This is a genomic window from Pararhizobium sp. PWRC1-1, from assembly GCF_049897905.1.
Taxonomy (GTDB): Bacteria; Pseudomonadota; Alphaproteobacteria; order Rhizobiales; family Rhizobiaceae; genus Pararhizobium.
On record NZ_JAFCXE010000012.1, the window covers coordinates 1 to 108,149 of the forward strand.

The 108,149-nt window shown below is 60.1% G+C and carries 117 protein-coding genes, 1 tRNA gene and 1 other RNA gene (1 of these 119 running past the window's edge); 62 read left to right on the top strand and 57 right to left on the bottom strand.

The genetic code is table 11. From position 1 onward, the window contains the following. The first annotated feature begins 329 nt into the window (after nt 1-329). Nucleotides 330-1,055: a class I SAM-dependent methyltransferase gene (locus ACP7E0_RS18500; RefSeq protein ID WP_426126700.1), complete on the top strand. Its 726-nt coding sequence runs from the start codon at nt 330-332 to the stop codon at nt 1,053-1,055. A 3-nt stretch (nt 1,056-1,058) separates the two neighbouring features. On the opposite strand, the gene ACP7E0_RS18505 is transcribed toward ACP7E0_RS18500, so the two are convergent. Beyond that, nucleotides 1,059-1,514: a MarR family winged helix-turn-helix transcriptional regulator gene (locus ACP7E0_RS18505; RefSeq protein ID WP_426126702.1), complete on the bottom strand. Its 456-nt coding sequence runs from the start codon at nt 1,512-1,514 to the stop codon at nt 1,059-1,061. A gap of 84 nt (nt 1,515-1,598) precedes the next feature. Between ACP7E0_RS18505 and ACP7E0_RS18510 the strand changes: the two genes are divergently transcribed. Then, nucleotides 1,599-2,003, top strand: a complete 405-nt coding sequence (locus ACP7E0_RS18510; protein WP_426126704.1) for a GFA family protein — start codon at nt 1,599-1,601, stop codon at nt 2,001-2,003. Between the two features lie 70 nt (nt 2,004-2,073). On the opposite strand, the gene ACP7E0_RS18515 is transcribed toward ACP7E0_RS18510, so the two are convergent. The 5 genes from ACP7E0_RS18515 to cpdR1 form a co-directional block, all read right to left on the bottom strand. Continuing rightward, nucleotides 2,074-3,000, bottom strand: a complete 927-nt coding sequence (locus ACP7E0_RS18515) for a cation diffusion facilitator family transporter (protein WP_426126706.1) — start codon at nt 2,998-3,000, stop codon at nt 2,074-2,076. 185 nt (nt 3,001-3,185) lie between these two features. Next, nucleotides 3,186-5,030 (bottom strand): dihydroxy-acid dehydratase, encoded by a 1,845-nt coding sequence (ilvD, locus tag ACP7E0_RS18520; RefSeq protein WP_426126708.1) that lies wholly within the window; start codon nt 5,028-5,030, stop codon nt 3,186-3,188. Nucleotides 5,031-5,456: 426 nt separating this feature from the next. Next, nucleotides 5,457-5,645 (bottom strand): hypothetical protein, encoded by a 189-nt coding sequence (locus tag ACP7E0_RS18525; RefSeq protein WP_426126710.1) that lies wholly within the window; start codon nt 5,643-5,645, stop codon nt 5,457-5,459. A 172-nt stretch (nt 5,646-5,817) separates the two neighbouring features. Continuing rightward, nucleotides 5,818-5,892, bottom strand: a tRNA-Val gene (locus tag ACP7E0_RS18530). A 96-nt stretch (nt 5,893-5,988) separates the two neighbouring features. After that, complete coding sequence (gene cpdR1 / locus ACP7E0_RS18535) at nt 5,989-6,351, bottom strand: response regulator CpdR1 (protein WP_113313166.1); 363 nt, start codon at nt 6,349-6,351, stop codon at nt 5,989-5,991. 195 nt (nt 6,352-6,546) lie between these two features. Between cpdR1 and ACP7E0_RS18540 the strand changes: the two genes are divergently transcribed. Continuing rightward, entirely contained in the window at nt 6,547-7,431 is an 885-nt protein-coding gene (locus ACP7E0_RS18540) for an N-formylglutamate amidohydrolase (protein WP_426126712.1), read from the top strand. A 383-nt stretch (nt 7,432-7,814) separates the two neighbouring features. Beyond that, nucleotides 7,815-8,588, top strand: coding sequence for a histidinol-phosphatase (hisN, locus tag ACP7E0_RS18545; protein WP_426126714.1), 774 nt, complete (start codon nt 7,815-7,817; stop codon nt 8,586-8,588). 8 nt (nt 8,589-8,596) lie between these two features. Here the strand turns inward: hisN and ACP7E0_RS18550 are convergent, their stop codons facing one another. Continuing rightward, nucleotides 8,597-9,574, bottom strand: a complete 978-nt coding sequence (locus ACP7E0_RS18550) for an alpha/beta fold hydrolase (protein ID WP_426126716.1) — start codon at nt 9,572-9,574, stop codon at nt 8,597-8,599. A 539-nt stretch (nt 9,575-10,113) separates the two neighbouring features. Here ACP7E0_RS18550 and ACP7E0_RS18555 point away from each other — a divergent pair. Together ACP7E0_RS18555 and ACP7E0_RS18560 are read left to right on the top strand one after the other, a co-directional pair. Next, nucleotides 10,114-10,590: an Hsp20 family protein gene (locus ACP7E0_RS18555; protein ID WP_426126717.1), complete on the top strand. Its 477-nt coding sequence runs from the start codon at nt 10,114-10,116 to the stop codon at nt 10,588-10,590. Between the two features lie 126 nt (nt 10,591-10,716). Further along, the gene (locus ACP7E0_RS18560; protein WP_426127024.1) at nt 10,717-11,517 is read left to right on the top strand and encodes an APH(3') family aminoglycoside O-phosphotransferase; all 801 of its coding nucleotides are present in this window, start codon (nt 10,717-10,719) and stop codon (nt 11,515-11,517) included. A 7-nt stretch (nt 11,518-11,524) separates the two neighbouring features. Here the strand turns inward: ACP7E0_RS18560 and ACP7E0_RS18565 are convergent, their stop codons facing one another. Next, nucleotides 11,525-12,508: a bile acid:sodium symporter family protein gene (locus ACP7E0_RS18565; RefSeq protein ID WP_426126719.1), complete on the bottom strand. Its 984-nt coding sequence runs from the start codon at nt 12,506-12,508 to the stop codon at nt 11,525-11,527. Nucleotides 12,509-12,604: 96 nt separating this feature from the next. Between ACP7E0_RS18565 and ACP7E0_RS18570 the strand changes: the two genes are divergently transcribed. Further along, nucleotides 12,605-13,480: a LysR substrate-binding domain-containing protein gene (locus tag ACP7E0_RS18570; protein ID WP_426126721.1), complete on the top strand. Its 876-nt coding sequence runs from the start codon at nt 12,605-12,607 to the stop codon at nt 13,478-13,480. Here the strand turns inward: ACP7E0_RS18570 and ACP7E0_RS18575 are convergent, their stop codons facing one another. Continuing rightward, on the bottom strand, nt 13,481-14,527 hold the full coding sequence (locus ACP7E0_RS18575) for a threonine aldolase family protein (RefSeq protein ID WP_426126723.1): 1,047 nt from the start codon (nt 14,525-14,527) through the stop codon (nt 13,481-13,483). Between the two features lie 563 nt (nt 14,528-15,090). Here ACP7E0_RS18575 and gltB point away from each other — a divergent pair. The 4 genes from gltB to ACP7E0_RS18595 all read left to right on the top strand — a co-directional run bounded on the left by gltB (nt 15,091) and on the right by ACP7E0_RS18595 (nt 23,637). Further along, nucleotides 15,091-19,812, top strand: coding sequence for a glutamate synthase large subunit (gene gltB / locus ACP7E0_RS18580; protein WP_426126725.1), 4,722 nt, complete (start codon nt 15,091-15,093; stop codon nt 19,810-19,812). Nucleotides 19,813-19,864: 52 nt separating this feature from the next. After that, nucleotides 19,865-20,107, top strand: a complete 243-nt coding sequence (locus tag ACP7E0_RS18585; RefSeq protein ID WP_426126727.1) for a hypothetical protein — start codon at nt 19,865-19,867, stop codon at nt 20,105-20,107. A 211-nt stretch (nt 20,108-20,318) separates the two neighbouring features. Then, on the top strand, nt 20,319-21,773 hold the full coding sequence (locus ACP7E0_RS18590) for a glutamate synthase subunit beta (RefSeq protein ID WP_426126729.1): 1,455 nt from the start codon (nt 20,319-20,321) through the stop codon (nt 21,771-21,773). Between the two features lie 364 nt (nt 21,774-22,137). After that, on the top strand, nt 22,138-23,637 hold the full coding sequence (locus ACP7E0_RS18595; RefSeq protein WP_426126731.1) for a DegQ family serine endoprotease: 1,500 nt from the start codon (nt 22,138-22,140) through the stop codon (nt 23,635-23,637). Nucleotides 23,638-23,734: 97 nt separating this feature from the next. On the opposite strand, the gene ACP7E0_RS18600 is transcribed toward ACP7E0_RS18595, so the two are convergent. Both ACP7E0_RS18600 and ACP7E0_RS18605 read right to left on the bottom strand, forming a co-directional pair. Further along, nucleotides 23,735-24,883: a DUF459 domain-containing protein gene (locus tag ACP7E0_RS18600; RefSeq protein WP_426127026.1), complete on the bottom strand. Its 1,149-nt coding sequence runs from the start codon at nt 24,881-24,883 to the stop codon at nt 23,735-23,737. Between the two features lie 224 nt (nt 24,884-25,107). Next, on the bottom strand, nt 25,108-26,328 hold the full coding sequence (locus ACP7E0_RS18605) for a lytic murein transglycosylase (RefSeq protein ID WP_426126733.1): 1,221 nt from the start codon (nt 26,326-26,328) through the stop codon (nt 25,108-25,110). A gap of 301 nt (nt 26,329-26,629) precedes the next feature. On the opposite strand from ACP7E0_RS18605, the gene galU reads away from it, so the two are divergent. After that, entirely contained in the window at nt 26,630-27,517 is an 888-nt protein-coding gene (gene galU / locus ACP7E0_RS18610) for a UTP--glucose-1-phosphate uridylyltransferase GalU (RefSeq protein ID WP_426126734.1), read from the top strand. A 64-nt stretch (nt 27,518-27,581) separates the two neighbouring features. On the opposite strand, the gene ACP7E0_RS18615 is transcribed toward galU, so the two are convergent. The 3 genes from ACP7E0_RS18615 to ACP7E0_RS18625 all read right to left on the bottom strand — a co-directional run bounded on the left by ACP7E0_RS18615 (nt 27,582) and on the right by ACP7E0_RS18625 (nt 30,609). Then, on the bottom strand, nt 27,582-29,054 hold the full coding sequence (locus tag ACP7E0_RS18615; protein WP_426126736.1) for an outer membrane beta-barrel protein: 1,473 nt from the start codon (nt 29,052-29,054) through the stop codon (nt 27,582-27,584). A gap of 94 nt (nt 29,055-29,148) precedes the next feature. Beyond that, the gene (locus ACP7E0_RS18620) at nt 29,149-29,607 is read right to left on the bottom strand and encodes an NfeD family protein (RefSeq protein WP_426126738.1); all 459 of its coding nucleotides are present in this window, start codon (nt 29,605-29,607) and stop codon (nt 29,149-29,151) included. 3 nt (nt 29,608-29,610) lie between these two features. Then, on the bottom strand, nt 29,611-30,609 hold the full coding sequence (locus ACP7E0_RS18625) for an SPFH domain-containing protein (protein ID WP_426127028.1): 999 nt from the start codon (nt 30,607-30,609) through the stop codon (nt 29,611-29,613). A 161-nt stretch (nt 30,610-30,770) separates the two neighbouring features. Here ACP7E0_RS18625 and queC point away from each other — a divergent pair, with 161 nt between their 5' ends. From queC to queE, 3 genes are read left to right on the top strand one after another with little or no spacing between them, the layout of a single operon-like run. Next, nucleotides 30,771-31,481, top strand: a complete 711-nt coding sequence (gene queC, locus ACP7E0_RS18630; RefSeq protein WP_426126740.1) for a 7-cyano-7-deazaguanine synthase QueC — start codon at nt 30,771-30,773, stop codon at nt 31,479-31,481. Continuing rightward, nucleotides 31,481-31,837, top strand: coding sequence for a 6-carboxytetrahydropterin synthase QueD (queD, locus tag ACP7E0_RS18635; RefSeq protein WP_426126742.1), 357 nt, complete (start codon nt 31,481-31,483; stop codon nt 31,835-31,837). Before queC ends, queD begins: the two co-directional genes overlap by 1 nt. Beyond that, on the top strand, nt 31,837-32,574 hold the full coding sequence (gene queE, locus ACP7E0_RS18640; RefSeq protein ID WP_426126744.1) for a 7-carboxy-7-deazaguanine synthase QueE: 738 nt from the start codon (nt 31,837-31,839) through the stop codon (nt 32,572-32,574). The genes queD and queE overlap by 1 nt, the downstream gene beginning before the upstream one ends. On the opposite strand, the gene hemH is transcribed toward queE, so the two are convergent. The 8 genes from hemH to hmgA form a co-directional block, all read right to left on the bottom strand. Then, nucleotides 32,571-33,605 carry a ferrochelatase gene (gene hemH, locus ACP7E0_RS18645; protein ID WP_426126746.1) on the bottom strand — a complete coding sequence of 345 codons (1,035 nt, stop codon included), beginning with the start codon at nt 33,603-33,605 and terminating at the stop codon, nt 32,571-32,573. The two genes, queE and hemH, sit on opposite strands and share 4 nt — an antisense overlap. Before the next feature lie 129 nt (nt 33,606-33,734). After that, nucleotides 33,735-35,627 (bottom strand): 5'-nucleotidase C-terminal domain-containing protein, encoded by a 1,893-nt coding sequence (locus ACP7E0_RS18650; protein ID WP_426126748.1) that lies wholly within the window; start codon nt 35,625-35,627, stop codon nt 33,735-33,737. A gap of 338 nt (nt 35,628-35,965) precedes the next feature. After that, the gene (gene omp10, locus ACP7E0_RS18655; RefSeq protein WP_426126750.1) at nt 35,966-36,334 is read right to left on the bottom strand and encodes an outer membrane lipoprotein Omp10; all 369 of its coding nucleotides are present in this window, start codon (nt 36,332-36,334) and stop codon (nt 35,966-35,968) included. 174 nt (nt 36,335-36,508) lie between these two features. After that, nucleotides 36,509-37,960, bottom strand: a complete 1,452-nt coding sequence (locus tag ACP7E0_RS18660; protein WP_426126752.1) for a homospermidine synthase — start codon at nt 37,958-37,960, stop codon at nt 36,509-36,511. Between the two features lie 176 nt (nt 37,961-38,136). Next, nucleotides 38,137-38,784 (bottom strand): alpha/beta family hydrolase, encoded by a 648-nt coding sequence (locus ACP7E0_RS18665; protein ID WP_426126754.1) that lies wholly within the window; start codon nt 38,782-38,784, stop codon nt 38,137-38,139. A 100-nt stretch (nt 38,785-38,884) separates the two neighbouring features. Then, a complete protein-coding gene (gene maiA / locus ACP7E0_RS18670; RefSeq protein ID WP_426126756.1) occupies nt 38,885-39,526 on the bottom strand; it encodes a maleylacetoacetate isomerase in 642 nt (213 codons plus the stop codon). Then, nucleotides 39,523-40,554, bottom strand: coding sequence for a fumarylacetoacetate hydrolase family protein (locus tag ACP7E0_RS18675; protein WP_426126758.1), 1,032 nt, complete (start codon nt 40,552-40,554; stop codon nt 39,523-39,525). Before ACP7E0_RS18675 ends, maiA begins: the two co-directional genes overlap by 4 nt. Nucleotides 40,555-40,742: 188 nt before the next feature. Beyond that, nucleotides 40,743-42,098, bottom strand: a complete 1,356-nt coding sequence (gene hmgA, locus ACP7E0_RS18680; protein WP_426126760.1) for a homogentisate 1,2-dioxygenase — start codon at nt 42,096-42,098, stop codon at nt 40,743-40,745. 67 nt (nt 42,099-42,165) lie between these two features. Between hmgA and ACP7E0_RS18685 the strand changes: the two genes are divergently transcribed. After that, entirely contained in the window at nt 42,166-42,627 is a 462-nt protein-coding gene (locus ACP7E0_RS18685) for a MarR family winged helix-turn-helix transcriptional regulator (protein WP_426126762.1), read from the top strand. A gap of 3 nt (nt 42,628-42,630) precedes the next feature. Here the strand turns inward: ACP7E0_RS18685 and ACP7E0_RS18690 are convergent, their stop codons facing one another. After that, a complete protein-coding gene (locus ACP7E0_RS18690; protein WP_426126763.1) occupies nt 42,631-43,110 on the bottom strand; it encodes an Lrp/AsnC family transcriptional regulator in 480 nt (159 codons plus the stop codon). 129 nt (nt 43,111-43,239) lie between these two features. On the opposite strand from ACP7E0_RS18690, the gene hppD reads away from it, so the two are divergent. Together hppD and ACP7E0_RS18700 are read left to right on the top strand one after the other, a co-directional pair. Beyond that, nucleotides 43,240-44,355 carry a 4-hydroxyphenylpyruvate dioxygenase gene (hppD, locus tag ACP7E0_RS18695; RefSeq protein WP_426126765.1) on the top strand — a complete coding sequence of 372 codons (1,116 nt, stop codon included), beginning with the start codon at nt 43,240-43,242 and terminating at the stop codon, nt 44,353-44,355. 284 nt (nt 44,356-44,639) lie between these two features. After that, a complete protein-coding gene (locus ACP7E0_RS18700; RefSeq protein WP_426126767.1) occupies nt 44,640-45,548 on the top strand; it encodes a GGDEF domain-containing protein in 909 nt (302 codons plus the stop codon). 1 nt (nt 45,549) lies between these two features. Here ACP7E0_RS18700 and ACP7E0_RS18705 read toward each other — a convergent pair whose 3' ends face one another. The 4 genes from ACP7E0_RS18705 to ACP7E0_RS18720 are packed head-to-tail and all read right to left on the bottom strand — an operon-like array spanning nt 45,550 to nt 49,674. Next, nucleotides 45,550-45,834, bottom strand: coding sequence for a YciI family protein (locus ACP7E0_RS18705; RefSeq protein ID WP_426127030.1), 285 nt, complete (start codon nt 45,832-45,834; stop codon nt 45,550-45,552). A 2-nt stretch (nt 45,835-45,836) separates the two neighbouring features. Beyond that, nucleotides 45,837-46,628, bottom strand: a complete 792-nt coding sequence (locus ACP7E0_RS18710; protein ID WP_426126769.1) for an aminotransferase class IV family protein — start codon at nt 46,626-46,628, stop codon at nt 45,837-45,839. After that, nucleotides 46,625-47,782: an aminodeoxychorismate synthase component I gene (locus ACP7E0_RS18715; RefSeq protein WP_426126770.1), complete on the bottom strand. Its 1,158-nt coding sequence runs from the start codon at nt 47,780-47,782 to the stop codon at nt 46,625-46,627. Before ACP7E0_RS18715 ends, ACP7E0_RS18710 begins: the two co-directional genes overlap by 4 nt. 29 nt (nt 47,783-47,811) lie before the next feature. Then, the gene (locus ACP7E0_RS18720) at nt 47,812-49,674 is read right to left on the bottom strand and encodes a M3 family oligoendopeptidase (protein ID WP_426126772.1); all 1,863 of its coding nucleotides are present in this window, start codon (nt 49,672-49,674) and stop codon (nt 47,812-47,814) included. A gap of 204 nt (nt 49,675-49,878) precedes the next feature. Here ACP7E0_RS18720 and ACP7E0_RS18725 point away from each other — a divergent pair, with 204 nt between their 5' ends. The 4 genes from ACP7E0_RS18725 to msrA all read left to right on the top strand — a co-directional run bounded on the left by ACP7E0_RS18725 (nt 49,879) and on the right by msrA (nt 54,748). Then, nucleotides 49,879-51,429 carry a sigma-54-dependent transcriptional regulator gene (locus ACP7E0_RS18725; RefSeq protein WP_426126774.1) on the top strand — a complete coding sequence of 517 codons (1,551 nt, stop codon included), beginning with the start codon at nt 49,879-49,881 and terminating at the stop codon, nt 51,427-51,429. Between the two features lie 184 nt (nt 51,430-51,613). Continuing rightward, nucleotides 51,614-53,494 carry a DUF882 domain-containing protein gene (locus ACP7E0_RS18730; protein ID WP_426126776.1) on the top strand — a complete coding sequence of 627 codons (1,881 nt, stop codon included), beginning with the start codon at nt 51,614-51,616 and terminating at the stop codon, nt 53,492-53,494. Nucleotides 53,495-53,780: 286 nt separating this feature from the next. Then, on the top strand, nt 53,781-54,227 hold the full coding sequence (msrB, locus tag ACP7E0_RS18735; RefSeq protein WP_426126778.1) for a peptide-methionine (R)-S-oxide reductase MsrB: 447 nt from the start codon (nt 53,781-53,783) through the stop codon (nt 54,225-54,227). Then, entirely contained in the window at nt 54,227-54,748 is a 522-nt protein-coding gene (gene msrA, locus ACP7E0_RS18740) for a peptide-methionine (S)-S-oxide reductase MsrA (RefSeq protein ID WP_426126780.1), read from the top strand. The genes msrB and msrA overlap by 1 nt, the downstream gene beginning before the upstream one ends. Before the next feature lie 124 nt (nt 54,749-54,872). Here msrA and ACP7E0_RS18745 read toward each other — a convergent pair whose 3' ends face one another. From ACP7E0_RS18745 to ACP7E0_RS18755, 3 genes are all read right to left on the bottom strand, one after another. Beyond that, on the bottom strand, nt 54,873-55,136 hold the full coding sequence (locus ACP7E0_RS18745) for a DUF2312 domain-containing protein (RefSeq protein ID WP_113317095.1): 264 nt from the start codon (nt 55,134-55,136) through the stop codon (nt 54,873-54,875). Nucleotides 55,137-55,275: 139 nt separating this feature from the next. Continuing rightward, nucleotides 55,276-55,581, bottom strand: coding sequence for a DUF1244 domain-containing protein (locus ACP7E0_RS18750; RefSeq protein ID WP_426126782.1), 306 nt, complete (start codon nt 55,579-55,581; stop codon nt 55,276-55,278). Between the two features lie 19 nt (nt 55,582-55,600). Beyond that, a complete protein-coding gene (locus ACP7E0_RS18755; RefSeq protein WP_426126784.1) occupies nt 55,601-56,395 on the bottom strand; it encodes an N-formylglutamate amidohydrolase in 795 nt (264 codons plus the stop codon). 216 nt (nt 56,396-56,611) lie between these two features. On the opposite strand from ACP7E0_RS18755, the gene ACP7E0_RS18760 reads away from it, so the two are divergent. Next, the gene (locus ACP7E0_RS18760; protein WP_426127032.1) at nt 56,612-57,064 is read left to right on the top strand and encodes a DUF1036 domain-containing protein; all 453 of its coding nucleotides are present in this window, start codon (nt 56,612-56,614) and stop codon (nt 57,062-57,064) included. Then, the gene (gene pyk / locus ACP7E0_RS18765; protein WP_426126786.1) at nt 57,064-58,503 is read left to right on the top strand and encodes a pyruvate kinase; all 1,440 of its coding nucleotides are present in this window, start codon (nt 57,064-57,066) and stop codon (nt 58,501-58,503) included. The genes ACP7E0_RS18760 and pyk overlap by 1 nt, the downstream gene beginning before the upstream one ends. Nucleotides 58,504-58,573: 70 nt before the next feature. Here the strand turns inward: pyk and ACP7E0_RS18770 are convergent, their stop codons facing one another. From ACP7E0_RS18770 to ACP7E0_RS18800, 7 genes are all read right to left on the bottom strand, one after another. Further along, on the bottom strand, nt 58,574-59,308 hold the full coding sequence (locus ACP7E0_RS18770) for a hypothetical protein (RefSeq protein ID WP_426126788.1): 735 nt from the start codon (nt 59,306-59,308) through the stop codon (nt 58,574-58,576). 86 nt (nt 59,309-59,394) lie between these two features. Then, nucleotides 59,395-60,417, bottom strand: a complete 1,023-nt coding sequence (locus ACP7E0_RS18775) for an alpha/beta fold hydrolase (protein ID WP_426126790.1) — start codon at nt 60,415-60,417, stop codon at nt 59,395-59,397. Nucleotides 60,418-60,529: 112 nt separating this feature from the next. Continuing rightward, nucleotides 60,530-61,123: a tetratricopeptide repeat protein gene (locus ACP7E0_RS18780; RefSeq protein WP_426126791.1), complete on the bottom strand. Its 594-nt coding sequence runs from the start codon at nt 61,121-61,123 to the stop codon at nt 60,530-60,532. Between the two features lie 175 nt (nt 61,124-61,298). Beyond that, on the bottom strand, nt 61,299-61,424 hold the full coding sequence (gene ykgO / locus ACP7E0_RS18785) for a type B 50S ribosomal protein L36 (RefSeq protein WP_113242037.1): 126 nt from the start codon (nt 61,422-61,424) through the stop codon (nt 61,299-61,301). Nucleotides 61,425-61,609: 185 nt separating this feature from the next. Beyond that, complete coding sequence (locus tag ACP7E0_RS18790) at nt 61,610-62,659, bottom strand: 5-(carboxyamino)imidazole ribonucleotide synthase (protein ID WP_426126794.1); 1,050 nt, start codon at nt 62,657-62,659, stop codon at nt 61,610-61,612. Then, on the bottom strand, nt 62,656-63,120 hold the full coding sequence (purE, locus tag ACP7E0_RS18795) for a 5-(carboxyamino)imidazole ribonucleotide mutase (protein WP_113242139.1): 465 nt from the start codon (nt 63,118-63,120) through the stop codon (nt 62,656-62,658). The genes ACP7E0_RS18790 and purE overlap by 4 nt, the downstream gene beginning before the upstream one ends. 116 nt (nt 63,121-63,236) lie before the next feature. After that, the gene (locus ACP7E0_RS18800) at nt 63,237-63,440 is read right to left on the bottom strand and encodes a YdcH family protein (RefSeq protein WP_426126796.1); all 204 of its coding nucleotides are present in this window, start codon (nt 63,438-63,440) and stop codon (nt 63,237-63,239) included. Between the two features lie 241 nt (nt 63,441-63,681). Between ACP7E0_RS18800 and ACP7E0_RS18805 the strand changes: the two genes are divergently transcribed. Continuing rightward, nucleotides 63,682-63,855, top strand: a complete 174-nt coding sequence (locus ACP7E0_RS18805) for a DUF465 domain-containing protein (protein ID WP_113317103.1) — start codon at nt 63,682-63,684, stop codon at nt 63,853-63,855. A 187-nt stretch (nt 63,856-64,042) separates the two neighbouring features. Here the strand turns inward: ACP7E0_RS18805 and ACP7E0_RS18810 are convergent, their stop codons facing one another. Next, nucleotides 64,043-64,303, bottom strand: a complete 261-nt coding sequence (locus tag ACP7E0_RS18810) for an ArsR/SmtB family transcription factor (RefSeq protein ID WP_037099983.1) — start codon at nt 64,301-64,303, stop codon at nt 64,043-64,045. Nucleotides 64,304-64,446: 143 nt separating this feature from the next. Further along, nucleotides 64,447-65,226 carry a sulfite exporter TauE/SafE family protein gene (locus ACP7E0_RS18815; protein WP_426126798.1) on the bottom strand — a complete coding sequence of 260 codons (780 nt, stop codon included), beginning with the start codon at nt 65,224-65,226 and terminating at the stop codon, nt 64,447-64,449. Nucleotides 65,227-65,329: 103 nt separating this feature from the next. Between ACP7E0_RS18815 and ACP7E0_RS18820 the strand changes: the two genes are divergently transcribed. The 7 genes from ACP7E0_RS18820 to ACP7E0_RS18850 all read left to right on the top strand — a co-directional run bounded on the left by ACP7E0_RS18820 (nt 65,330) and on the right by ACP7E0_RS18850 (nt 72,798). After that, nucleotides 65,330-65,983, top strand: coding sequence for a thiamine phosphate synthase (locus ACP7E0_RS18820; RefSeq protein ID WP_426126800.1), 654 nt, complete (start codon nt 65,330-65,332; stop codon nt 65,981-65,983). A gap of 9 nt (nt 65,984-65,992) precedes the next feature. Next, nucleotides 65,993-67,192: a tetratricopeptide repeat protein gene (locus ACP7E0_RS18825; protein ID WP_426126802.1), complete on the top strand. Its 1,200-nt coding sequence runs from the start codon at nt 65,993-65,995 to the stop codon at nt 67,190-67,192. A gap of 105 nt (nt 67,193-67,297) precedes the next feature. Continuing rightward, nucleotides 67,298-67,861 (top strand): elongation factor P, encoded by a 564-nt coding sequence (gene efp / locus ACP7E0_RS18830; protein WP_426126804.1) that lies wholly within the window; start codon nt 67,298-67,300, stop codon nt 67,859-67,861. A gap of 71 nt (nt 67,862-67,932) precedes the next feature. Continuing rightward, nucleotides 67,933-68,733 (top strand): inositol monophosphatase family protein, encoded by an 801-nt coding sequence (locus tag ACP7E0_RS18835; RefSeq protein ID WP_113317109.1) that lies wholly within the window; start codon nt 67,933-67,935, stop codon nt 68,731-68,733. A gap of 158 nt (nt 68,734-68,891) precedes the next feature. Then, nucleotides 68,892-69,995, top strand: coding sequence for a MotA/TolQ/ExbB proton channel family protein (locus ACP7E0_RS18840; protein ID WP_426126806.1), 1,104 nt, complete (start codon nt 68,892-68,894; stop codon nt 69,993-69,995). Then, entirely contained in the window at nt 69,995-71,026 is a 1,032-nt protein-coding gene (locus ACP7E0_RS18845) for a peptidoglycan -binding protein (RefSeq protein WP_426126807.1), read from the top strand. Before ACP7E0_RS18840 ends, ACP7E0_RS18845 begins: the two co-directional genes overlap by 1 nt. 128 nt (nt 71,027-71,154) lie before the next feature. After that, a complete protein-coding gene (locus ACP7E0_RS18850) occupies nt 71,155-72,798 on the top strand; it encodes an FAD-binding dehydrogenase (RefSeq protein ID WP_426126809.1) in 1,644 nt (547 codons plus the stop codon). 48 nt (nt 72,799-72,846) lie between these two features. Here ACP7E0_RS18850 and ACP7E0_RS18855 read toward each other — a convergent pair whose 3' ends face one another. After that, nucleotides 72,847-73,836: a Bug family tripartite tricarboxylate transporter substrate binding protein gene (locus tag ACP7E0_RS18855; protein ID WP_426126811.1), complete on the bottom strand. Its 990-nt coding sequence runs from the start codon at nt 73,834-73,836 to the stop codon at nt 72,847-72,849. A 118-nt stretch (nt 73,837-73,954) separates the two neighbouring features. Continuing rightward, nucleotides 73,955-75,760 (bottom strand): ABC transporter ATP-binding protein/permease, encoded by a 1,806-nt coding sequence (locus tag ACP7E0_RS18860; protein ID WP_426126813.1) that lies wholly within the window; start codon nt 75,758-75,760, stop codon nt 73,955-73,957. Nucleotides 75,761-75,978: 218 nt separating this feature from the next. Between ACP7E0_RS18860 and rpmE the strand changes: the two genes are divergently transcribed. Next, nucleotides 75,979-76,200 carry a 50S ribosomal protein L31 gene (gene rpmE / locus ACP7E0_RS18865; protein WP_113317115.1) on the top strand — a complete coding sequence of 74 codons (222 nt, stop codon included), beginning with the start codon at nt 75,979-75,981 and terminating at the stop codon, nt 76,198-76,200. An 81-nt stretch (nt 76,201-76,281) separates the two neighbouring features. On the opposite strand, the gene ftrA is transcribed toward rpmE, so the two are convergent. Beyond that, complete coding sequence (ftrA, locus tag ACP7E0_RS18870) at nt 76,282-77,298, bottom strand: transcriptional regulator FtrA (RefSeq protein WP_426126815.1); 1,017 nt, start codon at nt 77,296-77,298, stop codon at nt 76,282-76,284. Nucleotides 77,299-77,356: 58 nt separating this feature from the next. Between ftrA and ACP7E0_RS18875 the strand changes: the two genes are divergently transcribed. The 8 genes from ACP7E0_RS18875 to ACP7E0_RS18910 all read left to right on the top strand — a co-directional run bounded on the left by ACP7E0_RS18875 (nt 77,357) and on the right by ACP7E0_RS18910 (nt 81,977). Further along, entirely contained in the window at nt 77,357-77,785 is a 429-nt protein-coding gene (locus ACP7E0_RS18875) for a rhodanese-like domain-containing protein (protein WP_426126817.1), read from the top strand. 66 nt (nt 77,786-77,851) lie between these two features. Beyond that, complete coding sequence (locus tag ACP7E0_RS18880) at nt 77,852-78,181, top strand: ArsR/SmtB family transcription factor (RefSeq protein WP_426127034.1); 330 nt, start codon at nt 77,852-77,854, stop codon at nt 78,179-78,181. Continuing rightward, nucleotides 78,178-78,660 carry an SRPBCC family protein gene (locus tag ACP7E0_RS18885; protein ID WP_426126819.1) on the top strand — a complete coding sequence of 161 codons (483 nt, stop codon included), beginning with the start codon at nt 78,178-78,180 and terminating at the stop codon, nt 78,658-78,660. The genes ACP7E0_RS18880 and ACP7E0_RS18885 overlap by 4 nt, the downstream gene beginning before the upstream one ends. A gap of 167 nt (nt 78,661-78,827) precedes the next feature. Beyond that, nucleotides 78,828-79,244 carry a GFA family protein gene (locus tag ACP7E0_RS18890; RefSeq protein WP_426126820.1) on the top strand — a complete coding sequence of 139 codons (417 nt, stop codon included), beginning with the start codon at nt 78,828-78,830 and terminating at the stop codon, nt 79,242-79,244. 108 nt (nt 79,245-79,352) lie between these two features. Continuing rightward, nucleotides 79,353-79,997, top strand: coding sequence for a lysophospholipid acyltransferase family protein (locus ACP7E0_RS18895; RefSeq protein ID WP_426126822.1), 645 nt, complete (start codon nt 79,353-79,355; stop codon nt 79,995-79,997). Further along, a complete protein-coding gene (locus ACP7E0_RS18900) occupies nt 79,994-80,944 on the top strand; it encodes a phosphatidate cytidylyltransferase (RefSeq protein ID WP_426126824.1) in 951 nt (316 codons plus the stop codon). The genes ACP7E0_RS18895 and ACP7E0_RS18900 overlap by 4 nt, the downstream gene beginning before the upstream one ends. Continuing rightward, nucleotides 80,941-81,336: a hypothetical protein gene (locus ACP7E0_RS18905; RefSeq protein ID WP_426126825.1), complete on the top strand. Its 396-nt coding sequence runs from the start codon at nt 80,941-80,943 to the stop codon at nt 81,334-81,336. The genes ACP7E0_RS18900 and ACP7E0_RS18905 overlap by 4 nt, the downstream gene beginning before the upstream one ends. Beyond that, nucleotides 81,333-81,977 (top strand): CDP-alcohol phosphatidyltransferase family protein, encoded by a 645-nt coding sequence (locus tag ACP7E0_RS18910; RefSeq protein ID WP_426126827.1) that lies wholly within the window; start codon nt 81,333-81,335, stop codon nt 81,975-81,977. The genes ACP7E0_RS18905 and ACP7E0_RS18910 overlap by 4 nt, the downstream gene beginning before the upstream one ends. Before the next feature lie 87 nt (nt 81,978-82,064). Here ACP7E0_RS18910 and ACP7E0_RS18915 read toward each other — a convergent pair whose 3' ends face one another. From ACP7E0_RS18915 to ACP7E0_RS18925, 3 genes are all read right to left on the bottom strand, one after another. After that, nucleotides 82,065-82,583 carry a DUF1465 family protein gene (locus tag ACP7E0_RS18915; RefSeq protein WP_426126829.1) on the bottom strand — a complete coding sequence of 173 codons (519 nt, stop codon included), beginning with the start codon at nt 82,581-82,583 and terminating at the stop codon, nt 82,065-82,067. Nucleotides 82,584-82,971: 388 nt separating this feature from the next. Then, nucleotides 82,972-83,160 carry a DUF1192 domain-containing protein gene (locus ACP7E0_RS18920; protein WP_426126830.1) on the bottom strand — a complete coding sequence of 63 codons (189 nt, stop codon included), beginning with the start codon at nt 83,158-83,160 and terminating at the stop codon, nt 82,972-82,974. Next, entirely contained in the window at nt 83,157-84,437 is a 1,281-nt protein-coding gene (locus ACP7E0_RS18925; protein ID WP_426126832.1) for an MFS transporter, read from the bottom strand. The genes ACP7E0_RS18920 and ACP7E0_RS18925 overlap by 4 nt, the downstream gene beginning before the upstream one ends. A 179-nt stretch (nt 84,438-84,616) precedes the next feature. Here ACP7E0_RS18925 and ACP7E0_RS18930 point away from each other — a divergent pair, with 179 nt between their 5' ends. Further along, a complete protein-coding gene (locus ACP7E0_RS18930; RefSeq protein WP_113242012.1) occupies nt 84,617-84,772 on the top strand; it encodes a hypothetical protein in 156 nt (51 codons plus the stop codon). On the opposite strand, the gene ACP7E0_RS18935 is transcribed toward ACP7E0_RS18930, so the two are convergent. From ACP7E0_RS18935 to tkt, 6 genes are all read right to left on the bottom strand, one after another. Continuing rightward, nucleotides 84,769-85,689 (bottom strand): PhzF family phenazine biosynthesis protein, encoded by a 921-nt coding sequence (locus ACP7E0_RS18935; RefSeq protein ID WP_426126834.1) that lies wholly within the window; start codon nt 85,687-85,689, stop codon nt 84,769-84,771. The genes ACP7E0_RS18930 and ACP7E0_RS18935 overlap by 4 nt on opposite strands. Before the next feature lie 172 nt (nt 85,690-85,861). After that, complete coding sequence (locus tag ACP7E0_RS18940) at nt 85,862-86,887, bottom strand: class I fructose-bisphosphate aldolase (RefSeq protein WP_426126835.1); 1,026 nt, start codon at nt 86,885-86,887, stop codon at nt 85,862-85,864. Nucleotides 86,888-87,105: 218 nt separating this feature from the next. Then, nucleotides 87,106-88,305, bottom strand: a complete 1,200-nt coding sequence (locus ACP7E0_RS18945; protein WP_426126837.1) for a phosphoglycerate kinase — start codon at nt 88,303-88,305, stop codon at nt 87,106-87,108. A 13-nt stretch (nt 88,306-88,318) separates the two neighbouring features. Further along, nucleotides 88,319-88,882, bottom strand: coding sequence for a putative glycolipid-binding domain-containing protein (locus ACP7E0_RS18950; RefSeq protein ID WP_426126839.1), 564 nt, complete (start codon nt 88,880-88,882; stop codon nt 88,319-88,321). A 4-nt stretch (nt 88,883-88,886) separates the two neighbouring features. Continuing rightward, entirely contained in the window at nt 88,887-89,897 is a 1,011-nt protein-coding gene (gene gap / locus ACP7E0_RS18955; RefSeq protein ID WP_113317129.1) for a type I glyceraldehyde-3-phosphate dehydrogenase, read from the bottom strand. 72 nt (nt 89,898-89,969) lie between these two features. Further along, nucleotides 89,970-91,952, bottom strand: coding sequence for a transketolase (gene tkt / locus ACP7E0_RS18960; RefSeq protein ID WP_426126841.1), 1,983 nt, complete (start codon nt 91,950-91,952; stop codon nt 89,970-89,972). A 338-nt stretch (nt 91,953-92,290) separates the two neighbouring features. Here tkt and ACP7E0_RS18965 point away from each other — a divergent pair, with 338 nt between their 5' ends. The 3 genes from ACP7E0_RS18965 (at nt 92,291) to ssrS (ending at nt 93,191) form a co-directional block, all read left to right on the top strand. Continuing rightward, nucleotides 92,291-92,563: a DUF4164 domain-containing protein gene (locus tag ACP7E0_RS18965; protein WP_426126842.1), complete on the top strand. Its 273-nt coding sequence runs from the start codon at nt 92,291-92,293 to the stop codon at nt 92,561-92,563. Between the two features lie 30 nt (nt 92,564-92,593). Beyond that, nucleotides 92,594-92,971, top strand: a complete 378-nt coding sequence (locus ACP7E0_RS18970) for a cell division protein ZapA (protein ID WP_426126843.1) — start codon at nt 92,594-92,596, stop codon at nt 92,969-92,971. A 60-nt stretch (nt 92,972-93,031) separates the two neighbouring features. Beyond that, nucleotides 93,032-93,191, top strand: a non-coding RNA gene (ssrS, locus tag ACP7E0_RS18975) — 6S RNA. A 21-nt stretch (nt 93,192-93,212) separates the two neighbouring features. Here ssrS and ACP7E0_RS18980 read toward each other — a convergent pair. Further along, nucleotides 93,213-94,085, bottom strand: coding sequence for a LysR family transcriptional regulator (locus ACP7E0_RS18980; protein WP_426126844.1), 873 nt, complete (start codon nt 94,083-94,085; stop codon nt 93,213-93,215). A gap of 318 nt (nt 94,086-94,403) precedes the next feature. After that, nucleotides 94,404-94,616, bottom strand: coding sequence for a LuxR C-terminal-related transcriptional regulator (locus ACP7E0_RS18985; RefSeq protein WP_426126845.1), 213 nt, complete (start codon nt 94,614-94,616; stop codon nt 94,404-94,406). Between the two features lie 280 nt (nt 94,617-94,896). On the opposite strand from ACP7E0_RS18985, the gene ACP7E0_RS18990 reads away from it, so the two are divergent. The 8 genes from ACP7E0_RS18990 to ACP7E0_RS19025 all read left to right on the top strand — a co-directional run bounded on the left by ACP7E0_RS18990 (nt 94,897) and on the right by ACP7E0_RS19025 (nt 99,638). Further along, complete coding sequence (locus ACP7E0_RS18990; protein WP_426126847.1) at nt 94,897-95,508, top strand: 5-formyltetrahydrofolate cyclo-ligase; 612 nt, start codon at nt 94,897-94,899, stop codon at nt 95,506-95,508. After that, entirely contained in the window at nt 95,486-96,310 is an 825-nt protein-coding gene (locus ACP7E0_RS18995; protein ID WP_426126848.1) for a TIGR00282 family metallophosphoesterase, read from the top strand. Before ACP7E0_RS18990 ends, ACP7E0_RS18995 begins: the two co-directional genes overlap by 23 nt. Before the next feature lie 46 nt (nt 96,311-96,356). Next, nucleotides 96,357-96,638 (top strand): BrnT family toxin, encoded by a 282-nt coding sequence (locus ACP7E0_RS19000; RefSeq protein ID WP_426126850.1) that lies wholly within the window; start codon nt 96,357-96,359, stop codon nt 96,636-96,638. Beyond that, nucleotides 96,598-96,906: a BrnA antitoxin family protein gene (locus ACP7E0_RS19005; RefSeq protein ID WP_426126851.1), complete on the top strand. Its 309-nt coding sequence runs from the start codon at nt 96,598-96,600 to the stop codon at nt 96,904-96,906. Before ACP7E0_RS19000 ends, ACP7E0_RS19005 begins: the two co-directional genes overlap by 41 nt. A 114-nt stretch (nt 96,907-97,020) precedes the next feature. Next, nucleotides 97,021-97,860, top strand: a complete 840-nt coding sequence (locus ACP7E0_RS19010) for an MBL fold metallo-hydrolase (RefSeq protein ID WP_426126853.1) — start codon at nt 97,021-97,023, stop codon at nt 97,858-97,860. Between the two features lie 16 nt (nt 97,861-97,876). Further along, nucleotides 97,877-98,356, top strand: a complete 480-nt coding sequence (locus tag ACP7E0_RS19015; protein WP_426126855.1) for a hypothetical protein — start codon at nt 97,877-97,879, stop codon at nt 98,354-98,356. 87 nt (nt 98,357-98,443) lie between these two features. Further along, nucleotides 98,444-99,190, top strand: coding sequence for a YebC/PmpR family DNA-binding transcriptional regulator (locus ACP7E0_RS19020; protein WP_426126857.1), 747 nt, complete (start codon nt 98,444-98,446; stop codon nt 99,188-99,190). A gap of 91 nt (nt 99,191-99,281) precedes the next feature. Then, the gene (locus tag ACP7E0_RS19025; protein WP_426126858.1) at nt 99,282-99,638 is read left to right on the top strand and encodes a cupin domain-containing protein; all 357 of its coding nucleotides are present in this window, start codon (nt 99,282-99,284) and stop codon (nt 99,636-99,638) included. Between the two features lie 45 nt (nt 99,639-99,683). Here the strand turns inward: ACP7E0_RS19025 and ACP7E0_RS19030 are convergent, their stop codons facing one another. Continuing rightward, entirely contained in the window at nt 99,684-100,685 is a 1,002-nt protein-coding gene (locus ACP7E0_RS19030; RefSeq protein WP_426126860.1) for an LLM class flavin-dependent oxidoreductase, read from the bottom strand. Nucleotides 100,686-100,857: 172 nt separating this feature from the next. On the opposite strand from ACP7E0_RS19030, the gene ruvC reads away from it, so the two are divergent. The 9 genes from ruvC to ACP7E0_RS19075 all read left to right on the top strand — a co-directional run bounded on the left by ruvC (nt 100,858) and on the right by ACP7E0_RS19075 (nt 105,889). Beyond that, entirely contained in the window at nt 100,858-101,370 is a 513-nt protein-coding gene (gene ruvC / locus ACP7E0_RS19035; protein ID WP_426127036.1) for a crossover junction endodeoxyribonuclease RuvC, read from the top strand. A gap of 55 nt (nt 101,371-101,425) precedes the next feature. Then, nucleotides 101,426-101,674, top strand: a complete 249-nt coding sequence (locus ACP7E0_RS19040) for an AbrB/MazE/SpoVT family DNA-binding domain-containing protein (protein ID WP_426126861.1) — start codon at nt 101,426-101,428, stop codon at nt 101,672-101,674. Beyond that, nucleotides 101,674-102,087, top strand: a complete 414-nt coding sequence (locus ACP7E0_RS19045) for a type II toxin-antitoxin system VapC family toxin (RefSeq protein WP_426126863.1) — start codon at nt 101,674-101,676, stop codon at nt 102,085-102,087. Before ACP7E0_RS19040 ends, ACP7E0_RS19045 begins: the two co-directional genes overlap by 1 nt. Before the next feature lie 13 nt (nt 102,088-102,100). After that, the gene (gene ruvA / locus ACP7E0_RS19050) at nt 102,101-102,718 is read left to right on the top strand and encodes a Holliday junction branch migration protein RuvA (protein WP_426126865.1); all 618 of its coding nucleotides are present in this window, start codon (nt 102,101-102,103) and stop codon (nt 102,716-102,718) included. A 101-nt stretch (nt 102,719-102,819) separates the two neighbouring features. Continuing rightward, nucleotides 102,820-103,062: an AbrB/MazE/SpoVT family DNA-binding domain-containing protein gene (locus ACP7E0_RS19055; protein ID WP_426126867.1), complete on the top strand. Its 243-nt coding sequence runs from the start codon at nt 102,820-102,822 to the stop codon at nt 103,060-103,062. After that, on the top strand, nt 103,062-103,466 hold the full coding sequence (locus ACP7E0_RS19060; protein WP_426127038.1) for a PIN domain-containing protein: 405 nt from the start codon (nt 103,062-103,064) through the stop codon (nt 103,464-103,466). The genes ACP7E0_RS19055 and ACP7E0_RS19060 overlap by 1 nt, the downstream gene beginning before the upstream one ends. After that, nucleotides 103,463-104,503, top strand: a complete 1,041-nt coding sequence (gene ruvB / locus ACP7E0_RS19065; RefSeq protein WP_426126869.1) for a Holliday junction branch migration DNA helicase RuvB — start codon at nt 103,463-103,465, stop codon at nt 104,501-104,503. The genes ACP7E0_RS19060 and ruvB overlap by 4 nt, the downstream gene beginning before the upstream one ends. After that, on the top strand, nt 104,504-105,376 hold the full coding sequence (locus ACP7E0_RS19070) for a metallophosphoesterase (protein ID WP_426126871.1): 873 nt from the start codon (nt 104,504-104,506) through the stop codon (nt 105,374-105,376). Between the two features lie 3 nt (nt 105,377-105,379). Continuing rightward, the gene (locus ACP7E0_RS19075; RefSeq protein ID WP_426126872.1) at nt 105,380-105,889 is read left to right on the top strand and encodes an NUDIX hydrolase; all 510 of its coding nucleotides are present in this window, start codon (nt 105,380-105,382) and stop codon (nt 105,887-105,889) included. A 36-nt stretch (nt 105,890-105,925) separates the two neighbouring features. Here the strand turns inward: ACP7E0_RS19075 and ACP7E0_RS19080 are convergent, their stop codons facing one another. The 3 genes in view from ACP7E0_RS19080 to ACP7E0_RS19090 are tightly spaced (at most 13 nt apart) and all read right to left on the bottom strand, a layout consistent with a single transcriptional unit that may run on beyond the window. Then, nucleotides 105,926-106,813 carry an NAD-dependent epimerase/dehydratase family protein gene (locus ACP7E0_RS19080; protein ID WP_426126873.1) on the bottom strand — a complete coding sequence of 296 codons (888 nt, stop codon included), beginning with the start codon at nt 106,811-106,813 and terminating at the stop codon, nt 105,926-105,928. A 13-nt stretch (nt 106,814-106,826) separates the two neighbouring features. Beyond that, the gene (locus ACP7E0_RS19085; RefSeq protein WP_426126875.1) at nt 106,827-107,696 is read right to left on the bottom strand and encodes a glycosyltransferase; all 870 of its coding nucleotides are present in this window, start codon (nt 107,694-107,696) and stop codon (nt 106,827-106,829) included. Continuing rightward, on the bottom strand, nt 107,693-108,149 hold the end of the coding sequence (locus tag ACP7E0_RS19090; RefSeq protein WP_426126877.1) for an NAD-dependent epimerase/dehydratase family protein. The gene runs 764 nt beyond the window's last position; the window shows 457 of its 1,221 coding nt (coding positions 765-1,221); its start codon lies off the right edge, out of view; the stop codon is at nt 107,693-107,695. Before ACP7E0_RS19090 ends, ACP7E0_RS19085 begins: the two co-directional genes overlap by 4 nt.

The window sequence follows — 108,149 nt, forward strand, 5'->3', positions numbered from 1 at the left end:
CGGGTATCAAAAGCGGGCGGAGGACCAGAGCCAGCAAACGGTCTCCAACGACCGGGATCCCGACGGCCTTCCGCCCGCCCCCATTAAAGCACAGTTCAGACACACAGGATCCCTGTGACAGGCACAGGAATGACGGAGGGGGGAGATTTTTCGTATCCAAATTCAATCGCAAGTATTGGTGTGCCATTTAACCCTAGGACCGCTAGTGTTTGCCCATTCCATTTTTAACAAATTCACTCCTAACCCCCACAATTCCCGCCACAAAAGGCTGACATGACGGGGCAAGGCATCGCAATATGCGTCTACGACTATACAGAATACGGTGAAACATGACCCAGAACGTCTACGACAATCCCGAATTCTTCGAAGGCTATAGCCAGCTTGGCCGCTCTGTCGAAGGGCTGGATGGGGCTGCCGAATGGGCGTCGATCCGGGCGTTGCTGCCCGATCTGAAGGGCAAGCGGGTTGTCGATCTCGGTTGTGGTTTCGGCTGGTTCTGCCGTTTCGCAAAGAACGAGGGCGCAGCAAGTGTTCTTGGTTTCGACGTGTCGGAGAACATGCTGGCGCGGGCCAAGGCAACGTCCGATCCGGCGATCGTTTATGCCAAGGCCGATCTTGAAGTGCTGGACTTGCCGGAAGCATCCTTCGATCTCGTCTACAGTTCGCTTGCCTTCCACTATATCAAGGACCTTGAGGCCCTGCTGGCGCGTGTGCATGCGGCGCTGGTAACCGGCGGCCAGCTGGTGTTTTCGATCGAGCACCCTATCTACATGGCACCGGCCCATCCCGGCTGGTCGAAGGATATCGACGGTCGCGCGACTTGGCCGGTCAACGGTTATCTCGATGAAGGTCCGCGCACGACGGATTGGCTGGCGAAGGGCGTCGTCAAGCAGCACCGGACAATGGGGACGCTGATCAATATCCTCATTAGCCTCGGCTTTGCGCTGCAGCATGTCGAGGAGTGGGGGCCGTCGCATGAGCAGGTTGCCGCCCATCCGGAATGGGCGGAAGAGCGCGAGTGGCCGATGTTCCTTCTGGTTTCTGCGCGTAAGTAAAGGCTAACGTTTTGGCTTGACCAGGCCATCGAGAATACGGGTCAGGACCGCCGTCGTCGCCTGAAGATCGCCCGCGCCGATGTCCGCTCCGAGCGCATTTGCCCAGGACGCCTGCCGCGTCTGGATGTCGCGCAGCACAGCGCGTCCCTCCTCGGTCAGCACCAGCAGCTTGGCGCGCTGGTGGGCCGGGTTGTCTTCGTAGCGGACCAGGCCTTCCGTTTCCAAAACATCGGCAATGCGCTGCACGCCCTGGCGCGCGAGCCCGAGCACGCGGCCAATCTCGGCCACCGGCATGCTGGCATGGCTTGCCGCGGCCAGCACCTGCCAGCGGGCGCTGGTCTGCCCCGCCGGTTTCGCCAGCGCGTCACCCTCTGCCGTCAGATGTGCGGCCAGCCGGATGACGGAGATGGAAAAAAGGGCGAAAGCATCACCTTCCGCGGTTCGATCTGGTTTCTTCATGTTGACAACATATTGTCATTCTGTACAATGTGAATATGACAATACATTGTCATGTCTGGGCGGTTTAGGCAAGGGAGAGCGGATATGAAAATGACCTACAAGGGAAGCTGCCATTGCGGCAAGGTGCGGTTCGAGGCCGATATCGACCTGGATGCCGGCACCGGCAAATGCAATTGCTCGATCTGCACAAAGCGGCGCGCCTGGGGCGCGACAATCAAGCCGGAGGATTTCCGGCTGCTGGCGGGTGCGGGTGAAATGACTGACTATCAGTTCGGCACGATGAGCGGCCATCATCGCTTCTGCCGCATCTGCGGCATCTCGCCCTTCAGCGACGGTTATGTCGAACAGATCGGCGGCGCCTTCGTCTCGATCAATCTCGCATGCCTCGACGATCTCGACCCCTCGGTGCTGGCGGAAGCGCCGGTGACCTATTCCGACGGGCGCAACAATGCGTGGTGGAACACGCCGGCGGAGACGCGGCATTTGTGACGTTTGATGTCGTCAGACGAAAACGGTTTCCATGTGGCGGCAACCATAGACGGAATGTTAGAGGGAAGAACTATTCCGCCCATTCCGTGTCTGCCGTAAAAGCGATGGTCAGCCAGCGGTTGGGACCTTCGCTGCCGATGCGGGCGCCGATGTCATCGCGCAACTGGTCCCACTGCTCGATCGTTCGGGCGGGCATGCCGGGCGGCACGATGAAATAGAGTTCCACCTGCATCAGCCGGCCGATGCGGGCGACATAGGCGCGGTGGGAGAGGAAGGCCTGTTCCTGGACCACCTCCTCAGCCACCTCATCGATCCTTGCCCGCAATGGCGCTGGCGTCATCAGCAGGATATCGGACAGCGCCTGGCGCACCGTGCCGATAGGCATCGGGATGATGACGACGGAGACAAGCGCCAGAACGGCCGGGTCGATATAGGGCGCGATCCAGGCAAGCGGCGTGCCTTCGACGAAAAAGCCGCCGATGAAGGCGATCAAAAGGGCCGCCGTGATGCCGGCGGACATGAGCCACGCGGTGGCATCCAGCGTCAGAAACTCGGAGCGGATGGTGGCGTTTTTCTTGCGCACGACGGTCGCCATGGTCAGGCATGCCACGAGCGTAATGGCTGCGTAGAGGATCGCATAGTCGAATTCGAGCGCATGGCCACCGGAGAGGATGCTGATAATCGCGTTGATCAGCGCGTAGACGGCGACGCTCATCAGCAGGATGCCGTTCAGCCCGAGCACGATCGGTTCGAGATGCCAGAAGCCGAGGGAAAACCGTGCCCGAAGCTTGCCCTTGCCGCGGCTCGGATCGGTATCGCTGGCAATCAGCTTGGCGACCACAAGAGCCAGCGTACTCATGCTGGCGTCTGCAAGCGAATAGACCCCGTCGAAGGCGATCGAAAAGGAGCCGGTGACGATGCCGAATGCGATGCCGGAACAGGCGATCAGGATGGTCACGCCGATGGAGATTTTCAGGACAGTCTGTTCGGATTGCATGGGTCTGCTCGGAGTGGTGGGATTTGGGGCGGGGCTTGCACAAGGGATTGTGGGCGCGTTTGCCGCATTTGCCTATATCGCAATGACGGCCGAATGGCGGCCTGGCAAGAAGCGGAAAAAGAGATACCCCTGAATCCGTTGGGATCCAGGGGTATGACGATATTTGATGAAAGCCTGTGGTCTTTTTAGCCGAGATCGCCGAGATCGCGTACCGCGCCGCGGTCGGCCGAGGTGGCGAAGGCGGCGTAGGCCTTGAGCGCGGTCGTCACCTTGCGCTTGCGCAGTTCGACCGGCTTCCAGCCCTTGGCGTCCTGTTCAGCGCAGCGGGCGGCGATTTCCACTTCACTGACGCGCAGCGAGATCGTCCGGTTGGGGATGTCGATGTCGATCATGTCGCCTTCGCGCACGATGCCGATCAGGCCGCCATTGGCTGCTTCCGGCGAGACATGGCCGATCGAGAGACCGGACGTGCCACCGGAGAAGCGGCCATCGGTGATCAGCGCACAGGCTTTGCCCAGACCCTTCGACTTCAGATAGCTGGTCGGATAGAGCATTTCCTGCATGCCCGGGCCGCCCTTGGGGCCTTCATAACGGATGACGACGACGTCGCCGGCCTTGACCTCATTGGCAAGGATCGCCTTGACCGACGAATCCTGGCTTTCAAAGACGCGGGCGGGGCCGGAGAATTTCAAGATAGATTCGTCCACACCAGCCGTCTTCACGATGCAGCCGTTGGGCGCGATGTTGCCCTTGAGGACAGCCAAGCCGCCATCCTTGGAGAACGGATGCTGGGCATCGCGGATGACGCCTTTTTCGCGGTCGAGATCGAGTTCCTTCCAGCGGGCGCTCTGGCTGAAGGCGACCTGCGTCGGTACGCCGCCGGGGGCGGCGCTGAACAGCTCGAGAGCCGCCGGATTATCGGTGACGGAAATATCCCATTGCGACAGGGCGTCACCCAGCGTCTTGGCATGGACTGTCGGCAGGCCGGCATTCAGCAGGCCGGCGCGGTTCAGTTCGCCGAGGATCGCCATGATGCCGCCGGCGCGATGCACGTCTTCCATATGGACGTCGGACTTGGCGGGCGCGACCTTGGAGAGGCACGGAACCCTGCGTGACAGGCGGTCGATGTCGTCCATGGTGAAATCGACTTCGCCTTCATGGGCGGCAGCAAGGATATGCAGCACGGTGTTGGTCGAGCCGCCCATGGCGATATCGAGCGCCATGGCATTCTCGAAGGCACCCTTCGAGGCGATAGTGCGCGGCAAAGCGGTTTCGTCGTCCTGTTCATAGTAGCGCTTGGCGAGACCGACGATGCGGCGGCCGGCTTCCAGGAACAGCTTTTCACGATCGGAATGGGTCGCCAGCGTCGAACCATTGCCGGGCAGGGACAAGCCAAGGGCCTCGGTCAGACAGTTCATCGAATTGGCGGTGAACATGCCAGAGCAGGAGCCGCAGGTCGGGCAGGCCGAGCGTTCAATAGTCTGGACGTCCTCGTCCGACATGTCTTCGTCGGCGGCTGCGACCATGGCGTCGACCAGGTCGAGCGAATGAATCTTGCCGTCGGAGAGCAGCACCTTGCCGGCTTCCATCGGGCCGCCGGAGACGAAGATCGTCGGGATGTTGAGGCGCAGCGAGGCCATCAGCATGCCGGGGGTGATCTTGTCGCAGTTGGAGATGCAGACCATCGCATCGGCGCAGTGCGCGTTGACCATGTATTCGACGCTGTCGGCGATGATTTCGCGCGACGGCAGCGAATAGAGCATGCCGTCATGGCCCATGGCGATGCCGTCATCGACCGCGATGGTGTTGAATTCCTTGGCGACGCCGCCGTGGGCTTCGATCTCGCGGGCAACCAGCTGGCCAAGGTCCTTGAGGTGCACGTGGCCTGGCACGAACTGGGTAAACGAGTTCACCACCGCAATAATCGGCTTGCCGAAGTCGCTGTCCTTCATGCCCGTCGCGCGCCAGAGGCCGCGAGCGCCGGCCATGTTGCGGCCGTGGGTGGTGGTGCGGGAGCGATAGGCAGGCATGGACGTCTTCCTTGATCTTGTCTGGGTGAACGGCAGATATAGGGTTCAGGGACCACAATTGCAGCGGTTCCTAGCGCAAAACTGCGCCCGCGTCACGAATTTCGTAACAATATTTCGTGTTTTTTGGATAGCGGTGGTATCGCGGATTTCCCGATCTTGCACGCCTGGATGGATTGTCCTGCGTCGGCATAGCTCAGAATTGCGCGTTTTGCCGGACTTACCCAGTTTGCCAGCCACAGCGGGCGGAATTTCTGCCCAACCGATTGATTTCGAAGAATAAGGCTGGCTGCCTACCTTGTTTGGGGGATGCGTGGCGCAGCGTTTCCATCTTTATTGCCGGTGCTGGACACTTTGCAACCCGGCAATTTCATCACGTAAACCATTGTACAAATCTCCTCTCCGGTCACGGGGAGGGGATTTTGCGCGCTATACCAGCGGGCTCCTGCGCCCGGCGAGGTGATCCCTGTTGAGCGCCTCCATGATGTCCCTGGCGTCGTCGCGGTCAAGGCCAGTCAGATCGCGCCCGTCCGAGGCGGCGGGCACGCGCGTGACAACGTCGATCACGGTCCAGGTGCCATTTCTCTCCTGATGGAGTTCGTAACGCGGTTCCTTCACAGGCGAAATCGTCCTTGCTGGTAGCGTGTTTCAAGTGGGATGTTTCGACACCGCGTCACGGTCGGGCGGCTGCTGCAAAGTCAAACGGTCTGCCGGTAAAGATAAGGTCAGGACGGATAGACGCCTAACGAAAAAGGCCTCCCGGTTTCCCGAAAGGCCTTTAGAAACTGGATGGTGGGCGTAACAGGGATTGAACCTGTGACCCCTACGATGTCAACGTAGTGCTCTCCCGCTGAGCTATACGCCCATCCAATGTCGGCGCATAGACCATAAACCTCCTGGGGCGTCAATAGGCTTTTTTCGGCTTTTTGACAGGAAGTTTTGCGGCCCTTGCGGCGCAGGCCTATGCGGCCAGCATCTTGTTCACTTCGTCCACAAGATCACGCAGATGGAAGGGCTTGGACAGCACCTTTGCGTCCTTAGGCGCTTTCGAATCAGGGTTGAGCGCCACCGCGGCAAAGCCGGTGATGAACATGACCTTGAGGTCGGGATCGAGTTCGGTTGCCCGGCGGGCGAGCTCGATGCCGTCCATTTCGGGCATGACGATGTCGGTGAGAAGAAGCGAAAAAGGCTCTTCGCGCAGCCGGTCGTAGGCGCTGGCGCCATTGTCGAACGACGACACCTTATAGCCGGCCTTTTCCAGGGCTTTCACCAGGAAGCGGCGCATGTCGTTATCGTCTTCGGCGAGGAGGATTTTTGGACTCATGGATTAAAGCCGTTGCACCTTACGTGTCGATGTCGGGAATTGCGGTAACGTCATGAAACCGCATGTGGGTAAATATCCGGTGAAGACTTAACGTCAAGCCTCGTTCACTGGCAGGAAACGACTATGGACATGATTGCTGCCTGCTGGCAACATACACGAAGCATCAAGATTGTGACATGGTAAAAAAGGGCTGCGATGACGCAGAACGTCAGCGAAACCGAACAGTTCGAAGTTCGCGAGCCGGAAATGCAACGCATTCCCTTTGTCTTCAATTCCCCCCACAGCGGCAGGGTGTACAGCCGGTCCTTCCTGGAAAAATCCCGTCTGGACGATCTCTCGATACGCCGCTCGGAGGATCATTTCGTCGACGAACTGTTCCATTCCGTAACAGATCTGGGCGCGCCATTGTTAATGGCGCATTTCCCGCGTGCCTTTCTCGACGTCAACCGCGAGCCCTATGAACTCGATCCGCGGATGTTTGACGGACCATTGCCGCCGCATGCCAATATAAGCTCCATGCGGGTGGCGGGCGGTCTCGGCACGGTGCCGCGGCTGGTGGCGGAAAACATGGAAATCTATCGGGGCCGCTTTCCGGTCGCCGAAGCGCTCGAGCGGATCGAAACCATCTACAAGCCCTACCATGCCTGTCTGCGGCGGCTGATTGCCCGCACCCATGTACAGTTCGGGCTGGCGGTTCTGATCGATTGTCATTCGATGCCGGGCAATATCCGGCTGGCCGGAACGGGCCAGCGGCCGGACTTCATCATCGGCGACCGTTACGGCACCAGCGCCTCCGCCGATCTGTCACGTGCCGCCGTGTCGCTGCTGGAGGATCTCGGCTTTTCCGTTGCCCGCAACAAGCCCTATGCCGGCGGTTTTATCACCGAACATTATGGGCGCCCGGCGCGCGGGCTGCATGCGCTGCAGATCGAGATCAACCGCGGTCTCTATGTCGACGAGGCAACGCTGCAGAAGAAGAAGGATTTTTCGATGCTGGCTGAGGCTATCAGGATGTTCCTCGGTGGGCTTGCGGCACATGTGCAGACGTACACGCCAATCACATCGCTGGCTGCCGAATAGGCCGCCTTTTTTCCCTGACATAAAGACAAAAAAAACCGCGCTTTTGGCGCGGCTAAGTCTAGGGAGGAAACACCCAAGGAGGGTATTTACAGTCACAAGTGACTGTAGGGAAAAGCTAATATTGCAGCGCACAATTGTCAAGCAAGGTTTGGCCATAATTGGTGCGGTGCGCCAAAACCTAAGAATGCCGAACTGCCGAAAAATGTCCGATTTTGCGGTTCTTTCGATTTTTGAGGCACGTTCTTCGCGAAACCGGAGCAATACGGCTTTCACATCTGCCGATACGCTCGATTTTTTTTGATTTTCTCGCCGGAGACTTCTTTTTCAAAAAAATGTGCCATAAGCACATTCAGCCTTCCATTTCCCGATTTTCGTGAGGTTTCATGCTGCCGGACCGTGAATTTTTCGATCGCCTTGCCGATGCTGCTAAGGCGCAGACCCTGCCGCGATTCCGCACTGGTATCAGCGTCGCCAACAAGGAAGCCGCCGGTTTCGACCCGGTGACCGAGGGCGACCGCGCGGCCGAGACGGCGATCCGCACTTTGATCGAGGCGCATTTCCCGGATCATGGCATTCTCGGCGAGGAATTCGGCAATATCGGCCTCGACCGCGATTATGTCTGGGTGATCGATCCGATCGATGGCACCCGGGCCTTCATTTCCGGCCTGCCGGTCTGGGGAACGCTGATCGGCCTCTATCACAAGGGCGAGGCGGTGATGGGGCTGATGGACCAGCCGTTTACCGGCGAGCGCTATTTCGCCGATGGCAAGAACACCCATTATCGCGGGCCGGGCGAGGACAAGATTGTCTCGACGCGGCCCTGCGCCGACCTTTCCCAGGCGATCATGTTCACCACCTCGCCGCATCTTTATACCGGCGATATCAAGACCCGCTTCGAGGCGGTGCAGAGCAAGGTTCAGCTCGCCCGCTACGGCTGCGACTGCTACGCCTTCGCGCTGCTTGCCGCCGGTCATATCGACCTCGTCATCGAATGCGGCCTGAAGCCTTACGATGTCGGTGGCATCATTCCGCTGATCGAGCAGGCCGGCGGCATCGTCACCGACTGGAATGGCGGTCCGGCGGAAATGGGCGGCGAAGTCATCGCGGCCGGCAGCGCCGAAATCCACGCACAGGCGCTGGCCATCCTGAAGGGCTGATTGCCGAACTAGGCAGTGAGGTCCTCTTTTTCCATCAATGCCATATCCCCGGTGCTGCCGGGGATGAAGGCCTCGATGGCGGCGATCGCCTGGGCGCGATAGTGATCGGCTTCCTGCAGAAGCTCGTGCCGGGCGCCGTCGATGGGGATCATCTGGCCGGCGCGGAAGTTGCGGGCAAGCGTCTCCACGGCCAGGTGCGGTACCAGTCTGTCCTGCGTCGGCGCCAGCACGATGGTCGGTACGCGGATTTGCGTCAGGTGTTCGCGGGCTGAAACGCGCCTGATCGCCTTGAAGGTTTCGTGCAGCCAGCGGGCGGTGGGCGGTCCGAGCGCCAGTTCGGGATGGGTGTCGGTCAGCGCCTTGTTGCGGGCAAAGCGCCGCCCATCCGAGGTCAGAAGATTTCCCGGAAACGGCCGCGATCCCCTGTCGCGCATCAAGGGAAGGGAGCCGAGGCCAAGTAGCGTGAAAACGCAGGCCAAGAAGCTGATCATGCCATGACCGACCTTTTGGCCGCCAAGCGCCATGAAGGGGGCGGCGATGGCCAGCCGGTCGATGCGGCTGGCAAGCATCGGCGCCTGTGACAAGGCGACCAGCGCCCCCATCGAATGGGCCAGCATGAAAAAGGGCAGGCGCGTGTCGGGCAGGACGATCTTTTCGAGGAAGGTCGACAGATCGCTCTCGTAGTCGGAAAAGCGCCTGACGTGACCACGCCGCGCGTTTTTCAGCAGCCGCTCGGAACCCGCCTGGCCGCGCCAGTCGAAGGTTGCCACCCAGAGACCCCGCGCAGTGAGTTCGCCGATCGTCTCGGCATATTTCTCGATCGATTCGTTGCGTCCCTGCAAGAGCACGACGGTGCCCTTGGCGACTGGCGTATCCGATTTGAAGATGGCATAGCGGATCCTGCGGTTGCCTACGCCCTCGAAGAAACCGACGGTGTGATTGCCGGGGATCGGGTTGTCCGGGGTGGAATGAAGCGTAGGCGTCATGGGCAAGTCCGTGTCCGGCGGGTCTTTGAGGGTGCGATGCTGGCGCAAGGATGCGCCGGCAATGCACCGGATTTGTGATGGCTCATCCTTGATCGACAGCGATTAAGGAACGGTGCAGGTGAGGCAGCAGAAATACGGGAGCAATTGCCCGGTCACAGAAAAGGACGGGGAAAAAGGGCCGGAAACGGTGTGGGGACGATATACCGTTCCCGGCCAGAGACAGTCGGTCGGTTGAGGACAGGCAGCATGTGGGAGAAGGGACGTTCACCGCCGCTGCCAGCCTCGTCTTCCGATACTGCTGTTCTATCGCGGCAAAGCTGAACGCAGCTCGAACCGGCCGTTCATCCTGCGTTTATCGACGGCCGGGCGGATCAAGCGGGTGCTGGAACTTGTCCGCCTGGGGTCTTGAAGGCCGCAAAATTAATTCCCATCTCATCCTCACGGGCGCCGAAAAACGGGCTCGTTCACCGGTTCTGCCTTCGCCGCTTCAAGGGATGACAGAGCCAAGATCGCACACCAGTTGCTCACAAGAGGACATCATGCGTCACGTTGATTTTTCCCCCCTTTACCGTTCCACCGTCGGTTTCGACCGTCTCTTCACCATGCTCGACAGTCTCGGCCAGCCGGACCAGTCTCAGACCTATCCGCCCTACAATATCGAGCGGACCGGCGAGAGCACCTACCGGATCACCATGGCCGTTGCCGGTTTTGACGAAAGCGAACTTTCGATCGAAGCCCGCGAGCACACGCTGACCGTCAAGGGCGAGAAGAGCGAAGAAAAGGCGACTGAAAACCAGTTCCTCTATCGCGGCATTGCCAAGCGCGCCTTCGAACGCCGATTCCAGCTGGCCGACCACGTGGAAATCCAGTCTGCTTCGCTGAAGAACGGCCTGCTTCACATCGATCTCCTGCGCGAGCTTCCGGAAGCCGCCAAGCCGCGCCGCATCGATATCGTTGCCGCCCAGTCGGCGCCGAAGCAGATCGAAGCAACCCAGGTCAACGGTAGCGCCAACTAAGCTGTTGACGAGAAGATGCAGCGTCTGAACAGGCGCTGCTGATAATCCAAAGCCGTTTGCAACCTTGTGTTGCAAGCGGCTTTTTTGTATGACGCAGAGTGGGTGATGATCTTGAAGAGGGGTTCAATGAGCGAACTGGTATCCGTGCTGCACCCTGGTGATTTGCCACCCGCGTGGCGCACGAGGTTGTCGCCCTATCATTTCGAACGTGATGAGGTTGGCCAATCATCAGCAGGTGTCTTCAAGCTGGCCAACGGGGGAGACCCGGGCCTCTTCCTGAAATGTGATCCTACTGGTCCGTTCTCTGAATTGCCGGATGAGGCAACGCGGCTGCGATGGCTTGCGGGAGCCGGGATTGCCTGCCCGAATGTGATTGCGCAGGACGTTCATGACGGACGGAACTGGCTGCTAATCAGCGCTATGCCGGGCCGGGATCTGTCCGCCGCCGCGATCACGCCGCAACAGTGCATTGGGATATTGGCCACCGCTTTGCAGCTGTTGCACGCCATCGATATCCGGACCTGCCCGTTCGACCACAGCCTTTCTAACCGGCTGGCGCTAGCCAAGGCGCGGATGGAGGCAGGGGAGGTTGACGAGGACGACTTTGATGAGGCGCGGCTTGATCAATCGGCCGAAGACCTCTTCCAGCTTCTTGAAACAAAAAAGCCTGACGGTGCCGATCTCGTTGTGACGCATGGCGATGCGTGCTTGCCGAACCTGCTGGCGCAGGATGGCCGGTTCAGCGGGTTTATCGACTGTGCCCGTCTGGGCGTCGCTGACCGCTATCAGGACCTGGCGCTTGCCTATCGCAGTGTTTGTGACGATTTTGGCGAGGCTTGGGGACGAGCCTTCCTTGATCTCTACGGTGTCCCCCAGCCGGATCGGGCCAAGCTCGCTTATTATCAATTGCTGGACGAGTTTTTCTAACTCCTGCCTATTCGGCTGCGGGGACTGCCAGGCGCCGGTTGCGCTCGGCGTATTTCTGGGCAATCACCGCGCAGGCCATCAGCTGGATCTGGTGGAACAGCATTAGAGGCAGGACGATGCTGCCGATGCCCTGGCCGGCGAAGATAACGTTGGCCATCGGCACGCCGCTGGCAAGGCTCTTCTTCGAGCCGCAGAAGGTGATGGCGATCTCGTCTTCCCTGGAAAACCCCATCAGTCGGCTGCCGAACATGGTGACGACCAGAACGACGGTGAGAAGCAGGATATCGAGGACGATGACGACGGCGATGTCGCGGACGGAGAACGTGCTCCAGATGTTTTCCGTCACCGCTTCGCTGAAAGCGAGATAAACGACCATCAGGATCGAGCCGCGATCGACTGGCATCAAAAGCGTCTTGCGGGCGCGGATGAAATTGCCGATCCATGGCTGCAGGATCTGGCCAAGGATGAACGGCGCGAGCAGCTGTAGCAGGATCTGTTCCAGCGCATCGAACGAGAAGCCGCCGTGGCCGCCGGACGCGAACAGCAAGCCGACCAGCAGCGGTGTCAAAAACATGCCGAAAATATTGGAGGCGGACGCTGCACAGATGGCGGCTGGAACATTGCCGCCGGCCATCGAGGTGAAGGCGATCGACGATTGCACGGTCGAGGGCAGGACGCAGAGGAAAAGGATGCCGGTATAGAGCGCTGGTGGCAGAACGCTTTCAGGCAGGAAGCCGACAGCAAGGCCGAGCAACGGGAAGAGCACGAAGGTCGAGGCCAGGATGACGATGTGCAACCGCCAGTGCAAGAGGCCCGCCACCACGACATCGCGAGACAGCCGCGCACCATGTAGGAAGAACAGCAGGCCGATGGCGATCTTCGTTGCCAGGCCGAACCAGTCCGCCGGCGCGCCTGAAATCGGTAGCAGCGATGCAAGGATCACCGTGCAGACGAGGAGAATGGTGAACGTGTCTGGCAGGAAGCGGCGCATATCGATCGTCCAGATAATCGGAAAGCAGATGGCGGCATCATTGTCATTATGATATCGAATGCAAGAAATAACGATTATCACATTTCAGGATGACCAATGCTTGATCTGGTGCAGCTTCGCAGTTTCCTCGCGGTCGAACAGATGGCGAGCTTCACCCTGGCGGCCGAGCGGCTGGGGCTCGGGCAATCGACGGTCAGTCAGCATATCCGCCGGCTGGAAGCCGATCTCGGCCGCAAACTGGTCGAGCGCGATACACATCATGTGTCGCTGACGGCAGATGGCGAGGCACTGCTGGGGCCGGCTAGAGCCATGCTGTCGCTGGATGGCCAAGTGAAATCGCTGTTTGCCGAGCGCAGCCTGCATGGGCGGCTGCATCTCGGCGTGTCCGAAGATTTTGTCATGAGCCGTCTTCCGGCGGTGCTGGAGGATTTTACCCGGGCACATGCCTCGGTCGATCTGGAGCTGACGGTGGCCTTGAGCGGGACGCTCTATCAGATGCAGGACGAGGGCGCGCTGGATCTGGTGTTGGCCAAGCGCCGGATCGGCGATGCGCGCGGCCAGCTGGTCTATCGCGAGCCGCTGGTCTGGCTGGCGCGCGATCCGGAGCGGGTGATGCGCAGCGATGTGCTGCCGCTGATCGCCTTCCCTCCGCCGAGCATTACCCGCAGCGTCGCACTCGAAGCACTGGAGCGGGCGGGCGTGCCCTGGCGTATCGTCTGTACCTGCGGCAGTCTCAGCGGACTGACCGCTGCGGCGCGTGCCGGAATGGGCGTTCTGGTGCAGCCGCGCAGCATGGCGCCGGCGGGATTGCGGGAGATCACCTCCGACAAGCTGCCGCGGCTTGAGGATGTCGAGTTTGTGCTGGTGGCGCGGCGCGGCGCGGACAGGGCGCTGGTAAAAGCCCTGTCCGGTGAGATCCTGTCCACGGTTGGTGGCCTGCAGGCCGCTTCAGGGGCAGGCAAGGTGGTCTGATCAGAGGGCTTTCAGGAACTGGTCGACATCCTCAGGCGTCGTCGCAAAGCTGGTGACCAGGCGGTAGAGGCCTTCGTTCTCAGCGACCGAGTCCGACAAAGTGTTCGGCACCGGCCAATCGTAGAAGACGGCGCCATCAGCCTGAAGCTTGACTGCTGTCTCCTTCTTCAGGACGACGAAGAGCTCGTTGGAGCCGGTCGGCCAGGCAAGATGGGCGCTGTTCGACCTCTCGATACCCGTAGCAAGCCGGTCCGCCATGCTGTTGGCGTGGCGGGCAAGGTCGAGCCAGAGGCCGCCTTCGAGATAGGCATCGAACTGCGCGGCGATGAAGCGGGACTTTGAAAACAGCTGGGCGGAGCGCTTGCGCAGATAGCCCATTTCCTCGGCCTTGGGCGTATCGAACAGGATCAGCGCCTCGGCGCACCAGCAGCCGTTCTTGGTGCCGCCAAAGGAGAGCAGGTCGATGCCGCGTTTCCAGGTCATTTCGGCTGGCGTCGTATCGAGCGTCACCAGCGCATTGGCGAAACGGGCGCCGTCCATGTGTAAAGGCAGCTTGGACGACTTGGCGATGGCGGCGATCGCATCGATTTCGTCCAGGCTGTAGACGGTGCCGGCTTCGGTCGCCTGGGTCATGGTGATCGCCATCGGCTGGCCGCCGTGGACGCCGCCGCCGCGGGTCCGCTGTATTTCCTTCTCCAGCCGGGCCGGATCCATCTTACCCATTGGTCCATCGACCGGGGCAAGCTTGGCGCCATGCGAGAAAAATTCCGGCGCGCCGCATTCGTCCGCATTCACATGCGCTTCGCGATGGCAGAGCACGTGACCGCCCGGACGGTTGGTGCTGGCCAGCGCCAGCGAGTTGGCAGCGGTTCCGGTGGCGACGAAAAAGACGGCGACCTCACGTTCGAACACCTCTGAAAGCGCCTTCTCGACCTTCTTATCGAGATCGCTGGTGCCATAGGCAGGCGCAAAGCCGCCGGCGGCCTTGACGAGGCTTTCGGCAATCACGGGATGGGCGCCCGCCCAGTTGTCGGATGAGAAAATCATGATGCGATCCTGCTGTTTCGGGGAAATGTCCCCGAATTGAATGGTCAGGAGAGACCATACGGATGCGGTCGCGGCAATCAATCCAGACAAGGCGAGATAGGACAATATCAGACCAGTTTGAAACCAAATTGAAGAAAACGAGGGGTTGGCGAAAGAAAATTACAAAAAGGCGAAATTAACCGCAATGTTCGGTAAAATAGGATCGAATATTTTGCATTAGTGGTCTTGCAGAGGAGGGTGCTTTCTGGCATAGAGCCTATGAAATAGGACAGTATGACTGTCCTATTTCGGTCTCAAGACCGGAAGGACGCCGGAAAGCCCGCCTGATGCGGCTTCTGGCTGACGATTGTAGACCGCGCCGGACGCTTTCTTGTCCGGGCAGGTGGGACAATCGCGATGGTCGCGAGCACTCTGTGCCGGATGCAGTCAATGCTTCATTTGCGACCGGATCAGGATCATGCAACGATAATGCCGGTGCCGGCTTCAGCGGGACTCTTGCCCGCAAAAGCCTGCCTGGACTGCGGAAATATCCGGTCTTAGCCGGGTTAACAGGAGGGAAGACGATGACGGACCTTACGCCATCCACCGTAACTGGTTTCAACACTGCGCGCCCAACGGCGACGGTTGAAAAAAATACCGCATTTCCGGGCCTGCCGAAAAAACAGGGACTTTATGATCCGCGCAACGAGCACGATGCCTGCGGCGTCGGCTTTGTCGCGCATATGAAGGGCCAGAAGTCCCACCAGATCGTCAAGGACGGCCTGTTCATTCTGGAAAACCTGACGCATCGCGGCGCTGTCGGCGCCGATCCGCTGATGGGCGATGGCGCAGGCATTCTGGTGCAGATCCCCGACCGTTTCTTCCGTGAGGAAATGGCGCTGCAGGGTGTCATCCTGCCGAAGGCTGGAGAATATGCCGTCGGCTACCTGTTCATGCCGCAGGACGAGGCGCAGATCGCCCATTTCAAGCAGGTGATCACCGATGTCGTGACTGAGGAAGGTCAGACGCTGCTCGGTTTTCGTGAAGTGCCGGTCGATAACGCGTCGCTGTCCAAGGCCGAACACATTGCCGCGACCGAGCCGCACCACGTGCAGGTCTTCATCGGCGCCGGCCGCGATGCGGCCACCAACGCCGAATTCGAACGCCGCCTGTTCACGCTGCGCAAGGTGATTTCCAACCGCATCTACGACGCTTTCGAAGGCGCCGAGACCGGTTTCTATCCGGTATCGCTGTCGACCAAGACCATTGTCTACAAGGGCATGTTCCTGGCCTATCAGGTTGCTGCCTATTTCAAGGATCTGGCCGATCCGCGCTTCGAATCGGCTGTCGCGCTGGTGCACCAGCGCTTCTCGACCAACACCTTCCCGTCGTGGAAGCTGGCGCATCCTTACCGCATGGTCGCCCATAACGGCGAAATCAACACGCTGCGCGCCAACGTCAACTGGATGGCTGCGCGCCAAGCATCGGTGTCTTCGCCGCTGTTTGGTGGCGACATTTCCAAGCTCTGGCCGATTTCCTATGAGGGCCAGTCGGATACCGCCTGTTTCGACAACGCACTCGAATTCCTCGTGCAGGGCGGCTATCCGCTGTCGCATGCCGTCATGATGCTGATCCCGGAAGCCTGGGCCGGCAACCAGCTGATGGCGCCCGAGCGCAAGGCATTCTACGAATATCACGCCGCCCTGATGGAGCCGTGGGATGGCCCTGCCGCCGTCTGCTTTACCGATGGCAAGCAGATCGGCGCAACGCTCGACCGCAACGGCCTGCGCCCGGCGCGTTACCTCGTCACCGACGATGATCGCGTCATCCTCGCGTCCGAGGCCGGCACTCTGCCGGTGAAGGAAGAGAGCATCATCAAGAAGTGGCGCCTGCAGCCGGGCAAGATGCTGCTCATCGATATGGAAGAGGGCCGGATCATCTCCGATGAGGAGCTGAAGTCGACCCTTGCCAACCAGCATCCCTACCGCCAGTGGCTGGACAACACCCAGCTCATTCTCGAGGATTTGAAGCCGGTTGAGCCCCGGGCGCTGCGCCGTGATGTGTCGCTGCTCGATCGCCAGCAGGCGTTCGGCTATACCCAGGAAGACACCAAGATCCTGATGTCGCCGATGGCGACGACCGGACAGGAAGCCATCGGCTCGATGGGCACCGATACGCCGATCTCGGCAATGTCGGACAAGACCAAGCTGCTCTACACCTATTTCAAGCAGAACTTCGCGCAGGTCACCAACCCGCCGATCGACCCGATCCGCGAAGAACTGGTAATGAGCCTCGTCTCGTTCATCGGCCCGCGCCCGAACCTGCTCGACCATGCCGGCATGGCGCACGCCAAGCGCATGGAAGTGCGCCAGCCGATCCTGACCAATGGCGATCTCGAAAAGATCCGCTCGATCGGTCACACGGAAGACCGTTTCGACACCAAGACGCTCGACTTCACCTATGATGTGACGCGCGGTGCCGAAGGCATGCCGGAAATTCTCGACCGGCTGTGCGAGCGGGCCGAGGCCGCCGTCAAGGGCGGTTACAACATCATCGTGCTTTCCGACCGCCAGATCGGCCCGGACCGCATGGCGATCCCGGCACTGCTGGCAACAGCGGCTGTGCACCATCACCTGATCCGCAAGGGGCTTCGCACCTCCGTCGGCTTGGTCGTTGAAACCGGCGAGCCGCGCGAAGTGCATCATTTCTGCCTGCTGGCAGGCTATGGCGCCGAGGCGATCAACCCCTATCTTGCCTTCGATACGCTGACCGACATGCACAAGCGCGGCGAATTCCCGAAGGAAGTCGATGGCAGCGAAGTCGTCTACCGCTACATCAAGGCGGTCGGCAAAGGCATCCTCAAGGTCATGTCCAAGATGGGCATCTCGACCTACCAGTCCTATTGCGGCGGCCAGATCTTCGATGCGATCGGTTTGAACTCGGAGCTGATCGACCGGTACTTCTTCGGTACGGCAACGCAGATCGAAGGCATCGGCCTTGACGAGATCGCCAGGGAAACCTTCAATCGCCATCAGGCGGCCTTCGGTGCCGATCCGCTTTTGAAGAACACGCTCGATATTGGCGGCGAGTATGCCTACCGCATGCGCGGCGAAGGCCATGCCTGGTCGCCGGACGCGGTTGCCTCGCTGCAGCATGCCGTGCGCGGCAATGCCGAGGATCGCTACCGCGAATTTGCCGAGATGGTAAATGGCGCAGCGTTGCGGATGAACACCATTCGCGGCCTGTTTTCGATCAAGGGCGCCGAAGCCATCGGCCGCAAGCCGATCTCGATCGATGAGGTCGAGCCGGCCGCCGATATCGTCAAGCGGTTCTCGACCGGGGCCATGTCGTTCGGGTCGATCTCGCGGGAAGCCCATACGACGCTGGCAATCGCGATGAACAGCATCGGCGGCAAATCCAACACCGGCGAAGGTGGCGAGGAAGCCGACCGCTACTTCCCGCTCTATGACGGCTCGCCGAACCCCGAGCGTTCCGCCATCAAGCAGGTGGCATCCGGGCGCTTCGGTGTTACGACCGAGTATCTGGTCAATGCCGATATGCTGCAGATCAAGGTGGCGCAGGGAGCAAAGCCCGGTGAAGGCGGCCAGCTGCCCGGCCACAAGGTGGATGCGACCGTTGCCAAGACCCGCCATTCGACACCGGGTGTCGGCCTGATCTCGCCGCCACCGCACCATGACATCTATTCGATCGAGGATCTGGCGCAGCTGATCTACGATCTGAAGAACGTCAATCCGGAAGCGGATATCTCCGTCAAGCTGGTCTCCGAAGTCGGTGTCGGCACGGTTGCGGCCGGTGTTGCCAAGGCCCGCGCCGATCATATCACCGTGTCCGGCTATGACGGCGGCACCGGTGCGTCGCCGCTGACATCGCTGAAGCATGCCGGATCGCCATGGGAAATCGGCCTTGCCGAAACCCATCAGACGCTGGTGCTGAACGGCCTTCGTTCGCGCATCGCGCTGCAGGTCGATGGTGGCCTGAAGACTGGCCGCGACGTCATCATCGGCGCGCTTTTGGGCGCTGACGAGTTCGGCTTCTCGACGGCGCCGCTGATTGCCGCCGGCTGCATCATGATGCGCAAATGCCATCTCAACACCTGTCCGGTGGGCGTGGCAACGCAGGACCCGGTCCTGCGCAAGCGCTTCAAGGGTGCGCCCGAGCATGTGGTCAACTACTTCTTCTTCGTCGCAGAGGAAGTGCGCGAAATCCTGGCGTCGCTGGGCTTTGCCAGGTTCGACGAGGTCATCGGCCTTTCGGAATTGCTCGAAAAGGATGCGATGATCTCGCACTGGAAGGCCAATGGCCTCGACTTCTCCCGCATCTTCCACAAGGTCGATGCGCCGAAGGAAAAGACCTATTGGACCGAGAGGCAGAACCATCCGATCCACGACATTCTCGACCGCAAGCTGATTGCGGCGGCGATGCCGGCGCTGGAATCGAAGACGCCTGTGACGATCGAGGTCGATATCAAGAACGTCGATCGTTCGGCTGGTGCGATGCTCTCCGGTGAAGTCGCCAAGCGCTACCGTCACAAGGGGCTGAAGGACGACACGATCACGGTGAAGCTCACCGGTACCGCCGGACAGTCGTTCGGCGCGTTTCTGGCGAAGGGCATCACGTTTGAACTGATCGGCGACGGCAATGACTATGTCGGCAAGGGTCTGTCGGGTGGCCGCATCGTCGTGCGCCCGCCGGAAAACTCCAGGATTGTCGCGGCCAAGTCGATCATCGTCGGCAATACGGTACTTTACGGTGCGATCTCCGGCGAATGCTATTTCAACGGTGTCGCCGGTGAACGCTTCGCCGTGCGCAACTCCGGCGCTATCGCGGTCGTCGAGGGCGTCGGCGATCATGGCTGCGAATACATGACAGGCGGTGTGGTCGTGGTGCTCGGTGAAACCGGCCGCAACTTTGCAGCCGGCATGTCGGGTGGTGTCGCCTATGTGCTGGATGAAAGCGACGATTTCCCGAAACGTTGCAACATGGCGATGGTCGAACTCGAGCCGGTTCCGGAAGAGGACGACATGCTGGAGAAGCTGCATCATCACGGCGGCGACCTCATGCACAAGGGCATGGTCGATGTCGCCGGGGACATGACGCGCCATGACGACGAGCGGCTCTACCAGCTGATCTCCAATCATTTGCACTACACGGGCTCGCCGCGCGCCAAGGAAATCCTCGACCATTGGGTCGAGTTCCGTCCGAAGTTCCGCAAGGTCATGCCGATCGAATACCGGCGTGCGCTTGAGGAAATGGAGCGCATGCGGATGGGCATCGCGGCGGAGTAGTTAAAGATCGGCGCCTTGTGTTATGGGAATTCAACCTATGATGGAGGCGCCGATGTCGGCAATTACAAGACAACACAGAAGCAGGATCATCAAAGAAGGCAATCGACGCCTTGTCGCCATTCCGGATGATTTCTTCCTCGAAGGGGAGGAGATCGTCATCGTTCAAGACAGGGACGGCGTCATATCTGTTCATCCGGCGGAAGAAGCCGCGCGTGAAGCGATGTGGACAAGGTTCAATCCTTTCATCGTGTGGAAGGATGGAATGTGGCCAGCGATTATTGAGCCGGACGAATAACAACTGGTGACGGGAAAGGTTTGGAATATGCGTTTCTCCGTTGCCATTCACAGGCTGATTTCAGTTTCCATCGCAGTCGCCGTTCCGATGGCAGTCTATGTGGTGAACGGTGCAGCAGGGTGGGAATTCATCGTATTGGGCGCGGCCGTGGGTTTCGCCTACTGGTATTGGGGACCGGCATGGCCCCCGCTGTGAAATAAGGGACGGGTAGATGGGTAAGGTCACAGGCTTCATGGAAATCGACCGGCAGCTGGCGAAGTATCAGCCGGCGTCGGACCGCATTCGGCATTTCCGCGAATTCACAATCCCGATGTCGGAACCGGAAGTGCAGAAACAGGCGGCGCGCTGCATGGACTGTGGTATCCCCTATTGCCATGGCCCGACCGGCTGCCCGGTGCACAACCAGATCCCCGACTGGAACGATCTCGTTTATAACGGCAACTGGGACGAGGCGATCCGCAACCTGCATTCGACCAACAATTTTCCGGAGTTCACCGGCCGTATCTGCCCTGCACCATGCGAGGAAGCCTGCACGCTGAACCTGGAAGACGCGCCGGTCACGATCAAGACCGTCGAGCAAGCCATTGCCGACAAGGCCTATGAAATGGGCTATATCGTGCCGCAGCCGGCCGTCACCAAGACGGGCAAGAAAATCGCGATCATCGGTTCGGGTCCTGCCGGTATGGCCGCGGCTCAGCAGCTCGCCCGCGCCGGTCACGAGGTTCATGTGTTTGAGCGTGAATCCAAGCCCGGCGGCCTGCTGCGCTACGGTATCCCAGACTTCAAGATGGAGAAGAACTTCATCGACCGCCGCGTCGACCAGATGCGCGGCGAAGGCGTCACCTTCCATTGCGGCGTCAATGTCGGTGTGGATAAGAGCGTGGACAGCCTGATCGAAGAGCATGATGCCGTGCTTTATTGCGGCGGTTCGGAAACACCGCGCGATGCCGGCATTCCGGGTGTCGAATTCCACGGCGTCCATGACGCGATGCCCTATCTTGTCCAGCAGAACCGCCGCGTCGGCCGCGAAAACATCGACAGCGTCGGCTGGCCGTCGGACCCGATCCTTGCCGGTGGCAAGCACATCGTCGTCGTCGGCGGTGGCGATACCGCGTCCGACTGTGTCGGCACCGCGTTCCGCCAGGGCGCCGTCAAGGTCACCCAGCTCGACATTCGCCCGCAGCCGCCGGAAAAGGAAGACAAGCTCGCGGTCTGGCCGTTCTGGGCAACCAAGATGCGCACCTCGTCATCGCAGGCCGAAGGCGCGGTGCGCGAGTTCCAGGTGGCGACGCTCGAGTTCGTCGGCGAAGACGGCGTCCTGACCGGCGTCAAGTGCTGTCAGGTCGATGAGCGCCGCAAGCCGATCGCCGGCACGGAATTCGTTATCAAGGCCGATCTCGCCTTCATCGCCATCGGCTTCAGTGGCCCGGGTACCGACAGCGTGCTGAAGGACATGGGCGACAAGCTGGCCATCGGCAAGGACAAGCGCGGCGGCTCCTTCGTCACTGCCAATGACAAGGACTACCGGACATCGGTCGACAAGGTCTGGGCTGCCGGCGATGTGCGCCGCGGCCAGTCGCTGGTCGTCTGGGCGATCCGCGAAGGCCGCCAGGCCGCGCGGGCGATCGATGAGGCGTTGATGGGCTCGACTGTTCTGCCGCGCTAGTCAAACCCGCCATCGGTCTCGGGACAAAACCCAATTGGAAACGCCGCGTGCCGGGCTGGTGCGCGGCGTTTGCCATTCTGTTGGATCGTGCATCGCCTGCACTTGGGTTGAAATATGGCGCCGCGATCCGGCGCAACATTAACTTGCTGCAATGAAACGGTAATAAACCTTTAATTTGTAAATATTCGCAGCAGTTATAATATCCATCTCAGGCGTATTTCATGATCCATCAGTATTGGTCGCCTGTTTCGGCGCAACTCTGAAAGACAAATCTTGAAAGGAACGCTGCCGATCACCCGACGCCGCGTTCCTGTAACAGGGAACCATGACGCCGCACCCAAACGTTTGTAAGGGACCCTTTGTCATGCCCAATATTCTCCGGACTCACCGTGCCGCAGCGCTGGTCGGAGCCGCCATCCTGGTCGGCGCGGCGGCGTTGCCTTTCACCATCCATCCAACGACTGCGATGGCAGCACCCGCGCAGGCCATCGCTCCGCTTGCCGCAAACGGATCCTTCGCGGATGTGGTCTCTGCCGACAAGCCCGCGGTCGTGACCATTACCACAACGATGAAGGCAACCGACGTGAGCGACAACGGCGACAATTCGCCGATGGACGAGCAGTTCCGCCGCTTCTTCGAGCAACAGGGCATTCCGATGCCCAAGCAGGCGCCGCAACACCAGGAAGGCGAACGCGGAATGGCGCTTGGGTCCGGCTTCGTCGTCAGCAGCGACGGCATCATCGTTACCAACAACCATGTGATCGACAACGCGATCGGCATCAAGGTGACGTTGGATGACGGTACGGAACTGCCAGCCAAGCTCTTGGGCGCCGATCCGAAGTCCGACCTCGCCGTGCTCAAGATCACGGCCGGCAAGCCGCTTGCCACCATCGCCTGGGGCGATTCCGACGCATTGAAGCTGGGCGACCAGATATTGGCGATCGGAAATCCCTTCGGCATTGGCACGACGGTCACCGCCGGTATCGTTTCGGCCCGTGGCCGCGATCTGCACAGCGGCCCCTATGACGACTTCATCCAGATCGACGCGCCGATCAACCACGGCAATTCCGGTGGTCCGCTTGTCGATCACTCCGGCAACGTTGTCGGGATCAATACGGCGATCTACTCGCCAAACGGCGGTAGCGTTGGTGTCGGCTTCGCAACCCCGTCCGATCAGGCGCAGAAGATTGTCGCCAAGCTCGAAAAGAGCGGATCGATCGACCATGGTTATCTCGGCGTGCAGATCCAGCCGGTGACCGCAGATGTCGCCGACGCTGTCGGACTTGCCAAGGCAGAAGGCGCTCTGGTCGCCGCTGTCAACGCGGGTACGCCTGCAGCGCATGCGGGTCTCAAGACTGGCGATATTATCATGACCGTCGGCAGCGAGGCGGTGAAGTCGCCCCGCGATCTGTCGCGGCTGGTCGCCGATCTGTCGCCGGGGGCGAAGGAAGCCATGACCGTCTGGCGTGGTGGCAAGACAGTCGATCTCAGCGTCACCGTCGGTGGTAATGATGGCGATCAGAAGCAGGCTTCCGCCGCCAAGGACGATAGCAAGATGCAGACGGGGCCGAGTATCGGCGTCGCCCTTGCCGACCTGACACCGGATGTCCGCCAGGAACTGAACCTGCCTGACAATGTGACGGGTGCTGTCGTTGCTAAGGTCAACCCTGACAAGCCGGCTGCCGCCGCCGGTATCCAGACGGGCGATGTCATCGTCTCGGTCAACGACAAGGCCATTCTTGGTGCCAGCGACGTGAAGACGGCGATCGCCAATGCGGTGAAGTCCGGGCGCAAGTCGGTGCTGTTGCTCATCGAACGCGGTGATCAAAAGACCTTTATCGCCGTGCCGTTCGCGGCGGCCTAACACGCTTTGGCAGTTCCAATCGCAAGACAAGAACTGTTGAAGGCTCCCCGCCCTCTTTGCGGAAAGAGGGCGGGGTTCTTGCGTTTATCAGAGTGCGTCAGTTGCGGAATACCGGATTGCTGATCACCGTTTCCGGTTTCGATAGCCGGAAATCATCCACCCGCCCCGCCGGAGCTTCGGCAACTTCACCCTTTTCAACGAGACGGTCGCGCGGGCTCTTGCCGTTGCTGGTCAGTACCGCACCACCACCGAGAAGAGTGGTGCTGCCGTCCAGATTGGGATCATCAAGGCCAATCGGCTGGGTCTGGATGATATCCTCGTTGGCGGTGGGGGCGGCAACGACCAGGTCCTTCATGCCGTCAGCGCCGGGAATATCCAGAGCCGACGCGGCGGCGTCGCCCAACAGCTTGCGGATATCCTTTTCCACATAGAAGGCAAGCTTGCGCTTGCCGGCCTTGGTCAGGTTGATACCGTCCGATCCGCGCAAACGGACCTGCTGGCCGTTGATATCGGAGCCCGTCATGACGAATTTGCCGTCCTCATCGACGAAACCATCCCAGATGTCGACAAACGTGCCATCCACTTTTTCGGTTTCCGTGCGGAAGATGCCGTTCAGCGTGACCATATCGGCGGTCATCGATGTGGACTGGAAAGGCGGCATGCCGACCCAGAGAAGCGGTGTCTTGTCCTTGCGGGCAAGCGCAGCGAAGGCGCCGGCCCGGCGGGTATATTCGGCCAGCCAGCGCTCGGTGCGGAATTTTTCCTTCTCACCGCCGATCGACATCTGCTGCCGCTCGTTGGCGCCGAGGCTGATGATGATCAGCGCAGGTTTGGTTTCCGCGATATAGGCGGGCAGGTTTTCAGGCCAGTTGAAATAGTCCTCGCGCACGAGCCCGGATGAGCCATTGGCGCGGGTTTCGATGACGATGCCTGGCGTTGTCTCGAAGGCAGTCTTCAGCCCGTCGCCAAGACTGCCGGCAACGAAGTCGCCGACGACGAGGACTTTCTTGGCCGTCTCCAGCTTTTCGACGACGACGGGAGCGGGCTCGGCAGGGGCCGGTTTCGCCTTCTGCTGTGTCTTTCTGACCTTCGAACGTTGCTGCTGCTGCTGCTGTGGTTGTCTTTGCCGGGGCTCGTAGATCGGAGCGTCGTCATAGACAGGGGGTGGTTGCCTTCGCCCAAATCCGAACAGCATGTCGAGAATGGTCCGGCGCTCCTGCGCGTGCGCCTGGCGGGGCGGTTCCATGACGAGTGCAGTCAGGCTGATCGCGATGACGATCAGGCCGTTGAACAGCCGGTGAAGGCCGTTACTGCTGTCTCTGCCGCTCATGCACCTGTTCCGCACTGTTCTGGCCCGACGTCTAAAGTGTCTCTACGCAAACGCGCAACGCCTCTCTTTCGAAAGGCGTTGCATCAAGGATGCAGAAGGATTGCGCCGCAATTGAGAGCGTTCAACGCGCTCGATCGCGTCTACTTCCGCAGCGCCTTCAGCAGGTGCTGGGTCGGTTCACCGTCGGGTGAAAGGCCATTGCGGTTCTGGAAGGCCTGGATGGCGGCCTTGGAGCCGGAGCCGAAATTGCCATCGACTTCGCCGTCGTAGTAGCCGAGTTCCTTCAGGCGGGACTGCAGCTCGAACTTCTGCTTGATGTCGAGCGAACCGTCCGGGCGGCTCCAGGCCTGCTGCATGCCGCCATAGCCGGCAATCTCGTCGGCGAGAAGACCAACGCCGAGCGCATAGGAGTCCGAGGCATTGTAGCGCTTGATGACGAAGAAGTTCTTGGTCATCAGGAAACCCGGGCTGCCGGGTCCGCCGGGCATTTTCAGTTGGGCACGCGTGTCGCCGTTGCGGAAAGCCTTGCCGTTCGGCCGGGTAAAGCCGAGGGCTGCCCATTGGGCAACCGTCTTCGTCTGGTCCGCATACTGGCTACCGTTCTGCGGCGGCGATACCTCGTAGCCCCACGTCTGTCCCGATTGCCAGCCGTTCTTCTTTAACAGGTTGGCCGCGGTCGCCAAGGCGTCCGGCACCGAGTTCCAGATGTCCTTATGGCCATTGCCGTCGGCATCAATCGCATACAGCAGATAGCTCGTCGGAATGAACTGCGTGTGGCCCATGGCGCCGGCCCAGGAGCCGTTCAGCTCGCGCGGAGTGACATCGCCGTTCTGCAGAATCTTCAGAGCGGCAATCAATTGCGTCTTGGCATATTTGGATCGTTTCGGGTCGGCATAGGCAAGTGTGGCGAGCGCGCGCGGCACGTAATGCAGGCGATCGTCCTTTTCCAGGACGGCCCCGTAATTGGATTCCATCGACCAGATGGCCAGGAGTACGTTCCTGTCGATACCGAAATGCTTTTCGAGTGCTGTGAGCGTGCGGCCATGCTTGACCGCCATCTCCTGACCGACCTTGCGGGTGTAGGGATTGACGCGGCTGTCTATGTATTCCCAAATCTTGCTCTTGAACTCGGGCTGATAGGCAGCCTTCTGCAGCACGTCGGGATCGGGCGTCTTTACCCCGGCAAAGGCCTGGCGGTAGGTTGCCTTGGTAATGCCGCTCTTGGCTGCTGTGGCATAGAAGCTGTTGATCCAGGTCTCAAAACCCGCGTCAGCCGAGGCTGTTGACGGGGAAAACAGGGCTGCGGCTGTCATGAATGCGGCGGCAGCGCAGCGAAGGAGAGTGTGTCGGGTCGTTGTCATCAGCTGTCGTTTCCGTTGGTCGGCGCTTTGCTGCGATCAGGGGTGACCGGCGGTGCGCAAATTTACAGTCATAGAGCCAGCTTCATGCATGGGTTACATACATGTGGTTCCATTCTCGGGCCGTTTAGCCCAGGAGGCAACCGCCAGAACCGAAATCTTACGAAAATGAAGTCAACAAATTCTTTACCATGAATGGGTGGTTAAGTCTTCCTTTGCAAAAAAATAGCAATTTGATGTTTATTGCCTATTGATACCAAGCCTAACCGATTTAAATCACAGTGCCGTGATCCTGGAGATGTCAATGACTGACAAGCGTAGAGTTCGTAAAGCCGTTTTCCCCGTCGCCGGTCTTGGAACCCGGTTCCTGCCCGCGACAAAAGCCGTTCCGAAGGAGATGCTGACCGTCGTCGACAAGCCGGTGATCCAGTATGTGGTGGATGAGGCGCTGGATGCGGGCATCGAACACCTGATCTTCGTCACTGGCCGCAGCAAACAGGTGATCGAGGATTACTTCGACATCCAGGTAGAACTGGAACAGACCTTGCGCGAGCGCAACAAGACGGTGGAGCTGACGCTTCTCGAAAGCATTCTGCCGGTTGCCGGCAGCACAAGCTTTACCCGCCAGCAATCGCCGCTCGGGCTTGGCCACGCCGTCTGGTGTGCGCGCGAACTCGTTGGCGACGAACCTTTTGCGCTGCTCTTGCCCGACATGATCATGCAGGCCGAAAAGGGCTGCCTCAAGGGCATGGTCGAGCTTTACGAGCAGAGCGGCGGCAACGTCATCGCCGTTGAAGAATGTGCTCCCGACCAGACCCACAAATACGGTATTGTCGGCGCGGGCGAAAAGGTCGGCGACGGGTTCAAGATCACCAAGATGGTCGAAAAGCCGCCGCAGGGCACCGCGCCATCCAACTTCTTCATCAATGGCCGCTACATCCTGCAGCCGGAAATCTTCTCGATCCTTGCCACCCAGGAGCGTGGCGCCGGCAACGAGATCCAGCTGACCGACGGCATGCTGAAGCTTGCGCAGACACAGGATTTCGCCGGTTATCATTTCCGCGGCAATACCTATGATTGCGGCATGAAGGAGGGCTTCATCCTGGCAAATGTCGCGTTTGCTCTGGCGCGCAGCGATATCCGGCCGGGTGTTGAAGGTCCTCTGAGGGCCTTGCTGCAAGGCCTGAAATAAGTCAGCCGTTAGACGTCAAAAAGCCCGCTGCGGTCAAACGTAGGCGGGCTTTTTCATGTCTGGATCAGCGGCGTAGCGTCAGGCCAACACCGACGCGGGCGACATTGGTCGCTGGGCCGCTGTCGCGGGTGGTGTGCTCGTAGCTGACATCGCCGGTGAGGGAGAGATAGCGGTTAAGATCCCAGGTCAAGCCAGCACCTGTCGCCCAGACATTCTCGTCACTGGACGTGCCGCTTTGGAAATTGCGCAGCGTCAGGCTGTTTGAAAGCCGTGCTACCAGCGCGGAGCGGAGTTCGTGAGTCGCATTGGCGCTCAGCGTATAGACCATCGCACCGCTTTCGCCGGCGGTGGTCGAAGGCTCAATGCCGGTGGAGACGCCATAGGTCACATTGGTGCCGCGCTGCGGCGACCATCTGATCAGGCCGTCGACGGTGAAGCCTCTCAGTTCGTCGAGCCGGTTGTCATCAAACCGGTAGGTCTGATAGCCAAGCGCGATCTCGCCATTGAGCTTTTCTCCGAGATCGGCCTCGATGCCGGCGCGCGCACCATAGCTGTCATAGGATCTTTCGAAGCCTAACGTGTCCTTGCGCAGGTCGTAGATCGACTTCCCGGCGGACGCTTCGATGAACGGAATAAGCGCTGGCGACAGTTCATAGCCGACACGCACGGTGACGGCGCCTGCATTTCGGTTTCTATCCTTCAGCGATAGCGTGCCGCCGTTTTCCAGTTCGGCGCTGCCATAGACATAGCGGTCGAAATCGATCTTGGCCGAGCCGCGCAGGATGCCGAAATCGCGCTCGATGCCGGCACCCAGCGTATATTGATCGATGCCGGACTGGACGCTGGCATTGCTGATCGCGTTCGGGTCGGTCGAATCTTCGCGTTCGAAATGATAGCCTGCTTTCAGCGTTGCGGTTGTCTGTTCGGAGAGGTCGAGCCTGAGGGCTGCTTCGAGGTCGGCCGTCGGTTCCGTCTCGCCGGAGCCGGAGACATTGCGCTGCCATGTGCCTTCGCCAGTCACCGTCAGCTGGTGACGGGACCAGTCGGAGGTGAGCGTGCCCTTCAGGCCGGTCTCCAGGTAGCTGCGTTTTTCTTTCGAGCTGCCGGTCTTGTTGCTTTCGAAATTGTAGGTCTGGCCGAGCGTCGGTTTCAGGACGAAACTGCCAAACCGGACGCCCTGTGCATCGTTGCGGTCGATATCGAACTGCGATCTGAGGCCATCGACGGTATTTTCACGCAGGTTGGTGCGGGCCATGTCCTCATCGACCGTGGGGTCGTTGAGCAACGGTTCACCGGCATCGGTGCTGATCGAGCCGGTGGTGATCGCTGCATCCGCTGCGGTCGTGCCGGGAGGGGGCACCGCGTTGGCCGTGGCTGTGGCTAGTGTAGCAGGTGCTGTGCCGTCCGATGCGGGAAGAAGAGCCTGCGCGGAGACGCTTTGCGGCAAAAACAGCGCGCAGCTGGCCATCAGCCAAGCGGCAGTGGCTGCCGGGCGCGCGAGGGTCGTCCTCTTCGTGCGTGGATAGAATGGCGTCATCTGCCGAATGCCCGGAAATCCGTTTACCAGTGTTGAGCAACCGTAAACGGATGTGGTTAACCATTCCTTTCCGAAACGGCATTCGGCTTTATTTTCAGGCGCTTTCGACGATCAGGTGGCTGCCGCTGCTACCGGTCACCTTGACGCGCGTACCGGCGGGTAGGTCCGGTCCATTGACGGGCCAGGTCGTCGCGTCGAGCCGGATCCGGCCGCGCCCCTCGCTAATCGGCTGTTCGAGCACGGCGGTGCGGCCGATGAGGCGGGCGCCACGCTGGTTGAGCAGCGGTTCGTCGGTCGTATCGCCCGAACGGGCGAGCAGCCGGCGGCCGATGACCGCCGCTGCGACGGAGAGAACGGCAAAGAATACCAGCTGTGCCTGCCAGACCCAAAAACCGGCGTCCCAGAACAGAAGCGAGAGGGCGCCGGTGATAATGGCGGCGATGCCGATCCAGACGAGAAAGACGCCGGGCGCCACGACTTCGGCTGCCAAAAGCACCAGGCCCAGCACCCACCAGCTCCAGGGACCAAGTTCCAGGATGACGCGCTCGATCATCAATCAGCCTTCCTGCTTGGCCGTATCGAACGGATTGCGGACGGGCACGGTGCGCGGCGCCGGCTGGCGTACCGGTGCGTCTCCGCTGCCATTGCCGAAGACTTCGCGTGCAATTGCACCGATGCCGCCGAGCGAACCGATGAGCGAGGAGGCTTCCATCGGCATCAGCACGATCTTGGAATTCGGCGCGGTGCCGATCGCGGCCATGGCCTCGGTGTATTTCTGGGCGACGAAGTAGTTGATTGCCTGCACATCGCCAGCGGCAATGGCTTCGGAGACCATCTTGGTGGCCTTGGCTTCGGCCTCGGCCAGACGTTCGCGGGCTTCGGCATCGCGGAAGGCGGCTTCGCGCTGGCCTTCGGCCTGTAGGATAGCCGACTGCTTGGCACCTTCGGCGCGCAGGATCTGGGCGTTACGCGAGCCTTCGGCTTCCAATACCTGGGCGCGCTTTTCTCGCTCGGCCTTCATCTGGCGTGCCATGGCATCGACCAGATCCTTCGGCGGCTGGATATCCTTGATCTCGACGCGGGTGACCTTGATGCCCCACGGACCGACGGCTTCATCGACCACATGTAGCAGCTTGTCGTTGATGATTTCGCGGTTGGACAGGAGTTCGTCGAGATCCATCGATCCCATGACGGAACGGATGTTGGTCATCGTCAGGTTGAGGATGGCGCTCTGCAGGTCGGAGACCTGATAGGCGGCTTCGGCGGCGTTCAACACCTGGTAGAAGGCGACGGCATCGGCAGCGCAGCTGGCATTGTCGCGGGTGATGACTTCCTGCGTCGGCACGTCGAGCACCTGCTCCATGACGTTCATCCGGGCGCCGATCTTGTCGATGAACGGGATGATGATGTTGAGGCCGGGCTCAAGAGTTCTGGTATAGCGGCCGAAACGTTCCACCGTGTAGCGATACCCTTGCGGTACAGTCTTGATGCCGGCAAACAGCACAAGGATGACGAGTACCACGAAGGCGATGACGACGATGTCCAGTCCGGCCAGAGGCATCCGGTTTCTCCCTTAAAGGTTTGATTCGCGGCACTTTACGCAACCGGCATCAATAAGCCAGCGGATTTCCCCATTCACAAAGTCCGTTCCTTGGCTTAAAGAGCGCGCATTCGCTTACCGGTCGCAGCCTACCCGGTCAAAACAAGGACTAGAATATGAAAACCATCGTGATCTGCTCGGGCGGATTGGATTCCGTTTCGCTTGCCCACAAGGTGGCAGCCGAACATACGCTTGCAGCGCTTCTCTCCTTCGACTACGGCCAGCGCCACATAAAGGAGCTGGATTTTGCCACGGCCTGTGCCGTGCGGCTGAATGTGCCGCATCACATCATCGACATAAGCGCGATCGGCGCACATCTGACCGGCTCGGCGCTGACCGACGATATCGCCGTTCCCGACGGGCACTATGCTGAAGAGACCATGAAGGCGACGGTCGTGCCCAATCGTAACGCCATCATGCTGGCGATTGCCTTTGGCGTTGCAGCCGCGCAGAAGGCGGATGCGGTGGCAACTGCGGTGCATGGCGGCGATCACTTCATCTATCCCGATTGCCGCCCGGGGTTCATCGATGCGTTCCAGACCATGCAGAACCACGCGACGGAGGGGTATGCCGAAGTCATCCTCTATGCACCTTATGTAGACGGATCGAAGGCTGATATCGTCACGGACGGTGCAAAGCATGGTACGCCGTTTGCCGAGACCTGGTCCTGCTACAAGGGCGGTGTGCACCATTGCGGGCGATGCGGCACCTGCGTCGAGCGGCGCGAGGCCTTTCACCTGGCAGGCATCGCCGATCCGACGGACTACGAGGATGCCGATTTCTGGGTTTCGGCCACCGGCGGGTTTGCCGCCACGGAGGTGAAGTGATGTTTCGCATCAGCAAGGAGTTTCATTTCTCCGCCTCGCACCAGCTCACCAGCCTTCCCGCCGACCATCAATGCGCGCGGCTGCACGGGCACAATTATGTGGTCGTTGTGGAGCTCGCCGCTGACGAACTGAACGAACACGGTTTCGTGCGCGACTATCACGAACTGTCGCCGCTCAAACGCTACATCGACGAAAGCTTCGATCACTGTCACCTCAACGATGTTCTCGGACATGACCGGGTGACGGCCGAATGTCTGGCACGTCATTTCTATGACTGGTGCAAGGCACACCTGCCGGAAACAGTGTCGGTGAAAGTCAGCGAGACGCCCAAGACCTGGGCGGAATACCGGCCGTGATGACCGGATCGAGAGCCGGTACCATTCGTGTGTCGGAGATGTTCGGTCCGACAATCCAGGGCGAGGGCGTGTTGATCGGCCTGCCGACCGTTTTCGTGCGCACCGGCGGCTGTGATTACCGCTGTTCGTGGTGCGACAGCCTGCATGCGGTTGACAGCCGGTATCGCGACGACTGGACGCCGATGACGCCGGAGGCGGTGTGGGACGAGGTGAAGCGCCTTTCAGGCGGAGTGCCGGTCACTGTGTCGTTGTCGGGGGGCAATCCCGCGATCCAGCCGCTCGGCGCGCTGATCAAGCTCGGGCATCAGGACGGATACCGTTTCGCGCTGGAAACGCAGGGCTCCGTGGCGAAAGACTGGTTTGCCGATCTCGACGTGCTGGTTCTCAGCCCCAAGCCGCCGTCTAGCGGCATGGACACCGACTGGACGTTGTTCGATCGCTGTCTTGAGGCCGCTGGCGGGCGGCCGCAAACGGTGCTGAAGATCGTTGTCTTCGACGAGGTGGACTATGCCTATGTACGCGATGCGGCGGCGCGCTATCCCCATCTGCCGGTCTATCTGCAACCGGGCAACCATACGCCGCCGGGTGGCGACGAGGTGGATGCGGGCATCGATAAGGACGGCATCGCCGAACGCATGCGATGGCTGGTCGACAGGGTGACACAGGATCTCTGGTTCGGCGCCCGCGTGCTGCCTCAGTTGCATGTGCTTTTGTGGGGCAACAGGCGCGGGGTTTAGACCCAGCCCTGCAATTCCCGGCGTACCACGTGTTCCAGTACGGTCATACCACCCTCGCTGTCGTTCAGGCACGGGATATGGGCAAATTTCTCGCCGCCTGCATGATGGAAGGTTTCGGCCGCTTCCACCGCAATTTCCTCCAGCGTTTCCAGGCAATCTGAAACGAAGCCCGGATTGATCACGGCGATGCGCTTGATGCCTTCCTTGCCGAGTTTCTCGACGGTCTTGTCGGTATAGGGCTGCAGCCATTCTTCCGGGCCGAAGCGGGACTGGAAGGTGACCTGCAGCTTTTCCTTGGACCATCCGAGCTTTTCGCGCACCAGCCGCGCCGTCTTCTGACACTGACAGTAATAGGGATCGCCCTTGTCGAAATAGGACTGCGGGATGCCGTGGAAGGATGTCAGCACCACCTCCGGTTCCCAGTCGAGCGTGGCGAGGTGGCTGGTGATCGAATTGGCCAGCGCCTCGATGTAGACCGGGTCGTCGTGATAGGGCGCAACGGTGCGCAAAGCCGGCTGCCAGCGCATTTTCAAAAGCGTCTTGAACGCCTCGTCGTTGACGGTCGCCGTCGTTGCCGCCGCGTATTGCGGATAGAGCGGGAAGACGAGGATCCTTTCGCAGCCGTCTTTCTGCAGTTCGTCCATCTTCGACTTGATCGACGGCTGGCCATAGCGCATGGCCCAATCGACGCGGACATTCGGCAGATCGGCGAAGGATTTCGCCATCGTCTCCGCCTGGTTGCGGGTATAGGTGCGCAGGTAGCTCTCATCGAGCTCCTTGTTCCAGATCGTCTCATAAGCCTTGCCGACCTTGGCGGGACGTGTGTTGAGGACGATGCCGAACAGGATAGGGTACCAGAAGAACGGCGACCACTCGATCACCCGCCGGTCCATCAGGAATTCCTTGAGGTAGCGCCGCATCGACACCTTGTCGGTGCCATCGGGCGTGCCAAGGTTGACCAGCAGCACACCCACCTTGCCAAATCTGACGGGCGGATGGTTCGGGGCGGTCATCTCTGTGGCAGCGGTCATGGCATATCCTGCAGTGTACGGGGTGGTGTCTCTTATACGGCAAGGGGCGCGTGCGGTTCATGCCGTTCTTAAAAAGAAAAACCGGCCCGGGGAACCCCGGACCGGTTTTTCAACTAGAGACATATTGTCTTACTTGGCAGGAATCGTCAGTTCCTTGCCGATTTCCAGGTGCCTCGGGGCCGGGTTGCCATTGGCGCTAGCGATGGTCTTCCAGAGTTCACCATTGCCATAGACGGCCTTGGCCAAATCCCAAAGCGTGTCGCCCTTGACGATGACATGCTTGTTTTCGGCGGTTGCAGCCGGTTTGGCTTCCGGTGTCGCCGTTTCCGTTGCCGTCGTTGTGTCTGCCGGCTTGGCATCGGTGGTCACGGCCGTGTCGGTGCTTGTCTGCGTTGACGGCTCTGTCGGGGTCGCCGCGGCGATTTCGGTGATGCGGCCGTCAGTCTTCGGCTTGTAGGGATTGTTGGCCGTCAGGTAGTCGGCAAGAACCGTCTCGAGCCCTGGGCCGTAGTCATAGGCATTTTCGGCCTTGGTCTTGAAGACGCTGTAGCCGTCGCCGCCATTGCGCATGAAATTGTTGGTGACGACATTGTAGGTCTTGGCCGCATCGAGCGGCACATAAGCTTCGCCTTCCTTGACCTCGACGACTGAAAGCCGGCTGCCGATGGGGCGGGATTTATCGAAGGAGAACTTCATGCCGGCCACCTGCGGGAAGCGGCCACCGGCTTCCTCAAGCTGGCTGAGGCCGTTTTCCAGCGCGGCGCTGATGTCGGCGCCCTTGATCTGTAAGGTCGCAACCGTGTTCTGGAACGGCAGGACTGTTACTGCTTCGCCCATCGAGACATCGCCGGCGTCGATCGAGGCGCGCAGGCCGCCGCCATTGGTGATGGCGATGGTCACGCCCTGTCCCTTGACGCGGTCGAGCAGGGCGTCGGCCACCAGATCGCCCATTTCGCATTCCTTGGCGCGGCAGGATTCACGGGTGCCGTCGATTGGTGCTTCGGTCTTGCCGATGATCTTTGCCTTCAGCTCTTCGATCGGCTTTCCCATCTCCTTGACGCGGGCAAGGACTGCTTCATCCGGCTTGAATTTGGAATCGATCAGGATCGGATCGCCCTTGGCCGATTTGACGACGCCGCTATCGTCGAAATTGACGACGAGATCACCGAGATACTTGCTGTAGGAGCCGGCCTGGACGACCGGAACCTTGTAGCCGCCGGGATTGTCGACCATCGTCGGATAGGGGCCTTCAGCCTTCTCGTCGGTGTTGGACAAGAGGCTATGCGAATGGCCGCCAACGACGATATCGACATCGGGGATCTTGGCGATGACGGCGAGATCGCGCGGATAGCCGACATGGGTCAGCGCAATGATCTTGTTGACGCCCTGTTTCTTCAGGTCCTCAATGGCCGTGGAGATCGTATCGACATCGAGCCCGATCAGCACATTGTCGCCCGGCGAGGAGATTTCAGTGGTGTCATTGGTGACCGCGCCGACGATGCCGACCTTCTGGCCGCCGACATCGAGAACCAGTGATGGCTTGATGCGATCAACGAGCTTTGACTTGTAACCAGCGAGAACGTTAGAGGAGATAACCGGGAAGGTGACCTTGTCGAGGAACGGGATCAGGCCGTCTTCGCCTTCATCGAACTCGTGGTTGCCGATGGTCATGGCGTCGAACTTCATCAGGTTGAGGAATTCGGCTTCAGCCGCGCCCTTATAGGTGGTGAAGAACAGCGAGCCCTGGAAATTGTCGCCGCCGTTCAACAGAAGAACGTTCTTGCCGGTCAATTCCTGACGCTTCTGGTCGATCGCGACCTTCAGGCGGGCGACGCCGCCAAAGCACTCATTTTTGCCTTCCTCCTCGGACGAGCAGGTGGAATCGAACTTGTTGATCGATTCGATGCGCGAGTGGAAATCGTTGATATGCAGGATATTCAATTCATAATCGGCGAAGGCGGCACCGGACGAAAGCGCAAGGATCGAGGCTGTCATCAGCCCGGTTCGCAAATGTCTGATCATGGAGGTCTCCTGTTCTTAGTGTTTATTGTCAGCATAATAGACCACTGCTGTGACACTTGGGTCGGATCAGATGGTTTCATTTGGCTGCACCGACATCAAGCCCTAAATCGATCTATCCCTGCGGGGCCTTCCGGCAAGGTTAAAATCGAAGGCGGCAGCCGAAAACCGCCTTTGGCTTCCGCCGCGTTTTTCTCGGTCATGCGGAGACATCCGAGACGGTGACGGACTTTTTTAGGGTCTGTGCAGATTGGTGGCCCCTGAAAAGAGAAAACCCTTCGGACGCTAGGTCCGAAGGGTTTTGATAGCCGTGATCGCGAAAAAGCGACCTGAGTTTTGGGTCAGACCTTGCGGGACAGCGAGAACTGCGCGCCGGAATCCGTGGTGCAATTGAGCTGCGACATCGAGACCATGGCGCAATTGACCTTGGACTGGGTTTTGCGGAGTACCGAGTACATGTTGATCTCAACCAACTGAGGTGAGAGGTTTGTATAGGTGCCGGATGCGATTTCTTGGTTGGTGTCGGTTGTACGTGTGCTGAATGTTCCGCCGGTAAAGGTGGAGACAACCCCGTTCGGATCGACCCATGCGCCTTGGACGCCAACAGGCGCCATCTGGCGGTTTTGCGGCAGTTCCCGCACTTGGCCCCCGCCCTGGCAGGAGGCCAGAGCTGCGGCGGACAGAACAGTCAGGATGGCGATCGGCTTCATATGGGTCTCCCGGAGGCTGCGCGGAAAGCTGTCTTTCGATTGAAAAAACCATGCCGTGATCAGGAGTTGAAAGCAAGAGTGAGGCATCAGCACGGCAGGTATTATTCGATCCATAACGAAAAACGCCCGGAGATCGTTCCCCGGGCGTTCGATATTCAAGCGTAATCAGTCAGTTCAGCGAACGAGGATGTTCTTGAACTGCCACGGATCCTTGGTGTCGAGTTCTTCCGGGAACAGGCCCGGACGGCCGTCGAGCGGGGTCCAATCGGTGTAGTGGCCTTCAACCGGGCCGAGATACGGCGTCTGTACTTCGAGGCAACGCTTGTAGTCGATCTCGTCGGCTTCGACGATGCCGGCGGTCGGGTTTTCAAGGGCCCAGACCATTCCGGAGAGAACAGCCGAGGTCACCTGCAGGCCGGTGGCGTTCTGGTACGGTGCGATGCGGCGGGTTTCTTCCAGCGACAGGCGCGACCCGAACCAGTAGGCGTTCTTGTCGTGGCCGTAGAGCAGGACGCCCAGTTCGTCGATGCCGTCCTCAAGTTCGTCTTCGTTGAGAACGTGGTGGACCGGCTGCGCATTGCCGCCATTGCCGAACATTTCATGCAGCGACAGGACGGCGTCATTGGCCGGATGGTAAGCGTAGTGGCAGGTCGGGCGGAACGTGACGTCGCCGTCCTTGTCCTTCACCGTGAAATAATCGGCGATCGAAATCGATTCATTATGGGTGACGAGGAAGCCATATTGCGGACCCGGCGTCGGGCACCAGGTGCGGACGCGGGTGTTGGCGCCCGGCTGCTCCAGATAGATGGCTGCCTTGTTGCCCTTCTTGTGCTTCTTGGCGTTCTTCGGCATCCAGTTTTCGTGGGTGCCCCAGCCGAGTTCGGCAGGCTGCAGGCCTTCGGAAATGAAGCCTTCGACCGACCAGGTGTTCCAGAAGACGTTGAGCGGCTTGGGATGCTTGGTGCGCTGGGTGTCGCGTTCGGCGATATGGATGCCCTTGACGCCGGTCTTCTTCATCAGCTTGGCCCAGCCTTCGCGGTCATGCTGGTCGGGCTCTTCGAACTTGATGTCGAGATCGTTGGCAAGGTTCACCAGAGCCTGCTTGACGAACCACGAGACCATGCCCGGGTTGGCGCCGCAGGTGGATACGGCGGTTGCGCCGCCCGGGTTCTTGGCCTTTTCCTTGCGCAGAGTTTCGCGCAGTGCATAATTGGTGCGGTCGGCGTTCTTCATGTTCTTGTCGAAGTAGAAGCCGAGCCAAGGCTCGATAACCGTGTCGATGTAAAGCACGTCGAGCTTGCGGCAGAGCTTCATCAGGTCAACCGAACCGGTATCGACCGACAGGTTGACGCAGAAGCCTTGGCCGCCGCCTTCGGTGAGAAGCGGCTTCAGAAGGTCCTTGTAGTTGTCCTTGGTGACATATTCCTTGATGTGGCGGACGCCATGCTTGGCAAGGATTTCCATGTCGCCTGCGTCTTCGCGCGGGTCGATGACAACCATCCGGCTCTTGTCGAATTTGAAGTGGCGCTCGATCAGGGGCAAGGTGCCGCGGCCGATGGAGCCAAAGCCGATCATTACGATCGGGCCGGTGATTTCGCCGTGAACCGGGTAGGTTGTTTCTGCCATTTCGCTTAGTCTCCTGCGGACGGGTTCGTCTGGGTTTGGAACGGCATACCGTGCCTGCCCTTTGGTTGAAAGGCCCTAGAGCATAGATTTCTGTCACAATAAAGGGTGACACGGCAACTCAGCCGGTTTGTAGCACGTTGCCGATGACAGGTTTGTGGATGGCAGGAGGGCAGCTCTCAGACTGTCCCAGTTATTTCGACGGACCAATCCTTGACCGTCTCGGCCATGGTTTGCAAATGGCCGGCAGTCGAGAAGCCGGAGAGCGTCTTGCGTGGCTTCAGGTCGTGATCGCCGTCTTCAAGCCAGAGAATGCGGATGTTGCCTGACAGCGCGTAGCCTGCAACCTCCTCGCGCGTTCCAAATTCGTCGCGGGTTCCCTGGCAGATGAGCGTCGGCGTTTTCAGCTCTGCCAGATGTTGCGTGCGCAGGTTTTCGGGCTTGCTCGGGGGATGGAACGGATAGCCGAGGCACAGCAGGCCGGTGATCGCGCCCCGCGACAAAAGGTCATCGGCTACCATGCTGGCAACGCGGCTGCCCATCGACTTGCCGCCGATGATCAGTGGTCCGCTGGCACCGAGCCGGGCGACGGCCGCCATGTATTCGGGGATCAGTTTTTCTGCCTTTGGCGGCGGTTTGCGCGTGTCGGAGCTGCGGCGGGCGGCCATATAGCCGAACTCGAAGCGGGCGACGCGAAATCCTGCGGCGACAAGTGCTGCCGTGGCGGCAATCATCGAGGTGGAATCCATCGGCGCGCCGGCGCCATGGGCAAGCAGGATGGTTACGGCCGCGCCGGCCGGGCCGTCGATGAGAAAGTCCTGATCCATGATGAAGTCTGCGCCTGGTTACAGAGACTGCCGTCATCGGCCGAGGCGGTCCTTATGCCAAAAACAGCCTTCGGCGGAAAGCAGCCTGTTGGACCTTCGGTTATTTTGGTGCGGCCTGATCCGGATGGGCTGCAATAAAGGCGGGGAGCGCTGCACATCGATCGGCAATTGCTACGGTGCGTGCGCAAGCATTCAGATCGACGTTCCAGCGCCGGGCATTGTAGATCTGCGGCACGAGGCAGAGATCGGCCATGCTCGGTTTATCGCCATGGCAGAAGTCGCCGGTCGCCGGATTGTCGAGCAGGCGTTCGAAGGCTTGAAGACCTTCGCCGATGAACTTGCGCATCCAGGCGGAGCGCGCTGCATCCGGATCGCTCGACTGCTGCATGACATAGGCAACGATGCCGAGATTGCAGCTCGGGTGGATGTCCATGGCAATGGCATAGGAGAGTGCCCGGACGCGGTGGCGGCCAAGCGGATCGGTGGGAAGGAGAGTGGCGTGCGGCCGCGTTTCCGCCAGATATTCGATGATGGCGAGGGACTGCGTCATCATGTGGCCATCGATCTGCAACGCCGGAACCAGACCCTGCGGATTGCGGGCGAGGTGCTCCGCCTGCTTGTGTTCTCCGCTCAGGAGATCGACAGGCGCAGAACTATAGGGCATCGCCAGCATATTGAGTGCGATCCGCACCCGGTAGCTGGCCGACGAGCGCCAGTAATCGAACAGAACCGTAGTGGTCATCGGGATTGCCTTGAGCCGGGTTCAGATTTCGTGACGGTCTGCTCGATTGCCCCGAAGATCGAATGTCCCGCTTCGTCCTTCATCTCGATACGGACGATATCGCCGAAATGCATGAACGGTGTCGTCGGCGTACCTTTCTCGATGGTTTCGATGGTGCGGATTTCGGCGATGCAGGAATAACCGACGCCTCCTTGCGAGACCGGCTTGCCCGGGCCGCCATTGAGCTTATTGGAGACGGTGCCAGAGCCGATGATGGTGCCGGCTGAGAGCGGTCGGGTTTTCGCCGCATGGGCAATGAGCTGGCCGAAATCGAAGGTCATGTCGATGCCGGCATTGGCGCGGCCGAAAGGTTTTCCATTGAGATCGACGAGCAGTGGCAGGTGCAGCTTGCCGCCGTCCCAGGCATCGCCGAGTTCTTCCGGTGTCACGGCAACCGGCGAGAAGGCCGAGGACGGCTTGGACTGGAAGAAGCCGAACCCCTTGGCCAGTTCGGCCGGGATAAGGCCGCGTAGGGAGACGTCGTTGACGAGCAGGATCAGGCGGATGGCGCCCCGGGCTTCCTCCGCTGTCGCTGCCATCGGCACATCATCGACGATGACGGCGATCTCGGCTTCTATGTCGATGCCATAGGCCTCATCCGCCATGACGATCGGGTCGCGGGGATTGAGGAACGAGTCCGAGCCGCCCTGATACATCAAGGGCTCGGTCCAGAAGGTCGCCGGCATCTCTGCGTTGCGGGCCTTGCGGACCAGCTCGACGTGATTGACATAGGCCGAACCATCCGCCCACTGATAGGCGCGTGGCAAGGGAGAAGCTGCTTCACTTTCGTGAAAACGCTTGGACGGCTGGGCGCCGGTTTCCAGACCCTCCGCCACCTCGCTGAGCCGCGGGCCGACATAGGCCCAGTCGTCCAGCGCCGCCTGCAGCGTGCGGGCGATATGGCCGACCTCGGAACAGCGGGTCAAATCCCTTGAGACGACGACCAGCCGGCCGTCGCGAGTGGAGTCCTTGAGTGTGGCGAGCTTCATGATGTTGGTTTCCGTTCTTTATTCACAGTAGACGACCGGCGTTTTCTTTACTGGGTTTGCCCCTCACCCTAGCCCTCTCCCCGCTTGCGGGGAGAGGGGATGATCGAGGCTGCCGCAAGCACCTTATCCCCGTTCGACGGGGAGAAGGTGCCCGACAGGGCGGATGAGGGGCTGTTGTTTGGGCCACCTCACTTAATGCCGGGCGTACCGTCGAATTTGCGTTCCAGCCCGTCCCAGCATTCGAGATAGTTGTCCTGCAGCGTTTCGAGTTCGGCGGCGTAGCGGGTCAGTTGCTGCGGGTAGCGGGTCTCGAACATGAAGGCCATGGTATGGTCGAGCTTGACCGGCTTGAGTTCGGTGTTGGAGGCTTTCTCGAAGCCCGGCGCGTCCGGTCCGTGCGGCAGCATCATGTTGTGCAGGCTCATGCCGCCGGGCACGAAGCCTTCTTCCTTGGCGTCGTACTGGCCGTGGATCAGGCCCATGAATTCGCTCATGATATTGCGATGATACCATGGCGGGCGGAATGTGTGCTCGGCCACCAGCCAGCGCGGCGGGAAGATGACGAAATCGACATTGGCGGTGCCGGCTTCTTCCGTCGGTGCTGTTAGCACTGTGAAGATCGACGGGTCCGGATGGTCGAACAGGATGGCACCGACCGGGGAGAAAGTGCGCAGGTCGTATTTGAACGGTGCGTAATTGCCGTGCCAGGCAACGACGTCGAGAGGCGAATGGCCGATTTCGGTGACGTAGAATTTGCCGCACCATTTCACATGCACCCGGCACGGCGTTTCCTTGTCCTCGTAGGCGGCGACCGGCGTCTTGAAGTCGCGCGGGTTGGCAAGGCAGTTGGCGCCGATCGGGCCGCGATCCGGCAGGGTGAACTTGGCGCCGTAGTTTTCGCAGATGTAGCCCCGCCATGTGGAACCTTCGCCGAGCCGCGAGACCTTGAACATCATGCCGCGCGGGATGAGGCAGATCTCTGACGGTTCCACGTCCATGATGCCCATTTCAGTGAAGACGCGGATGGTGCCGAGCTGCGGCACGACCAGCAGTTCCCCATCGGCATTGAAGAAATAGTCGTCAATCATGTCGTCGTTGAAGATATAGGCGTGAGCGGCCATGCCGACCTGGGTCATCACATCGCCGGCTGCCGTCATCGTGCGGATGCCGGAGAGGAAATCGAGCTTTTCGGCCGGTTCCGGGATCGGGTTCCAGCGCAATTGGCCGAGCGGCAGCGAATGATCGTCGAGGCACGGCGCGGACTTCCAGAATGGGTAGCTGGCATTGGAAAAGCGCCGCGTGTGGCGCACGCTCGGGCGGATGCGGTAGAGCCACGAGCGCTCGTTGGTGCCGCGCGGTGCCGTGAAGGGCGAGCCGGACAGCTGCTCGGCATAAAGGCCGTAATTGCATTTCTGCGGGCTGTTCTGGCCTTGCGGCAGCGCGCCGGGGAGGGACTCGGTCTCGAAGTCGTTGCCGAAGCCGGGCATATATTGCGGGCTGTTGGCCAGCGCATCGACGGTAGCCGTCCGGGTTTTTTCCAGCATGGCTTGATCCTCCTCCATGTATATGGTTACAAATGTAACTGTCTATTTTGTAACTATCAAGGAAGCCATGAACTCCCGGAAAATCATCGGCGATTTCGATCTTGAGCAGTTCCTGCCGTTCCGTCTCAATCGCGCGGCGGAATTCATCGCTCTGCGCTTTGCCGCGGCCTACAAGGCGGAATATGGGCTGACGCGGCCGGAATGGCGGACGCTGGCGGCCTTGGGCAGCTCGGGCCGGATGACGGCGACGGAGGTCGGCATCCATTCGACCATGCACAAGACCAAGGTCAGCCGCGCCGTGTTTGCGCTGGAGGAGCGCCGCTGGCTGAAGCGGACGCAGGACGAGGACGACCGCCGGGCCGAGCATCTTGAACTGACCGCAGCCGGGGCAAAGGCCTACCGGGACTTGACGCGGCTGGCGCGAGACTATTCGGCGGAATTGTCCGAACTGGTGGGGCAGGAGGGGTTGCAGGCCCTGTCATCGGGATTGACCGCCGTCGAAACGGCCATGGCCAAACGAGGCGGCTAACATTTACGATTTACCGCGCTGGCGCACCGGCAGTCCTTCAAAATCCTTCAGCGTCGCCAGTACGATCGATGTCTTCACATGCTGCACGCTGTCATGCGGCAATAGTACGCCGTTGACGAAATGGGCGAGCCCGGCAAGATCCGGCGTCACGACCTTCAGGTGATAATCCATCTCGCCGGTCAGCGCATAACATTCCAGCACCTCCGGCAGATCGGCGATCAGCGCCGCAAAACGCTTGGCATTGTCGCGGTTGTGGGTGGCAAGCGTGACGGCGATGACCACCATGAGATCAAGCCCCAGCCGGCCGCGATCAAGCATCGCCCGGTAGGTCTGGATGAAGCCTTCGGTCTCCAGTCGTGCCCGCCGCCGCGAACACTGCGAGGGTGACAACGCGATCCGTTCCGAGAGTTCGTTATTGGTCAGCCGTCCATCGCATTGTAGTTCATAGAGGATCTTCAGGTCATATCCGTCGAGCTGTTCCATCTTTGCGTCAATCCTCAAAATTTCGCATGATCCGTGCGTAGATTTTACGAAATCGTGCAAGAATGCAAGCACAATGCACGGCGTTTCCGTCATCATGGCCTCAAATTCTGATGTTCAGAGGAGAGAACGATGGGCCCCTTCCCGCATGATACGCCGCCGACCGGCATTACTGTTGAAAACCCGGCCGGCACAGACGGTTTCGAGTTTGTCGAATTCGCCCATCCAGAACCGGAAAAGCTGCGTGAACTCTTCACCCGTATGGGTTATTGCTGCGTTGCCAAGCACCGTACCAAAGATATCAGCGTCTGGCGCCAGGGCGACATCAATTACGTTCTGAATGCCGAGCCGGGCAGCCATGCGATGCGCTTTGTCGAGGATCACGGTCCCTGTGCGCCGTCGATGGCCTGGCGTGTCTCCGACGCGAAACACGCGTTCGATCACGCCGTTTCCAAGGGCGCGACGCCCTATGAAGGCAATGACAAGGCGCTCGATGTGCCCGCCATTGTCGGCATCGGTGGTTCGCTGCTCTATTTCATCGATACCTACCGCCAGAAGGGTTCGCCCTATGAGGCCGAATTCGAATGGCTGGGCGAACACAATCCGAAGCCGGAGGGCGTCGGCTTCTATTATCTCGATCACCTCACCCACAATGTCTATCGCGGCAACATGGACACGTGGTGGGATTTCTACCGCGAACTGTTCGGCTTCAAGCAGATTCATTTTTTCAACATCGACGGCCGCATCACCGGCCTTACGAGCCGGGCGATCACCTCGGCCTGCGGCAAGATCCGCATTCCGCTGAACGAGTCCAAGGACGATACCAGCCAGATCGAGGAATATCTGCGCAAGTACAAGGGCGAGGGCATCCAGCATATCGCCGTTGGAACGGATGGCATCTACGAGGCGACCGACAAGCTGGCTGCCAATGACCTGAAGTTCATGCCGGGACCGCCGGAAACCTATTACGAACTGTCGCATGCCCGCGTGAACGGTCATGACGAGCCGATCGATCAGATGAAGAAGCATGGCATCCTGATCGATGGCGAAGGCGTGGTCGATGGCGGCATGACCCGCATCCTGCTGCAAATCTTCTCAAAGACCGTGATCGGGCCGATCTTCTTCGAGTTCATCCAGCGCAAGGGCGACGAAGGGTTCGGCGAGGGCAATTTCCGCGCTCTGTTCGAATCGATCGAGGCCGACCAGATCCGCCGTGGCGTGCTGAAACCGGCTGTTGCCGCCGAGTAGGCCTGCCCTTTCCCATCAAAAGCCCTGCCGATTGCGAATCGGTGGGGCTTTTCGCGTTTTGGCTTGGGTGTCATGCTTTGTCGCGTGCCACGAAACGTCATCGGGCAGTCAAAGGATGTTGATATCGGTTTCGGATAGCAACCTTTGTCTCACCCTGAAGCATATAGAAAGATTTCATTAAGCATAAGAATTGCTTACCGGGAGGAAGCCTCACAATCCGGATTATTCTGACATGGTGAACGATATGGCTGCTACCATGAATGCGGTGATACGGAATCTGTGCGATGGATGACTTACAGGCGAGACTGGCGTCACTGCGGGATGACACTGAAGCCTTTATCGGGCTTTACGATCAGCAGGATCGCCTGCGCTATGCCAACAGGGCTTTTCGCACAGCCTTTGCGCTCGATGACACGGAAACGCCGCTCTGGCCGGATCTGATGCGGCGCAATCATGCTCTCGGTCGTGGCACAGTCATCAGCGTGCCGGATTTTCAGGCCTGGGTCGTTTCCGCACAGTCGCGTCGCGGCAAGGTGCCGTTCAGGGCGTTCGAGACCGATCTGGTCGACGGCCGCTGGCTGTGGATGACCGAGACCGTCAATCGCAGTGGCTGGATGCTATGCATCGCCAATGACATCACCCATTTGCGCGCCGACGAACGGACGCTGCGGCAAGATCGCGATTTTGCGCTGAAGGCATCGCAGACCGACGAGCTGACCGGCATCTCCAACCGCCGCTACATGATGGCACAGCTGGCGGCGATGATCCGCAGCCAGCCGGCGGACGGTCCTGTCAACGGCTGCATCTCCATTCTCGATATCGACTTCTTCAAGGGGATCAACGATCTCTACGGCCACCAGACCGGCGACGAGATCCTGCTGGACTTTGCCCGGCGGGTCCATCCGATCGTCCGGCGGCACGATTGTTTCGGACGCATCGGCGGTGAGGAGTTCATGCTGATATTTCCGGAAACGACGCTGGCCGAAGGTGAATGGATCGTCGCTCGGGTATTGGAAACGGTGCGCACGGCCCGGCCGCTGCTCTCAGTACCGTTGTTTTCCTATACCTGCTCGGCGGGCATTGCTGCCTTGCAGCCGGGCGAGACGGCCAAGGAAATCTACTCGCGCGCTGATGCTGCCCTCTACGATGCCAAACATTCCGGTCGCGACCGGATGGCGGTCGGCGCCCGCTGAATTACTGCGTCAGTCCTTCGAGACCGGGTGCAGTCCGGGTGACCGCGACCTCGGTGACCTCATACTCGGCAACGCCATGGACGGTGAACGGGTCTGCGGCCACCAGCGCCTCGATTTCAACCCTTGTACCATGTGCGAAAATCACCCCACCGGTGCGCGGGTTCTTCCGTCCCGATGCGAGAAAGACACCTGTGTCATAGCCATCCTTCACCCAGTCCATATGCGGCTCGATATGGCGGTCCACCTCGGACATTTCGGCCGTGTAAGTTAGCGATAGGATGAAAATGGTCAGTCCCCGGTCAAGAGTTTTGCGCGGATCAGCCCGCGCAGCGAATTGCCCATATAGAGCGTGCCGGTTTGCAGGTCGGGCAGTGTCAGGTGCTGGATGCGGGCGCGGCGCGCGCAGATCAGCTCGGACCGCAACACGCCAGCCAAAAGGCCGCAGGCGATCGGCGGTGTTTTCAGGGTGCCGGAGCCGTCATCGAGAAAGATCGAGGTGATCGTGCCCTCGCATGGCTCGTTCTTTTCGTTGAGCAACAAGACCTCATCGGCGATTTCGGCCGGGTATTCCTTGCGCGCGGCCTCGTAGATGTCGCGCCGGGTGGTCTTGTGGCGCAGCAGCCTGTTGGTGGAATCGAGCCGGGCCGAGGCGAGGGCGACACGCCACACGATCTCCTCCGGCAAAGGGGAGAACGGCGCGGTGGTGATGGCGATTTCGCCGGTGGGGCTGAGGGTCAGGCGGACGCGAAGGGCAGTGGTACCGGTTGTTGTCTTGATGGGGTTACCCCCCTCTGTCGGCCCGGCCGACATCTCCCCCTCAAGGGGGGAGATCAAATCGGAGTCACCTCTCAGACGGGATTGGCTTTCGGTAATCTCCCCCCTTGAGGGGGAGATGCCTGACAGGGCAGAGGGGGGTAAACTTTCCCCAAGCACCTCTGCCAGCTTTTCCGCCGCTTTATCCGCACCCAAAAACCCCAGCCGTCCTGCCGAACGCTTCAACCGGGCCAGATGCAGCCGCAGGCGGACGATGCCGGTGCCGGGCTCCCAGCGCATGGTTTCGATCAGCGAGAAATCGCTCATCGGTCGATCCAGGCGCCGCCGACGGCGAAGCGGGCCTTGAGCAGGCATTCGTCATATTCGGATTCGGCGGTTGAATCGAAAACGATGCCGCCGCCGACATTGAAGACGGCCTCACCCTCCGGAAAGAGCGACAGCGTGCGGATGGCGACGTTGAAGCGCATTGTACCATCTGGCGCGATGAAGCCGATCGAGCCGCAATAGGCGTCACGCGGTCCGTCTTCCAGATCATGGAGGATTTCCATTGCACGCATTTTTGGCGCGCCGGTGACCGAGCCGCAGGGAAAGAGCGCTTCGAAAATCTGTGTGATGCCAATATCGGGCCGCAGTTTTGCGCGGACATGGCTGACCATCTGGTGCACGGTCGGATAGGTCTCGATGTCGAACAATCTCGGCACATCGAGGGTGCCGACTTCGGTTATGCGGGAAATGTCGTTGCGCAAGAGGTCGACGATCATACGGTTTTCGGCCTGCGATTTTGGGTCCTCCCGCATTTCGCGGATCAGGTCCTGATCTTCCGCAGGCGTTGCGCCGCGCCGTGCCGTTCCCTTCATCGGATGCGTCTCGATCCAGCCGTCCTTATCGATCCGGAAGAACAGTTCGGGCGAGCGCGACAGAAGGGTAGGACCACCGAGCGAAACCAGCGCGCCGTATTTCACCGGTTGCCGCTCGATCAGCGACCAGAAGGCGGCCAGCGGATCACCGTTCCAGCGGGCGTTGACCTGCATGGTCAGGTTCGCCTGGTAACAATCCCCCTGCCGCAGATGCTGATGCAGCCGGTCGAAGCGTTGCTTGTAGCTGTCGAAATTCCAGCTGGCGCGGGGTCCGGTGATGAAGGGTTCGTTTTCGATGCGGCGTTGCGGCTCTGCCAATGCGTGTCGTTCAGCAGGACCGTCGAATACGCCGAACGACATCAGCGGCGTACGGCGGTTTTCCTCGGCAAAGGGGGCGAGCTTCTCTTCGAACAGATGGCCCGCCTCGTAGCTCATGAAGCCGGCCAGCCATTTCCCGGCCTTGTGAGCGGCTTCCATGTCCTTCAGGCCGCGCCAGAACTCCGCCTTGGTATGGGCGGTGATCACACGCGACGGCTCGGCAAAGACAGTCGTTCTGTCTTCGCTGTCGTCCCGGAACAGGACATAGGGGCCGGTGTCGGTCATGCCATTGATCGCCGATGCAGAATCTTGATTTACGCCTGTTTATCAAGCGCCTCAAGCTCGTCGATCAGCCCTTCCAGCATCGACAGGCCCTGTGCCCAGAACGACGGATCGGTGGCGTCGAGGCCGAAGGGGGCGAGAAGCTCGGAGTGATGCTTGGTGCCGCCGGCCTTCAGAAGCTCGAAATACTTCTGCTGGAAGCCGGTTTCGGCCTTCTGGTAGACGGCATAGAGCGAATTCACCAGGCAATCGCCGAAGGCGTAGGCGTAAACGTAGAACGGCGAATGGATGAAGTGGGGAATATAGGCCCAATAGGTCTCATAGCCCTCGGAAATCCGGATGGCCGGGCCGAGGCTTTCTTCCTGCACCGACAGCCACAGCTCACCGATATTGTCGGCGGTCAGTTCGCCGTTCTTGCGGGCGGTGTGGACCTTGCGTTCGAATTCGTAGAAGGCGATCTGTCGCACGACCGTGTTGATCATGTCCTCGACCTTCTGGGCGAGCATGGCCTTGCGTTCGCGCTTGTCTTTCGTCTTGTCAAGAAGGGCGCGAAAAGTCAGCATTTCGCCGAAGACGGAGGCTGTTTCGGCCAGCGTCAGCGGTGTCGATGCCATCAGCGCGCCCTGGCCACCGGCCAGAACCTGATGCACGCCATGGCCAAGCTCGTGGGCGAGCGTCATCACGTCGCGCGGCTTGCCCATATAGTTGACCAGCACATACGGATGCGCCGACGGTACGGTCGGGTGCGCGAAGGCGCCCGGTGCCTTGCCCGGACGAACCGGCGCATCGATCCAACCGCCGTCGAAGAAGCGGCGGGCGATATCGGCCATTTCCGGCTCGAAGCCGGCATAGGCCGACAGCACGGTTTCCTTGGCTTCGCTCCAGGGGATCAGCGTTGCCGGCGTTTCCGGCAGAGGCGCGTTGCGATCCCAGAATTCCATCTGCTCCATGCCGAGCCACTTGGCCTTCATCGCGTAGTAGCGGTGCGACAGGCGCGGATAGGCATCCTTGACGGCCGCGGCCAGCGCATCGACCACGTCGCGCTCGACGCGGTTGGCTAGGTGGCGAAAGTCAGCAATATCCTCGAAGCTACGCCAGCGGTTTTCAATTTCCTTGTCCTTGGCGAGCGTATTGGTGATCAGCGTGAAGATACGGATATTGTCCCTGAAGGTTTTCGTCAGCGCCTGCGCCGCCTTCTTGCGGGTAGCCGGGTCGGCCTCCTGCAGCATACTGAGCGTCACTTCGAGCGGCAGTTCTTCGCCATCGACATTGAATGTCAGCGCCGCCATGGTTTCATCGAACAGCCGGTTGAAGGCGCTGGCGCCGGTCATGGACTTTTCAAGGAAGAGCTGTTCGATCTTGTCGTCGAGCTGGTAGGGCTTGTCCATGCGCAGATCGACGAGCCACGGCTTGTAATGGGCCGCCAGTGCATCTGTTTCGAGCGCTGTATCGATGACGGCGTCGTCGATCCGGTTCAGCTCCAGCGCAAAGAACAGGAGGTGGCTCGCCATGTCGGTCAACTTGGCCTGGGCATCGCCATAGAGCTTGCCGTTGGCCGGATTGGACGTATCGGAGAAATAGGTGAGGCCGGCAAAGGAGCCGATCTTGCCCATCAGGTCTTCGAGAATTTCGTATTCCCGCACCGCCGCGCCGATGCCATCGTCACCGGCAAGCGTGGCTGCATTCGCCAGCTTGCCCTTCCATTTGGCCTCGAAGGCCTTGGACAGCGTGTCAGCCTTTTCCAGGTCGCCGAGATATTCGGTCGAGCTTGCCGAGGGGTAGAGATCTTCCAGCTTCCAGGACGGCAGATCGCCCAATTCCGCCGCATGTGCGCCACCGGACGAGGCGGACAGGCCGATGCGCGAAGATGTCTGGGAACCGGGAAAATGATGCATGGACGATCACTCTTTTTGTCGATGCCGGCCCGGATTCGGGCGGCGAAGCAGAGGGCGGATATGGGGCCATGACCTAACGTCGGCAATGGATAAAATGCAAGCATTTCTCAAAAGAGGATTTTCAGGCCTTTCTGACAGGAATGTTTCTCACGATACGGCACATGATGTGGCGATCGGGTTCTATGCGGAAAGCAGGAGGCCTTCATGACATCCCAAATTCTCGTCATCGATGACGATCCGGTTCAGCGCCGGCTGCTGACGAACATGATCGAGCGGCTCGGTCATATTGCCCATCTCGCCGACAACGGACGCAGCGGTCTGGAACTGCTGGAGCGCAAGCGCGGGCTGATCAGCGTCATCCTTCTCGATCTGATGATGCCGGAAATGAACGGCCACGGTTTTCTCGAGGCGATCGCCGAGCGCGGCATCGATACGCCTGTTATCGTGCAGACGGGGCAGGGCGGTATCGAGACAGTTGTTCTTGCCATGCAGGCCGGCGCGTTCGATTTCGTCGTGAAGCCGGTGTCGCCTGAGCGCCTTTCCGTTGCGATTACCAACGCGCTGAAGATGGATCACCGCGAAAGCAAGAGCGGCCGTGCGCCAAAACGCTCGCGCAGCGGTACCGTCGGGTTCGACGATATCGTCTCGGCCAGCCCGGCGATGATCCGCGTGCTCGATCTGGCGCGCCGTGCTGCGCAGTCCAACATTCCGATCGTGCTCGAAGGGGAATCCGGGGTCGGCAAGGAAATGGTCGCCCGGGCCATCCAGCATGCCAGCGAACGGGCCAGCAAGCCGTTCATCACGGTCAATTGCGGCGCCATTCCGCACAATCTGGTCGAGAGCATTCTCTTCGGCCATGAGAAGGGTGCCTTCACCGGCGCCACCGAAAAACATTCCGGCAAATTTGCCGATGCCGATGGCGGCACGTTGTTCCTTGACGAGATCGGCGATCTGCCACTCGACGTCCAGGTGAAGCTGCTTAGAGCAGTTCAGCAGGGCGAGATCGAAACGATCGGCGCTCGCCATCCGCAGAAGGTCAATGTCCGGCTGATTTCGGCCACCAACAAGGACCTGATCAACGAAGTCCGTGAAGGCCGCTTCCGTGAAGACCTCTATTACCGGCTGAACGTCTTCCCGATAGCCATGCCGGCACTGCGCAAGCGCAAGGAAGATATTCCGGTTCTGGTGCGGACATTCGTCGAGCGGTTCGCGCTTGAGCAGCGGCTTGCGTCACCGCTTTCGGTGTCGAGCGGAGCAATGGCACTGCTCACGGCTTATGACTGGCCGGGCAATATCCGCCAGCTGGAAAATGCGATCTTCCGGGCTGTGGTGCTTGCTGAGGGCGCCGAACTGACGGTGAAGGATTTTCCGCAGATTGCCACGCAAATCCCCGGCTATGTCGTCGCGGAGAAGTCGGGTTTTACCTGGGAGGAAACCGGGCCGGCAAAGGGAACGGTCACAGACGCCAATTATCTGCCGCCGGTCTATCCGCATTTCAGCGCTGCCGACAAGGTTGACCTGCGCAATGCAGCGCCCGATCAGCATTCCGAAAACGCGATTGCGAGCGTCGATGACGGCGGAAATGTGCGAAAGCTGGCCGATGTGGAAGAGGAACTGATTCGGTTTGCGCTGAAATTCTACCGGGGCCAGATGAGCCAGGTGGCCCGCAAGCTCGGCATCGGGCGCTCGACATTATACCGCAAACTCAAGGATTACGGCATTAATCCGGATGATCCGTTCAGCGAGGCCGCGTAAAACCAGGGATAACAATCCGTCACGATCCGTCGTATTTGGATGTTGTCGTTTAGACCTTGTTAGTGAACCATTCACTATATTATAAGGATAACCGATGACTGTGGCATATTTGCCATGCTGTCACCGCAATTGACAGTCATCTGATCAGCCACGGGACGCATTGTCCGTCGGACGGGGATTGAGTTTGCAAAATTTGTTTGGATTCAAGAAGCCTAACGGCTCCGGGATCACCCGCTTTTGCGCCGCGGTAGCCCGTAAGGTGCCACGCGTTCTCGCATCGCTTCTGATCGCAGCGTCCATGGTCACACCTGGCTTCGCGCCGCCCGTAGAGGCGGCCGGCCAGACGCGGACGCTCAAGCTCTATTACATTCATACCAAGGAAAAGGCGTCGATCACCTACAAGCGTAACGGCCGCTACGACGCCAAGGGGCTGCAGGAGATCAACCGCTTCCTGCGCGACTGGCGCCGCAACGAGCCGACGAAGATGGACCCGCGTCTTCTCGATCTCGTCTGGGAAGTCTACCAGAAGAGCGGTTCGCGCGATTATATCAACGTGGTGTCCGCCTATCGCTCGCCGGCCACCAATGGCATGCTACGGTCGCGCTCCAAGGGTGTCGCCAAGAAGAGCCAGCATATGCTCGGCAAAGCGATGGATTTCTATATACCCGACGTCAAGCTGAAGGCTCTGCGCGAAATCGGCATGAAGTTCCAGGTCGGCGGCGTCGGCTATTATCCGACGTCCGGCTCACCCTTCGTGCACATGGATGTCGGCGGTGTTCGCGCCTGGCCGCGCATGAACCGCAACGAACTCGTCCGGCTGTTTCCCGACGGCAAGACCCTGCATGTTCCGGCCGACGGCAAGCCGTTGCCGGGGTATGAGCTGGCTGTTGCAGACTACAAGCGCCGCGTCGGTGCCAGCGGCATCGAAGTCGCGGGTGGCGGCACCAAGGGTGCCGGCGACAAGGATACAACCAAGCGCAAGGGCAATCTGTTTGCCATGCTGTTTGGCGGCGGCAGTGGCGACGAGGATGAAGAACCCAACGCAATCGCCAGTGCCGATCTTGAAGGCTCTGACGAGCAGCCGGTCGCCAAGGCGAAAGTTACGCAGGTCGCTGCTGCAGAACAGGCCCTTCCAGGCGTCGATAATTCCGTCCAGCAGCCAGCCGCGGAGCAGAAGGACGTTGCCGCTCCGGTTCCGGGCGTAAGACCGGCCTTCAAGGATGCCGACGCCGGTATTCAGACGGCACTTGTTGCACCGACCAAGGAAACCTCGCAGGAAGCGTGGGCTGCAGCTTTGCCGGCGCCGGCTGCAACCACCGAAAGCGAATATGCCGATCTGACCGCCTACAAGATTCCGGTGCCTCAGATGCTCGGCAAGCGTGGCGCGAACGGCGATGCCGGTGCCGATACGCTGATGGCCTCGACCGATCCGAATGCGGCGGTGTTGCCTGAAGATGTTGCAGCCCTCGGCTTTGTGCCTGTTCCAGGCGCGCGCCCTGCAGGCGAGGAAGCGCTGATGGCCGTGGCCGACGCCAATGTTGCCGTCCCGTCGTTTGCCGAACGGGTACAGCCGCAGGCCGTTGCCTTGGCGCAGCAGCCGGTGGAAGCCGCAGCCGAGGCACAGACGCGCGTTGCCCAGACACATGTTGCACTGGCACAGCCGACGCAGCAGGAACAGCCGGTGGAAATGGCTGCGTTCGTGCCGCAATCGGCTGCCGCATCGCGCGCTGCAGTGTTTGACGATGCTTTCGATGGCAATGTCGAGGCGCCTGCCAAGGGCAAGCGCCCGAAGAAGCAGGAGGCCGATGCCGCGACCCGCTCGTCGGTTCGCACCGAGCCGAAGCTGACCCAGCAGATCATCTCCTCCTGGGCTCTGACCAACGGCCGCATGGCGACCCTGTCCAAGCCGGTCAAGGCGCCGCGCTTCGTCAGCAAGGCGCTGCGCGCTTCGCCGACGACGGTCTATTCGGCGGGGTTCTCGAACGAAGCCGTTGCGACCGACACGGCCCGGTTCAGCGGCACCGCCGTCAACTTCCTCGAAGTGAAGAAATTCAGCACCAACTGATTGTTGAGATTGAACCTCGACAAGGCCCGCCGGTGACGGCGGGCTTTTTGTTGTCCGCATCAGCGCGCTGATATCACATGAAAGTGTGCGTTTGCGGCGTTTGAGGGCCTCTTTTGGCTTTGAACGGTGTGGCGAAAGCGATTTTGCCTTCCTATATCACCGTCATCCCCTTCGTCGGAGACGCGTTTCCCGTTCTGCTGTGATGTGTTTGGTTCGCAGCCAGCGGCGCATGGAAATGGAAGGCCGTGAGGGACGTTCCCGTGTAAAACGGACAAGGAGTGTGCGAATGCCGAAGTACATCAAGACCCCGGAAGCGATTTCGAAATTGTCTCCCGAACAGTATCGCGTCACGCAGGAGAACGGCACGGAGCGGCCGGGTACCGGGCAGTATAACGATAACAAGAAGCCGGGCATCTATGTCGATATCGTTTCCGGCGAACCCTTGTTCGCGTCATCCGACAAATATGAATCCGGTTGCGGCTGGCCAAGCTTTACCAAGCCGATCGAGCCGGCCCATGTCGCCGAACTGCGCGATGTATCGCATGGGATGGCACGGACCGAGGTTCGCTCGAAGCACGGCGACAGCCATCTCGGGCACGTCTTTACAGACGGTCCGCGCGACCGCGGCGGATTGCGCTATTGCATTAACTCGGCCTCTCTCCGCTTTGTCCCCCGCGACAAGATGGAGTTGGAAGGCTATGGTGACTATCTCTCTCAGGTGGAGGATATCTGATGATAACCGAACGCGCAGTATTGGCCGGCGGCTGCTTCTGGGGCATGCAGGACCTCATTCGCCGTTATGACGGCGTCATCTCGACACGGGTCGGTTATACCGGCGGCGACGTCAGGAATGCGACCTACCGCAACCATGGCAATCATGCAGAAGGTATCGAAATCACGTTCGATCCCACGCGGATCAGCTACCGCGATCTGCTGGAATTCTTCTTCCAGATTCACGATCCGTCGACGGCCAACCGTCAGGGCAATGACACGGGCGCCAGCTATCGCTCGGCGATCTACTATACCGACGATGCGCAGAAGCGGGTTGCCTTGGAAACCATTGCCGATGTCGATGCCTCCGGCCTGTGGCCGGGCAAGGTGGTAACGGAAGTGGAACCCGTCAGCGATTTTTGGGAAGCCGAGCCCGAGCACCAGGATTACCTGGAGCGGATACCGAACGGCTATACCTGCCATTTCATCCGTCCCGGCTGGAAACTGCCGCACCGAGACAAGAGTAACGAAGCGGCGGCCTGAGGCGCTTCTTTTCATTCAGTTTGCTATCGTTTCAGAACGATAAAAGGCCGGTCGAGACCGGCCTTTTTGATGTCTGATGCCCGCCAACCGTATCGATTGGGGCGGCATCCATCGTGAGATGGTTTTATGCGGCGTCCGGGGCTTCGATCATGCCAAGGGCTGCGAGATAGGTGTCGAGGATGGCTTCCTGTTCCATGCGCTCGTCCTTGTCCTGCTTGCGGATCGCGATGACCTTTTTCAGGATCTTCGTGTCGAAGCCGGTGCCCTTTGCTTCGCCGTACACATCCTTGATGTCGTCGGCGATGGTTTTCTTTTCTTCTTCCAGCCGCTCGATGCGCTCGATGAACGAACGAAGCTGGTCGCGTGCGACGCCGTGGGCATCCGACATGGTGTTCTCCTTGTTGGGGGATATCAATGAGGGTGGGACTGAATTTGTGAGGCTGTGACCTGCCGCGAAGTGCGGTCGAGGTCAAGTGACATTGCGTAACATCGCGCTGATTTTCGGCCCGAACGGGCTGCAGCGGGCGTTATTCCCTGGGCTTGCTTGCCTCATAGGCCGCCTTCTGTTCGCCGGAGGCTTCCCGCTGGTTGAGCGCCCGCCACTCCTCGTACGGCATGCCATAGACGATCTCGCGGGAAGCTTCCTTGTCCATGTCGACGCCCGCAGCGTTGGCCGCATCGCGATACCAGTTGGACAGGCAGTTGCGGCAAAATCCGGCAAGGTTCATCAGGTCGATATTCTGCACATCGCTGCGTTCGCGCAGGTGGGAAACGAGGCGGCGAAAGGCGGCGGCTTCGAATTCAAGCTGTTGTTGTGGTGTCAGGTCGCTCATCGTCGGTCTCTTTCAGCTGTCAGAACGTATAGGGTCCGGTGCGCGATGGATAACGCCTGATTTCGTGCAATTCGGGGCGGGCATTCAAATTTGCAAGGATGGGTCCAAGCCGGGCGTCCCAGCCGGCCACGCCGCTATCGTCGCCGATCAGGTCCTGGCGCACTTCGATCAGGGCGTGGGCGAGGCCGGTTTCCATGCAATGGCGAAACATCGTGTCGCCGCGCAGGGCGCCATCATAGGGCTCGTTGTCGCCGACAAGGATATCGCCGGACACTTCAAGCGCTTCGATCAGCGGGGTAACCGCGCGCGGATCGCTGTCCCAGAGAACGGCAGCATGCCAGGGGCGGGGTACGCCTTTCCAGGCTGGGGTATAGGAGTGGATGGAAATCACCAGCGGCGCCTTGCCGCTTGCTGCGCCAACGGATGCGATCGTCTGCGAAACGGCCTGATGATATGGGCGATGAAAGCGATTGAGGCGTGCGTTCCATTCCTCCGGTGTAATCGGGTGGTTGCCGGGAATGATTGCACCGTCGGAAATCTTCATGATCAGCGTCGGATCGTCCTCGCCCCGGTTGGGGTCGATCAGCAGCCGCGAAAAACAGCTGAGGACGGCAGGAACGTTCAGCCGCGCCGCCAGCCGGCGGACAAGCGCCTCGACGCCGATGTCATAGGCGATGTGGCGCGCGAAAGCGCTTTCCGGAAGGCCGAGCCGTTGATATTCCGGTGGCAGGTGGTTTGTGGCGTGATCGGCAAGAATGACCAGTCCTTGCGCCGGGTCGCCTTCAATGATGTCGAATGGTGATGTTTGGGGCATACAGTATCAACTTGTTTCATCCTTGACAAAATTTGATGGCATGCTGTTGTCGATATCGCAAGGCAATCGCGAATTTGCGATGTTTCGGTCAACAAAAAGCCAGATGTAATCGATTAGAGTCGCGTTGACATTCAAGCCCTACCGTCGCAAGAAAGTCCCTCGACAAATCCCAACGGAGACCCATTGGAAACCGTGTCCAGATATCCTTTTTCCAGGCTGACTCTGCGGAACTGGTCCTTAAGCACCATTCTCCTCTTCGTTCTTACCGCGTTTTCGCCGGCCCTGATCGCAAATGAAGCCCGCGCCGAGTTCCGCGTCTGCAATGGTACGCAGAATCTGGTCGGCGTGGCTATCGGCTACCGTGCCAAGGAAGGCTGGATCACCGAAGGCTGGTGGCAGGTGCCCGCGACAACGTGCGCCACCCTGATCGAGGGTGAACTCCAATCACGATACTATTACCTCTATGCTGAAGATGCGGCTCGCGGTGGACGCTGGACAGGTGACGTCAATATGTGCGTTGCCGAAAACGAGTTCAAAGTGACGGGCGTGCAGGATTGCTTCGCGCGCGGTTTTCAGCGGATGGGGTTCAAGGAATACGACACGGGGCGTCAGGGAAGCTGGATGGTTCAGTTGTCCGATACCCCAGGGACTCAAGAAAGCCACAACTGATGAAGCGGAATAGAAAAGTCAAAATCCTCGCAACGCTCGGACCGGCATCGGGCGAAGAAGAGATGATCCAGAAGCTGCATGAGGCGGGGGCTGATCTTTTCCGGATCAACATGAGCCATGCCAGCCACGACATGATGCGCACGCTGATCAAGCGCATCCGCAATGTCGAGGCGCGCTGCGGCCGCCCGATCGGCATTCTGGCCGACCTACAGGGACCAAAACTGCGCGTCGGCAAGTTTGTCGCCGGCAAGGTCGACTTGGTTCCCGGCCAGGCCTTCACCCTCGACAACAAGGATGAGCCGGGCGACGCAACCCGTGTCTACCTTCCACACCCGGAAATCCTTGAATCGGTCAAGGCCGGCCACCGCCTGCTGATCGACGACGGCAAGCTGCATCTGCGCGCTGACAAGTCCGATGGCAAGAGCATCGTCTGCACCGTTATCGCCGGCACCAAGATTTCCGATCGCAAGGGCGTCAGCCTTCCCGATACGCTGCTGAGCGTTGGTGCTCTGACCGAAAAAGACCGTGCCGACCTCGACGCCGTTCTCGAAACCGAGGATGTCGACTGGGTCGCGCTGTCGTTCATTCAGCGTCCGGAGGATCTGTCCGAAGTCCGCAAGATTTCACGCGGCCGCGTCGGCCTGATGTCGAAGATCGAAAAGCCGCAGGCAATCGAACGCATCGACGAAATTATCGAGCTTTCCGATGCGCTGATGGTTGCCCGTGGCGACCTTGGCGTTGAAATGCCGCTTGAGGCCGTCCCTGGCCTGCAGAAGCAGCTGATCCGCGCTGCCCGCCGCGCCGGCAAGCCGGTCGTCGTCGCCACGCAGATGCTGGAATCGATGATCTCCGCTCCGGTCCCGACCCGCGCCGAAGTGTCCGACGTTGCGACCGCTGTGTTTGAAGGCGCAGACGCGATCATGCTGTCGGCCGAATCTGCTTCCGGTGATTATCCGGTGGAATCGGTTGCGACCATGGCGTCGATTGCCAGCAAGATCGAAACCGATCCGCATTATCCGGGCATCATCTACGCCCAGCGCACCCCGCCGGAAGCAACCGGCGCCGATGCGATTTCGCTGGCCGCTCACCAGATCGCCGAGACGCTCAAGCTTTCGGCCATCGTCTGTTACACGTCGTCCGGCACGACCGGCCTGCGTACCGCGCGCGAGCGTCCGCAGGTTCCGATCCTGGCCTTGTCTCCGGTTATCCAGACGGCCCGCCGTCTCTCCGTCGTCTGGGGCCTGCACTGCGTCGTCACGTCCGATGCGACCGATCTGGACGACATGGTCAACCGCGCCTGCCGCATCGTTGCCACCGAAGGTTTCGGCAAGCCGGGCGACCGGGTGATCATCTCGGCCGGCGTGCCGCTCGGAACCCCGGGTGCCACCAACATGCTGCGTATCGCCTATATCGGCTCCGACGGCCTCAGCGGCGTCTGAGACAAGCTCTAGGTTCATGAAAAAACCGCTGGAGCGATCCGGCGGTTTTTCTGTTTTGTGGTCTGGCTGGTCAGATGGTGATGCTGGCGGGGATCGCGATCATCATGCTTGGCGCTCCAGCTGGAGAGCCGCTGCCGAGCGCGGCGTTCAGGCCTTCGATTGCCTGGTTCAGGCTCTCTCCGGACTTCTGCGCTTCGCTTATGGCATTCTGGTCGGCATTCTTCTGCTCACGCATCCGGCGCACGGCCTCTTCAAGCAAGGCCTTGATCTCATGCGCCACGGCCTTGATTTCCTCAAGCGTCTTGCGGTCATCGGCGGAGACGGTCTGTTGCTCCGTGCCATCCTTCATCGTGTCCTGATAGGCCTTCTGGGCAAAGGACATGTCGTCTTCAGCGTTGTCGGTCGTCCCAGCGGTCTGCGCATCGGACGGCCCGGACAGCGTTACTTGCGCCTCTATGGAGCCGAACGCCGCCGCTCCTGTGGTTGATCCGGCTGAAGAAACCGCCGCTGCAAAGTCCTTGGCTGCTGCGCCGACTTCGCGGGCCAGATGGCCTGCCTGCCGGGCCAGGATTTCTGGATCGAAATTCCAGCGGCGGAGGTATTCCAGCTGCTTCTTGGCATCATCCAGTTTTTGCCTGGCCCGCGCCTTCATGTCGTCGGCATCAGTTTCTGCCGTGCTTTTCAGCATGTCGAGCGCCCGGTCCCGCAGGCTTTGCGTATCGGCCGCCACCCCGGCAGAGGATGTCCCTGCTGTCGCCGTCGTGGTTCGGAAGGGGTAGGTTGTGGCTATACCGCCGGTTTGCATGAATGGGACCTCCAGATTAAGGCCGCACGTTGCAATCGGCAACTTGCATGAGGCTGGCGTGCTAGCGGTTAAGCTGCTGAAACTAGTTAGTTTACCACCGTAATTCCCGCCTCTGCCTCTGCTGCGAGTGCGTTGAGGTCACGCTTCTTGCCGGCCAGCGATTCTATTGCGGCAATCGCCAAATCCGTGACGATGTAATCCGGCTTGTGGCCCAGATTATGGATGCGCAGCAGTGTCGAGCCTGCAATCTCTTCATGCAGTTGCCGCGAGTGGATCTCCGGCAGGACGACGCGGTCGGCATCGCCGGTGATGATCACGGTCGGGGCCTTGATCTCCTTATAGCGCGGCGAGACCCGCTTTACGTAGTCGAGGAGATTGGCGATATCGATGGCGTTGTTGCGAAAGGCGGCGGGCCTGATCGCCAGGTAGGCGGCCGTGTCCTCGATATAGCTGTCAGGACGCGGATTGGGCGCAAAGACGTATTTGGTCGCCTTGTCGATCGAGGCAAGGCCGATGGGAGGTGCCACGAGTGTGGCAAACAACCAACCGAGCACCGGCGTCTTGGTGACGCGGTAATACCATTCGATGCCGCCAGGCCAGGGGTGGGTGGCCGGGGACAGAAACAGCAGGCCGGCCACCATGTCCTTGTGATTGAGAGCGAAGGTGGCGGCAATCGCGCCACCGAAAGAGTGGCTGACGATGATGGCTTTCTTGATGCCGCGTTTTTTCATCAAGGCAGCGATCGCGTCGGCCTGACCGTCGGGATAGGCATTTTGCGGGCCGCCGCGGTCGGAGAAGCCTAGCCCGGGACGGTCGAGGAACAGCATGTCGGCGCGGCCCTCCAGCTTGCTCCTGAAGGCAACCATCGGGTCGCGCAGATTGGCGCTCGCCCCATGGATGAAAACCAGGGTGGGGAGATCAGCGCTTTTCGCGCGCGGCACGTAGACGCTGTTCATCCGGTAGCCGCCGACATCGATCCGTTCGCCGCTATTGGGATTGTCGCGTTCGAAGGCCGCTGCCTGATAGGAGCTGAAGCCGAACCCTGTGACGAGGGCGGCAAGGAAGAAGGATGCAACGAACAGCATGACTTTCCTGAAAACCAAATTCATCAATCACTCTTCCGCGCGCTTGCCCATCGGCCGGATGGGGCAATCGGCCGAATGGGCCGGTTATCGTCCGATACGAAAAAGAGGGCGCTACGGTTTCGCCGGGCAGGCAGAATTATGTGCGGTCGCCGGCAAGTTTTTCTTCCAGCTCGCCAAGCTGCTCCTGCGCCTTGCGGTCGGCGGGGTAGATGTCGAGGAATTGTTCCCAGGCGCGCAGTGCCAACTCATCCTGCCCAGAGGATGTAAGGATCGCGGCCATCCCGGCAAGCGCTCCGAAATGACGGGGTTCGATCGCCAGCACCTGATTGATGTCGGACATGGACTTGCGGTAGTTGCCCATCTGGTAGTGCAGCGTCGCCCGCTGGTTCCAGCCTTCGATATAGCGCGGGGAGAGGGTAATGACCTGGTCGAAAATATCCAGCGCCGTTGCCTGCCGGTTGGTTTCGACGGCCTTTGATGCCCATTGCATCAGGAGATTGACGGTGGCACTGCCGGAATCCTGCCACTCCACGCGAATCCGGTTGGAAATCTCGCGTGCCTTGTCTTGATCGCGTTCCCGCTTCAATTCGGCAAAGAGAGTATCGAGCCGCTGCTTGGGCGTCGTCAGTTCAGACGCCACCGAGGCCTGGGCTGCATCAGCGGCAAAGGCCGGTAGGGGGCTGGCGATGGATGCAGCCAGCATGCCGCCGAGAATCAAAAATGAAGACATGAGTTTAACCATGGCAGATAAGGTAGTCCGCCATGGCCGAAGATCAAATCAAATTTGAGACATCAAACTGATGAACCGCTTGGAAAGCCGGCTTTGTTGAAAGCAGGCGTATCCGAGCGCACTCAATCCATACGTAGTCGTTCCGAAAGCACAAACTTCCGGCGCGCACGATGGATCAGCCCTGACGGGCCTTGAAGCGCGGGTTCAGCTTGTTGATGATGTAGACGCGACCCTTGCGGCGAACCAGACGGTTTTCGCGGTGACGGGACTTCAGCGACTTAAGCGAATTTTTGATCTTCATTTTTCTGATCCGCAGTTTCGGCGACTTTTGAATTCGCCGGTCTTTAACAATCAAAAGCGCGCTTGCAGACCGTTAAGGCCGAGCGCGCTCTTAGGGTGGCAGGCAAATAACCCGGCATCGTAAACGTGTCAACCGCAGAGAGCCTGTTTTCACGGCGGTTGGCGGCTTTTCTGTGAGTTAAACCCTCAGTCAAGCCAGGTGACATGCCCCATCTTACGCCCCGGCCGCGCTTCCGTCTTGCCATAGAGGTGAACGAGCGTATCGGGCTTGGCAAGCCAGACCGGCAGGTCGTCGATATCGTCGCCGATCAGGTTCTGCATCACGCAGCCGGAATGGCGGGCGCCGTCCGACAGAGCCAGTCCGGTAATGGCGCGGATATGCTGCTCGAATTGCGAGACCACGCAGGCAGCTTCCGTCCAGTGGCCGGAATTGTGGACGCGCGGGGCGATCTCGTTGGCGATCAGCGTGCCATCCGCCAGCACGAAAAACTCGACGCCGATGACGCCGACATAGCCAAGCGCCGAAAGCACCGCCGTGGCTGCAAGGCGGGCTGCCTGTGCCGTTGCCTCGTTGATCGAGGCCGGAACGGTGGATGTGTGGAGAATGCCCTGACGATGGATGTTTTCTGCCGGATCGTAGCAGGCAATGGTGCCATCGGTACCGCGCGCGGCGATGATGGAGATCTCCCGCTCGAAGGCAACGAAGCTTTCGAGAATGCACGGAACGCCGCCGAGCGCCAGATAGGCGCCCGCCGGATCGTCGGCCGCGTTTCGGAACACCCGCTGGCCCTTGCCGTCATAACCGAGGCGACGGGTTTTCAGGACCCCCTTGCCGGAGAAGTCGGCAAGCGCACGCTCAAGATCATCCTGGCTGTCAATCGCGTGAAAACGCGCCGTCTCGATGCCGCAGCCGTTGAGGAACTGTTTTTCCGTCACGCGGTCCTGCGATGTCTCCAGAGCCTTCGGGGGCGGAAAGACCGGCCGGGAGCCTGCAAGACGTTCCGCAGCATCGACGGGAACGTTCTCGAATTCGTAGGTTACGATGTCACATTCGGCAGCAAGCCGTTCCAGCGCCTCCGCGTCGTCATAGGCCGCGACGATCTGACCGTTGGCGACCTGCGCCGCCGGACAGTCGATCTGCGGTTCCAGTATGATGGTGCGGAAATTCAGCCGGGCTGCGGCCATGGCAAGCATGCGGGCGAGCTGGCCGCCACCGATGATGCCGATCGTCCTCATGCCTGGTCCACGGGATATTCGGCAACGGCAGCGCTTTGCTGTTCGCGCCAATCGTCCAGCCGGTCGGCAAGATCGGGATCGCTGAGCGCCAGAACGGCGGCGGCAAGAAGGGCTGCATTGATGGCGCCGGCGCGGCCGATCGCTAAGGTGCCGACGGGAATGCCGGCCGGCATCTGGACGATGGAGAGCAGGCTGTCCTGGCCCGAAAGGGCCTTGGACTGGACGGGGACGCCGAAGACAGGAAGGGGCGTCATCGCCGCCGTCATGCCGGGCAGGTGGGCGGCACCGCCGGCACCGGCGATGATCACCTTGAAGCCCTCGTCGCGGGCGCCTCTGGCAAAATTGATCAGCCTGTCGACCGTGCGGTGCGCCGAAACGATACGGGCATCATAGGCGATGTCGAGGGCGTCGAGCGTGTCGGCGGCATTCTTCATGGTTTCCCAGTCGGACTGGCTACCCATGATGATGGCGACGGGCGGGGTTGCTGCTTTCGTCACGTTGTTCGTTCCGCTTTGTTACAAGGCCGAAGGTCCGGCCGGAGCGTTCGCAGCGTATCCCTGCGGGACACGCAAGGGCTTCAGGCGATGATATCGGGAATGATCATGTCTTCGATCTTGGTGATCTTGTCCTTGATGACCAGCTTCTTCTTCTTCATCCGCTGGATACGCAGGGCATCGCAGCCCGTTTGGATCATCGCATTGATCGCAACATCATAGTCTTCATGTTCCTGCCTCAGCCGCGCTACGCCCAGTCTGAGTTCGGCCTGATCCTGATCTGGCATGCAATGTTCCCCGTCAGCGCCGGCAGCAGATAGTCTGCTATCCGCATGAATCGAGCGTCCTCTAGCACAGAATTGTTGGTAACGGGAAGTTATCCCAATACCAAATCTCGACATTGAGATTTGGTGTCGGCCACGATTTCGCCTTCGACAAATGAAAAATAGCATGGCACACTATCTCGGTTGATACGTGGAACACCCGGCATCTACCGATCGGGTGCAAGCAAAAGGAAGGGACTGCCACATGACCATTGAGGCTCATCTTGCAACGCTTGAGAAAAAACATGGTGTTTTGGAGCAGGAGCTCCACTCGGCCCTGATACAGCCGTCTGTCCAGGATCAGCACATTGCTGACATCAAGCGTCGGAAGCTGCGCTTGAAGGACGAAATTGAGAAGATTCGTTCTTCAACTCACTGATTACAGAAAGCAATCACATTCATCGGGAGACTTGTGTTCCAGCGCATTTGTTGAATTCCGGCAGCCAACTGAACTTTGAAGGCCGGTTTCAAGCGTTGTCGATAGGCGGACTTGGTTGGACATGATGTTCGCCAAAAGCCCGCAAGTATTGAGTTTCCCGATGACTGGCCATTGGCGGCCGCCCCCCTCACGACCAGAACTGATCCAGCCAGAGATTGACCCGGTCAAAGCCCGGCTTGTTGATTGCGTAGATCCGTTTCGTGCCGCTGGCCGACACGGAAACCAGATTTGAATCCAGCAATGCCTTCAGATGCTGCGATACGGCGGGGCGGCTGATCGGCAGTCCTTCGGCCAGCTCGTTGACTGTCCGCGGCGCGCGCCGTAATTCCTCCAGCAGATACCGCCGGTTCGGGTCCGAGATCGCATCGAAGGGATCAGCGTGTGACATGGGCAAAAGCTAGGAGAAATAACGGCTCCCGGCAAGTAAATTGTGCAGTGCGGTAGAGAAATCTTGCCCTGCGGAATGCGGGTTTGGCAGGCGCAATTTCCGCGGTCGATCTGCAGCTTCGTTCCGGTCTTCGCGCTGGCTGATTATGATCCTGCAACAAGGGCGACAATTCCGTCATAGACGAGCTTCGACCCCGCTAGGAATGCCATCGTGTACATGAATGGGTAAAACACCTGCGGCTGCATGCGCCGGACCACCCATGCGCCAGCCATCGTCGCCAGCATCGCGAGCGGAAACAGTGTCAGCGACGTGGTCAGATTACTCAGATCCAACTGCCCGAGCGCGAAATAGGGGATGAGCTTGACGGCGTTGAGGATGGCAAAGAACCGCACGATCGTGCCGGTATATTCGCGCGGCGGCAGTTTCAGCGGCAGAGTGTAGATCTGGAACGGTGGACCGCCAGCATGGGCGACGAAACTGCCGTAACCCGCAAGGCCACCGAAAAATGTCGCCTGCACCGGCCTTTGCGGCTTGGCCGGGGTGATGATGCCCTGCCGCGCCTGCCAGAGATTATAGACATAGCGCAGAACGAACAGAACGGTGATCGCCCCGATGATCAGCCTGAGTGCATCGCGCGCCACATAAGCCGCTGTGGCCCAGCCGATGACGATACCGATCAGCGCGCCCGGCAACAGGATCTTGAGCGTCGTCATGTCGCCATGCTTTCGCCATGTCCACAATGCCACCAGATCCATGGCGATCAGAATCGGTAAAAGAAGGGCTGCTGCCTGTACCGGAGAGACGGCCAGCGATAGAAGCGGCACGCCCATGAGCGAAAGTGCTTCTCCCATGCCGCCTTTGCTGAAGCCGACGAGTAGAACTGCGGGAATGGCGATGGCATAGAATTGAAAATCAGGAAGCATGGGTATCGGTTGATCCTTTTGCCGCTAGGGTCTATCGCTTTTGGAGATCGAAATCGAGTAGGGGTGATGCGCGGCCGCGCATTTCACCGGGAACAGAGACATTATGAGCAATACAGACAATCGCTGCCGCCTCGTCCTCATCGTGCCGGACATCGCCGATGTTGACAGCCGCGTGCAAATCCTGAGCGGCGCGCTGCGCGGCGGCGACGTGGCCTCGGTGATCGTGCCGCAATACGGCCTGGACGATCAAACCTTCCAGAAACATGCCGAAGCCCTGGTGCCGGTGATCCAGGAGGCGGGCGCTGCGGCGCTGGTTGCCGGCGACACGCGGGTTGCAGGCCGGGTCAAGGCCGATGGCCTGCACGTCACCGGCAATGCCGCTGAGCTGGCGGAAGCGATGGAAAAATTCTCGCCCAAGCTGATCGTTGGTGGCGGCAATGCCACCGACCGTCACCACGCGCTGGAAATGGGCGAAATCCGCCCCGATTACGTTTTCTTCGGCAAGGTCGATGGTGACATCAAGCCGGAAGCGCATCCGAAGAATGTGGCGCTGGCCGAATGGTGGGCCTCGATGATCGAAATTCCCTGCATCGTCATGGGTGGTACGGATCCGGAATCGGTGCTTGCCGTCGCCGAGAGCGGAGCCGAATTTGTTGCGTTGCGGCTGGCTGTGTTTGCCGAGCCGGAGCAGGCACCGGCCATCGTTGCGAGCGTCAATGCACTTCTTGACGAAAAAGCGCCACGGTTTGAAGCTTAAGGCATTTGCATGTTGATCCGTCCTTCTCCATCGCTGCGCCGAATTCCTCTCCTTTTGCTGGGAGCTGCCCTTCTGGCCGCGCCATCGGGTCTTCGTGCCGACGATGCGCTGCCGGGCGTCAACGATGCACCGGTTGTCGTTCAGGACGAGAACGACGAGGGCGTCGCTGCCAAGCGCGGCCGTATCACGCCGTTCAACGGCGCAGCACTGCCCGAGGGCGAGATCCCGGCCTTGCAGTCTCCAGAGGACGCCAAGAAGGCGGATGACGAGGCGAAAAAGGCCGATGTCAAAAAGCTGGAGCCTTCGACCGGCGTCAACGTGCTGGAGCGGATGGGTGCCGAACTGCCTGCACTGCCCCAGGAAAAGCCGTTTGAAGGCAAGGCCGACGATGCCTATGGCGCATTTCAGCGTGGCTACTATCTGACGGCGATGGAAATGGCTTTGCCGCGTGCCCAGCTTGGGGATGCGGCAGCGCAGACGCTGGTTGCGGAAATCTTTTCGCAGGGGCTTGGTGTCGCGCGCAACAAGAAGGATGCGGCATTCTGGTATGGTCAGGCGGCCAATTCCGGCGATCCGGCGGCCATGTTCAAATACGCGCTGCTGTTGATGGAAGGCCGCGATGTTACCCGCGACAAGAAGAAGTCGGAAGAGCTGATGAAGAAGGCTGCCGATCTCGGCAATTCCTCCGCCCAGTTTAATTACGGTCAGCTGCTGGTCGCCGACATGCCGGGCGAAAAGGGCCTGAAGGCAGCGCTGCCCTATTATGAGAAGTCGGCCGAACAGGGGATTGCGGATGCGCAATATGCCCTGTCGCAGATCTATCTGAATGTCGATGGCATCGATGACAACAAGCGGGCGACGGCGCGCGACTGGTTGCTCAGGGCCGCGAAGGCCGGGTTCGATACCGCCCAGCTCGATCTTGCCATCTGGATGGTCGATGGCATCGGCGGCGACCGCAATCTCGAGGAAGGCTTCAAGTGGATGTCGCGCGCCGCCGGCGGCGGCAATGTCGTGGCGCAGAACAAGCTCTCGCATCTCTATGTCAATGCGATCGGTACGCGGCCTGATCCGATCGAGGCGGCGAAATGGTATGTATTGTCGCGCCGGGCCGGGCTGAAGGATGCCGCTCTTGAGGATTTCTATCTGGGGCTGACGGATGAACAGCAGAAGGCAGCGTTGAGTGCCGCCAACAAATACCGCTCATCCTGATCCTGTTTTTGCTGCAAGACTTGAACTTTCGGGGGTTTTGTGGTCTTGAAGCGCCGGATTGGCTGGCCGTAGGGGCGGCTCCGAGTTCTTTAGGGAATGCTCCCCATGAAAATCAACGGCAATGAAATTCGCCCCGGCAGCGTGGTAGAGCACAATGGCGGTCTTTGGGCTGCCGTGAAGTGCACGACCGTCAAGCCCGGCAAGGGTGGTGCTTTCAATCAGGTCGAACTGAAGAACCTGATCGATGGCACCAAGCTGAACGAGCGTTTTCGTTCATCGGAAACCGTTGAGCTGGTCAGCCTTGAACTGAAAGACTTCCAGTTCCTCTATGAACAGGGCGATGCGCTGGTGTTCATGGACAATGAGAGCTATGAACAGCTGGAATTGCAGAAGGATTTCGTCGGCGATCGCGCCACCTTCCTGCAGGACGGCATGATGGTGACGGTGAAGCTTTACGACGAGAAGCCGATCGGCATCTCGCTGCCGGACCAAGTGGTTCTGACGATCGCGGAAGCCGATCCGGTGGTGAAGGGGCAGACGGCAGCGTCCTCCTACAAGCCGGCGATCATGGAAAATGGCGTTCGCGTCATGGTTCCGCCGTTCGTCGCGACTGGAGAGCGTATTCTGGTCGATACCAATGAAATTACCTATCTCCGCCGCGCGGACTGATCCGCAGCGGCACATCTGAATTTCTCCGGCCGTTCCTGCGGCCGGTTTTCTGTTTCGAAGGAAAAGCCAAAATGGCACGCTCAGCTCTTCTCAATGTCATGGTTCAGGCCGCGTTCAAGGCCGGCAAGTCCCTGGCGCGCGATTTCGGTGAAGTGCAGAACCTGCAGGTCTCGCTGAAAGGCCCCGGCGATTACGTTTCGCAGGCCGACCGCAAGGCGGAAAAACTTCTCCGCGAAGAGCTGATGAAGGCCCGCCCGACCTATGGCTTCCTCGGTGAGGAAAGCGAAGAGATCATCGGCACCGATGGTGCGCATCGCTGGATCGTCGATCCGCTGGACGGCACGACAAACTTCCTTCACGGCATTCCGCATTTCGCGATTTCGGTGGCGCTTGAGCGTCAGGGCGAAGTTGTCGCCGCTGTGATGCTCAATCCGGCGACCGACGAACTCTATACGGCAGAGCGTGGCGGCGGAGCCTTCCTCAACGATCGCCGCCTGCGCGTCGCGGCCCGCAAGAACCTCTCGGATGCCGTGATTGGCACCGGCACACCGCATCTGGGCGTTGCCAACCATGGCACCTATCTGGTCGAACTGCGCCATGTCATGGGCGAAGTTGCTGGCGTTCGCCGCATGGGCGCTGCCTCGCTTGATCTGGCCTATGTCGCGGCCGGTCGGTTTGATGGTTTCTGGGAGCGCGGCCTGATGCCGTGGGATCTGGCTGCGGGCATCCTTATGATTCGCGAAGCCGGCGGCTGGGTTGCCGATATCGACGGCGGCAACAAGCCGATGGACGACGGCTCCATCGTTGCGGGCAACGAATATATCCGCAAGGCGCTGCATGACGTGCTGCACCGTCCTATTCCGGGCAAGTAGGCAGAGATTGGTCTGAACGGGCGGCTGTTTCATCCTGTTGATGTTGCCCGTTGTTTCCCCTTCAATTTGGCGCAAACTTCCTCTAGTCTCCCCCCAGCGTCGCCCTACCTCTTTTGGAGGTATGGTTGCAGCACTGGCAAACCGGAGAGTAGAGCCTCATGGCGAAATTGGAACTGTCGGGATGGGATGCCGGCGGAGGTTTGAGCGAGGGGTATAATCCCAACAAGCTATCGAGCCCGATGGTCTTCTTCTGGACCATGGTGATCTTTCTGATCATCATCGGCTTTCTTGGGGCAATCCTGTTTCGCCAGGCACAGGCCGCTTTTCTCAGCAATCCCGGCCTGAACGGCCTGATTTTCGGCGTTCTGCTGATCGGGATCCTGCTGGTCTTCAATCACGTGTTCAGCCTGCGGCCCGAAGTTCGCTGGTTCAATTCCTTCCGTGCTGCCGGCAGTGCCGAGAAGGTCGGGCGCGACCCGGTGCTTCTGGCTCCGATGCGGGCGCTGATCGGCCAGCGCCATTCGATGTCGATCTCGACGACGGCACTGCGCTCCATTCTCGATTCGATCGCCACCCGGCTCGACGAATCACGCGATACGTCGCGATACCTGATCGGCCTTTTGGTCTTCCTTGGTCTGCTCGGCACGTTCTGGGGTCTGCTTGGCACGATCGGTTCCATCAATACCGTTATTCAGTCGCTCGACGCCGGGAGCGGAAGCACCGAGGATGTCCTTGCTGCGTTGAAGACCGGCCTGTCTGCGCCTTTGACCGGCATGGGCACGGCGTTCTCGACATCGCTCTTTGGCCTGTCCGGATCGCTGATCCTCGGCTTTCTCGATCTTCAGGCCGGCCGCGCGCAAAACCGTTTCTATACCGAACTTGAAAACTGGTTGTCGTCGGTGACTGATGTCAGCTCCGACCAGACGTCCGCGCTTGGTAAGCCGCTTGCGGCACCGGTTGAGGAATTGCGCCAATTGACCGAACAATTGGCGCGCCTCAATCAGGACGGGGGCATGAACCAGCGCACAACGGCGGCGATGGCAAGCCTCGCGGAAGGCATTCAAGGCTTGGTCAAGAACATGCGCGGCGAACAGCAGATGTTGCGCGACTGGATCGAAGCGCAGCAGGAAGAGGCAAAATCGATGCGCAAGACGCTCGACAAGCTTTCCGCCCGTATCGGCCAGGCGGACAAAATCCCGGTGCATCCGGACAGAACACCACCCAAGCTTGCCCGCGTTGAAGACACCGGAGGGAATGACTGATGGCACTGGCGCGCAAGGGCCGCAGCCAGAGGACCGTCGATTACTGGCCGGGTTTTGTCGATGCCCTGTCGACGCTGCTTTTGTCGATCATGTTCCTGCTTTGCGTGTTTGTGCTTGGGCAGTTTCTGCTCAGCCGCGAAATCAGCGGCAAGGATGATGTGCTCAACCGGCTGAACAGCCAGATCAACGAACTCACCCAACTTCTGGCACTGGAGACAGGCGGCAAGCAGGATCTCGAGGATTCGCTGGCCAATCTGCAGGCCTCGCTTGCGACCTCCGAGGGCGAGCGCTCGCGGCTGCAAGCGCTGCTGGAGCAGGGTGCGGGCAGTTCCGATAGCGCAAACCAGCAGATCGGCGACCTGACGGGCAAGCTTAATGCGGAAAAACAGGTCAGCACCCGGGCCATGAGCCAGATCGATCTGCTGAACCAGCAGATTGCAGCACTGCGCAGCCAGATCGCTGCCATCGAAGGTGCGCTGCAGGCATCCGAGGCCAAGGACAATGCCTCGCAGACGAAGATCTCCGATCTTGGCCGCCGGCTGAACGTGGCGCTGGCGCAGCGAGTGCAGGAACTCAACCGCTATCGTTCCGACTTTTTCGGCCGTCTGCGTGAAATCCTCTCCGACCGCGAAAATATCCGCATCGTCGGCGACCGTTTCGTTTTCCAGTCGGAAGTTCTGTTTCCGTCAGGCGGCAATGAACTCAACCCGGCAGGGCAGGAAGAGATGGGCAAGCTTGCCTCGGCTGTGCTTGACCTCGCCAAGGAAATTCCCGCCGAGATCAATTGGGTGCTGCGCGTCGACGGCCATACCGACAACGTGCCGTTGTCCGGCACGGGCCGCTATGTCGACAACTGGGAGCTTTCTTCTGCCCGTGCGACGTCGGTCGTCAAATTCCTGATTTCCAAAGGCGTTCCCGCCAACCGTCTGGTTGCCGCCGGCTTTGGCGAATTCCAGCCGATTGCCGAGGGCGAAACTCCGGAAGCGCGGTCGCAGAACCGCCGTATCGAGTTGAAGCTCACGGAGAAGTAAAGGGCGCCGCCGCCTTTTGACACGGCGGTCATCCATTCACTACCGAGGACTTTCCGGGCGTGTTCCCCGTTGCCCTGACGTTTACGTGTGCGTAATGTTCAGGTGGGTGGAATTGCAGGAGGGTGCCGATGGATTGTGATGTTCTGGTTATCGGGGCGGGGCTTGCGGGTCTCGTGACCGCGGTGGAGGCCGCCGATCGCGGCCTGCGGGTCATCGTTCTCGATCAGGAAGGCGAACAGAACCTCGGCGGGCAGGCTTTCTGGTCGCTCGGCGGACTATTTTTTGTCGATAGTCCGGAGCAACGGCGCATGCGCATTGGCGACACGCTCGATCTGGCCCGCCAGGACTGGATGGGGTCGGCGCAGTTTGATCGTCCGGAAGATTTCTGGCCGCGCCGCTGGGCGGAGGCCTATCTCGATTTCGCGGCACATGAAAAGCGCGCCTGGCTGCACAGTCAGGGCATGCGCTGGTTTCCGGTGGTCGGCTGGGCAGAGCGCGGGGGCGGCCTGGCTGATGGCCACGGAAATTCGGTGCCGCGCTTCCATGTGACATGGGGAACGGGACCGGGCGTTTTGGCGCCGTTCATTGCGCGGGCACGGGCGCTGGAGGCGAGGGGGCGCATTCGCTTCCGCTTTCGCCATCAGGTCGACGAACTGATCATGAGCAATGGCACTGTGACTGGTGCGCGCGGCTCGGTTCTCAAAAATGACGGCGTGCCGCGTGGCCAGCGCAGTTCGCGAGAGGTTGTCGATGAGTTCTGGTTCGAGGCTGGCGCCGTCGTCGTCTCGTCGGGCGGGATTGGTGGCAATCACGATATGGTGCGGCGCCAATGGCCGGTCGATCGCTTAGGCCCGCCACCGAACTTCATGGTCAGCGGCGTGCCTGATTACGTCGATGGCCGGATGGTGGAAATTGCCGAGCATGCGCGCGGATCGGTGATCAACAAGGATCGCATGTGGCACTATACCGAAGGTCTCAGAAACTTCGATCCGGTCTGGACGAACCACGGCATTCGCATCCTGCCCGGGCCATCCTCGTTCTGGTGCGATGCCGACGGCAACCGGTTTGCAGCACCTGCCATGCCGGGCTTCGATACGCTCGGCACCTTGAAAGCGATCCGCAAAACCGGGGCCGACTACAGCTGGTTCATCCTGACCAAGGCGATCATCAAGAAGGAGTTTGCGCTGTCCGGTTCCGAACAGAACCCGGATCTGACCAACAAGGATATTCCACAGCTCTTGAAGCGGCTCGGCAAGAACCCGCCCGGCCCGGTGCAGGCGTTCATGGACAAGGGCGAGGATTTTATCGTGCGCGACAGGCTGGAGGATCTGGTCGAGGCGATGAATACGCTGAGTGGCGAGGGGCGGCTTTCGCTGGAGCATTTGCGCGGCCAGATCAAGGCGCGGGATCGCGAGATCGACAACCCGTTTTCCAAGGATGCCCAGATCACCGCTATCCGTGGAGCGCGCAATTACCTCGGTGACAGGCTGATGCGGACAGCGAAGCCGCATCGGCTGCTCGATCCGAAAGCGGGGCCGCTGATCGCCGTGCGGCTGAATATCCTGACCCGGAAAACATTGGGGGGCCTGCAGACCGATCTGAATGGCCGGGTGTTGGAGCTGTCGGGCGAGCCGGTTCCGGGGCTCTATGCAGCCGGCGAAGTCGCCGGTTTCGGCGGCGGCGGCATGCATGGCTATAATGCGTTGGAAGGCACGTTTCTCGGCGGCTGCCTGTTTTCGGGACGCATTGCGGGGCGCAGCGTCGGCACCTGATCGGCACGTGGAAAACGCTCCCCGGACTGACCGGGGAGCGGCTTATGATCAGTCCAACTGGACGTTGGCGTCCTTGACGACCGGACCCCATTTGGCCAGCTCGGCCGTGACATGAGTGGCTAGCTCTTCCGGCGTCGATGCGACGATGGTAGCGCTGAAATCCTTCATTTTTTCGGCTACGGTCGGATCCGCGAGGGCCTTCTTGGCAGCAGCATTCAGCCGGTCGATGGCTTCCTTTGGCGTTCCCGCTGGGGCAAACAGCGCATTCCAGGTATAGGTCTCGTAGCCGGGTATGGTCTCGGCGATGGTCGGCACGTCCGGGAAGGACGCCGCGCGTTCTTTCGTCGTTACGGCAAGCGCCCGCAACGTACCGGACTTGATATGGCCGGAGGACGAGGGCAGGTTGTCGAACATGATCGGCACTTGATTGCCAATGACATCGTTCAGCGCCGGGCCTGCTCCCTTGTAGGGAACATGCTGCATGCTGACATCAGCCATTTTCTTGAACAGTTCGCCGGAGAGATGCAGCGGCGTGCCGTTGCCGGAAGAGGCATAGGAATATTGCTCCGGGGCGGCCTTCAGCAGAGCGACGAGTTCCGCGACGTTCTTGGCCGGCAGTTCCGGATTGACGACGAGCACGTTGGGCACCAGCACCAGCAGCGAGACCGGAGCGAAATCCTTTTCCGGATCGTAGGGCTTGGTCTTCAGGATCAGCGGATTGAGCGCGTGGGTCGCGACCGTTCCCATCAGGATGGTGTAGCCATCTGGCTCAGCCCGTGCCACCCGGTCGGCGCCGAGATTGCCGCCGGCACCGGCAACGTTTTCAACGACGACCTGCTGGCCGAGATCGTCCGACATTTTCTGCCCGATGATGCGGGCAACGACGTCGGTCGAGCCGCCGGCTGCAAACGGTACCACGAGGGTGACCGGCCGATCGGGGAATTCCTGTGCTTGCGCTGCAGTGCCAAGCGCAAGTGCTGACGCTGCCACCATCGCAAGAGCAAGTGCAGTGCGTCGCTTCAACAAAGATAAAGCCATTCAAATCTCCTCCCAAAGACGTTGCTGTCTGGAAAACGGCTCAAACCGTTTCTGCCTCCAACAATAGCGCCGGAGGCCCGCAGGGCAACCTTGGACGAGAGATTAACCGTTAAGCGCGTCAGCCGAGCGTAACGACCTTGCCTGGTTCCGGAGCATCATAGTCGAACTGCAACCGGGCGAGCTTGGCATAAAGGCCGCCCTGGCGCACGAGGGAAGCGTGCGTGCCTTCCTCGACGATCTTGCCCTGATCCATGACGAGGATGCGGTCGGCCTTCAGAACGGTTGCCAGCCGATGGGCGATGACCAGCGTCGTGCGTTCGCGCATCAGGCCATCCAAAGCCTTCTGGACAAGTGTTTCGCTCTCGGCGTCGAGCGCGGAGGTCGCCTCGTCGAGCAGCAGCACCGGGGCGTCCTTCAGGATAGCGCGGGCAATGGCGATGCGCTGCCGCTGGCCGCCCGACAGCGTGATGCCGCGTTCGCCCACCTGTGTGTCGTAGCCCTGATCGAGCCTGGCGATGAATTCATCGGCCTGGGCAGCAACGGCCGCGGCTTTCACCATGTCACGCGATGCCGATGGCATGCCGAAGGCGATGTTGTCATGGATCGAGGCGGCAAAGATCGTCACGTCCTGCGGCACGATGGCGATGCGGCGGCGCAGCGCCTCCGGATCGACGGCGCGGATATCAGCGCCATCGACGGAAATTGCGCCCTTGACCGGATCGTAGAAGCGCAGAAGCAGCGAGAACACCGTGCTCTTGCCCGCACCCGACGGGCCGACGATCGCAACCGTCTCGCCGGGCTTGACGGCAAAGCTCAGGCCCTTGACGCTCTTGTAGCCCGGCCGCGACGGATAGGCGAAGTGCACGTCGTCAAAGCTTACCGCACCCTGTGCCGGTTCCGGCATCGGCAGTGGATTGGCCGGCGCGGTGATCTCAGGCTGTTCGACCAGCAATTCGCTGAGGCGCTCGGCGGCGCCAGCTGCCTGGGAAAGTTCGCCCCAGACTTCCGAAAGTGCGCCGAGACTGCCTGCGGCAAAGACAGAATAAAGCAGGAACTGGCCGAGCGTGCCGGCCGAAAGGGCGCCGGACAGCACATCCTGTGCGCCGAACCACAGGACGGCGACAACGCTGCCAAAGATCATGGTGATGGCAAAGGCTGTGAGGATGGAGCGGGCCTTGATGGCGGAGCGCGCTGCCTCATAGGCGCTTTCGACGGAGCTGCCGTAGCGGGCCTGCGCTGCCGCTTCGCCATTGAAGGCCTGAACGGTGCGGGCGGCGGAGATTGCTTCACCGGCATAGGCCGAGGCGCTGGCCAGCGTATCCTGTGCTTCACGCGACCGGCGCCGTACCGAGCGGCCGAAACCCACCAGCGGGAAGACGATGACGGGGATTGCTGCGATCACCAGGCTCGACAGTTTCGGGCTGGTATAGACCATCATGCCGATGGCCCCGAGACACAGGATGATGTTGCGTAGCGCAACGGACGCCGTTGCGCCGACAGCGGATTTGATCTGCGTCGTATCGGCGGTCAGCCGCGAAACGATCTCGCCGGACTGATTGACGTCGAAGAAGGATGGGGAAAGCCGGGTGATATGATCGAACACGTCGCGGCGCAGATCAGCGACGATGCGCTCGCCGAGCGTGATGACGAAATAATAGCGGCAGGCACTCGCCAAAGCCAGAATGATCGCCAGGATCATCAGCATCGAGAAGTAGGTGTTGATGAAACCGGAATCGGAATTGGAGAAGCCGTGGTCGATCATCCGGCGCACGGCCATCGGCAGCGTCAAGGTGGTCACGGCTGCGGCGACCAGCGAAATGCCGGCGCCTATGACGAGATTGCGATAGCGCTGGATATACGGCAGCAGCTTGACCAGCGGGCGGACTGACTTTCGCTCCGCCGGTTGAACGACCTCATTCGACACATGACCTCCAATACCGGAAGAAGCTTACAAAACTCGCATGAGTCTTCTCCGGCGGTACTTGTTATCCTAATGACCATCATGTATAGGCACGGCATCAAATTGGGAAGCCGTGGTCCCTTGAGTGGTCTTCGGCATCATTTACGTGTTCGGTCCTCATGCCGCAATGGCCCGCTAATGGCTTGCGACAATTGGACCCTGGAACTTGCAGGAAGATTGTTATGAAGGCTGATATCCATCCCGCTTACCACATGATCAAAGTCGTCATGACGGACGGCACCTCGTACGAAACCCGCTCGACTTGGGGTACGGAAGGCCAGACCATGAACCTCGAGATCGACCCGACGTCGCACCCGGCATGGACCGGCGGCAACCAGCAGATGCTGGACCGCGGCGGCCGCGTTTCCAAGTTCAAGAAGCGCTTCGAAGGCCTCGGCCTCTAAGCTTCCTGCTGGAAGATATTGTCGAGAAAGCCCGGTTTTTCCGGGCTTTTTTGCGTTCGGGTTGCGCGGTCTTTCGCCTTGTCATGACGCTTTGCCGAATGCCTCCTTGTAGGCGGCGGGCGTGGTGGACAGATGCTTGCGGAAGTGATGGCGGAGTGTCGCAGTCGTTCCGAAACCGGCGATCTCGGCCACCGTCTCGACGGAAACATTCGACGTCTCCAGCAAATCCCGTGCACGCGACAGCCGTTCGGCCAGCAGCCAGCGCGCCGGTGTCACGCCTGTTGCCGCCTCAAAGCGCCGCAGGAACGTGCGTGTGCTCATGCCTGCGCGCATTGCCAGCGCCTCGACCGAATGGTCGCCGCCCAGGTTCGCGCGCATATGATCCAGCAGCGGTCCGAGCCGGCTGCTCTCGTGGGGCTTTGGGACCGCCTGCGCGATGAATTGGGCCTGGCCGCCATCGCGGTGCGGTGGAACGACCAGCCGGCGGGCGACTGTATTGGCGGCTGCCGTGCCGAAGTCGCGGCGGATCAGGTGCAGGCAGAGATCAAGACCGGCGGCGCTGCCTGCGGATGTCAGGACATTGCCCTCGTCGACATAAAGCACGTCGGGCGTCACCAGAATGTCGGGATATCGCTGTTTCAGGGTTTCCGTGTAGCGCCAATGCGTCGTCGCACGTTTTCCGGAAAGAAGCCCGGCGGCGGCAAGAACGAAGACGCCCGAGCAGATCGATAGAATGCGGGCGCCACGGTCATGCGCCTTGTTCAGCGCATCGCACAGATCGTCAGGCACCGGCGTCTCGACCCCGCGCCAGCCGGGAACGATGATCGTATCGGCCTCTGACTGAAGCTCCAGCCCGCCATCGACTACAAACCGCACGCCGCCTGTCGCGCGCATTTCACCATCGTCGATCCCGGCAACGGAAAAGCGATACCAGTCCGGCCCCATCTCCGGCCGCGACAGGCCGAAAACCTCGACCGCCACGCCGAACTCGAACGTGCACAGACCATCATAGGCAATGGCAACGACGAGGGAATTGCGGCTGGGCGGGGCTTGAAGCGTATTTGGCATGATATTGAGCATATATGGCGATAGTGCCATCTGCAACTCCGCCCGGATGTGGTCTAGGAATTGGCCTGTCATCGCAACGGAGGCCAAAATGAGTTTCGTAACCGACTATCCCGCCGCATCGTCCGATGCCGTTATCGATCACTTCCTGAAGCGCCTCTCGGTGGAGACCGATTGTGCCGATGTGGCGTCTGCCTTGACCTCCGGCGAGCAGGACTTTGTCCTTCTGCACGTCGTCGGTTCGCCTGACGCCTATGCGCGCCGCCATGTTCCGGGCGCACTGCACCTGCCGCACCGTGAAATGACGCATGAGCGCATGGCGGATTGGCCGGAAGGTACGCTGTTCGTTGCCTATTGTGCCGGCCCACACTGCAACGGGGCGGACCAGGCTGCGCTCAAGCTTGCGCGCCTCGGGCGGCCGGTGAAGATCATGATTGGCGGCATCACGGGTTGGGCCGATGAGGGGTTGCCCTTCGCATCGGGCTCGGAACCGGGCGTTTTTCCCAAGACGGCGGCATGAGCGTCAGCCGGGCAGAGTTAAATCAGTAGTGTTGACTAATCAATTAGTGTTTGCTATTTGTTTATCATGATCGAAGCCGCCAATATCACCACTGTCCTGCGAACTCTTGCCGACCCGACGCGCCGCGCCGTATTCGAGCGCGTCGCCGGTTCAGACGAAATATCCGTGGTCGAACTAACGCGCGGCAGCGGCGTGACGCAAGGGGCCATCTCGCAGCACCTCAAGTCGTTGAAGCAGGCGGGTCTGGTCGTCGAGCGGCCGGAAGGCCGCAATGTCTATTATCGGGCCCGGCCGGAGGGTCTCGAGCCGCTGGCCGACTGGATGGGCCATTATGGCGCGTTCTGGCGCGACCGCTTTGCCAATCTCAGAACCCTGCTCAAGGAGATCGATCCATGACCGGTGCCGCATTGAAATCCGATACTCAGGACATCGTGGTGGACGAGGTGTTTCCGCATGCGCCCGAGACGATCTGGAAGGCGCTAACATACGGCGACCTGATTGCCCGCTGGTTGATGGCCCCGACGGGATTTGCGGCGGTCGAGGGAACGCACTTCACCTATCAGACGACACCATCAGGCGAATGGGACGGGGTCATCCATTGTCAGGTGCTGCAGGTGATTCCCAATCAACGCCTGGCCTATGCCTGGAAAGGCGGGCACGCGGGCAATTCCGGCTACGGCTCGCCGCTCGATACCGTCGTGACCTGGGTGCTGACCAAGGTCGAAGGCGGCACGCGCGTCCGGCTTGTCCATTCCGGCTTCGTGCTTCCGAGGAATGACGTTGCCTACCAGAACATGAGCAATGGCTGGAAAAAGGTCGTCCGAAACCTGGACGCGGTTGCGGCCGAGCAGGAGGGGACGAAGTCCCTGCATTGACGATACCCCGTGCGGACCTGCTTGCTGAAGCCGGCCGTGCTCAGCTCGCGTCGTCACTGAAATCATAACGCTGCTGCCAACTGAGGTTCCGGTCTACCCGCATACGTCGCGGGCGAGCCCGTGCGCGGGCACTATTTGCTTTCAACCGCATCTTGAGGAGAAGAGAGATGAGCACAGCTTTTAAGGGTGGATGTGCCTGCGGCGCGATCCGTTACGAAATTACTGCGGAACCGATTTTCATGAACGAGTGCCAGTGCCGGGATTGCCAGCACAGGAGCGGCACCGGACACGGTTCTTACCTGACATTCGCCGGCCGAAAGGATGTGAAGCTTGAAGGGGAGGCGAGAGAGTGGGAAGTTGCTGGCGATAGCGGCGGCATCAAGCGTCACGCCTTTTGTCCCACATGCGGATCGCCGGTCTATATGACCTTTGCGGCAATGCCGGATCTGTTCACGGTGCACGCTGCCAGCCTTGACGATCCCAGCCGGTACAAACCGCAAGCGGTGACTTACCATGTGCGCGGCTATGCCTGGGACCAGCTTGATCCGGATCTGCCGAAATTCGACAGGATGCCGCCAGCATAAGGATAAGGTGTCTGCTTTGCACCGGAAGCGTCAATGGTGCTTCCCTCACGGCGCAACCGCCGCTAGAGTTCCCATTAGCGTCACAAAGCTGACGGGGATGGGATAAGCATGAAGATCATGATTGCGGAGTTCGCTGCGGCGGCCTTCGTTCTGTTTGCCCGCGCGATCACCGCGGTTCGCGCCATCTGGCCGGAGCATGGACTGCCGTCGCGGCCATGCGTCTATTTTGCCAATCATTCCAGCCATGGCGATTTTGTCCTGGTCTGGGCGGTGCTGCCGCCGCGGCTGCGAAAACAGGCGAGGCCAGTGGCCGGTGCCGAGTATTGGCTGAAATCCAAGGTCAGCACGTTCATCGGCCATGATGTCTTCAACGCTGTGCTGATCGAGCGCGAACGGGAAAACCGGACGCAGGACCCGATCGCGCTGATGACCACGGCGATCGACGAAGGCTCGTCGCTGATCCTCTTTCCCGAGGGCACGCGGAACCAGACGGATGCACGGCTGCTCCCTTTCAAGAGCGGCCTCTTTCATCTGGTCTCGGCACGGCCGGACGTCGATCTCGTGCCTGTGTGGATCAACAATCTCAACCGCGTCATGCCGAAGGGCGAGATCGTGCCGATCCCGCTGATCTGCACCGTCACCTTCGGCGAAGCCCTGCGCATCGCGCCCAACGAGGGCAAGGACGCCTTTCTTGAGCGAACGCAGGCAGCCCTTCTGGCCTTGGCTCCTAAACCTCTGGGAAGCGGCGAATGAATACGGCAAGCTCCGACCTTCTGACCTTGGTTTTCGGTATTTTCGGCGTCCTGATCCTTGCCTCGGCAATCGGCTATGGGCTGCAGCGGCGCTTTGCCGTCACTGGGCCGAATGCCGCGGTTGATAATCTCAATGCCCGCATCAAGGCCTGGTGGGTGATGGTCATCCTGATCGGCATCGCTTTCATCGCTGGCCGTGTCGGGGTGCTCGTTCTCTTCGCCTTCTGCTCCTTTGCGGCCCTGCGCGAGTTCGTCACCCTGATCAACACCCGCCGCGCCGATCACTGGGCGCTGGCCTCGGCCTTCTTCGTCGTCCTGCCGATCCAGTATTATCGGCTCTGGGCGGAAGAGTACGGCATCTTCGCCATCTTCATTCCGGTCTATGCCTTCCTGTTGATGCCGATCATCTCCGTGCTGAGGGGCGATACCGAGCGGTTCCTCATCCGCATTGCCGAAGTGCAGTGGGCGCTGATGATCTGCGTTTTCTGCGCCTCGCATGTGCCGGCGCTGCTGACGCTGACCATTCCCGGCTATGAAGGGCGCAACGTGCTTCTGATCGCCTTCCTGGTGATCGTCGTGCAGTTGAGCGATGTGCTGCAATATGTCTGGGGCAAGCTGTTCGGGCGCACCAAGATCGCTCCGAACCTGTCACCGTCGAAGACGGTCGAGGGCTTTGTCGGCGGCGTGATCAGCGCCACTCTGATCGGCGCCTCGCTGTGGTGGATCACGCCCTTTACGCCGTTCCAAGCGGGCGTCCTTGCCTTCATCATTACCATCATGGGGTTCTTCGGTGGGTTGGTGATGTCGGCGGTCAAGCGCGATCGCGGCGTCAAGGACTGGGGCAATCTGATCGAGGGCCATGGCGGGCTGATCGACCGGCTGGATTCCGTCGTCTTCTCGGCGCCGATCTTCTTCCACATCGTGCGCTACTGGTGGTCGCTGTCGTGACGGCAACGTTTAGGCGATTGGCAGGCAGCGGCACGGTGCATGTCCTGTTCGCCTTTCTGGCGATGGGCGGCTGGGCCGTCTTTGCCAATCGTGGTCATGCCATGCCGCAGCCGCTCTATTCGGGGCTTCTGCAGGGCGCGTTGTCGGCTTGCCTGACGCTGTTCCTGAAATCCGTCATCGACGCCCTGTCCAGGCGCTTTACCGGCGCCGTACGGTTTTGGGCGCCGCCACTGATCGCATGCCTGGGTTCGGCAAGCCTACTCACGGCGCTGCATGCGCTGATCGGCACGCCCGAAATCGCCAAAACCATCGCGGTGCCATTGCTGGTCTCGACCAGCTATGCGGCGATCTACAATTATTCGGTTTCCAGAAGAAGAGGTGCGCGATCATGACCGAGACAGGCGACCGGCGGCCGCTGGCAAGCCGCAACACCCGATGGGCCGGAACCATCGCCCGGTGGCTGGCAGCACGGGCGATTACGCCCAACCAGATTTCTCAAGCCAGTATGGTGGCGGCAGCTTTGGCCGGTGGCGCATTTGTGCTGGCCGGGCAGAGCACGGGCGGCTTGCGGATACTCTGCCTGCTTTTGGCGATCCTGTTTTGCCAGCTTCGGCTGCTCTGCAACCTGTTCGACGGCATGGTGGCCGTCGAAGGAGGCAAGGGGGCGCCGGACGGGCCGTTCTGGAACGAGTTTCCCGATCGCGTCGCCGATCTCCTGATCTTTGCCAGTGTCGGCTATGGCATCGGCATGCCGGGCCTCGGCTGGGCCGCCGGTGCCTTTGCCGTCCTCACAGCCTATGTCCGCGAACTCGGCCGTGCCACCGGGCAGCCAAGCGATTTTTCAGGTCCGATGGCCAAGCAGCACCGGATGGCGGCCATCACGGCGGCTGCTGCCATCTCTATTCTGGAACCGATGTGGAACGGTGACAATCAGGTGCTGATGGTGGCGCTGTGGATCGTTGCCATTGGGGCAGCACTCACGGCAGCTCGTCGTGGCCGGACATTGGTCCTTCGTCTGAAAGGCGCGCTCTAACATTAGACCCTGCAAGCATCGTCTAAGAACAAAAAACCCGGCTCAATGGCCGGGTTTGACGTATCTGGTTGCCTGTTGGCTTCGGGATCAGTTGGTACCGAAGGCGGTCTGCAGCAGGTTGAGCTGTGCCTTGACGCCGTTCTGGTTGTCCGGAAGGAAGTTCTGGGCTTCCTGCGGGCGGTAGATTTCGCGGTCGAGCAGGGCGACGCGGTTCTGCAGGCGCAACGAGCGGTCGATCAGATCGCGAAAGCCGTCCGGAAGGTCGTTCCAGCCCGGTGCGGTGCGATCGACATTGAAGCTGTCGAGCCGAACCTTGTTCTTTTCCGACAGCACCTGTTCGCGGTTCATCTCGCCATTGTTGACGGCGCGCTGCAACAGAAGCCAGGACGCCATCTGCATCAGGCGGGTGGTGAGGCGCATCGATTCGGCTGCATAGAGCACCGACGCCATGCGCGGCAGCACCTTGGATGCGGTGCGGCCGGGGCCGTCGAGATAGCTTGCCGTTTCTTCAACCAGGCCCATGCCTTCAGCGTACAGCACCTTGAACTGCGCCGAAGATGCAGCATGCCCCGCGAAGCTCACAGTATTCAATCCCCGTTCGGACATGGTTTGATTCCCTGGTTAAACGCATCGACTTGGTCAGGTAACGGACGGGTTAACGAAAAGTTTCCTGCCGCCCGTTTGATAGCTTGAACATGATCCCATAGCGCATTCCGCGCAAGCCTATTCTTAAGAAAGGGTTAATCTCCACAATTCTCTGCAAGTTGTGGAAAAAAAGACAAAAAAAGAGCCGCAAAAGCGGCTCTCAAGGTAAAACAGGGAGAAAAATCAGACCATTCGCCAATGGTGAAATGTCTGAGTCCAGAGCGATCCGGATGCCTCAGTAATACATTATAATACTTAATGATGTGTTTCGACGGCCAGAATCAGGGCGAAATGTTGCCTTGTTTTCAATGGCTGGGCGCCCTGACGTTTCCTTCGGAATGGAAAACTACTAACGAAAGAAGCTTTCGGCCGCCGATTTGCTTGCCGACTTTCTTTCCCGCTCTGCTTCCAGCCGCTTGATCTCCTGTTTTAGTAAATCGACGCGCAAGGAAAGTTCGTCGGCCGATAGCAATGCGAGATCTGAACCGATCTCATGGGCCAGCTGTTTCTTCGGGCGATCATCATCAAACAGGCTCATTGCGGCTTCCTCTCCGGCTCCTCGCCATTCGGTTCCTCTTCGAACGGAGCTGCCCGCGGCGACAGTTGCAGGCTCTCGGGCGTTGTCAGCGTGCCCGGATTGATCGTCGAATAGGCATCGCGTTCGGACGCTGGTACGGCGGCGCGCATGCGGCTGCGGAAGATCGCGTAAGCGGTGATCAGTACATGGGCGCAAGCGGTGATCATGAACAGGCCGTAGGGGCCGGTGACGGTCATGATCGGGCCGCCGATGGTCGGGCCGATGATCGTGCCGATGCCGTAAAGCAGAAGCAGCCCGCCGGAGATCTTGACGAAATCCTCGGGCGTCGCAAAGTCGTTGGCATGCGAAACGGCGATCGGATAGAGCGCGTTGGCCGTCGCGCCGTAGATGCCAACGAGGGTGATCAGCATGATCACATGGGTTGGTTCGATCAGAAAGATCAGCGTGCCGGCGACGGCCGCGACGGCGGCGAGCGCTGCCAGAACATAGCGGCGGTCGATCATGTCCGAGAGCCGGCCTGCGGGAAACTGCATCACCGCCCCGGCAAAGATCGTCGTACTCATCATCAGCGCGACATTGCTGTCGGTGAGCCCGACCTGGCGGCCGAACACGGCGCCGAGCGTACCGTAGGCACCGTTGGCGATACCGACGAGCAGGATGCCGAGGAAGGAGATCGGCGAATTGCGATAGAGGCCGCGCAGGTCGAGGCTCACCTGTTTCAACGGCTGCGGCGAGGCTGCGGTCGAAAGCAGCGTCGGCAGCATTGCCAGGCAATAGACGATGCCGCAGATCATGAAGAATGTCGTCGCCCCGGTGTCGCCGAACGGGATCATCAACTGGCCGCCGACGACGCCCATCAGCGTGATGGCGATGTAGAGCGAGAAGATCGCGCCGCGGCTTTCATTGGTGGCGCGCTCGTTCAGCCAGCTTTCGATGATCATCGATGTGCCGGCGGTCGAAAAGCCGGTAAAGGCGCGCAGCACCACCCACCAGATCGGATCGACCAGAAGGCCGGTCAACAGGGCGATGATGGCGAGAAGGGCGGCAAAGCCGCTGAAGGCGCGCACATGGCCGGCGCGCTTGACGATCGTCGGGGCAAGCAGGCAGCCGAGCACGAAGCCGCTGGCCCAGGAGGTGCCCAGCAGACCAAGCAAGGTGGTCGAATATCCTTCCGTCGTGCCGCGCACCGGCAAAAGCAGGCTGTGCAGGCCGTTCCCAAGGAAGAGAAACAGCGTTCCAAGCAGAAGTGCGGCGACAGGAAGAAGGTTTTTTCGCATGTGAAATCCGCTGGTTCCCGGGCTCCGACAAAACTAAGGCCATGCCTGCGCAATTGCCAGCCGGAATTTTTCATTGAGTGACAATGCAAAAGACGCTCTAACCCAGATCGCGCGCAAAAGTGACGCGCGTGTGACGGGCCGTAAGCGTCCCTAAGCTCTTTTCAACAAATGAGAAAACAATGTCGAAAGCGTTAACGGTCATCCTGCTTTTGGCAATGCTGATCCAGGTGTTGAAGCCACTCAACCTGCCCGGGCTGCGCCGGCGCAGTGATTTCTGGAAGATCGCCGTATTTGCGATCGCGGTGATGATGATAACGGTGCTGATCCGGCCCTAGAGAAGGATAGAGCCGCTCATGACTGCGGCGCATTGTCCGGCGATCCGGACACTCTGAACCTGCCCGTTCGATTTCACGGCAGTCACGCCGATCACGCTTCTGCGCGCCATCTCGACGCCCTGTTCGATGGTGATCTCGACAATGGCGTCCGTGTCCGGCACCACCGAGGTCAATAACGCGCCCAGAGCACCGGAGGCGCTGCCGGTGGCCGGATCTTCGATGACGTTATCGAGCGGCGCAAACATCCGGGCGCGCAAAGCCCACGGGTTTTCTGGCTGGCGCACATAGAGAAACAGGGCAAACTGACCGTCTTCCGGTGAGTAACGCCGCCCGGCCTCGGCAAAGGCTGCGGTGTTCGGGCAGGCCTTGCCAAGTGTTTCGAGATCGGCCAGTTCGGCGACCGCGAAGGGAAGGCCGACAGAGGCGATAACGGGGGCGTGTGTCGCAAGCGAAATCGCTGCTACCTCGATCGAGGTGCAGCGGGCAATGGTTTCGCTGTCGACTTGCGGCCCGAGTGACAGCGGTTGAGGCGCGAAAATGCCCGCGCCTATCACGTGTCCTTCAGCATCACGTGTCAATGCCGCCTCGACGAGGCCGGCCTTCTCCTCGAACCGAAGCACATCGCCAGCCGGTCGGCCGAATATTTCGTTCTGGCGGCCAAGCACGAAGGCCGTGCCGACATTGGGATGACCGGCAAACGGGATTTCCATGGCCGGGGTGAATATCCGGACCTGTGCCGTGTTGGCGCGATCTTGCGGCGGCAGTAAGAAGGTGACTTCGGAATAGCGGAATTCGGCGGCGATATTCTGCATCTGCGCATCGGTGAGACCGCGTGCATCGGGGATGACCGCAAGCTGGTTGCCGGAAAACCGTTCGCTGGTGAAGACATCGACGGTGACATAGGCAACGCTGTTCATGATGATTTCCCTTGGCCAGGCTGATCCGCGTGTCAGGGATAGCGCGAGGCGGAGATCATGCGAACACGATTTTTGTCACCCAGACAATCGAAAGAACATCATGTGCTTTGCACTATAGGAAAAGCCCGGCAGCTTGCGCGAACCGGGCTTCCTCTCCTCCGTAACTGTGACGTTACGCGGCTTTTTCGAGTTCTTTCTTCCAGCCGCCCTTGGCAGCAAGGCTGCACATCTCGGCGCGGTGGCTGAAGGCGCGCTGGCCGGCGGCGACGTTTTCCGGCTTGCCACTCCAGGCGGCCAGTGCCTCGGTCTGCAATGCGCGGCCATAGGAGAAGGTCATGCCCCAGGGCAGGTCGTAGCCGGCCTTCATGGCGGAGAGATGCGCCGTTGCTTCCTCGGTAGTTTGGCCGCCGGAAAGGAAGGCGATGCCCGGAACAGCTGACGGTACGGTGCGCTTCAGAACCTTGACGGTGCGCTCGGCGACTTCGGCGACCGAGGCTTTGCGGGCCTTCTTGCCGTCGATGACCATGCTCGGCTTCAGGATCATGCCTTCGAGGCTGACGCGCGCGTCGCTCAGTTCTTCGAAGACGATGCGTAGCGTCTCTTCGGTGATTTCTTCCGCACGGTCGATCGAATGATTGCCCGGAGCACCGTCCATCAGCACTTCCGGCTCGACGATTGGCACGATCCCGGCTTCCTGGCAAAGAGCGGCGTAGCGGGCGAGCGCCTGCGCATTGGCCTTGATGGCGCCGAAGCTCGGCAGCACATCGGAGACCGAGATCACGCCGCGCCATTTTGCAAAGCGGGCACCGGCGTCATAATAGGTCTTCAAGCGGGCGGCGAGGCCATCGAGGCCTTCGGTGATCGTCTCGCCCGGAAACTTTGCCATCGGCTTGGCGCCGGTATCGACCTTGATGCCGGGAACGGCACCAGCGGCGCGGATGATGTCGACGAGCGGGGTACCGTCGGCTGCCTTCTGGAACAGGGTTTCCTCATAAAGGATGACGCCGGAAATATAGGCCTTCATTGCGTCGTCGGCGCGAAACAGCATCTCGCGGTAGTCGCGGCGCGATGTTTCCGTCGATGTCAGGCTGATCGTCTCGAAGCGCTTGCCGATCGTCGCGGTGGATTCGTCGGCTGCCAGCAGACCCTTGCCGGTGGCGACCATGGCGGCTGCAATGTCTTCCAGTCTTTCGCTCATATGCGTTCTCCTGATTGTCCTGATGGATCGCGGATAGCAGAAGAATACGGCAAGGAAAACGGAAGTTAAATTGTTTAAAACGATTAAAATAAATTTAATCGTTTGAAAGATTGGGATTATTTTTGCGCTGCATTCAAAAGTGGGTGCGATGCAACGAAAAACCCCCGGCAAGGGCCGGGGGTTGAAAAGACGATTGGTGTTTGTTCAAGCGCTTGCGTCTACTTCTGCTGGTGCAGAATATCGACGCCCGGCAGCGGCTTGCCTTCCATCCATTCGAGGAATGCACCGCCGGCGGTGGAGACGTATGTCAGGTCATCGGCAACACCGGCATGGTTCATTGCCGAAACCGTATCACCGCCACCGGCGACCGAAACGAGAGCGCCGCTCTTGGTACGGCTTGCCGCATGTTTGGCAACGGCGACCGTTGCCTTGTCGAACGGGGCGATTTCGAATGCGCCGAGCGGGCCGTTCCAGACCAGCGTTTCGGCCTTGCTCACCCATTCGTTGACGGCGGCGATCGATTTCGGTCCGACGTCGAGCACCATGGCATCGGCCGGGATCGCTTCGATATCGACGACTTCATTGTCGGCACCAGCCTTGAACTCGCGGGCAATGATGCCGTCGACCGGCAGAACGATGGCGCAACCGGCCGTCGCTGCTTCGATCATGATCTGCTTGGCGGTCTCGGCGAGGTCATGCTCGCACAGCGACTTGCCGACATTGGTGCCGCGGGCGGCGATGAAGGTATTGGCCATGCCGCCGCCGATGACGAGGGCATCGACCTTCTTGACCAGGTTCAGCAACAGGTCGATCTTGGTGGAGACCTTGGCGCCGCCGACGATGGCGACGACCGGGCGCTTCGGATTGCCAAGGCCCTTTTCCAGCGCCTCAAGCTCGGCCTGCATGGTGCGGCCGGCATAGGCGGGCAGCAGGCGGGCAAGGCCTTCGGTCGAGGAATGGGCACGGTGCGCGGCGGAGAAGGCATCATTGACATAAATGTCGCCATTGGCGGCCAGCGCCTTGGTGAACTCGGCATCGTTCTTTTCCTCACCCTTGTGGAAGCGGGTGTTTTCAAGCAGCAGCACGTCGCCGTCATTCATGCCGGCAATGGCTGCCGCGGCCTTTTCGCCGATGCAATCGGCAGCGAAGTGAACGCGCTGGTCGAGAATGTCTTCGACGGCAGGCGCAATCAGCGACAGCGACATGTCGGCGACCGGCTCGCCCTTCGGGCGGCCGAAATGGGCGAGAAGGATGACCTTGGCGCCTTTTTCGGAGAGTTCGCGGATGGTCGGAATGATGCGTTCGATGCGGGTCGCGTCCGCCACCTGACCGTCCTTGACCGGTACATTGAGATCGACGCGCACGAGCACGCGCTTGCCGGCGATATCGGTGAGGTCGTTGAGGGTCTTGAAAGTCATGGATGGTCTCCGGTCATAGTCTCTTGAAAATGGTGGGATAGTCCATCACCAGCCCGTCCTCGTCCACCGGCAGTTCGGCGGTGAAGGAGCGGTCCTCGGCCTCGTATCGATACAGCCGGTCGTCTTCGAGGCATGTATAGTTCTGGCCGTCGGGAAAAGGCTCGAACGTATCGAAGGGCACAAAGAGCATGGTGAGCTTGGCTTTGCCATCCGTCGGCTTCAGGCCAAGGCGGCGGATCGGCAGGGTATTGGTGAAGGGCGTTCCGGCTAGATCGATATCGATACATCCGTCGAAGGCGGGAAGATGGGTGCCACTCGCAGCGCGCCAGTGTCCCTTGCCGTCGGATGTCATGGCGAGCCGTCGGCCATCGGTCGTATCGATGCCGAAGGACATCACGGTCCAGGCCGCATCGCAGTCTATGGTGTAGCGAACGCCGTAGGGGCGGCCGCCGCGTTCGCCGATCAGGACACTGGAGGCGCGGATCCCCGCCCCGGAAGGTCCGATCGTCAGGTGTTCGAGCCCTTCCCCTTCGAGCGGACGCCAGCGTACCGTCTTGAGGGAAGGGCGCCGAAACATGGCTTTAGATCAGCTTTGCCATCGCAACGGCCGTGTCGGCCATGCGGTTGGAGAAGCCCCATTCATTGTCGTACCAGGACAGGATACGGACGAACTTGCCTTCCAGAACCTTGGTCTGGTCGTTGGCGAAGATCGACGAATGGCTGTCATGGTTGAAGTCGCGCGACACCAGCGGCTCGTCTGTGTAGCCGAGGATGCCCTTGAGGGCGCCGTCAGCGGCGGCCTTGATCGCGCCGTTGATTTCCGCAACCGTCGTGTCGCGCTTGGCAACGAACTTGAAGTCGACGACCGAAACGTTCGGGGTCGGAACGCGGATCGAGGTGCCGTCGAGCTTGCCCTTGAGGTGCGGGAGCACGAGGCCGACGGCCTTGGCGGCACCGGTCGAGGTCGGGATCATCGACAAAGCTGCAGCGCGGGCGCGGTACAGGTCCTTGTGCATCGTGTCGAGCGTTGGCTGGTCGCCGGTATAGGAGTGGATCGTGGTCATGAAGCCATGATCGATGCCGACGACGTCGTCCAGGGTCTTTACGACCGGAACCAGGCAGTTGGTCGTGCAGGAGGCGTTGGAAATGACCAGATGTTCCTTGGTCAGTTCGTTGTGGTTGACGCCGAAGACGACGGTGAGGTCAGCGCCGTCGGCAGGCGCCGAAACGATGACGCGCTTGGCGCCGGCCTGAAGGTGCAGGGCAGCCTTGTCGCGCGACGTGAAGATGCCGGTGCATTCCAGAGCGATATCGACGCCCATTGCAGCATGCGGCAGGGTTGCCGGATCCTTGATCGCTGTCACCTTGATGGGCTTGCCACCGGCAACGATGATCGTGTCGCCTTCGACCTGAACCGTGGCCGGGAACTTGCCGTGGATCGAATCGTAACGCAGCAGATGTGCATTGGTCTCGACAGGGCCGAGATCGTTGATGGCAACGACTTCAATGTCGGTGCGGCCGGATTCGACGATGGCGCGAAGGACGTTGCGGCCGATGCGGCCAAAGCCGTTGATGGCAACTTTTACAGTCATTTCAGGTCTCTCCCTGTCTAAGGTCTCGATGTGGAAAACGGAGCGCGTGGGGACGCGCTCCGAAGGGGAAAATCAGGCAAGCTTCCTTTCGGCCGCCGCAACGATGGCGTCCGAGGTGATGCCGAAATGCTTGAACAGATCCTTGGCCGGGCCGGAAGCGCCGAACGAGTGCATGCCGACGAAATCGCCATCGTTGCTGATGAAGTAGTCCCAGCCCTGGCGGACTGCGGCTTCTGCGGCGATCTTGACCGGTGCAGTGCCGATAACGGCCTTGCGGTAATCGTCCGGCTGTTCTTGGAACAGTTCGACGCAGGGAACCGAAACCACACGGGTCGCAATGCCTTTGCCGTTCAGTTCGGCTGCAGCCTTGACGGCCAGTTCGACCTCGGAGCCCGATGCAAAGATCGAAACCTTGGCATTCTCAGTGGCGATCAGCTCATAGGCACCCTTGGCCGAGAGGTTTTCGGCCGAATAGGTCAGGCGCGACGGCGCCAGATTCTGGCGGGTCAGCGCCAGGCCGGACGGACGATGCTGTTCCTTCAGGGCCTGCTGCCAGCATTCGGCGGTTTCCACAGCGTCTGCCGGACGGAACATCAGGAGGTTCGGAATGGCGCGAAGGGCTGCCATGTGCTCGACAGGCTCATGTGTCGGGCCATCTTCGCCGACGCCGATCGAATCGTGCGTCAGGACATGGATGACGCGGATGCCCATGAGTGCAGCCAGTCGGATCGACGGACGGCAATAATCCGAGAAGATCATGAAGCCGCCGGAATACGGGATCAGGCCGCCGTGCAGCGTGATGCCGTTCATGGCAGCAGCCATTCCGTGTTCGCGGATGCCCCAGTGCATGTAGCGGCCGGAGAAATCGGTCGGGGTGATCGACGTCATCTGGCTGGTCTTGGTGTTGTTGGACGGCGTCAGGTCAGCCGAACCGCCGAGCATTTCCGGCACGATGCCGTTGATGACTTCGAGCGCGTCTTCGGATGCCTTGCGCGTGGCAATGGCTGGAGGAGCGTCGGCCAGCTTCTTCTTGTAGGTGTCGATGGCGGCATCGAGGTTGCCCGGAAGCGCGCCGGTAAAGCGGCGGGTGAATTCGGACTTCTTGCCGGCTTCGGTCGATGCCAGACGGCCTTCCCAGGCCCTGCGTGCGTCTGCCGAGCGGCCACCGGCCGTGCGCCACGTGTCGAGAACGTCTGCCGGGATGGTGAAGGCTTCGGCTTCCCAATTCAGAGCCTTGCGGGCTGCCGCGATTTCCTCGGCGCCGAGCGGCGAACCGTGGACCTTATGGGTGCCCTGCTTGTTGGGCGCGCCGAAACCGATCACCGTCTTACAGGCGATGAAGGTCGGGCGGTCGGATTTCTGGGCTACCTCGATGGCTGCCGCGATCTGCTCCGGATCATGACCGTCGACGCGGATCGTGTTCCAGTGAACGGCCTGGAAGCGGGCGATCTGGTCGGTCGAATCCGACAGCGAGACGGCGCCGTCGATGGTGATGTTGTTGTCGTCCCAGAACAGCACCAGCTTGTTGAGCTTGAGGTGGCCGGCCAGCGCGATGGCTTCGTGGCTGATGCCCTCCATCAGGCAGCCGTCGCCGCACAGCACATACGTGTGATGGTTCTGCAGGTCGCTGCCGAACTCTTCTTCGAGCTTGCGCTCCGCAATCGCCATGCCGACGGCATTGGCAATGCCCTGGCCGAGCGGGCCGGTGGTGGTTTCGATGCCGGAGGCATGACCATATTCGGGATGGCCGGCAGTCTTGGAACCGAGCTGGCGGAACTGTTTGATATCCTCGATGGTCATGTCCTCGTAGCCCGTCAGATAGAGCAGCGAGTAGAGCAGCATCGAGCCATGGCCGGCCGACAGGACGAAACGATCGCGGTCTGCCCAGAGCGGCGCCTTCGGATCGAATTTCAGGTAACGGGAGAATAGCACCGTTGCCACGTCGGCAGCACCCATGGGCAGGCCGGGATGGCCGGAATTGGCCTTTTCGACGGCATCCATGGAGAGGAATCGGATTGCATTTGCCATCCGGTCGTGATTTTCGCGAGAGATCATTGTCTGTTCCGCTTGAGTTCGGTGGACAGGGGACGGTCTCTATCCTCCAAAGACCGTATGAGAAGCGGCTGACACATAACAGTTGCTTCGACGGAGTCAACAAATACGGCCTTTTTGCCCCGTCTTGAAATGCTTTTTGAACGTGTTTCCTGCTCAATACCGGCAAACAGACCCAGTGCATACTAATCGATTTAAAATTCGTGATCCACAGGTTACGCAGTCCCTGCAAGCGGTTGGCGTTGTGAACACTTGCCGAATGGGTTTATTAGTGGGATTGGCTTGAAATACAGGCCCCGGGCGGCGATTCGACGCGGCCTGGCCCGTATCAGGAAAGCGTGATGGCGGCAGGAAAGACAGTCAAGGCGGCGATCGACGAGTTGCGTAGCGCAGTGAGCAGCCTCGAGAATGCCATTGATGGGCGGTTCGACCGGGAGCGGGATCGCGGCGAGATCGAAGGCGAAGTGCGGCGCGTCAACACCGACCGGTCGCGGCTCGCCCAAGAACTCGACCAGTCGCAATTCCGGGCAAACCGCCTGGAGGAAGTCAACCGCGAAGTCTCGCGCCGTCTGGTGACGGCCATGGAAACGATAAGGGCAGTGCTGGACCGCTAAGGCGTGGTCGGCCTGCGGGTCAGGTGACGTATGGCACAAGTAACGGTGACGATCGACGGCAAGTCCTATCGCATGGCATGCGAGGAGGGCCAGGAAGATCATCTGACCGAGCTGGCCACCCGCTTCGACCAGTATGTCAGCCACCTGAAAGGCCAGTTCGGCGAGATCGGCGACCTGCGTCTGACCGTAATGGCCGGCATCATGGTGATGGACGAACTCAGCGAAGTGAACCGCAAGCTGAAAAATCTCAACGAAGAGGCCGATGGCCTGAGGCAGGGCCGGGCCGCGACCCTGTCGGACCAGCAGAAGAACGAGGACGTGCTCGCTTCAGCTCTATCCGAGGTGACATCGCAGATTCACGAGATTGCGGCCAAGCTCAGCGGCAAGGCTGCGCCTGCTTCTCACTGAATTTTGACAAGTTCTGCGCATGCCACTGGCGCAGGCCGGCAATGCACTCTATATTCCAGTTGCGGTCTGCGCTTCCCGACAGGACATCACAATCCCTGGGGCCATACTCGATCCAAAGGGAGCTGTCCCTGACCTGGCCCGTGGGCTAGGTCACATGGCGCCCACCTACGTTTGTAGGCACCCAGGATCGTAAAAAGTCCATCGGTTGTGTGGATCGCACTTTTTTCCTTTTTGAAAACTCTTATCCCTGTGCCGCTGGCCGAAACGCTTCGCGGATGGCGTTGGACATGGTTTCGACGATCCGATTGTTGCCGCGTGGCCTAGTTTTCATCACGACATTGGAAAAATCGATGACATCGTAGCCGTCTGCGGCCGTCAGTTCGCGGCAACCGGCGGGAATGCTGCTGCGGGTGAGTGGCGCGATGGCAAGACCTGACGTGACGGCGGCGATCAGGCCACTGCTGGTGCGGCTGATATACGCGACCCGGCTGTTGATGCCGCGTTTTGTCAGGCTGCGCAGTGCCAGTTCGTCGCACCATCCGTTTTTCAAGTAAGTATAGGTGGCGATCGGCAGCGGTTGCCGTATGTGGGCACCGTGTTGGTCGGATGTAACCCAGACGGTTGGATCGACCATCAGCACTTCGTTGCGCGTCGGTCCGCCCGGCTCGAACACGACGGCAATGTCGATTTCGCCGGCATCGAGCGCTGCGAGGTTGGACATCGAAACCCCCTGCTGCACGGTGACCTCGACACCCGGATGAACGGCGGCGAAGGCGCCCAGTGCTTTTGGCAGGGTCGAATTGATATATTCCTCCGAGATGCCGATCCTGACCGAGCCATCCAGAGCCGGAAGCCGGATGGAAGCGGCGGTGTCATCCAGCAGCGTGACGATGCGGCGGGCGTTGTCCAGCAGCCGTATGCCATGGCCGGTCATGTTGACGCCACGCGATCCGCGTTCGAACAGGCTTTCGCCGAGGATATCCTCGAGCTTCTTGATCTGCATGCTGACGGCCGATTGCGTGCGGCCGACGGTCTCGCCCGCCTTGGTGAAATTGCCGCTTTCGGCAACGGCGACGAAGGTGCGCAGAAGATCGCTTTCGAGAGGAGGAAACATCGTTGCCATCATATTTTCTGATGATAGGCATGTTCGCAATTCGTTGGATTGATGTCAATGGACGTCCGATACTCCTTGTAAACACGTCGGAGTTGTCCGGATATGAAGCACGATCACAGAACACGGCGGTGGCCCGCCAGGATGAGCAGATGGCTTTGGCGCACGCTTGCGCAATGGCAGCAGAAGCGCCGGGCGCGTCTGGCCTTCACGGAGATATCGCGTCGTAAAAGCGCGCATCTGCTGGATGACATCGGTTTGAACAGAATGGATGCCGGATGCGATCTACCTGATGGTGCCGAGCGGCACCGTTACTGGATGTTATGAGATCAAATCCATCCGGGCCGCGCGGAAAACCGCTTCGGCGACATTGCCCGCCTGCAGTTTCTCCATCGCGGAGGCAAAGGCCTGCTCGATTCTCTCATGAGAGATATCTGTTTCGCGGGTAATGTCTTCCTTGGTGCGCCCGCGCGCCGCCAGTGACAGGCAGCGCAGTTCCAATGGGGCGAGTTCTTGCAGCATCTTGTCCTTCATGGACATATCCGGCTCCGTATAAAAGCTGAACAGTTCCCCGCATCGCCGGAAGCGGGCACCGAACTGTTTTCCTGATGTTGATTGCAGCCCTCTCTTGCACGGCGGCAAGAGGGCGCGAAAGTGGAACCGGTTTGCATGATGAACAGACTTCTAAAATCGTGCCAGTTTGGGAAAACCGCGCGGTTGTGTGGCAAAAAGTGGCAGATGTACCGGTTGCGCGGTTTCCTTGGCCCGGTTTGATGCACTAGACATGAACACTGGCAGACGGGAGAGCATGTCCATGACACCAAGGGAACTGAAAGCTGCGCTGCGTTTGGAACGTCTGGCGCTGCGCGATTCGATGACGCCGGAGGCGCGCATCGAAGCGAGCCTCAGAATGCTAGATCATGCCGGCGATACGATTGAATTTGATTCCGGACAGGTGATTTCCGGCTTCTGGCCGATCCGTTCGGAGGTGGATATCCGGCCGCTGATGGCGCGGTTGCGTGAGCGTGGTGCCCAGCTTTGCCTGCCGGCCATCATTGACAAGCAGACGATCGTTTTTCGTGAACTCGTAGCCGGCGCCCCTATCGTGGAAACAGGGTTTGGTACGACCGGGCCAGCCGAAGACGCGCCGGTTCTCGATCCGGATATCATGCTTGTGCCCTTGGCTGCCTTCGACAGGACGGGCCACCGGATCGGCTATGGAGCTGGATATTACGACCGCGCCATCGAGCGTTTGCGCCTGAAAGGCCATATGCCGAGGCTGATCGGGATTGCATTTGACTGCCAGGAAGTGGCATCAGTGCCGGCGGAGCCGCATGATGTGGCGCTGGATGCCCTGCTGACCGAAAGCGGGTTCCGGATCTTCGGGCTAGGAATAAGCAAATATGAGACTTTTGTTTCTGGGTGACATGGTTGGCAAGACTGGCCGGACGGCGGTCTGGGAAAAACTGCCCGGCCTGATCAGCGACCTGAAACTCGATTTCGTCATCGTCAATGGCGAGAACGCCGCCGGCGGTTTCGGTATCACCGAAGATATCTTTCTCGAAACCATCAATGCCGGCGCCGATGTGGTAACCACGGGCAACCATGTCTGGGATCAGAAGGAAGCGGTCTCCTTCTGCCAGCGGCACGACCAGTTCCTGCGGCCGGCCAATTATCCGGCCGGAACCCCCGGACGCGGCTCGAACCTCTATTTCGCCCGTAACGGCGCCCGCGTGCTCGTCGCCAATGTCATGGGCCGCGTCTTCATGCATCCGGAACTCGACGATCCCTTCAAGGCAGCAGAAGGCATTCTGGCTGCCTGCCCGCTGAAGGAACAGGCCGACGCGATCATATTCGATTTCCATGCTGAGGCGACCAGCGAGAAGCAGTGTTTCGGTCACTTCGTCGATGGCCGCGCCAGCTTCGTCGTCGGCACCCACACGCATGTCCCGACCGCCGACGCGCAGATCCTCAATGGCGGCACGGCCTATATGTCGGATGCCGGCATGTGCGGTGATTACGATTCGTCGCTTGGCATGGAAAAGGAAGAGCCGCTCAACCGCTTCATCTCCAAGATGCCGAAGGGCCGCTTCGAAGCCGCCTCCGGCCCGGCAACACTCTGCGGCGTCGGCGTCGAGATTTCCGATCGCACGGGATTGGCCGAGAATATCGCGCCGCTCAGGATAGGGCCGCGGCTCGCCGAGACGATCCCAGCGTTCTGGAGCTGAGCTTTCCCTTTCATAATTTCACGCGATTAAATGTGATACAAAAATTATGAAAATCGTCTATGATGAGGTCAAGCGAAAGCTCAATATAGAGAAACACGGGTTTGATTTTGCCGATTTGACGTTGGACTTTTTTTCGCGCGCTACGATCGTTCCGGTCAAGCAGGGACGATTGATGGCGATCGGTATCATGCGACCCGGCGTGATCGCCGTCGTCTTTGTCACTCTTGGTACGCAGGCCATTTCGATTGTCTCGCAACGCCTAGCAAGCAGAAAGGAAAGGTTGGCTCATGAACGTTCACAAGCCGCAAATCCCACCGCTGACGGATGAGCAAGAGGCTGACATTCAAAGAAAAATTGCCAGTGATCCGGACAGCCCGGAAGCGACCGACGAAGAACTGTCGCAAGCGCGTCCCTTCGCAGAGGTTTTTCCGGATCTCGCGGAAAGCATCCGCCGTTCGCGCGGGCGCCCGATCGTTGAAGTGCGCAAGCAACAGATTTCACTGCGACTTGATCCTGACGTTATTGCCAAGTTTAAGGCGACGGGCAAGGGCTGGCAGGCGCGGGTCAACGAGATTTTGAAGCAAGCAAAACTCTGATCGAAGCACTATCGTGATGACGTAATTGTGAGCGGCCTCGGCGCAATCGGGGCTAGACCTGGCATCTTGCCTGCCTATCCTCAGCGTCATGCCAACCTGGGTCCCATGAGGTGCATGATGCCGCGATTGATCCTGCTTGCATTTGCTGCCATCGCTCTTTTGCACAGCCTGTGGCCGATGCCGGCTCATGCGCAGAGCGCTCGGCCACCGGTCAGCCAATGCCAGGCGATCGCCCGGTCACTTCCCGATGTCACTTTCGCAAGTTTCAAGCCGTCGCCCGCCTTTGGTGTTCAGGCGGCAATCAATGAACAGGTTGATATCACCTATGTCGGCCATTCGACGTTTCTGATTGAAACGCCGGGTGGCGTGTCGATCGCCACGGATTATAGCGGCTGGTATGCGCCGCCGAAGGTGCCGGATGTGGTGACGATGAACAAGGCGCATTCCAGTCACTATACGCTGACGCCGGACCCGGCGATCAGCCAAGTGCTGCACGGGTGGGGCGATAACGGGCAACCGGCGGATCACGATGTCGTGGTCGGTGACGCCTATATCCGCAATGTCACGACGGACATCCGCTCGGGCGGCGCCGTGATGGAGCCGGACGGCAACTCGATCTTCATCTTCGAGGTCGCGGGTCTCTGCATCGGCCATCTCGGTCATCTCCATCATGAACTCGACGACACGGATTATGCCGAAATCGGCAGGCTCGATGTGTTGATGGTGCCGGTCGATGGCGGCCTGACGATGGGGGCGCAAAGCATGAGCCGGGTGGTGACGCGGCTGCGTTCGTCGCTGATCCTGCCAATGCACCGCCGCGGCCCACCGGTCACAAGCTTCCTGCAACTGTTCGGGGATGGTTTCGACAAGAGCTTTTCCGCGCAGGCGAGCGTGACGGTGTCGATGCGTTCCTTGCCAAAGAAGCCACTGATTTATATCCTGCAGGGCGTCTGACCCTGGGGACCATGGAATGAAGTTTTTCGCAGCCTGCCTCCTTGCCGTTCTTTCCATGACAACTCAGGTTTTTGCCGACGGTGCCCCGCCGCCGCGTTTGCCCGCCGTAGAAGGCGGCAAGACGCCTGTTACCGTGCCAGAGACGAAAACGGTCGGCCGGCAGGAAGAGTTTGTTCTGCCCTCCGGCAATATCGGCTGCATCTATACGCCTGAAGGCGGCACCGAGGTCTATCAGCCTGCGGACGGCGGTCCGGAGCTTTCCTGCGACCGCGTCGAACCGCGTTATGTCCGCGCGACATTGTCCCGCAAAGGGGCTGCCACACTCGTCAACGACGTCGGTGATCCGAGCTGCTGCTCGGCGCGTCCCGTGCTCGACTACGGCCAAGCCTGGACTGCAGGGCCGTTTTCCTGTCTTTCAACCAGAACCGGGCTGTCCTGCGAACGAAGCGACGGTCATTCGTTCTTTCTCAGCCGCAAGCGTCTCAACGCCAACTGAAAAAAGACCGGCCCTTCTGGACGAAAAGCGTCAATGAAACTATAAGGCGCCCAATTCCAAACATGACTAGCATGAGAAGAGGGCGCCATGGCCGGCCATTCACAGTTTAAAAACATCATGCACCGCAAGGGCCGTCAGGACGCCGTGCGGTCGAAAATGTTCTCCAAGCTCGCACGCGAAATTACCGTCGCGGTCAAGGGCGGTCTGCCCGATCCGACGATGAACGCACGCCTGCGCCTGGCAATCCAGAACGCCAAGGCCCAGTCGATGCCGAAGGACAATATCGAGCGCGCCATCAAGAAGGGCTCCGGCGCCGATGGCGAGAACTACGAAGAAGTCCGCTACGAAGGCTATGGCCCGGGCGGCGTTGCCGTGATCGTCGAGGCATTGACCGACAACCGTAACCGCACCGCATCGAACGTCCGCTCGACCTTCACCAAGGCCGGCGGCGCGCTGGGCGAAACAGGCTCGGTGTCGTTCTCGTTCGATCGTGTCGGCGAGATTTCCTACAAGCTATCAGCTGGTGATGCCGACAAGGTCATGGAAGCGGCAATCGAAGCCGGTGCCGAGGACGTGACGACCGACGAGGACGGCCACTTCATCATCTGCGGCTTCGAGGATATCGGCGACGTTTCCAAGGCGCTTGAAGCGACGCTTGGCGAAGCCGATACCGTCAAGGCGATCTGGAAAGCCCAGAACACGGTGCCGGTCGATGAAGAACGCGCCCAGTCGCTGATGAAGCTGATCGATACGTTGGAAGACGACGACGACGTGCAGAACGTCTACACCAATTTCGAAGTCTCCGACGAAGTGATGGCCAAGCTTTCGGCCTAACTTGCGCCGGTTCACGTCATCGCCTGTCGGAATTGGCAAGCCAGTTCCGGCAGCTGGGCATTAGGCTCCTCATTTTCGAGAGGATGTTGATATGCAGACTGTGACGAAACTTGCGGCACCCGTGCCCGCTGACGGCGATCCGGCAACATTGGACGGCTGGGTTGTCGTGGAGGGCACGCCGTCGATGAAGACCTGGGCTTTGCACACATCCTCCGATGGTTCGATGGTTTCGGGCTATTGGGAAGCGACACCTGGCACCTATCATGCGACCTACACAGCCTATGAATTCGTGCACATGATTGCCGGCAAGATCATCATCACGCCGGACGGCGGTACGCCTGTCACGGTTGCCGCCGGTGATGCTTTCGTCGTTGAGGCTGATTTCAAAGGCACGTGGGAAATCCTTGAAACGGTGCGCAAGCACTTCGATTTCAAGGTTTCAGCCTGATCCGAGATTGAAGTAATGGTACCCCGGATTTCTCCGGGGTATTTTTTATGCCGCCTTCGCGAGCTTCTGCTGTGCATCCGCAAACAGCCGCACCGATTTCAGCCGGGCGTCCATGTCGAAGATCGGCATGGAGACGATGACCTCGTCGGCGTCCGTCTGGTCGATGAACCGGTCCAGCTTCGTCTTGATCGTCTCCGGTCCGCCGACCACCGCATAGGTCATGGCGTGGTCGACAAAGATCTTTTCGTTGTCGCTCCACAGGCCGTCCATCGACTCCACCGGCGGCGGAAACTGGCCGCGGGCGTTGCGGCGCAAGGCCGCGAAGGATTGCTGCATCGAGGTGAAGAGGTGGTTTGCCTCCTGGTCCGTGTCGGCGGCGACGCCCATGATGCCGACCATGGCATGGGGCTGGTCGAGATATTGCGATGGTTCGAAACGCTCGCGATAGATTTCCAGCGCTGACAGGAGCATGTCTGGCGCGAAATGCGAGGCGAAGGCGAAGGGCAGGCCGAGCATGCCGGCCAGATGCGCGCTGAAATGGCTGGAGCCGAGCAGCCAGATCGGCACATTGCTGTCGGCGCCGGGCACGGCGATCAGAGCCTGATCTTCACCGGCCGGGCCCAGCAACGCTTGCAACTCTACTACATCATTCGGAAAATTATTGGCGTTTGCCTCCATGTTACGGCGGAGCGCGGAGGCGGTGCGCATGTCGGTTCCCGGCGCGCGGCCAAGACCAAGGTCGATGCGGCCGGGATAGAGCGCTGCCAGCGTGCCGAATTGCTCGGCGATTACCAGCGGCGAATGGTTCGGCAGCATGATACCGCCGGAGCCGACGCGGATCGTCTTGGTGCCTGCCGCCACATGCGAAATGACGATTGAGGTCGCCGCACTTGCGATCCCCTTCATCCCGTGATGTTCGGCCAGCCAGAAGCGCTTGTAGCCGGATGCTTCGGCTTCCTGCGCCAGCCGTCGGGAGTTTTCCAGTGCTTGGGAGGCGGTCGACCCCTGCGTGATCGGGGAGAGGTCGAGAATCGAAAAGGGCACCATGGGAAAAGCCTTCGATGAATGGAACTGATAGAAGTGTATGTAAGATCGAATTTCGTAAATCCAAGCCTGCCGAAGACGGGTGATGAGGCCGTATCGCCAAACTGCGATGGATGTTTTTGTTTTGTTCACATTTTGCTGGCAGCGTCCGGGCATGAGTATTAAGCTTCCGACCATGCACAACACGATTCGTATCATCGGCATCGATCCAGGCCTGCGCCGCACCGGCTGGGGTGTCATCGATACGCTCGGCAATTCGCTGCGCTTCGTCGCTTCCGGCACCGTTACCTCGGATGGCGAGATGGACTTGGCGTCCCGGCTTTGCCAGCTGCATGACGGTCTGGTTGACGTTATTCACACCCATAAGCCGGATGAGGCTGCCGTCGAGCAGACCTTCGTCAACAAGGACGCGGTGGCGACGCTGAAGCTTGGCCAGGCGCGCGGTATCGCCATGCTGGTGCCGGCCCGAGCCGGTCTGCAAGTGGCCGAATATGCGCCGAATGCGGTGAAAAAAGCCGTGATTGGCGTCGGTCACGGTGAAAAAAAGCAGATCCACATGATGCTGAAAATCCTGATGCCGAAAGCCGAATTCAAAGGCGACGATGCTGCGGATGCCTTGGCGATCGCCATCTGCCACGCTCACAATCGCGGCGGCGCGCGGATGCGCATGGCGGCGCTCGCCGGTTAATTTGTTCTTGACTTGTTCTATTTTGGCGCTTAAGTAATACCTGAGAGGTATTACCATGCGTGTGACGGAAAAAGGTCAGGTGACCATCCCGAAGAATGTGCGATCGAATCTGGGCATCGAGCCGGGGTCGAGCGTTGAGTTCGTTCTGAAAGGGAGCGAGGCCGTTCTGCGTCGCATCGAGCCCGCCCACGCGGCGATCGAACGCTCGGTTCAGGAGTTTTCTGATCATCTCAACCGCCACAAAGGATCGATGCATCTTGGCGGTATGGATGGAGATGAATTTTACCGGCTGTTGAGGGACTAATGGCAACATTGGTCGATACGAACGTGCTGATTGACGTGTTTCACACGGGCAGCCCGTTTGAGGAGTGGTCGGCTTTGCGACTGGCGGATGCCAAGCGCGTGGGTTCCGTCGTCATCAATCCATTGATCTACGCCGAAATGGCTGCAGGCTTTGTTCTTGCTTCAACGCTGGAGGCGGTTCTGTCCCCGTCCGCTTTTCAGCGTGAGGATTTGCCATGGGAGGCTGCGCACGCGGCTGGACAGGCTTTTTTGCGATACAAGAAATCTGGTGGAGACAAGCGGTCGCCGTTGCCGGATTTTTATATCGGCGCCCATGCGGCGGTGCGCGGCTATCGGATTCTGACCCGTGATCCGGCGCGATACAAACTCTACTTCCCCTCCGTCGAACTGATCACCCCGGACACCCACCCATGAAGGATTTTGCGCCATGATCGGCAAGCTCAAGGGAACGATCGACGAGATCGGCGACGACCATGTCGTGGTGGACGTGCATGGCGTCGGCTACGTCGCCCATTGTTCGTCACGGACATTGTCGAAGATCGGTTCGCCCGGCGAAGCTGTGGTGCTTTTCATCGAGACCTATGTGCGCGAGGACCAGTTGCGGCTGTTCGGTTTCCTGTCGGCACTGGAGCGGGAATGGTTCCGGTTGCTGCAGAGCGTTCAAGGCGTCGGGTCCAAGGTGGCGCTCGCGGTTCTCTCCGTGCTGACGCCGGGTGAATTGGCCAATGCCATTGCGTTACAGGACAAGACGGCGGTGTCGCGAGCGCCGGGCGTCGGACCAAAGGTTGCCGTGCGCATCGTCACAGAACTCAAGAACAAGGCACCAGCCTTTGCCGGCGATGCGGGCGCCAATATCGGCCTGAAGCAGGAACTCGGCGAGGGCGTCGCCTCCGCACCGGTCTCCGATGCGGTTTCGGCGCTCAGCAATCTCGGCTATTCGCGCGACCAGGCGGCCAATGCCGTGGCAGCGGCGTTGAAAAATGGCGGCGAGGGGCTGGATAGCGCCAAGTTGATCCGGCTGGGGCTGAAGGAACTGGCGCGATAGTTTGTTGCTTTTCACACGTCGCCTTACTATTTTAGAAAAGTAAGGATTTTGGCTGGGGTAATATGATGGGACATCATGCGACGATTACGTCAAAAGGTCAGATGACCGTACCGAAGGCTGTTCGGGAAGCACTGAACATAAAGCCTGGCGATAAATGTTATGTGTGGGTTCGCGACGGTGAAATGATCGTTATTCCCCGCAACAAGAGTTTTGCCGATTTGGCTGGCATACTCGGTGAGCCGCCGTATGGAGCAGGTGCGACGATTGGTGACTTGTCCGACGCCGCCGCCGATGGCGCAACCAGGCATGTGATGCGTTATATTCGGCAGGCAGACGCGGAGTGATGGCGCGCATCGGTGTGGACACCGACATCTTGGTTCGCCTCTTTGTGAAGGACGATGTCAGGCAATTCGCATCTGTTGCACGATTGGTTAATACTCTTAAGGACGACGATGTATTTTTTATCAATATCGTCGTCCTGATTGAGACATTGTGGACGCTAAGCAGACAATACGGTTACCAAAAGCCTCAACTTTTGGCTTTGGCCCAGGCGCTTCTGGAGCGTAGTGACCTGGAGGTTGACCAGTATGAAATCGTCGGCAATGCGATCAATATATCGAGACTTTTGGGTGCGGACATATCTGATGCCCTGATCGGTGAATTGAACCGGCTTTCGGATTGCGCCCACACTCTTACTTTCGACGCGAAAGCCGCCACAACAGTCCCCGGAATGGAACTTCTCGCATGACCGATGCCGCACGTTTGATCACCCCGGAAAAGCGCGGCGAGGATCTCGACACGACGTTGCGCCCGCAATCGCTTGACGAGTTTACCGGCCAGGCGGAGGCGCGCGCCAATCTGAAGGTGTTCATCGAAGCGGCGAAGAACCGTGGCGAGGCGCTGGATCATGTGCTGTTCGTCGGTCCGCCCGGCCTCGGCAAGACGACGCTGGCGCAGATCATGGCCAAGGAGCTCGGCGTCAATATCCGGTCGACATCCGGCCCGGTGATCGCCAAGGCGGGGGATCTCGCGGCCTTGCTCACCAATCTCGAAGACCGGGATGTGCTGTTCATCGACGAAATTCATCGGCTCAGCCCGGCGGTGGAGGAAATCCTCTACCCGGCGATGGAGGATTTTCAACTCGATCTGATCATCGGCGAGGGACCTGCGGCACGTTCGGTGAAGATCGACCTGTCGAAATTCACTCTGGTCGCCGCCACCACCCGGCTCGGGCTTTTGACGACACCGTTGCGCGACCGTTTCGGCATTCCCGTGCGGCTGAATTTCTACACGGTCGAGGAACTGGAATCGATCGTGCGCCGTGGCGCCCGGCTGATGGGGCTGGGTATCACCGAAGATGGTGCGCGCGAAATCGCCCGCCGGGCGCGCGGCACGCCGCGTATCGCCGGACGGCTGTTGCGGCGGGTGCGGGATTTTGCCGAGGTTGCAAAGGCCGAAGCCGTCACCCGGCAGATTGCCGACGAGGCGCTGACCCGGCTTTTGGTCGATAATATGGGCCTTGACCAGCTCGACAAGCGCTACCTCACGATGATTGCGCTCAATTTCGGCGGCGGGCCGGTCGGTATCGAAACGATTGCGGCGGGGCTGTCGGAGCCGCGCGATGCGATCGAGGATATTATCGAGCCCTACATGATCCAGCAGGGTTTCATCCAGCGCACGCCACGCGGGCGTATTTTAACCGCAAACGCATGGAAACACCTTGGATTGCAGGTGCCGAAAGATCTGGAAGCCACTCAGTTCCGCCTGTTCCAAGAGGATGATTGATTGATAACGCGGCGCAGCTTTGTCAGAACGCTTGGCGCACTGATGTTGTCGGGCGTGGCGTCCGGCGCTTATGCCGTGGGGATAGAGCCAGTGGGTCGGCCGCGGATCGTACGGTATCATCTGTTGCCAAACAAATGGCCAGCCGGGCTGAAGTTGCGGCTGGTCATCTTGGCTGATCTGCACGCTTGCAGACCCTGGATGCCACCGCGCCGGATCGGCGACATCTGCGAACAGGCCAATGCCCTTGATGGCGATATGATCCTGCTGCTGGGCGATTTTCTCTCCGGAATGCGGATGGGGGGCAACCGGGTAACATCCGATGAGTGGGCGAGTGAGCTTGCCCGCCTTGCAGCGCCTCTCGGTGTTCACGCGGTCATGGGAAATCATGACTGGATCGACGACCCCGGTGCAATGGTCGCAGGCATGGGGCCAACGATCGTGCACAAGGCATTGGCCTCGATCAACGTCCCTGTCTACGAGAACCAGGCGGCCCGTTTTGAAAAGGGCGGCAAAGGGTTTTGGCTGGCAGGTCTTGCCGACCAGATCGGGCCGCGCGAAGGCCTCGACGATTTGCCGGGAACGTTGGCGCAGGTCACCGACGAGGCACCGGTTATTCTGATGGCGCACGAGCCGGATGTTTTTCCAGCGGTGCCGGACAGGGTGTCGGTGACATTGTCGGGGCATACGCATGGCGGGCAGATCCGCCTGTTTGGCTATTCGCCGATCGTGCCGTCGCGCTATCGCAACCGGTACGCTTATGGGCATGTGGTGGAAGACGATCGTAACCTGATCGTTTCAGGCGGGCTCGGCTGCTCGATTGCTCCCATCCGTTTCGGCTCGCCGCCGGAAATCGTCGTCGTCGAACTTGGATAGGTCATGCCCAAACGTAAAATGATTCGGATGGATGGGCCGCAGAAGCAGCGGTTCAATTTTCGCATTGCAGGCCTTGGCTTTCGCGACGGTTACGTTCTGGTGCATCGGGCAGTGCATGAGGATTTCTGGACATTTCCGGGCGGGCGGGCAGAGATCGGCGAGACGTCGGTTGAAACATTGAAGCGCGAAATGATCGAGGAACTCGGCGTCGAGGTCAGCGTCGGGCGCATGCTCTGGACGGTCGAAAACTTCTTTCGCTACGAGGAGCGCGATTATCACGAGATCGGCTTCTACTACGAGATGGAAATTCCCGCGCGGTTTCCGTTTCATCCCAGCGATATCGTTCATCGCTTGCGGGACGGCAAGAACGACCTGGAATTCAAATGGGTGAAAGCTACCAAGGCGGCGCTGACGGGGCTTGATATCCCGCCCTATTTTATCGCCGAACAGATCGAGGCCTTGCCGCAGACACCGGTCCATATCATCTGGGATGACGGCGATCTCGATCGGTAGATCACAGCGCCCGGCACACGGACGGACACTGCCGGGCTAAGCCAGCTGTCCTATCGTCGCTCTGAGCAGTTCCAAGCAGCCCGGCTTCCAGCCCAGCGCCTCGATCTTGCAGGTGCTCATGGGGCTGCAGGCCGCCGTGTCGCCGTCGGCAGGCAAGGGATGCGGACAGCGTGTGGCGCGCTGCAGGAGCGACAGGATTTCCCGATTACCGGTCAAGAGATCGGAGACGTTGAAGATTTCGCCGTTGATCCGCACAGTGTCTAATTCCAGCATCAGCCGTACGGCGCGTGCGACATCGTCGCCGTGCACTTCGGTGCTGGAACGTGGCGAAACAGGCTTGCCGGCAAGGTAGTCTTCGAAAAGTCCTGCCCATTTATGCCGCTGTCCGGGTCCTGCAGGGCCATAGATGCCGGTTGCCCGCAGGCTTGCGGTGACGAAGCCGTGGCCGCAGAGGGAGGTGAGGCTGCGCTCGGCCTGCAGCTTGACCTCGCCGTAAAGCGTGTCGGGCTTGCCGTGCATATCTTCTTTCAGCACAGTGCCAGATGGTTGTGGCCCATAGGCGGCGCGGCTGGAGAGGAACACGCAGCGGCGCACGCCGGCGTCGCGGGCGGTTTCGAAAAGCCGCACGGTGCCGTCCAGGTTGGCCCGTCGAAATCCTTCGGGGTCGTCACCTTCCCCACCGCGATATTTTCCGGGCATATGGTCGAAGGCGGCATGAACGAAATAATAGACGTGATCGAAGGCCTCGATCTGGTCCGCATCTGGATCGAGCCGCAGCGGCACGAAAGCAACGTCCCTGGAAAAGAAGCCCTGTTCGGGCGCGGTGCGGCCGCCGACGGTGACCTTATAGCCGTTGGCCAACAGGTGCTCGACGATGAAGCGGCCGGCATAGCCGGTGCCGCCGGAAACGAGAACGCGTGTCATAAGCTTCCTGATGTCACTCCGGGCTTGGCGGGCTCGGGTTTGGCAGATCGGCAATATGCGGAATAGCCTTGCCGCTGAAGAAAGCATGCCAGAGATTGATCAGCGGTCGCAGTCTTTCCGCTTTCGGATGGTCCTTTTCCCACGGTTTTTCATATTGATAATGCAGCACACCGATCGATGACCAATCCCACAGCGCCGGCATGGTGAACCATACATATTGCAGCATGTTCATCGTGACAGGGAGCCCGTGCCATTCAGGGAAAAAATCCTGCAGAAAAGTCTGGTCGGTGCGGGGCCAGACGGCATCCGGCGTATCCAGCCGCGCCAGCATCGCCTCGAACGTCTTAGGGGACGGCGCCGCGACAAAGACCCCGGAGTTCAGCCGATGAAAATCGGACAGGCTTTCATAGACGTTGGGCGCTGCCGAAAACTCCGGATAGTCGAAATACCGGTCGATGTTTTTCAAGACCAGCGCATCGGCATCGATGAAGATGCAGCGCTCGTAATCCGTCAATTGCCAGAGGCGCAGCTTGCAGAAATTGTCGAGCGGGGAGTGAAAATCCGGTTTCCGTCCCTTGGTGAAGGGAGCCACGATATGAATGGTCTTGCGGGCATGCCGTTCATTGAATGCGTCCGATAGGGGCAGGAGGTCTGTGGCAATCAGTCGGCAGCCCAATTCGGCGAGCGGTGAAAGGGCGTGATCGACACCGCCGGTGTGGAGAACGACGACATCGGCCTTAGTCCCCGTCATCCCGATCGAACGAGCAAGCGCGGTGGCCCCCATCGCGTAGTCCGCGTTCGTCACGAGAGTCACGAATGCGTGCCGCGATCCGGCAGGTCCGGAGGGCGCGACACCTTCTGAAGAGGCAACTGGCTGCGTCATGACACCGATTTCAGCCTTCTTCCTTCCGGATCGTGGTTGATCTTGGCGGCGATGTCCTTTGTCCACGCCGAAACTGCTGGTACGCGGCTCCGATCGACGCGGTAGGCGTATTTCTTGCCGACATCGACGATTTCCGCAAGCAGGCCGTCCTGCAGCTTGGTTGGGTTGAGGCCGAGCGCTTGGAACTTTTCATTGCGCACCACCAGATCGTTTTCGGCCGCTTCCTTGCGCGGATTGGGCAGCCAGGCGATGTCTGATCCGGTGAGCCCGGCGATCATCTCCGCAAGATCACGGATTCGGTGCGTCTCGGTCATCTGATTGAAGATCTCGACGCGAGAACCGCGCTGCGGCGGGTTTTTCAACGCCAGCTCGATGCAGCGTACCGAATCCTCGATGTGGATGAAGGCGCGGGTCTGGCCGCCGGTGCCATGCACGGTCAGCGGATAGCCGATC

Excerpts from the sequence above, each read along its gene's own strand:
- ACP7E0_RS18500 (WP_426126700.1), top strand. The coding sequence starts at position 330 with ATGACCCAGAACGTCTACGACAATCCCGAATTCTTCGAAGGCTATAGC.
- ACP7E0_RS18505 (WP_426126702.1), bottom strand. The coding sequence starts at position 1,514 with ATGAAGAAACCAGATCGAACCGCGGAAGGTGATGCTTTCGCCCTTTTT.
- ACP7E0_RS18510 (WP_426126704.1), top strand. The coding sequence starts at position 1,599 with ATGAAAATGACCTACAAGGGAAGCTGCCATTGCGGCAAGGTGCGGTTC.
- ACP7E0_RS18515 (WP_426126706.1), bottom strand. The coding sequence starts at position 3,000 with ATGCAATCCGAACAGACTGTCCTGAAAATCTCCATCGGCGTGACCATC.
- ilvD (WP_426126708.1), bottom strand. The coding sequence starts at position 5,030 with ATGCCTGCCTATCGCTCCCGCACCACCACCCACGGCCGCAACATGGCC.
- cpdR1 (WP_113313166.1), bottom strand. The coding sequence starts at position 6,351 with ATGAGTCCAAAAATCCTCCTCGCCGAAGACGATAACGACATGCGCCGC.
- ACP7E0_RS18540 (WP_426126712.1), top strand. The coding sequence starts at position 6,547 with ATGACGCAGAACGTCAGCGAAACCGAACAGTTCGAAGTTCGCGAGCCG.
- hisN (WP_426126714.1), top strand. The coding sequence starts at position 7,815 with ATGCTGCCGGACCGTGAATTTTTCGATCGCCTTGCCGATGCTGCTAAG.
- ACP7E0_RS18550 (WP_426126716.1), bottom strand. The coding sequence starts at position 9,574 with ATGACGCCTACGCTTCATTCCACCCCGGACAACCCGATCCCCGGCAAT.
- ACP7E0_RS18555 (WP_426126717.1), top strand. The coding sequence starts at position 10,114 with ATGCGTCACGTTGATTTTTCCCCCCTTTACCGTTCCACCGTCGGTTTC.
- ACP7E0_RS18560 (WP_426127024.1), top strand. The coding sequence starts at position 10,717 with ATGAGCGAACTGGTATCCGTGCTGCACCCTGGTGATTTGCCACCCGCG.
- ACP7E0_RS18565 (WP_426126719.1), bottom strand. The coding sequence starts at position 12,508 with ATGCGCCGCTTCCTGCCAGACACGTTCACCATTCTCCTCGTCTGCACG.
- ACP7E0_RS18570 (WP_426126721.1), top strand. The coding sequence starts at position 12,605 with ATGCTTGATCTGGTGCAGCTTCGCAGTTTCCTCGCGGTCGAACAGATG.
- ACP7E0_RS18575 (WP_426126723.1), bottom strand. The coding sequence starts at position 14,527 with ATGATTTTCTCATCCGACAACTGGGCGGGCGCCCATCCCGTGATTGCC.
- gltB (WP_426126725.1), top strand. The coding sequence starts at position 15,091 with ATGACGGACCTTACGCCATCCACCGTAACTGGTTTCAACACTGCGCGC.
- ACP7E0_RS18585 (WP_426126727.1), top strand. The coding sequence starts at position 19,865 with ATGTCGGCAATTACAAGACAACACAGAAGCAGGATCATCAAAGAAGGC.
- ACP7E0_RS18590 (WP_426126729.1), top strand. The coding sequence starts at position 20,319 with ATGGGTAAGGTCACAGGCTTCATGGAAATCGACCGGCAGCTGGCGAAG.
- ACP7E0_RS18595 (WP_426126731.1), top strand. The coding sequence starts at position 22,138 with ATGCCCAATATTCTCCGGACTCACCGTGCCGCAGCGCTGGTCGGAGCC.
- ACP7E0_RS18600 (WP_426127026.1), bottom strand. The coding sequence starts at position 24,883 with ATGGAACCGCCCCGCCAGGCGCACGCGCAGGAGCGCCGGACCATTCTC.
- ACP7E0_RS18605 (WP_426126733.1), bottom strand. The coding sequence starts at position 26,328 with ATGACAACGACCCGACACACTCTCCTTCGCTGCGCTGCCGCCGCATTC.
- galU (WP_426126734.1), top strand. The coding sequence starts at position 26,630 with ATGACTGACAAGCGTAGAGTTCGTAAAGCCGTTTTCCCCGTCGCCGGT.
- ACP7E0_RS18615 (WP_426126736.1), bottom strand. The coding sequence starts at position 29,054 with ATGACGCCATTCTATCCACGCACGAAGAGGACGACCCTCGCGCGCCCG.
- ACP7E0_RS18620 (WP_426126738.1), bottom strand. The coding sequence starts at position 29,607 with ATGATCGAGCGCGTCATCCTGGAACTTGGTCCCTGGAGCTGGTGGGTG.
- queC (WP_426126740.1), top strand. The coding sequence starts at position 30,771 with ATGAAAACCATCGTGATCTGCTCGGGCGGATTGGATTCCGTTTCGCTT.
- queD (WP_426126742.1), top strand. The coding sequence starts at position 31,481 with ATGTTTCGCATCAGCAAGGAGTTTCATTTCTCCGCCTCGCACCAGCTC.
- queE (WP_426126744.1), top strand. The coding sequence starts at position 31,837 with ATGACCGGATCGAGAGCCGGTACCATTCGTGTGTCGGAGATGTTCGGT.
- hemH (WP_426126746.1), bottom strand. The coding sequence starts at position 33,605 with ATGACCGCTGCCACAGAGATGACCGCCCCGAACCATCCGCCCGTCAGA.
- ACP7E0_RS18650 (WP_426126748.1), bottom strand. The coding sequence starts at position 35,627 with ATGATCAGACATTTGCGAACCGGGCTGATGACAGCCTCGATCCTTGCG.
- omp10 (WP_426126750.1), bottom strand. The coding sequence starts at position 36,334 with ATGAAGCCGATCGCCATCCTGACTGTTCTGTCCGCCGCAGCTCTGGCC.
- ACP7E0_RS18660 (WP_426126752.1), bottom strand. The coding sequence starts at position 37,960 with ATGGCAGAAACAACCTACCCGGTTCACGGCGAAATCACCGGCCCGATC.
- ACP7E0_RS18665 (WP_426126754.1), bottom strand. The coding sequence starts at position 38,784 with ATGGATCAGGACTTTCTCATCGACGGCCCGGCCGGCGCGGCCGTAACC.
- maiA (WP_426126756.1), bottom strand. The coding sequence starts at position 39,526 with ATGACCACTACGGTTCTGTTCGATTACTGGCGCTCGTCGGCCAGCTAC.
- ACP7E0_RS18675 (WP_426126758.1), bottom strand. The coding sequence starts at position 40,554 with ATGAAGCTCGCCACACTCAAGGACTCCACTCGCGACGGCCGGCTGGTC.
- hmgA (WP_426126760.1), bottom strand. The coding sequence starts at position 42,098 with ATGCTGGAAAAAACCCGGACGGCTACCGTCGATGCGCTGGCCAACAGC.
- ACP7E0_RS18685 (WP_426126762.1), top strand. The coding sequence starts at position 42,166 with ATGAACTCCCGGAAAATCATCGGCGATTTCGATCTTGAGCAGTTCCTG.
- ACP7E0_RS18690 (WP_426126763.1), bottom strand. The coding sequence starts at position 43,110 with ATGGAACAGCTCGACGGATATGACCTGAAGATCCTCTATGAACTACAA.
- hppD (WP_426126765.1), top strand. The coding sequence starts at position 43,240 with ATGGGCCCCTTCCCGCATGATACGCCGCCGACCGGCATTACTGTTGAA.
- ACP7E0_RS18700 (WP_426126767.1), top strand. The coding sequence starts at position 44,640 with ATGGATGACTTACAGGCGAGACTGGCGTCACTGCGGGATGACACTGAA.
- ACP7E0_RS18710 (WP_426126769.1), bottom strand. The coding sequence starts at position 46,628 with ATGAGCGATTTCTCGCTGATCGAAACCATGCGCTGGGAGCCCGGCACC.
- ACP7E0_RS18715 (WP_426126770.1), bottom strand. The coding sequence starts at position 47,782 with ATGACCGACACCGGCCCCTATGTCCTGTTCCGGGACGACAGCGAAGAC.
- ACP7E0_RS18720 (WP_426126772.1), bottom strand. The coding sequence starts at position 49,674 with ATGCATCATTTTCCCGGTTCCCAGACATCTTCGCGCATCGGCCTGTCC.
- ACP7E0_RS18725 (WP_426126774.1), top strand. The coding sequence starts at position 49,879 with ATGACATCCCAAATTCTCGTCATCGATGACGATCCGGTTCAGCGCCGG.
- msrB (WP_426126778.1), top strand. The coding sequence starts at position 53,781 with ATGCCGAAGTACATCAAGACCCCGGAAGCGATTTCGAAATTGTCTCCC.
- msrA (WP_426126780.1), top strand. The coding sequence starts at position 54,227 with ATGATAACCGAACGCGCAGTATTGGCCGGCGGCTGCTTCTGGGGCATG.
- ACP7E0_RS18745 (WP_113317095.1), bottom strand. The coding sequence starts at position 55,136 with ATGTCGGATGCCCACGGCGTCGCACGCGACCAGCTTCGTTCGTTCATC.
- ACP7E0_RS18750 (WP_426126782.1), bottom strand. The coding sequence starts at position 55,581 with ATGAGCGACCTGACACCACAACAACAGCTTGAATTCGAAGCCGCCGCC.
- ACP7E0_RS18755 (WP_426126784.1), bottom strand. The coding sequence starts at position 56,395 with ATGCCCCAAACATCACCATTCGACATCATTGAAGGCGACCCGGCGCAA.
- pyk (WP_426126786.1), top strand. The coding sequence starts at position 57,064 with ATGAAGCGGAATAGAAAAGTCAAAATCCTCGCAACGCTCGGACCGGCA.
- ACP7E0_RS18770 (WP_426126788.1), bottom strand. The coding sequence starts at position 59,308 with ATGCAAACCGGCGGTATAGCCACAACCTACCCCTTCCGAACCACGACG.
- ACP7E0_RS18775 (WP_426126790.1), bottom strand. The coding sequence starts at position 60,417 with ATGAATTTGGTTTTCAGGAAAGTCATGCTGTTCGTTGCATCCTTCTTC.
- ACP7E0_RS18780 (WP_426126791.1), bottom strand. The coding sequence starts at position 61,123 with ATGTCTTCATTTTTGATTCTCGGCGGCATGCTGGCTGCATCCATCGCC.
- ykgO (WP_113242037.1), bottom strand. The coding sequence starts at position 61,424 with ATGAAGATCAAAAATTCGCTTAAGTCGCTGAAGTCCCGTCACCGCGAA.
- ACP7E0_RS18790 (WP_426126794.1), bottom strand. The coding sequence starts at position 62,659 with ATGAGGACGATCGGCATCATCGGTGGCGGCCAGCTCGCCCGCATGCTT.
- purE (WP_113242139.1), bottom strand. The coding sequence starts at position 63,120 with ATGGGTAGCCAGTCCGACTGGGAAACCATGAAGAATGCCGCCGACACG.
- ACP7E0_RS18800 (WP_426126796.1), bottom strand. The coding sequence starts at position 63,440 with ATGCCAGATCAGGATCAGGCCGAACTCAGACTGGGCGTAGCGCGGCTG.
- ACP7E0_RS18805 (WP_113317103.1), top strand. The coding sequence starts at position 63,682 with ATGACCATTGAGGCTCATCTTGCAACGCTTGAGAAAAAACATGGTGTT.
- ACP7E0_RS18810 (WP_037099983.1), bottom strand. The coding sequence starts at position 64,303 with ATGTCACACGCTGATCCCTTCGATGCGATCTCGGACCCGAACCGGCGG.
- ACP7E0_RS18815 (WP_426126798.1), bottom strand. The coding sequence starts at position 65,226 with ATGCTTCCTGATTTTCAATTCTATGCCATCGCCATTCCCGCAGTTCTA.
- ACP7E0_RS18820 (WP_426126800.1), top strand. The coding sequence starts at position 65,330 with ATGAGCAATACAGACAATCGCTGCCGCCTCGTCCTCATCGTGCCGGAC.
- ACP7E0_RS18825 (WP_426126802.1), top strand. The coding sequence starts at position 65,993 with ATGTTGATCCGTCCTTCTCCATCGCTGCGCCGAATTCCTCTCCTTTTG.
- efp (WP_426126804.1), top strand. The coding sequence starts at position 67,298 with ATGAAAATCAACGGCAATGAAATTCGCCCCGGCAGCGTGGTAGAGCAC.
- ACP7E0_RS18835 (WP_113317109.1), top strand. The coding sequence starts at position 67,933 with ATGGCACGCTCAGCTCTTCTCAATGTCATGGTTCAGGCCGCGTTCAAG.
- ACP7E0_RS18840 (WP_426126806.1), top strand. The coding sequence starts at position 68,892 with ATGGCGAAATTGGAACTGTCGGGATGGGATGCCGGCGGAGGTTTGAGC.
- ACP7E0_RS18845 (WP_426126807.1), top strand. The coding sequence starts at position 69,995 with ATGGCACTGGCGCGCAAGGGCCGCAGCCAGAGGACCGTCGATTACTGG.
- ACP7E0_RS18850 (WP_426126809.1), top strand. The coding sequence starts at position 71,155 with ATGGATTGTGATGTTCTGGTTATCGGGGCGGGGCTTGCGGGTCTCGTG.
- ACP7E0_RS18855 (WP_426126811.1), bottom strand. The coding sequence starts at position 73,836 with ATGGCTTTATCTTTGTTGAAGCGACGCACTGCACTTGCTCTTGCGATG.
- rpmE (WP_113317115.1), top strand. The coding sequence starts at position 75,979 with ATGAAGGCTGATATCCATCCCGCTTACCACATGATCAAAGTCGTCATG.
- ftrA (WP_426126815.1), bottom strand. The coding sequence starts at position 77,298 with ATGGCACTATCGCCATATATGCTCAATATCATGCCAAATACGCTTCAA.
- ACP7E0_RS18875 (WP_426126817.1), top strand. The coding sequence starts at position 77,357 with ATGAGTTTCGTAACCGACTATCCCGCCGCATCGTCCGATGCCGTTATC.
- ACP7E0_RS18880 (WP_426127034.1), top strand. The coding sequence starts at position 77,852 with ATGATCGAAGCCGCCAATATCACCACTGTCCTGCGAACTCTTGCCGAC.
- ACP7E0_RS18885 (WP_426126819.1), top strand. The coding sequence starts at position 78,178 with ATGACCGGTGCCGCATTGAAATCCGATACTCAGGACATCGTGGTGGAC.
- ACP7E0_RS18890 (WP_426126820.1), top strand. The coding sequence starts at position 78,828 with ATGAGCACAGCTTTTAAGGGTGGATGTGCCTGCGGCGCGATCCGTTAC.
- ACP7E0_RS18895 (WP_426126822.1), top strand. The coding sequence starts at position 79,353 with ATGAAGATCATGATTGCGGAGTTCGCTGCGGCGGCCTTCGTTCTGTTT.
- ACP7E0_RS18900 (WP_426126824.1), top strand. The coding sequence starts at position 79,994 with ATGAATACGGCAAGCTCCGACCTTCTGACCTTGGTTTTCGGTATTTTC.
- ACP7E0_RS18910 (WP_426126827.1), top strand. The coding sequence starts at position 81,333 with ATGACCGAGACAGGCGACCGGCGGCCGCTGGCAAGCCGCAACACCCGA.
- ACP7E0_RS18915 (WP_426126829.1), bottom strand. The coding sequence starts at position 82,583 with ATGTCCGAACGGGGATTGAATACTGTGAGCTTCGCGGGGCATGCTGCA.
- ACP7E0_RS18920 (WP_426126830.1), bottom strand. The coding sequence starts at position 83,160 with ATGAGCCTGTTTGATGATGATCGCCCGAAGAAACAGCTGGCCCATGAG.
- ACP7E0_RS18925 (WP_426126832.1), bottom strand. The coding sequence starts at position 84,437 with ATGCGAAAAAACCTTCTTCCTGTCGCCGCACTTCTGCTTGGAACGCTG.
- ACP7E0_RS18930 (WP_113242012.1), top strand. The coding sequence starts at position 84,617 with ATGTCGAAAGCGTTAACGGTCATCCTGCTTTTGGCAATGCTGATCCAG.
- ACP7E0_RS18935 (WP_426126834.1), bottom strand. The coding sequence starts at position 85,689 with ATGAACAGCGTTGCCTATGTCACCGTCGATGTCTTCACCAGCGAACGG.
- ACP7E0_RS18940 (WP_426126835.1), bottom strand. The coding sequence starts at position 86,887 with ATGAGCGAAAGACTGGAAGACATTGCAGCCGCCATGGTCGCCACCGGC.
- ACP7E0_RS18945 (WP_426126837.1), bottom strand. The coding sequence starts at position 88,305 with ATGACTTTCAAGACCCTCAACGACCTCACCGATATCGCCGGCAAGCGC.
- ACP7E0_RS18950 (WP_426126839.1), bottom strand. The coding sequence starts at position 88,882 with ATGTTTCGGCGCCCTTCCCTCAAGACGGTACGCTGGCGTCCGCTCGAA.
- gap (WP_113317129.1), bottom strand. The coding sequence starts at position 89,897 with ATGACTGTAAAAGTTGCCATCAACGGCTTTGGCCGCATCGGCCGCAAC.
- tkt (WP_426126841.1), bottom strand. The coding sequence starts at position 91,952 with ATGATCTCTCGCGAAAATCACGACCGGATGGCAAATGCAATCCGATTC.
- ACP7E0_RS18965 (WP_426126842.1), top strand. The coding sequence starts at position 92,291 with ATGGCGGCAGGAAAGACAGTCAAGGCGGCGATCGACGAGTTGCGTAGC.
- ACP7E0_RS18970 (WP_426126843.1), top strand. The coding sequence starts at position 92,594 with ATGGCACAAGTAACGGTGACGATCGACGGCAAGTCCTATCGCATGGCA.
- ACP7E0_RS18980 (WP_426126844.1), bottom strand. The coding sequence starts at position 94,085 with ATGTTTCCTCCTCTCGAAAGCGATCTTCTGCGCACCTTCGTCGCCGTT.
- ACP7E0_RS18985 (WP_426126845.1), bottom strand. The coding sequence starts at position 94,616 with ATGAAGGACAAGATGCTGCAAGAACTCGCCCCATTGGAACTGCGCTGC.
- ACP7E0_RS18990 (WP_426126847.1), top strand. The coding sequence starts at position 94,897 with ATGACACCAAGGGAACTGAAAGCTGCGCTGCGTTTGGAACGTCTGGCG.
- ACP7E0_RS18995 (WP_426126848.1), top strand. The coding sequence starts at position 95,486 with ATGAGACTTTTGTTTCTGGGTGACATGGTTGGCAAGACTGGCCGGACG.
- ACP7E0_RS19000 (WP_426126850.1), top strand. The coding sequence starts at position 96,357 with ATGAAAATCGTCTATGATGAGGTCAAGCGAAAGCTCAATATAGAGAAA.
- ACP7E0_RS19005 (WP_426126851.1), top strand. The coding sequence starts at position 96,598 with ATGAACGTTCACAAGCCGCAAATCCCACCGCTGACGGATGAGCAAGAG.
- ACP7E0_RS19010 (WP_426126853.1), top strand. The coding sequence starts at position 97,021 with ATGATGCCGCGATTGATCCTGCTTGCATTTGCTGCCATCGCTCTTTTG.
- ACP7E0_RS19015 (WP_426126855.1), top strand. The coding sequence starts at position 97,877 with ATGAAGTTTTTCGCAGCCTGCCTCCTTGCCGTTCTTTCCATGACAACT.
- ACP7E0_RS19020 (WP_426126857.1), top strand. The coding sequence starts at position 98,444 with ATGGCCGGCCATTCACAGTTTAAAAACATCATGCACCGCAAGGGCCGT.
- ACP7E0_RS19025 (WP_426126858.1), top strand. The coding sequence starts at position 99,282 with ATGCAGACTGTGACGAAACTTGCGGCACCCGTGCCCGCTGACGGCGAT.
- ACP7E0_RS19030 (WP_426126860.1), bottom strand. The coding sequence starts at position 100,685 with ATGGTGCCCTTTTCGATTCTCGACCTCTCCCCGATCACGCAGGGGTCG.
- ruvC (WP_426127036.1), top strand. The coding sequence starts at position 100,858 with ATGCACAACACGATTCGTATCATCGGCATCGATCCAGGCCTGCGCCGC.
- ACP7E0_RS19040 (WP_426126861.1), top strand. The coding sequence starts at position 101,426 with ATGCGTGTGACGGAAAAAGGTCAGGTGACCATCCCGAAGAATGTGCGA.
- ACP7E0_RS19045 (WP_426126863.1), top strand. The coding sequence starts at position 101,674 with ATGGCAACATTGGTCGATACGAACGTGCTGATTGACGTGTTTCACACG.
- ruvA (WP_426126865.1), top strand. The coding sequence starts at position 102,101 with ATGATCGGCAAGCTCAAGGGAACGATCGACGAGATCGGCGACGACCAT.
- ACP7E0_RS19055 (WP_426126867.1), top strand. The coding sequence starts at position 102,820 with ATGACCGTACCGAAGGCTGTTCGGGAAGCACTGAACATAAAGCCTGGC.
- ACP7E0_RS19060 (WP_426127038.1), top strand. The coding sequence starts at position 103,062 with ATGGCGCGCATCGGTGTGGACACCGACATCTTGGTTCGCCTCTTTGTG.
- ruvB (WP_426126869.1), top strand. The coding sequence starts at position 103,463 with ATGACCGATGCCGCACGTTTGATCACCCCGGAAAAGCGCGGCGAGGAT.
- ACP7E0_RS19075 (WP_426126872.1), top strand. The coding sequence starts at position 105,380 with ATGCCCAAACGTAAAATGATTCGGATGGATGGGCCGCAGAAGCAGCGG.
- ACP7E0_RS19080 (WP_426126873.1), bottom strand. The coding sequence starts at position 106,813 with ATGACACGCGTTCTCGTTTCCGGCGGCACCGGCTATGCCGGCCGCTTC.
- ACP7E0_RS19085 (WP_426126875.1), bottom strand. The coding sequence starts at position 107,696 with ATGACGCAGCCAGTTGCCTCTTCAGAAGGTGTCGCGCCCTCCGGACCT.